Source organism: Streptomyces sp. NPDC020807, from assembly GCF_040641575.1.
In the GTDB taxonomy this organism is placed as follows: Bacteria; Actinomycetota; Actinomycetes; order Streptomycetales; family Streptomycetaceae; genus Streptomyces.
Genome location: NZ_JBFADU010000006.1, coordinates 115,344 through 225,229 on the forward strand (window position 1 = coordinate 115,344; position 109,886 = coordinate 225,229).

Below are 109,886 nucleotides of genomic sequence, written 5' to 3' on the forward strand. Positions count from 1 at the left end.
GTCGCCGCCGGATCGCCACCGTGACCGGCCCGCTCGACACCCCCGGCGGCGTCGAGCGCCTCGCCGGATACCGCGAGACCCTCGCGGAGTTCGGGCTCCCGCTCGACGAGGCCCTCGTCGCCACCGGCGACTACAGCCGGGGGAGCGGCGAGGACGCGGCCGAGGCCCTCCTCGCGCGCGCCCCCGACATCGACGCCGTCTTCGTCGCCTCCGACCTCATGGCCCAGGGCGTCCTTGACGCCCTCGCCCGCGCGGGCCGCCGGGTCCCCGAGGACATCGCGGTCGGCGGCTTCGACGACTCCCCGGCCGCCCTCGGCACCCGGCCCCCGCTCACGACGATCCGTCAGCCCTGGGACCGGATCAGCGCCGAGATGGTCCGGACGCTGCTCGCGCGGATAGCGGGCGAGGACCCGGCGACGGTGATCCTGCCGACGGAACTCGTGCGGCGGGAGTCGACCTGAGAGCTGAATCGATTCAGGAAGGTCGGACGTCGACCCTTGACCCCATGGCGCTGACCTCCTAGCGTCCTGACTCGCGTCAGTGAAACATTTCATCGCGGGTCGAGGAGGGTGTACGTGCAGCGGGTCTGCTTCCTGCTCAAGGTCAGGGCCGGGCGGGTGGAGGAGTACCGCGCCCGCCACGAGGACGTCTGGGCCGACATGCGGACGGCGCTGACCGCCGCCGGCTGGCACAACTACTCCCTCTTCCTCCGCGAGGACGGCCTCCTCGTCGGCTACCTGGAGACACCGGACTTCGACCGGGCACGCGCCGCCATGGAGGCGACCGAGGTCAACGCCCGCTGGCAGGCGGAGATGGCGGAGTTCTTCGAGGAGCTCGACGGGCAGGCGCCCGACGCGGCGATGCGCCCGCTGACGGAGGTCTTCCACCTTGCGTGAGCGGACCGGGCGGGCAGGCGCCGCTATCGACACGCGCCCTAGGATGAACCGCGCGTCGGGAGCCCCTCCACACCGGGTGGGGGCGGGCGCGGGACGGGCCGGGTGGGACGCATGACGGAATCCGCACAGGGCGGCGTCGGCACCGGTGCCGGCACGGGCACCGTCGGCATCAAGGACGTGGCCCGCGAGGCCGGCGTCTCCGTCGGCACCGTCTCCAACGTCATCAACCAGCCGGACCGGGTCTCGCCCGCGACCCTCCAGCACGTCCGCGAGGTGATCACCCGCCTCGGCTACGTCCGCAGCGAGTCGGCGCGCCAACTGCGCGCGGGCCGCAGCCGGATCATGGCCCTGCTCGTCCTCGACATGGGCAACCCCTTCTTCGTCGACATCGCGCGCGGCGCCGAGCGGACCGCCCGCGCCGCCGGACTCGGCGTCATGGTCTGCAACAGCGACCAGAACCCCGGCGACGAGGCCGACTACCTCTCCCTCTTCGCCGAACAGCGCGTCCGGGGCGTCCTCGTCACGCCCGCCGACCCCAGCGGCGCCAACCTCCGCGACTTCCGCCGCCACGGCATCCCGTACGTCCTCGTCGACCGGGTCGCGGGCGACGGGACCGGGGGCTCGGGCTGCTCGGTCTCCGTCGACGACGTCGTCGGCGGCTCGCTCGCCGTCCGCCACCTCCTGGCGACCGGCCACCGTTCCTTCGCGTACGTCAGCGGCCCGCCGCACCTCCAGCAGATCCGCGACCGCCGCGAGGGCGCCCTGCTCGCGCTCGCCGAGGCGGGCCTGCCCGCGTCGGCCCTCAGGGAACTCCCCGCCGACCGCCTCGACGTGGCCTCCGGCCGCGACGCGGGCGCCCGCCTCCTGGGCCTCGCCGACCGCCCCACCGCCGTCTTCTGCGCCAACGACCTGCTCGCCCTCGGCGTGCTCCAGTCGCTGTACGCGGCCGGGGTGCGGGTCCCGGAGGACATGGCCATCGTCGGCTACGACGACATCGAGTTCGCGGCGGCGGCGACCGTGCCCCTGACCTCCGTACGGCAGCCGGCCCTCACCCTCGGGGCGAAGGCCGCCGACCTGCTGCTGGCGGAGACGGGCGACAAGGCGGACGACCACCGGCACGAGCACGTCGTGCTCCAGCCGGAACTGGTCGTCCGCCGCTCCACACTCGCCGTCTCGGGACGCTGATCACTCAGCGCACGTTGAGCAGGTGCTCCAGCGCGAGCTGGTCGAGCCGCTCGAAGGCCATCGAGCGGCCGGCCGCCGCGTCCACGTCGAAGGTCTCGTACGCCGTCGGGTCGGCGAGCAGGCCCGCGAGGCCGTCGCCGGCGGTGGGCCGGGTGAGTTCGGGCAGCCGGGAGGCGTACAGCGCCTGGAGGACCTCGGGGTCGGCGCGGAAGGCGGCCGCGCGCTCCTTCAGGATCAGGTAGTTCCGCATGCAGTTCTTCGCGGACTCCCACACCCCGTCGAAGCCGTCGGTGCGGACCGGCTTGAAGTCGAAGTGGCGCGGCCCGTCGTACCCGGCCGTCTCCAGCAGGTCGACGAGCCAGAAGGCCTGGCGCAGGTCGCCCGCGCCGAAGCGGAAGTCCTGGTCGTACTTGATGCCGGACTGGCCGTTGAGGTCGATGTGGAAGAGCTTGCCCGCCCACAGAGCCTGCGCGATTCCGTGCGGGAAGTTCAGGCCGGCCATCTGCTCGTGGCCCGTCTCCGGGTTCACGCCCACGAGTTCGGGGCGCTCCAGGCGCTCGATGAAGGCGAGCGCGTGGCCGATGGTGGGGAGCAGGATGTCGCCGCGCGGCTCGTTCGGCTTCGGCTCGATCGCGAACCGGAGGTCGTACCCCTGCTCGGTGACGTACTCGCCGAGGAGGTCGAAGGCCTCCTTCATGCGGTCGAGCGCGACCCGGACGTCCTTGGCCGCGCCGGACTCGGCGCCCTCACGGCCGCCCCAGGCGACGTACACCCGCGCGCCGAGCTCGACGGCCAGGTCGATGTTGCGGATCGTCTTGCGCAGGGCGTAGCGGCGGACGTCCCGGTCGTTGGCGGTGAAGCCGCCGTCCTTGAAGACGGGGTGGGTGAAGAGGTTGGTCGTGGCCATCGGGACGGCGAGGCCGGTCCGGTCCAGGGCGGCGCGGAACCGCTTGACGGCCGTGTCGCGCTCGCTCTCCGAGGCGCCGAAGGGAATGAGGTCGTCGTCGTGGAACGTGACGCCGTACGCGCCCAGCTCCGCGAGCCGCTCCACGGACTCGACCGGGTCGAGGGCGGGGCGGGTCGCGTCGCCGAACGGGTCGCGGCCCTGCCAGCCCACGGTCCACAGGCCGAAGGTGAACCGGTCCTCGGGGGTGGGGGAGAGGCGTTCCGTCATGGTTCCTCCTTGCGTCGGGGCGTGCGAGGCCCTGGCGGCGGGATTTGTTTTCTGACATAACTAATACGGGACAGGGGCGGCCCGACGCCAGCCCCCCGAGGAAGATGTCGAGGTGAGGATGTGGCGGCGAACCGCCCTGTCGTGATCGGTGTGGACAGCTCCACGCAGTCCACCAAGGCCGTCGTCGTGGACGCGGAGACCGGCGAGGTCCTCGCCCTCGGGCGCGCGCCGCACACCGTGACCGGGACCGGCGGGGCGCGCGAGAGCGACCCCGAGCAGTGGTGGTCGGCCCTCGTGTCGGCCGTCCGGGCGGCGGTACGGGACGCGGGCGTCCCCGCCTCCGCCGTCACCGGCCTCGCGGTCGCCGGACAGCAGCACGGCCTCGTCGTCCTCGGCGCCGACGGCCGGCCGCTGCGCCCCGCGCTGCTGTGGAACGACACCCGCCCGGCCCCCCAGGCGGCAAAGCTCGCCGCCGAACTGGGCGGCCCTGAAGCCTGGTTGGGGCGCACCGGCTCGGTCCCGGTCGCCGCCCTGACCGCCGCCAAGTGGGAGTGGCTCCGCACCCACGAGCCGGCCCGCGCCGCCGCGACGGCGGCCGTCCGTCTTCCGCACGACTACCTGACGGAACGCCTCACGGGCCGGGCGGTGACCGACCCGGGCGACGCGTCGGGCACCGGCTGGTACGGCCACGGGAGGACGGCGCCGGCGTCCGCGGGGATGGAACCGAGTCCCTTGTCGCCGAGCGGTGGTGACGGAACGTCAGGGGGCTATGACGTCGAGATCCTCACCCACCTCGGGATCGACCCGTCGCTCCTGCCCGCCGTCGCCCCCACCGGTGCCACCCCCGTCGGCACCCTCACGCCCGCCGCCGCCGAGGCGCTCGGCCTGCCCCCCGCCGTCGTCGTCGCCGCGGGGACCGGCGACAACATGGCCGCCGCCGTCGGGCTCGGCCTCGGGGGCGCGGGGCTCGTCGACCATCCGGTCGTGAGCCTCGGCACGTCCGGCACCGTCTTCGCCGCGACCCGGTCGCGCCCCGCCGATCCCGGCCTCTCCGGCTTCGCCGCCGCCGACGGGACGTACCTTCCGCTCGGCTGCACCCTCAACTGCACCCTGGCCGTCGACCGGTTCGCGACGCTCCTCGGCCTCGACCGGCAGGACGTACGGCCGGGCGGGGAGGTCGTCGTGCTGCCGTACCTCGACGGCGAACGCACCCCCGACCTGCCGCACGCCGCCGGTCTCGTCACGGGCCTCCGGCACGCCACCGACCCGCGCGAGGTCCTCGGCGCCGCCTACGAAGGCGCCGCCTTCACCGTCCTGCGCGCGCTCGACGGACTCCTCGCGGCCTGCGGCCTCGACCCTGCGGACCCCGCCGCACGGGACCGGCCGATCCGGCTGATCGGCGGCGGCGCGCGCGGCCGGGCCTGGACCGACACCGTCCGCCGGCTGTCCGGGCGGCCCGTCGTCGTCCCCGGTGCCGAGGAGCTCGTCGCCCTGGGCGCGGCGGCGCTCGCCGCCGGAGCCGTCACGGGGGCCGACCCGGTGGCCGTGGCCACGGAGTGGGGGACGGGCGAGGGCGAACAACTGCCGCCGCTGCCGCGCGACACGGAGACCTGGGACCGTATCGCCCGAGTCCTGACGTCGGCGGCACCGACCCTCCTGGCGTGAGGAGCCGGGTTATGTAGGGTCGGGGGACTCGATGATCGCAGGGGGTCCCGTGTTCAGGTCCAAGGTGTCGGGCGCGGCGGTCGTCGCCGTCGCGCTCGCCGCGCTCGCCGTCGGCTGCGGCGGCACGACGGAGAAGAGCGACGCGCAGGGCGGCGGGGGCGGGGGCCAGGTGGCCACGACGGCCCCCGCGGCGACGGCGGAGGCCTCCGCCCCGACGGAGGGCACGGCCGAGGCGACGGCGACGGCGCCCGTCTCCGAGGGCGAGCCCCCGGTCCCGCCCAGCAAGGTCCGTGACGCCTTCGCCGGTCTCCAGGCGACCCTGAACGACTCCTGCGCGAGCGACTGCGCGTACTTCCTCGGCCGGGTCCACGACGAACTCCACCGGATGGACGAGGCGATGAAGGCGGACCCGAAGGGCCCCGGCCACTTCCCGGAGCCCATCGCCTGGATCGCGAAGCTGGACGGCGTGCTCGACGGGGACCGGTCCTTCGAGAACCTGAAGAAGAACGAGAAGCTGCTCGTCGGCACCCGCGACAGGATCAACGCGTGGATGCAGGACCACCCGGACGACTACCGCTGACGGACGGCGCCCGCGAGGACCCGTGCTGACGTTCTCCGGGCCGGCCCGGCCCGGGCGGCGTCCCGACCTGACGTACTGACCGCGTCTCCGCGCGGACGGTGGGAGAACGGCGGGCGGGACGCGTACGGTGGGCGGACCGACGACGGGGGAGTCGCCATGACCGCTGTACTCATCTTCTTCGGGCTGCTGGCCGGCATCGGTGTGCTGCTCACGGTGACGCTGGTGCGTCGCGGCGGCAGCCGTACGGAGACGGTCGAGGGCCTGCTCCAGGAGCAGGCGGCCGCGAGGCAGGCCCATGACGACCGGGTCTCCTTCGGCCTGGGAGCCCACAACTCCCTGCCGACCGCCTCCGACGCCCACATCCGGGGCGACCGCCGCCGCTAGGGGGTGTTCTGCCGATCAGGCCGGGCTTCCCAGTGCCTGCCCGGCGGATCAGGGTCGGGTGCCCCCTGGACCTTCGCCGCGATCCGTCGTTCGTGCACCCGCAGGTGCAGGGTCGTCAGGTCGAGCAGCGGTGTCGCCAGGCCGTACGCCCGGGCCCGGTCGGCGAGGTCGCCGAAGAGGTGCTCGACCTCGGTCGGCCGGCCCGCCGTCAGGTCGTGGTAGAGCGACGGCACCATCGGCGAGCCGGGCGCGGCGACGACGGCGAGCGTCGCCGCGCGCTCCGACTCCGGCAGCGGATGTCCCGCGGCGGCGGAGACCGCGGCGATCTCGTCGAGGACCGCGGGGCCGAGCGCCGGACCGCCCGGCGTGTCGTACACGTCGCCGACGGTGCCCCGCATCAGGCCCGTGACGGCGCCGAACGTCGTGATGAACACCCACTTGTGCCACATCGCGGTGAGGATCCGGTCCGACACGGGGGCGTCGATGCCCGCGCCCCTCAGGACGGCCCCGATCCTCTCGGCCCGTGCGGAGACGGTGCCGTCCTGCTCGCCGATGTCCAGGCGGGCCAGCGGGGCTAGGCGCCGGATGTCCCCGGTCCCGTCGAGGACCGTGACGACCCGGGCCACACCGCCGAGCGCGACCGAAGGGCCGAAGCGCTCGTTGAGGGCGTCGAGATGGGCGAGGCCGTTGAGCAGCGGCACGATCGCGGTCTCGGGGCCGACGGCCGGCGCGAGGTCCTCGACCGCCCGAGCGAACCCGCTCGCCTTCACGGCGAGGAGGACCAGGTCGTACGGGCCGGTCAGCTCGTCGGCCGTGACGAGTCGCGGCTCGACGGCCCACTCGTCCCCCGCCTCCCGGCCGACGACGCGCAGCCCGCGCTCGCGCAGCGCGGCGGCACGAGCCGGTCGTACGAGGAAGGTGACGTCCTCCCCGGCGCGGGTGAGCAGCGCGCCGAGGTAGCCACCGGTGGCACCGGCGCCGACGACCAGGATCTTCATGAGCGGGAACCTCCCGTGGGGCGCCCGGAGGGCGCGGGGACGATCAGGGGGGTGAGCAGCCGGTGCGGGCGGGCGAGGGCCGCCGTCACCGGGTCGGCGTCGTCGGCCGGGGGCGGGAGCCCGGGACCGGGGGCGACCAGGACGTCGCCGACGGGAACGGCCCCGCCGCAGCCGGCGCACCGGCCGTCGTCGTCGACGACGGCCCCGTCGGCCTCGTGCAGGAAGAGCCGCCGCGCGCCGCCGTCCGCCGGGTGGAACCGTTCGCCCCAGGCGGTGAGGGCGCGGACGGCGGGCCAGAGCGCGGTGCCCTTCTCCGTCAGGACGTACACCTCGCGGCGGCCGGACCCCGGTTCGGTGCGCCGGTCCATCACGCCGGTCTCGACGAGCGTGGCGAGGCGGTCGGTCAGGACGGCCCGGGGGAGGGCGAGGTGCGCGGCGAACTCGCCGAACCTGCGGACCCCGTAGAAGGCGTCGCGCAGGATGAGCAGCGTCCAGCGCTCCCCGACGACCTCCATCGAGCGGGAGAGGGCGCACGTCTGGCGGCGGTAGTCGCGCGGAAGCGTCATGGCGGCAGGCTAGCGCAGAAGAGTTCGGTCACTGAACTGTTTTCGCGAGAGCGAAAGGGACGACTAGGCTCACGCTCACCATGAATCAGCCCACGGAACCCAAGGCCGACAAGTCGGGAGTGCGGCGGCACAACCTGAGCCTCGTGCTGCGGACCGTCCACGAGGCCGGTGAGACCACGCGTGCCGCCGTGGCGGCCAGCTCGGGGCTGACCAGGCCCGCCATCTCCTCACTCGTCGAGCAGCTCCTCGACCTCGGCTTCCTCGTCGAGTCGGGCAAGACGTTCAGCGGCCAGGCGGGGCGCCCGGGCACCGTCCTCAAGCCGGCCCGCACGGGCCCCGCCGGACTCGGCGTGGAGATCAACATCGACTACGTGACGGTCTGCCTCGTCGACCTCACGGGCACCGACCGGATCCGGCGCACCGAACGCCACGACAACCGGTCCGCCGACTCCGTCGAGGTCATCGACCGGGCCGCCCGCATCGCCGCCGAGGCGCTCGACGAGGCCGCCGGACAGGGACTCTTCCCCGCGGCCGGGGGGCTCGCCCTGCCCGGACTCGTCAGCGCCGGCACCGTCCGGCAGGCCCCCAACCTCGGCTGGAACGAGGTCGACGCGGGCCGCCTCTTCACCGAGGCGCTCGCCGCCCGCCGCCCCGGCACCGGCGGGCCGGACGGCCTCGCCCTCACCTCCGACAACGAGGCCAACATGGCCGCCCTCGCCGAGCTGTGGTTCGGCGGCCTCGGAGACCTCCGCACCTTCCTCCACCTCACCGGCGAGATCGGCGTCGGCGGCGCCATCGTCGTCCACGGCGAACTCCTGCGCGGCGCGCACGGGTTCGCCGGCGAGATCGGCCACCTCGTCGTCGACGCCGAGGGGCGGCGCTGCCGGTGCGGCTCGCGCGGCTGCCTGGAGCAGTACGCCGGGCAGGCCGCGCTGCTCAGGGCCGCGGACGCGCCCGACCTCGCCGAAGTCGTCCGGCGCGCCGAGGCCGGCGACGCCCGCGCCCTCGGCGCGCTCGCCGAGGCCGGCCGCATGCTCGGCCGCGCGCTGTCCGGGGCCGTGAACCTCCTCGACCCCGAGGCGGTCGTCCTCGGCGGCATCTACCCGCGGCTGCTGCCCTGGCTGGGGCCCGCCGTGACCGACGAACTCGCGGAGCGGGTCGTCTCGGGCCTGTGGACGCGCACGACGCCGAGGCTCAGGGCGGCGTCGCCGTCGGCGGACGCGGCGCGGGGCGCGGCGGCGCTGGTCCTCCACGAGGTCCTGGCGGACCCCTTGGCGTACGCCCCCACCGCGACCGCCTGAGGCCGCCGCGCGGGGCGTCGGCCCCCGCCCCGCCCCTTCCCGGAACCGGGGGCGGGCCCCCGGAACTACACGGCGACGCCGTGACTCCGCAGGTACGCCAGCGGGTTGACGTCCGAGCCGAAGTGCGGCGTGGTCCGCACCTCGAAGTGGAGGTGCGGGCCCGTCACCCGGCCGGTCGCCCCGGACAGGGCGATCCGCTGCCCGGCCGACACGCTCTGCCCGGCCGACACGTCGATGCGGGACAGGTGGGCGTACTGGCTGTAGCGGCCGTCCGTGTGCCGGACGACGACCTCGTAGCCGTACGAGCGGTTGTACCCGGTCGACACCACCCGGCCGGGCCCGACCGAGCGGACCGTCGTCCCGGAGGGAACGGCGAAGTCCTGGCCCGTGTGGTAGCCCTTCGACCAGGAACCCGGCTGTCCGTAGTACCCCGTGAAGACGTACGAGGAGACGGGCGCGGTCCAGCCGCGCGGGGAAGGCGTGGACGGGGGAGCGGGGCGGGAGGGCTTCGAGGGGTTCGTGGGCTTCCCCGAGGCGCCGGTGCGCTGCTCGTACTTCCACTGGTGGCTCGTCCAGTACCAGTGGTTCTTGTACTTGTACCAGTAGACGCCGTACCGGGGTTCCCAGCCCTGGCGGCCGGGGAAGACGGGCTCGCCGGAGCGGTGGGCGGTGGTCGCGGGCCCGGTCGAGGACCGGGACGTGGCCGCGGCCTGCTTCCGGCCGCTGCCGGCCCCGTCGCCGGTCCTCTGCTCGTACTTCCACTCGTGGCTGGTCCAGCGCCACTCGCCGGCCGCGTTCTTGTACCAGTACTTCGTGCCGTCCCAGCCCGCGTGCGCCGGGGCGGGCTCGGCCAGCGCCGTGCCGGTCCCCGCGCCCGCGAGGGCGACGACGCCGACGGTCGCGACGACGGCGGCCCGGCACACGCCGCCCCGGCCCGCGCCGGGCCGCCCGGCGGCGGCCCCGTCGGCGGCGCCGGCCGCGCAGCCGGGGCAGGAGCAGGCGACGGGTATCTCGTCGGTGAAGCCGGGCACGGTGAATACGGGGGTGTTCACGATCCTCGTCACTCCTGGTTCTGGGCGGCCGGGCCGCTGCGGCGGGTGTAGAAGGCGACGGTCAGGTCCTTGACCAGGGCCTGGCGTTCGAAGTCGTCGAGCTCGACGAGACCGCGGGAGGTCAGTCGGGTCACGGTGTCGTCCACGGCGTCGACGACACCGGTCAGGACGCTGTCCCGGTGCTTGGCGTCGAGCGCGGCGATCTGCCGCCGGTGCATGGCGGCGGCGACCTCGGGGGCGTACTCGATACGGGTCGGGGTGGCCGAGAAGACGCCGATGCCGACCGGTCGGCACTCGGCGGCGAGGGTACGGGTCAGGGCGTCACCGACGGCCTCGGCGTCCCGCAGGGTCGGACCGTCGCCCCGGAAGGCGTCGGCGGGCAGCTGCGAGAGCACGCGCGCGGCGGCGGCCTCCACCTGCTCGCGCAGGTAGTCGAGATGGTCGTCGACGGCGTACAGGGCGCGGGCCGTGTCCCTGACCGACCACACCACCAGGACCACCACGCGCAGCGCCGAACCCTCGGCGTCGACGACGGAGATCGGCTCGCTGCGCCAGTGCCGGAGCCTGACGTCGATCCGGCGGCGCAGGACGAACGGGCTGATCCAGGCCAGGCCGGTGCGGCGGACCGTGCCGCGGTACCGGCCGAAGAGGGAGAGCACCCAGGCGGATCCGGTGCGCCCGCGGGTCAGCCCGCCGAAGGCGATGACCGCGACGGCCGCGCAGCCGCCGAGCGCCGCCCACTCCCACGGGAGGAGGTGGATGTCGAGCAGGGGTCGGAGCGGGCGGGCGCGCCAGAGCGTGGCCCCGGCCCCGGCGAGCGCCGCGAGACCGGTGAGCACCGCGAGCCAGCCGGGGACGGCGGGGCCGGGGCGCTCGACGAGGTCGGGGTCGGAGGGCGGGGGGCGCCGGGCGAGGGTGATCGGGCGGACCGGCGCGGTGGACGGGTCCGCCGTCAACGGCGCGAGGAGCTCGGTGGGTTCCGTCGTGGGCCGGGGAAGGGTCTGGACGGTCTGCGCGGGGGACGGCTGCGGGGTCGGCCGCTCGGCGTCCGACCGGAAGAGGTCGTCCATCGGTATGCCGTCGGAGGGACGGCGGAATCGGACGGGTAGGGGCCGCTTCTGTGGCTCGCTCATGAGGCCCTTCCGGCCGTCCGGGAGATGACGGCACGTCGGATGATCTTCAGAAACCATCGTCACAGGGGGGAATGTCCTGATTGCCGTGACGAAGGTCCCGAATGCCCGGGACTTTGGTCCCTGGTCCGGAAGCTCCCCGGGAGGCTGTTGTCAGTGGCGGCTCCTACGGTGGAACCATGACGACGACGAGCGGTGGGGGAGCGTTCGAGGCGGCCACGGGTGACGGACCGCCGTTGCCGGCTGCCGACGCCGAGCAGCGGTCGCGGGAGGTCCGCGCGGCCCTCGAAGGGCTGCTCCAGATCAGACGCCTGACGAACGGTCGGGGCGGCGACCCGAGGGCCGTACCGGCCGACTGGGAGCGCGCGCGGCCGGTCCGTGCGGTGGCGCTCGCCCTGGAGGCGGGCGGGATCGTCCCCTCGGCCGTGGACGCCACCGGGGCGCGCGTCGGCACGGGGTACCGGGTCGGGGCGGGGGACCGTCCCGCGGCGACGGTCGTCGAGTGGCTGGGGCCGCCGGGCTCGGGGGCGGCCCAGGAGGAGGCGGAGGCCCTCGGCGCGTGCGTACCGGTGCTCGCGCGCCTGGGCTGGGACGCCCTGCTCTACAAGGGGCCGCGCGGTCACCGCTTCCTGGAGGTGGAGCCGATCGGGCGCGGGTGAGGGGCGGGTGCCGGAGACGCCGTGAGCGCGTGGCCCCGGCGGGGCCACGCGCTCACGGAACGGAAGGGGTTCGGCCCGTCAGGCGATCGACGCGGAGACGATCGCCGAGACGGCGAGATTGCAGGAGGCCGTCACCCAGACGGCGGGATGCGGCTCGGGGTCGACGAGCGTCGCGCCGAGGCGGCCGGGGGTGACCAGGTCCACCACGAGGAAGGCGACGGCCATCATCACGAGGCCGAGCAGGCCGAACGCGGCGGTGGAGACGAGCCCCTTGCCGAAGTTGTCGTACGTCGTCCAGATGGAGGTGAAGACGATGCCGCCGATGCCGAGCAGCGCCGAGCTCAGGAGGATCGCCGCGTTGCGGTTGCGCTCCTCCCAGATCTGCCGGCCGAGCTTCCCGGGCGTCAGCACGTCCACGAGCACGATGCCGAGGATCAGCAGGACCACGCCGAGGGCGCCGTAGGCGCCGGCCCGGCCGAGGCCGTTGACGATGTCGCTCATGGGATGCCGACTCCGGAAGATCGCGATCACGGGGGATCGGTGGTCAAGGACCGGCAAAATGTAGCGCACAGGTCAAGCGCGCCCGCCGCCCGCCCGGGGGTCGGGCGGGCGGCGGGCGGTTGCCGGGCGCTCGGAAGGCGGGGCATTCCGTCGGATCACGCCGGATAACGGGCGCAGGACGGGCGGCGTCGCCTCATGCCCCCGGCGGCAGGTTCTTGGCGCGGGAGCGCACCATGAACGCGGTGACGGCCTCGACGATGCCGACGACGATCAGCCAGATGCCGACGAGGACGGTGAGGACCGCCGCCGACTCCAGCGGCGAGACGATCAGGACGATGCCGGCGAGGGCGCTGACGATGCCGAGGAAGATCTGCCAGCCCCGCGCGGGCATGGCGGAGTCGGATGCCGCGGCCACGGTCTGCGTGATGCCCCGGAAGAGCCAGCCGATGCCGATCCAGAGGGCGAGGAGCAGGGTCGACTGCATCGCGCCCCGGAAGCAGAACAGGCCGAGCAGGATGGACAGGGCGCCGCTGATGAACGCCATGACGCGCAGCGCGGTCGTCGCGTGCGTGCCGAAGGCGGCGACCAGCTGCATGATGCCGCTGAAGAGCAGGTAGAGGCCGAAGAGCACACCGGCCACGAGCAGCGAGGCGCCCGGCCAGACGAGCACCAGGATGCCCAGGACCACCGACACGAGTCCGGCGATCAGCAGCGCCTGCCAGGCGGCTCCGGCCAGCATGCCGAGCGGGCCCGGCGGGACGTCCGACCGCGCCGGTCCGCCGTCGGCCGGTCTGCCGTGAGTCTGCGTCATGGAACTCTCGCTTCTTTTCCGTTGGGGGGAGGGAGTGGCAGTGCGGGGGAGGGGGAGGGAGGGCAGCGGGGGTCAGCGGCCGGAGGCGGTCGCCGCGTACCCGCGGAGGAAGAGCGCCTCGGCCAGCGCCATGTGCTCGATCTCGGAGGGGTCGACGCTCTCGTTCGGCGCGTGGATGAGGCAGCCGGGCTCCTCGACGCCGATCAGGGCGATCTCCGCGTCGGGGAACTGGCCGGCGAGCACGTTGCACAGCGGGATCGACCCGCCCTGCCCGGACTGGACCATCTCCTTGCCGTACGCCTCGCGGAGCGCCGCCGCCAGGGCGCCGTAGGCCGGGCCGTCGGTGCGCGCCCGGAAGGGCTGGCCGCCGCTCTCGGGCTCCACCTCGACCCGCGCGCCCCACGGCGCGGCCGAGGTCAGGTGGTCGCTGAGGGCGCGGAGCGCCTCGTCCGCGTCGATGCCGGGCGGCACCCGCAGGCTGACCCGGGCCCGTACCTTCGCCTGGATCGCGGCGGAGGAACCCACGACCGGCGGGCAGTCGATGCCGAGCACGGTCACGGCGGGCCGCGCCCACAGCGCGTCGGCGACCGAACCCGTACCGACGAGGTCGACGCCGTCGAGGGTGCCGACGTCGGCACGGAACTGGTCGACGGGGTAGTCGACGCCGTCCCAGGCGCCGTCGCCCGGCAGCCCCTTGATCGCCGTGTTGCCGTTCTCGTCGCGCAGGCCGTCGAGGATCCGTACGAGCGCGGCGAGGGCGTCGGGCGCGGGGCCGCCGAACATGCCGGAGTGCATCTCGCCCTTGAGCGTGGAGACGGTGACCACCACGTTCGCCAGGCCGCGCAGGGAGGTGGTCGTCGTCGGCAGTCCGAGCGCGAAGTTGCCGGTGTCGCAGACGAGCAGGGTGTCGGCGGCGAAGAGCTCGGGCTGGAGGGGGACGAGCTTCTCCAGGCCGCCCGTGCCCTGTTCCTCCGAGCCCTCGGCGACGAACTTGATGTTCACCGGGAAGCCCTTGCCCTCGGGCCCCCCGAGCGCGCGCAGCGCCGTCAGGTGCATGGCGATGTTGCCCTTGCAGTCGGCCGAGCCCCGGCCGTACCAGCGGCCGTCGCGCTCGGTGAGCTCGAACGGCGGGGTCTGCCAGGCGGCGTCGTCGAGCGGGGGCTGCACGTCGTAGTGGCAGTAGAGCAGCACGGTCGGCGCGCCCTCGGGGCCCGGGGCGTGGCCGACGACCGCGTCCGTGCCGTCCGGGGTCGTCACCCGGCGCATGTCGCGCAGTCCCGCCTCGGTGAAGGCCCGGACGAGGAAGTCGGCGGTCCTCGCGCACTCCTCGGGCGGGAACTGGCGCGGGTCCGCGACGGACCGCATGGCCACCAGCTCCGTGAGGTCCTCCTTGGCGCGGGGCATCAGCGCCCGGACCTTCTCCCGCAGTGCGGCCGTCTCGGCGGACTCGGCGGTCATGCGCATCCCCTTACCTCGGCAAAAGCAGTGATCGCTCCCTCACTAAAGCAATACGGAACATAAGCCGCAAAAGATGACTCCGATGGAGCAGAGGGCGGTGTCTCCGGGCGGCGCGGCGGGGCGAGGCGCCCGAGAGTGGTCGAGGAACGAGCCCTCCCCCCACCCGTTACGGAGACTGCTCATGACCCACCTCAACCGACGCGACCTCGGGCTGCTGGTCCTGCGGGTCGGCACCGGCGCCGTCCTCGCGGCGCACGGCACCCAGAAGCTCTTCGGCTGGTTCGGCGGCGGCGGCATCGAGGGCACCACCCACGCGATGGAGGCGATGGGCTTCTCGCCGGGCCGCGAGAGCGCCGTCGCCGCCGGTCTCGGCGAGGCGGGCGGCGGCGCCCTGCTCGCCCTCGGGCTCGCCACCCCGGCGGCCGGCGCCGCCGCCGCGGGCGCGATGGCGGGGGCGGTCGCCGTGCACGCCCCGGCCGGCTTCTTCGCCCAGGGCGGCGGATTCGAGTACCCCGCCTTCCTCGGCTTCACCGCCGCCTCCATCGGCATCACGGGCGCCGGGCGCTACTCCCTCGACCACGCCACCGGCCACGTCCTCGACCGGCCCTGGGTGGTGGCCACCGCCTTCCTCGGTGCCGCGCTCGCGGCCGCTGCCGTGGTCGGCCGCCGGGCCAAGGAACAGGCCTCGCCGGACGGGGACGCACCGGCGGACGGCGCACCGGTGGAAGAGGGTTAGGCTCGCCGGAGACGAAGGGACGGGCGCGGCGCATGAAGATCGATCTGACGGACACCAACTCCAGCAAGATCAACAAGGCGATCCTCGAGGGGCGCAGGGCCGTCGGCACACCCGCCGTCGGCGTCGTCCTCACGCTCATCGTCGTGACCGACGAGGAGAACGCCTACGACGCGGTCAAGGCCGCCAACGAGGCGTCCAAGGAGCACCCCTCCCGCACGCTCGTCGTCATCAAGCGCCACGCCCGCTCCCCGCGCGAGCGCCACGAGACCCGCCTCGACGCCGAGGTCAGGCTCGGGACGGACGCCGGCTCCGGCGAAACGGTCCTGCTCCGCCTCCACGGCGAACTGGGCGCCCGCGCCGACTCCGTCGTCCTCCCGCTGCTCCTGCCCGACGCGCCGGTCGTCGTCTGGTGGCCCGTCGACGCGCCCCAGGTCCCCTCCCTCGACCCCCTGGGCATGCTCGCGCAGCGCCGCATCACCGACATGTACGCGGTCGAGGACCCGCTCGCGGCCCTCGCCGCCCGCGCCGCCTCGTACGCACCCGGGGACACCGACCTCGCCTGGACCCGGCTCACGCCCTGGCGGTCGATGCTCGCCGCCGCGCTCGACCAGGCGCACGCGACCGTGACCTCGGCCGCCGTCGAGAGCGAGGCGGAGAACCCGAGCGCCGAACTCCTGGCCCGCTGGTTCGAGGTGAGGCTCGGCGTCTCCGTCGACCGGATCGTCACCGACGGCCCGGTCGTCACGGCGGTCCGCATGGGCACGGCCGGCGGCGAGATCCGCATCGACCGCCCGGAGGGTCCCGTGGCCCGCCTCGCCATTCCCGGCCAGCCCAGCAGGGTCCTCGCCCTGAAGGTCAGGACCACGGCCGAGCTCATCGCCGAGGAACTGCGCCGCCTCGACCCGGACGACGCCTACGCCGCGGCACTGCGCGGCAAGGGCGCCCCCGCGAGGAAGCCGCGGTCGTAGGGGTTGTCCCGCCGCGGTGTCCCGCCGCGGCGTCCCGGCGCCCGAGCCCGTCCGTGAGGCGCCACCCCGCCGGGCCCGGGCCGGCCGCACGGCCCCGGCCCCGGCCCACGCGCGCACACCGTCACGCCCCCACGGTCACGCACGCCCCGACGATCACGCCCCCATCGCGCCCCCACGGTCACGCACACGCCGTCACGCGCGCAGCCGCCCCGGCAGCCAGCGCAGCTGAGCGGCCTGCTGGAACGGGCCGCCGCCCTCGTGGTCGTTGAAGTCGTAGATCTCGATCTCCTTGTCCTCGACCGCGTACGCGTTGAACGCGGCGAACACCGTCGACGGCGGGCAGGTCGTGTCCTCCAGGGCCGTCGAGAACAGCGCGGGCGCGGTGGCGCGGGCCGCGAAGTGGACCCCGTCGAAGTAGGCGAGGGTCTCCCGCACCCTCCCCACGTTCCCCCGGTGCGTCTTGAGGTAGTTCCCGATCTCGCGGTAGGGCATGCGGTCGGTGAGCGTCGTCGCCCTCGGGAAGTCGCAGAGGAACGGCACGTCCGGAGCCACGGCGGCCAGATCCGGCACGAGGCCGCCGACGGCGAGGCTGATGCCGCCGCCCTGGCTCCCGCCCGTCACGGCCGTGCGCGCCGCGTCGACCAGCGGGTGCGAGCGCGCCGCCTCCACGGCCCGGACCGCGTCCGTGAACACGCGCCGGTAGTAGTACGTGGCGGGGTCCTCGATGCCCCGGGTCATGTAGCCCGGGAAGGCCGGGGCGCTGCCGACCGGGTCCGGGGTGTCCCCGGGCGCCCAGCCGGAGCCCTGCCCCCGGGTGTCCATGACGAAGTGCGCGAACCCGGCCGCGGCCCAGAGCAGCTGCGTGTGCGGCAGGTTGCGCCCGCCCCCGTACCCCAGGAACTCGACGACCACCGGGAGCGGTTCGGCCGTCCCGGCGGGCAGCACGAGCCAGCCCTTGACCGGGTGCCCGTCGAATCCGGCGAACGTCACGTCGTACGTCTCCACGAGCGCGAGCCCCGTCTCGACGCGCGCGAACCGCGGATCGAGCGCGTGCGCCCGCGTCTCGTCGAGGGTCTTCGCCCAGAAGGCGTCGAAGTCCTCCGGCTCCACGGACGTGCTGCGGTGGGCGCGGAGTTGGTCGATGGGCAGGTCGAACTGGCTCATGGAAACCGCCTGGGGCCTGGTGGGAAAGAAGGAATCACGTTCGAAATCTCGACCGGTTCGCCCCGGTCCTGCCCACCCTAGTCCGCGACCGACGCCGATTCATATACGTGAATGGGGAGCGGGGTTCCGCGGAAGACGCAGGCAGACACGTGCGTCCGACCGCACGACGAGACGGCCCGCGAGCCGGTCACCGTGGCATCCTCGGACGATGCTCCCCGCCGTGTCCGACTGCGTGGGCGCTCGTCGTCCTGCGCGGAGGGACACCATGCTCATCAGTCACACCGTTCGCCACGAGGTCCTGTACGTCACGCTCCACCGCGACCTAGACGTCACCAACCGGGCGGCGGCCGCCCTCCAGATCCAGGCACTGGTCCAGGACCACCGCCCGGCCCGCGTCGTCATCGCGGTCCCGGCCGCCGACCCCGCCCCCGCCACCCTCAGCGCCCTGGCCCGCGCCCACCGCATGTGCGCGAGCCTCGGCATCCCCCTCGCCCTGACGGGCGCGAGCACCCGCACCCACCGCCTCCTGGACGTCAACACGGTATGACGCGGAGGGGCGCCCGGCGCCTCAGGACCCGGCGCCTCGGGACCCGGCGCCTCAGGACCCGGCGCCTCAGGGTCCGGTGGTGAGGACCTCCCGGGCCCCGGTCACGTCGACGAGGCGGGCGACGGGACGGCTCAGCGCGGTCAGGACCAGCGATTTCCCGGCCCCGAGGGCCCGGTGGTGCAGGTCGACGAGGAGGTGCAGGCCCTGGCTGTCGCAGAAGATGACACCGGAGAGGTCGACGTCGAGGCCCTCGCGGCTGGAGTCGAGCGCGGCGGCCAGGTCGCGGCGCAGGCCGTCGGCGTCGTCGAGGTCGATCTCGCCGTACACCCGCGCGAGGGACCGGAGCGGTCCGGGTTCGACGACGACGGCGACGATCGAGGACAGCAGGGCGTCCCCGGCCCGCTTCGCCGCGGCGGCGGGGAGCAAGCTGTCGAAGCGAGTGGTCATGGCCCTGCTCCCTTCGGTGAGGGGTCGTGTGCGCCGTCCGCCCCGAGCTCCACCAGCAGCCGCAGCAGGTCCGCGACCTCGTGCCCGCCCTCGGCCGGATGACGGAAGAGGGTGCCGGGCGTGACCTCGTAGTGGTTGCGCCGTCCGTGGCGTACCCGGGTGAGGTACCCGGCGGTCTCCAGGTCCGTCACGATGGCCTGGGCGGCCCGTTCCGTGAGCCGGCAGCCCTCCGCCAGGTCCCGCAGTCGGATCTCGGAGTCCCGCAGGACCATGGCGAGGATCCGGGCGTGGTTCGTGACGAACGTCCAGTTGCTCCGAGGCGCTTCCGGCTCCATGCCCGAATTATGCGACTTGTCATGCCGGTTTCGCCACGCCTGAATGTGGATTCCGGTGTCGACGACTTCCCTCGACTCGCACAAGGTGTCGAACCACCCCATACTGCGTGAAACGAACAACAGGGAGGGTCTGTTCGATGACCGACGGTCACGCTGCGCAGGCAGCCGGAGGACGCCCCCAGGCGCGCCGCGTCGACGCGGCGGCGGCCCGGCGGATGGCCGAATCCCTCTTCATCGAGCGCGACTGGCGCAGCCCCAGCTCGTCACGGTTCTGGGTGCTGCTCGTCCTCGCGTCGGTGATCGCCGGCGCGGGCGTCGTGGGCGACTCCACGGCCACGGTCATCGGCGCGATGATCGTGGCCCCGCTCATGACCCCGATCCTCGGCACCGCGCTCTCCCTCGTCCTCGCCGACCGGGCCCACGTCACCCGCAGCGCGCTGCTCGTGATCGGCGGCGCGCTGGCCGTGGTGTGCATCGGGATGCTGCTCGGCTGGATCGTCTCGCCGCCGGACGCCTTCGCCAACAACAGCCAGGTGTCCTCCCGCATCAGCCCGCGCCTGATCGACCTGTTCGCCGCGCTGGCCACGGGCACGGTCGGCGCCTTCGCCCTGGTCCGCACCGACATCTCCGACACCCTGCCCGGCGTCGCCATCGCGATCTCCCTCGTCCCGCCGCTGGCGGTCACCGGGCTGCTCCTCACGGTGGGCCGCTATCACGACGCCGGGGAGTCGGCGCTCCTCTTCGCCACGAACGTGGCGGCCATCGTCGCGACCGGCACCCTCGTCTTCCTCGCCTACCGCGTCCGGGACGCGGCCCGTGAGGCCGGGCTGACCGTGGGCGACTTCCACGGCCGGACCCTCGTCGCGGTCGGCGCCGTCGTCGCCCTCGTCGCGGTCCCCCTCACGACCGGCACGATCGCCGTCGCCAAGGACAGCTCCCTCGCCGCCGACGCCCGCCCCGTCGCCGACCGCTGGGCCGCGCAGGGCGCCTGGCAGATCGCCTCCGTCGACGCCCGCAACGGCGTCGTCCTCATCGGCGTACTCGGCCTCCCGCCCCAGCCCGCCCCCACGGCCCTCCGCGCCGCCCTCGACCGCGCGGGGATGGCCGATGCCGACCTCCAGCTCCGGCTGGTCGGCGGGCGCACCCACTGGTGCGCCGCGCACTCCGTCACCTGCACGGTCGAGAACGCCCGCACCGACTGACCGCCGGGGCGTCAGATCCGGCTGCCGGGGAGGCCCAGCTCCGCGGCGACCAGGTCCTCGTAGGTGTCGCGGCGCCGGATGAGACGGCCGGCGGAGCCTTCCACCAGGACCTCGGCGGGACGCAGCGACGAGTTGTACTGGCTGGCCATGGTCATGCCGTAAGCGCCCGCCCCGAACACGGCGATGAGGTCACCCTCCCGCAGGACGGGGAGCGCGCGGTCGCGGGCCAGGTAGTCGCTGGACTCGCAGATCGGCCCCGCCACGTCGTACGGGACGCTGCCGTCGAGGCTGAGGCTCTCGGTGCGCGCCGGGGGAACGACCCCGCCGGCGGGGCGGACGGGCCACATGAAGTGGAAGGCGTCGTAGAACGCGGCGCGGATGAGGTTGTTCATGCCCGCGTCCACGATCGCGACGGTGCGGTCACCGGCCTGCTTGAGGTAGCGCACCCGGGTGAGGAGGATCCCCGCGTTCGCCGCGATGGAGCGGCCCGGTTCCATGACCACGCGGCCGCCGGCCTCGACGAACGGCCGCAGCACGGGGACGATGGCCTCGGCGTAGTCCTTCCAGCCGGGCGCGCTGCCCGTCTCGTACGCCGCCGCGAAGCCGCCGCCCATGTTGATGAGTTCGACGGTGTGACCGGCGGCGCGCAGTTCGGCCGCCAGGGCCAGGACGCGGGTCAGCGCGCGGACGTACGGCTCGGGGGAGTGGATCGGCGAGCCGAGGTGGACGTGGAGACCGGTCAGCCGCAGGTGGGGCAGCCCGGCGGCGCGCGCGAAGATGTCCGCCACCCGCTCCAGGTCGACCCCGAACTTGCTGCCCCGGGTGCCCGTGGTGGTCTTCTCCGGGGTGTTGTGCCCCTCGACGTCGGGGTTGACGCGGACCGCGACGTTCTGCGGACGGCCCGACTCCGCCACGACGCGGGCGAGCAGTTCGAGCTCGGACTCGGACTCGACGTTGATGCAGCCGATGTTGTGCGCGACCGCCTCCTCGAGCTCCGCCTGCGACTTTCCCACACCGGCGAACACGATGCGTTCGGCCGGGATGCCGGCGGTGATCGCCCGGTGCAGTTCGCCACCGCTGACCACGTCGGCGCCGGCGCCGCCCGAGGCCAGTTCGCTCAGCAGGTGCAGGTTGCTGCACGTCTTGACGGCGTAGCAGACCAGGGGGTCGAGATCGGCGAAGGCGGCGGTCAGATCGGCGAGATGGGTCGCCAGCGTGGAGCGCGAGTAGACGTATGTCGGTGTGCCGTACTCGGCGGCCACGTCGTGGAGGTCCACCCCCTCGCAGCGCAGCGATCCGTTGTCGTACGTGAAGCTGTCCAACGTGCGTCCTTCCCCGGAGTGCAGATCGGAGAGGAGTCTAGTGGCGCGCGAGGGACGACGTGGCGTCAGAAACCTTTGTGCGCTGGGTATTTGACCTTCGGGTTCACCCCCCTGGGTGCTCCTTCCGCGGGGGAGTCGCACGTCGACCGGCCCGCCCTCGGCGTCCTCGGCTTCGGGCCCGCCGGCACGCCTGTCCGGCGGTACGGTCAGGCCGCCGCCGGGGCGAAGCGGTGGAGTTCGTCCGTGCCGGGCTGCACGACGCCGTAGCTGTTCTCCGGCACCTCGTTCCAGGCGCCCGGGAGGTCCCCCAGGGGCTCGGAGACGACGAGGCGGGTCTCCTCCGAGATGCCCCGCAGGAACGCGACGTCGGGGTGGAGGCGGCGCAGGGCCTCCACCCGGCTGCTGTAGAAGAGCGAGCGGGACGCCCGGGCGCTGGAGTAGCGGAAGACCCAGACGCGCTCGCCGTCGGTGAGGGCGAGCGTCATCTGGAGGGGGTTCTCCACCCCGTGTTCGTGCCCGACCCGCTCCACCACGCCCGCCATCCTCGCGACGGCCGCGGGCGGGTCGTCGTCGAGGCCGTAGGTGAGGGCCAGGTAGAACATGACCTCGGAATCCGTCGTGCCCTCGATGTCCGCGTACAGCGCGGGGTCGACGAGCAGGGTCAGGTCGCGGCGCAGCAGCGGGAAGCCCGTGATGGCGCCGTTGTGCATGAACATCCAGCGGCCGTGCCGGAAGGGGTGGCAGTTCGCCTACTGTACGGCCGTTCCGGTCGACGCCCTGATGTGGGCGAAGAAGAGCGGGGACTCGACGTGGTTCGCCAGCTCGCGCAGGTTGCGGTTGTTCCACGCGGGCCCGATGTCCCGCAGCACCGCCGGCGTCTCGTCGTGCTCCGAGTACCAGCCGATGCCGAAGCCGTCGCCGTTGGTCGTCTCCACGCCCATCCTGGAGTGCAGGCTCTGGTCGATGAGGGAGTGGGCCGGCCGGTAGAGGAGCGCTTCCAGCAGCACCGGCGTACCCCGGTAGGCGAGCCACCGACACATACGCGATCACCTGAATCCCTGCCCGGCACCGGTCCGGCACACCGTCCGGTGCTCCCATTCTCGGCGCCGCCCCCGTGGATCGCCACAGCGGCGGCGGTGTCCCCGGCCGTAGCCGTCGTGCCCCTCACGCGCCGTGGTGGCGCGTCGTGCCCGGCAGGCCCGCCTCGCGCCGCTCCTCGTCGCTCCACGCCCGGGTGTCGCGCGGCTTGACGTACGGCTCCCGGTCCGGCGGCATGCCGCCGGCCACCGCGCGGCGGCGCAGCAGCTCCGCATCGAACTCCAGCCCCAGGAGCACCGCCAGGTTGCTGATCCACAGCCAGACGAGGAAGACGACGACGCCGGCCATGGTGCCGTAGACCCGGTTGAACGAGGAGAACGCGGAGACGTACGCCGCGAAGCCCGCCGAGGCCGCCATCCAGATCAGCAGGGCGAGCACGCTGCCCGGGGTGATCCAGCGCCACCCGCGGCCCTCGGCGTTCGGACTGCCCCAGTAGAGCAGGGCGATCATGGCCACGGCGAGCAGGACGAGGACGGGCCACTTGGCCACCGACCAGACCGTCAGGGCGGTGTCACCGACGCCCAGCGCGTCTCCGGCCCGGCGGGCCACGTCGCCGCTGAGCACGAGCAGCAGGGCGCCCGCGGCGCCCATCACCAGGAGCGCCGCCGTCATGCCGATCCGTATCGGCAGCAGCTTCCACAGGGGGCGGCCCTCGGGGACGTCGTGCACCCGGTTCGCGGCGCGCATGAAGGCGCCGACGTAGCCGGACGAGGACCAGAGCGCCACCAGGACGCCGACCCCGGCCATGAAGGCGCCGGTGCCGGTGTTGCGGCTCAGGGCCTGCAGGGCCTGCTCCAGGACGTCGCGGGCCGGTCCCGGTGCCAGCTCCCGCAGGCTGCTCGTCACCCTGTCGGTGGTCCGCTGCCCGCTGATCCCGAGCAGGGAGACCAGGGCGAGCATGCCCGGGAAGAGCGCCAGGACGCCGTAGTACGTCAGCGCCGCCGCCCGGTCCGTCAGCTCGTCGTCCACGAACTCGCGCACCGAGCCCTTCAGCACCGCGACCCAGGAGGACCTCGGCAGGTCGGTGGGCGAATCGGGGGCGCGCTCCTCGACGACGGCGCCCGGTCCGGCGCGCTCGGCGCCGGGCGGGTCGGCGGACCGGTCGCCGGACCGGTCGGCCGGCGGGTCGGCGGCTGGGGCCGCGGGCGGGGGCAGGGGTTCGGAGGTCCGGCGTTCGGGGACGTTGCGATCGGCCATGCCTCGGCGGCTACCCGCCCCTGCCGGTCCTACGCCGGGGCCCGCCGTCCCGGCCGTCATGCCGGGGTACGGGCGGGGCGTCGGCGCCACCACCACCGGCGGGGGCGGGTGCGGGGGTATACGGCGCGGCCCAGCCGCCGGCCGACGGCCACGTACCCGAGCAGCGCGCCCGTCGTGTTGAGGAGGACGTCGTCGACGTCGAAGGCGCGGCCCGTCACGAGCGCCCCCTGCACCAGTTCCACGAGCAGCATGGTGGCGGCGGTGACGAGAGCGACCCGGAGGAAGCCACGGGCCTTGCGGGACAGCAGCGGCAGCAGGATGCCGAAGGGGACGCCGAGGAGGACGTTGCCCCCGAGCTGCTTGACGGTGTCCAGGAACGCGGGCCGGGCGAGGTAGGCCTCGATCGAGCGCCCGGGCGTCAGGTTGCTGTGGGTGAGGGGCACGGACGCCGGCGAGGCCTCCAGGGTCAGCCGTGCCAGGACCACGGCGAACGCCATCGTGCAGGCGAGGGCCGTGAGGGCGACGACCGCCCGCACGAGGCGGCCCGGCCCGCGCCGGACGGGAGGCCCGGCCGGGGTCGCGGCGCTGTCCGGCTCCGTCCGCTCCGGGCTCTCGCCCCCGTCCCCGTCGGCGGCAGCGTCGTGCTGTCCCTTCGGCGTCCTCCCCGACAGTCTTCGACCGAACATGACCTGTCTCCTCCCCTTGGGCGTCCTCGTGCCGACGGGACCCCGCTTACCCGCGCCCCGGCACGGCATGCGCCGGGGCTCCCCGGCCGCACCCCTCTGCCACACCCTCCTCTCGCGCCACAACTAGTCGTGTTTCGGCGGCAGTTGAGTGTGCGCGCGGCGGTCTCGGGCAATCGGCCCCCATGGGAGAAGAAGACACCGAGACCCGCCCCGCGAAGGCCCGCCACTCGTCACAGCGCTCCGGAGGGCGGTGGCGCCTCGCCGCCGGAGCGCTGCTGGTGCTCGCCGTCGCCCTCATGCTGATCGGCCAGTTCCTCAGGCTCCCCGGCCTGGACGTCTTCGGGACGGAGGTGCGGGACCGCTCCGGTCCCGCCCTCCTGAAGTCCGTCCAGGACCTGAGCCGGTACGAGGGCGCCGCGGGGACCTACCAGGTGGTGGTCGACCTGGAGCACGACGCGCGGTTCCTGCCCGACGCGCTCCGGGGCACCCGCACCCTGTACGTGGCGAGCGGCAGCGTCGCCGCGTACGTCGAGTTCGGCGGCCTCGGGGACGACGCCGTCACCGTCGACGCCGACCGGACCGAGGCCACCCTCCGGCTGCCGCACGCCCGGCCGGCCGACCCGGCGCTCGACCCGGAGCGGTCGTACGCCGTGTCGAAGCAGCGCGGTCTGCTCGACCGGATCGAGGACCTCTTCTCGGACAACCCCGCGAGCGAGCAGGCCGTCCAGGCCCTCGCCGCCCGGCGCATCGGCGACGCGGCCCGCGCGTCCGACCTGACGTCGCGGGCGGAGCGGAACACCGCCGCGATGCTGCGGGAGCTGCTGCGGGGACTGGGCTTCGAGCGGGTGACCGTGACCTTCGTCTGAAGGGGATCCACCGCACCTGTCCGAAGGGGGTCCGCCGCGCCGGAACCGGATCGGCGCGCCGGAACGGGATCCACCGCACCTGAACGGGCTCCACCGCGCCGGAACGGGATTCGCCACGCCTGAACCGCGCCGTCCGGGGGACGCGCGGACCGACACGCCCGTGTCGGTCCGCCGACGGGGCAAGAGGGTTCCATGAGCACTCACGACGACGACCGGGTCGCCCCCGGCCCCGCCGCCCCGGACGCCACCACGGTCGAGGCCCTGGGCTCCCTGTCCAAGGCACTGGAGACCGCGGAGCGCGCCCGGGGTCATCTCTACGGATTCCACCAGCTGACCGGCACCGCGGACTTCGAGCTCGACCGGGCGGTCCGGCTCCTCCGGGAGGCCGGGCACCACGCCTGGGCGGACCGGGTGGAGACGGAGATCCTGGGGCGCAACGTCGTACCGGGCCACTGGACGTACCAGATCGTCGACGCCTACAACGAGACCTACTACGAGCCGTTCCGGCTCCTGGAGCGCACCGCGGTCTCGGCCCTGTCCGGCGGCCAGGAGCACCGCTTCGAGGCCCGGCTCCAGAAGGAGCGCCGCACCCCCGGCCACCCCGACCACGCCCCGTCCGGGGGAGCCGACGCATGAGAGCGGCCCACGGCGCTCCGGGAGGGGAGCGCCGTGGGCCGGAAGGCCGTCACCCGGTCGCGGGTCAGTCGGCGGCGGTGCCCAGCAGACCCTCGCGCAGGCGCTTCACGGTGCGCGCGAGGAGCCGTGAGACGTGCATCTGCGAGCAGCCCAGCCGTTCACCGATCTGCGCCTGGGTCAGTTCCTCGACGAACCGCAGGTGGATGATCCGGCGGTCCCGCTCGTCGAGGTCGGCGATGAGGGGGGCCAGCGAGTGGAAGTCCTCCACCAGTTCCATGGCGGGGTCCTCGGTGCCGATGAAGTCGGCCAGCGAGGCGTCGCCGTCCTCGTCCTCACCGCTGAGGGCGGCGTCGAGCGACGAGGAGTTGTAGCCGTTGGAGGCCAGCCGCGCCTCGGTGACCTCCTCCTCGCTGAGGCTCATCAGTTCGGCCAGCTCCTTGACCGTCGGCATCCGCCCGAGCCTGGTGCTGAGTTCCTCGGTCGCCTTGGCAAGCTCAACCCGGGCCTCCTGGAGCCTGCGGGGAACGTGCACCGCCCAGGAGGTGTCCCGGAAGAACCGCTTGATCTCGCCGACGATGTAGGGGACGGCGAACGTGGTGAACTCGACCTCGCGCGACAGCTCGAACCGGTCGATCGCCTTGATCAGGCCGATCGTGCCGACCTGGACGATGTCCTCCATCTCGTCGCCGCGGTGCCGGAAGCGCCCGGCGGCGTAGCGGACCAGGCTGATGTTCATCTCGATGAGGGTGTTCCGCGCGTACTGGTACGCGTGCGTCCCCTCCTCCAGCGTCGCGAGCTCCTGGAAGAAGACCTTCGACAGGGCCCTGGCGTCCCTGGGCGCGACCGCCGACGTGTCCGGGATCTGCGGCAGCGTCCCCATTCCGGTCTCGACTCCCGCCATCGGCATCGTGGTGATCGTCACACCCGTCCCCTTTCACGTGTGTTCATCATCGGCATGCATGGTTCGAGACTGGCCGCCTACCCCGGCTTCTCGCCTTCAGTCCTCCTGAATCCCCACGAGTTTCGGGCCGGTTTTCGCCCCGGGGCGACGGGCAGACGGATCCTGACAGATCGTCGGAAGGAGAGACATGACACGGGATCCCTCGATCAGGGCCGTCGGCTGGGCGCGGTCGCTCCCCATGGGCAGCAGCGTGAAGACGGCGCGGGACTGGACGCGCGAGCACCTGGCGGCGCTCGGCTGGGACCGTACCGCCCCCGGCGTCGCGGACTCCGTCGTGCTGGCCGTCTCCGAACTCGTCACCAACGCCCATGTGCACGCCCACAGCGACGCGCAGCTGATCCTCACCTGGGACGAGGAGTGCCTGCACGTCACCGTGCACGACGCCTCGCCGCGGGTGCCCGAGCAGCGGGGCCCGGACGAAGACGCTCTGGGCGGGCGCGGACTGCTCCTGGTCGACGCGCTCGCCGACGACGTGCGGACCCGTCCCTGCCCGCGGGGCAAGGACGTCACGGCCTGCTTCCGTCCGGCCGCCCGCGGCCGCCCCGACTGAGGGAGCCGCTCCCCGCCGCACGTCAGCGCTCCAGGGCCGCGAACAGCGGCCCCCAGTCGATGTGGCGTTCCTCCGTGCCCCGCGGCACCAGGGCGAAGGTGTCGCGCACGAAGCGGCCGATGGCCTCCTGCTCGCAGCTGACGACCGCGCACCGGCCCGCCGGACCGAGCCGCAGCAGGAGTCCGCCGTCGGGGGTGGGACGGATCCTGACCTCGCCGTCGCCCGTGGCGCCGAGCGATCCGGCGAGGACCATCTCGCGGTCGACGCGCCACACCACCGGGTCCTCGCCGAGGAGGTGGAAGGCGATGCTCAGGGCGTGGGGGTCGCGGGAGTCGTAGCCGACGGTCGTGTCGATCCGGACCGCCACGTCCGGGGTGAACAGGTCCATGGCCATCGGCCGGACGAGGACGCGCGGTGCGGGGAGCGGTGCGACGGGGCGCTGGGGCATGAGGTCCTCCTGCTGAGGGGCTGTCACCGAGCGGGTGCGGTGTCCGCTTGACCCGTCATGCCTCTGTTACACCTCGCGCCGTCGTGGTGGATGCGCCGATGGTGTGGCGATTCGGTGGAGGCGGTGAGGGCCCGTCAGGGAACGAGGGGACGAGGACCCTCCGCGGCGCCGCCGGGCGCGCCGCCGTCGGGCCCCGCCGACTCGGCAGACCGGCCCGTCAGGTGCTCGTACGTGCCGGTGAGGAGGAGCAGCCGGTCGAGGAAGGGCGGTCTGCGGTCGAGGCGCAGCGGCACGTCCGCGGCCTCGGCTAGCCGGTGGAGGGCCAGCAGGGCGGAGAGGCCCGTCGAGTCGCAGAGGGTGAGTCCTCCGCAGTCGACACGGAGGGCGGCCGGGGTGGACCCCGGGCCGAACCGGGCCCGGGTCGCGTCCAGCAGCTCGTCGGCGCTGTCCCAGGCCAGGTCGCCGGCGACCGTCACGTACAGGATCCCGTCGGGCGCGGTGCCTGTCTGGACGGCGAAGGTGTGGTCGGGGGTGGTCACGAGGCGGGTCCCTGGGAGGGCGGGGCGGGTACGGGGAGCAGGGCGCGGCGTCCGGCGGCGAGATGCGCCCGCGCGCGGGGGAAGTCGCGCTGGGCTTCGGCCAGCAGGTCGAGGGCGGCTGCCAGCGCGCCGCCCGGGACACCGCGGGCCCGGAGGACTCCGGCGGTCCAGGTGACGAAACCGGTGAACAGCTCGGGGTCGTCGGCGTAGAGGGAGGCCCCGAGGAAGTCGACGACGTGCGCGATGTCCTCGGCGGTCCGCTCCCGCTGGCGGTCGGTGTACGAGGACATCGCCGGGACCGCGTCCTCGAGACCCCGGAGGGTCCGGTGGACCAGCCGGGACCTGTCACGCGTGATCAGCGTGTACTCCTGGTCGGCGAGGTGGGGCAGGTCGGCCGCGAGGCGGGGTGGGCGCGGTCGCGGCGGCCCGGCGGCGAGGAGCCGGGCGGCGGCCCTGGCGTCCGGTGCCCAGCCGTCGGCGCCCAGCAGGCGGGCGTAGCGGCCGTCGGGGCCGAAGGCGGCGCCGCCGACGAGGACGGGGAGGCCGATGGCCTGGACGGCGGTGACGGCGGCGTGTGCCGTCGGGAGCCGGACCGGCAGCGAGGACGAGAGGGCGACGACGTCGGTGCCGGTCTGGTGCAGGTGGGCGATGAGGTGGGGGGTGGGGACGTGCGCCCCGAGGTAGTCGACGCGGAGACCGCGGCCGCGCAGGACCTCGGCCAGGAGCCGGGCGGGCAGGGCGTGCCACTCGCCGTCGACGCAGGCGACCGTGACGTGAAGCGGCGGTCCACCGGTACCCGGCCGGGGGCCGGTGGCGTCCGCCGTGCGGTGGGCGAGGGCCGCGACGACCCGGTCCTGGACGGCTGTCGCGGCGTGCTCCTGGGCCACGCCGACACGGCCGGCGGCCCACTCCGCGCCGATGGCGGCCTGGACGGGGCCGATCACGTCGAGGAGGAGGTCCTCGGCGGGGACCCCGGCGTCGTGGGCGCCGAGGACGGCGGCGGTGGCCGCCGCCTCGTCCCGCGCCTCCAGGGCCGCCCACAGCTGTCGGCGGGCGACGACGAGGAGTGCCGTCGAGGTCGTCGTCGAGTCGGTGGCGGATGTGCTCACGCGGTGTACCTGCCCCGGGTGTGGCCGTCCACCGCGGACAGGTGGGTGGTGTGCGGCGCGGTGATGGCGACCACCGCCATGTCGTCGTGGGGACCGCGGCCCACCCAGTCCCCGGCGATCATCTGCACCCGCTCGACGACGGCCTGGGCCGGCAGGCCCACGCACTCCGAGAGCACGGAGCGCAGCCGGTCCTCGCCGAACATGGCGGGCCCGAGCGGCCCGCCGCGCGCCTCCGTGATCCCGTCCGTGTAGAGCAGACAGGTCTCGCCGGGGGAGAGGTCCACGGTCGTGGACCGGCTGCTGACGACCGGGAGGGCGCCCACCAGCGTCCCCCCGGTGTCCGCCTCCTCCACCTCTCCCGTGAGGCGCAGGACGAGCGGGCGGGGGTGGCCGGCGCTGGTGAGCCGCAGCCGCACCCGGCCGCCCGTGCGCCGCACCGAGGCCAGGACCAGGGTGGCGAAGCGGGTGTGCCGGGCGGTCAGCAGGGCGCCGTTGAGCAGCCGCAGGACGTCGTGGTGGTCCCCGGCGAGGGGCAGCAAGGCCTGTACGGTGCTGCGGATCCGGCCCGTGAGCACGGCGGCGTCCAGCCCCTTGCCGCACACGTCACCGATGACGACGAGCGTGTCACGGCCGTCGTCCGTGCCGGGGTGCACGTCGTAGAAGTCGCCGCCGATCCGCTCGGTGTCCTGGGAGGTGCGGTAGCCGCCGGCGAAGTCGACCCCGCCGACGTGGTGCAGCCGGGGCGGGAGGAGTTCCGCGATCAGCGCGCGGGTGACGCGGGCCTGCTCCGCGTAGAGGCGCGCGGCCGAGAGGGCGGCGCCCGCGCGGGCCGCGAACAGCCGGGCGAAGAGCTCCTCCGAGGCGTCGAAGGCCCGTCGGCCGCCGCGCCGCAGCAGGATCAGCGCGCCCGCGGGCACGCCGTGGCCGGGCAGGGGGGTGATGGCGACGGATCCGGGGGGCCCTCCGAAACCCTCGGGCACGGCCCAGGACGGCAGTTCGGCCGGGTCGATCCAGCGGGCGGGCACCGGCGGGAAACCCTGGAGTGCTTCGGAGAGACCGGGCACGAGGGCCGGGTCCAGGGCGAGTTGCGTCCGCTCGAACGCCCCCGCCGTGGCGGTGACCACGGTGGAGCGGTTGCGCGCCCCGGGCGGCGAGATCACGAGGGCCGCGTCGCCGAGGTGCTCGGCGGCGAGCAGGGCGGCCTTCTCCAGGCAGCGGTCGGGGTTGAGCGAGGCCAGCAGCTGGGTGGATGCCTCGGCCAGGATCGCGTGCCGCTCCCGTTCGGTGCGCAGGGCGTCCTGCGCGGCCGTCAGGTCGGAGTCGTCGACCAGCCACCAGGCCACGTCGCCGTGGCCGGATGCGGCGGAGTGGGCCCTCAGGAGCCTTCCGTCGTGGTTGCCGCGCAGCGGGGCGGGTCCCGCCCGGCCGGAGGTCGCCGGGGTCCGTGCCGGACGGGCCAGTTGCCGATGGGCGTCGGCGAGCCACCCCGGGACGGCCTCGTCCAGTCCCTTGCCGATGCCCAGCAGGGGGAAGAGGAGGGCCGCGGCGGCGTTGAACTCCACGACACCGCCCTCGCGGTCGGCCACCACCGACGGGTGCGGCGACCCGCGCCACAGGGGGCTCCCCGCTCCCGCGGTCTCCCGGGAGCGGCCGGACTCGTCCTCGAAAACATCCATAAGCGTGGCCCGCGCGTCCTGGACCGCCACCTTCCCGCTTGACGACAGCTCGTCCGTCCACCCTCGCTGACGTTGCGTCGCATATCAAGCGAACCCCTCTTTCCCGGTACTCGTTCCGCCCTTCCCCACACAAACCACACGATTACGGCACGGTTGTTTCACCGGGAGCGGGGCTCAGGTGGCGGTGAGGACGAGGACCGCCCGGTCGTCGTCGATGTCCTGTCCGCCCGTGAAGTCGCGCACCGCACGGGTGAGGGAGTCGACGACCTGCTGGGCCGAGGGACGGGCCGGGGCTCCGGCGACGGCGTCGGCGAGGCGCTTCTCCCCGAACTGCTCGCCCGAGCCGTCACGGGCCTCCGTGATGCCGTCGGTGTAGAGCACCAGGCTTTCGCGCGGAGCGAGACGGAGCGTGCGGGAGACGACGTCGGTGTCGGGGGAGATGCCGAGCAACGATCCGGGCGCGTCGACGAGCCGGGCGGTGTGGCGGGCGTCGAGGTGGAGGGGCAGGGTGTGGCCGGCCCGGACCAGTTCGACGTCCAGTCCCCGCGCGGTGGGAGTGAGCCGGCCGTAGACCAGGGTGACGAAGCCGGTGCCGTGACTGCCCGGCCGGTTGACGAGCGCCCGGTTGACGGCCGCGACGACGTCCTCGGGGCCGGGGAGCAGGGGAGCGACGGCGCGGGCGGTGTGCCGGACGAGGGCGGTCGTGGTGGCGGCGATGGCTCCGCGCCCGCAGACGTCGCCGAGGAGGAAGGCCCACCGCCCGTCGTCCAGCGGGAAGACGTCGTAGAAGTCGCCGCCGATGTCGAGGCCCTCGCCTGCGGGGTGGTAGGAGGTGGCGACGTCCGCGCCGGGCACGTCGGGGAGTTCGGGCATGAGCAACCCCGCCTGCAGGTCCCGGGCGAGGGACGCCCGGTGGGAGTACTGGCGGGCGTTGCGGGCGGCCGAGGCGGCACGGCGGGCGAGTTCCTCGGCGAGGGCCACCCGGTGGCCGTCGAACGGGTCCGCCTCGGTGGAGAGCAGCGTCACGGCGCCGAACGCGGTGCCCCGGTCCAGCAGCGGGATGCAGAGGTAGCCCGTCACACCGAGGTCCTGCCACGGCCCCGGGCCGGTGGGGGCGCGCCGGGCGACCTCGCTCGCGCGCGTGGCGAGGACGCGGCCGACGGCGTCGTCGTCGGCGTCGTAGACGGGGATGTGCGAGGCCAGGACCTGCCGCCGGTGTTCGTCCGGGGCGGCCGTGGCGACGCGCCGCAGGCGTCCGTTCTGCACGACGTCGACGGCGCACAGCGGCGCCAGGCGCGGGGCGCAGGAGGCGGCCAGCCGCTCCAGGGTCTGGACGGCGTCGAGGTCGACGGTGAGGGAGGTGCTGGCCTGGAGGAGGAAGGCGAGGTCCTCGCGGGCCGCCCGCTCACGGGCCTCGGCGGCGCTGCGGGCCGCCTCGGCCCGCTGCCGTTCCACGGCGAGCGCCGCGGTGTCGGCGAAGAGGTGGGCGAGGGCCAGGTCGGCCGACTGGGGGAGCCGGGGGGTGCGGTGGTACATCGCGAAGGTGCCCAGGAGGGAGCCGTCGCGTCCCAGGACGGGGGTGGACCAGCAGGCGGCCAGGCCGGCCCGGCGCGCCAGGTCGCGGTAGTCGTCCCACAGCGGGTCCGTGGCGATGTCGCCGACGACGACGGTCTCGCGGCGGTGCGCGGCGGTGCCGCAGGACCCGGAGCCCTCGCCGATGCCGATCCCGTCGACGGCCCGGTTGTAGAAGTCGGGCAGGCTGGGGGCCGCGCCGTGCAGGAGGTGCCGGCCGTCCCGGTCGGCGAGGAGGACGGAGACGACGAGGTCTTCCGGGGACAGTTCCTCTATCGCACGGGCCATTCCCTCCAGGACCTCGTGCAGCGGCGCCTGCCGGGCGATCTGCTCCAGAAGGGCGCGGTGCTCCGCCGCGAACCGGCGGGCCTGCCTGACCTGTGTCGTCTCGACCCCGATGACGCGGACGCCGGTGACGTTGCCGCCGGCGTCGACGCGCGGTTCGTAGCTGAGGTCGAAGAAGGCCTCCCGCGGCTCGTCGCCGTCGTCGAGGACCACCCGGGCGTCACGTCCCTGGCGGGGGACGCCCGACCGGTAGACCCGGTCGAGCAGTCCGATGAGCCCCTGCCCCGAGGGCTCGGGCAGCAGCTGTCCGAGGGGCACGCCGGTACGGACGCGCGCACCGGCGCCGATGGCGCTGAAGAAGGCCGGGTTGGCGCTCTCGACCATGTGCGCGGGGCCGGCGAGGGAGGCGAAGACGGCGGTGGTCTCGCCGAACAGGACTCTGAGGTCGTCCCCCTGGTCGACGGAGGCGGGACCGGAGTCGTCCGCCGGGTCGGGCCGGTGCGGATGCTGGCCCGGTACACGCCTCATGCGCTCTCTTTCCTGTTCTGCCGCGCCGGTCCCCCGGCTCCGGGTGCGGTGTCCGGCCCGGCCGGTTCCGCGGCGAGTGCAGCGCGCACGTCGGCGTGCACGGTGAAGACCTGGTCGAGACCCGTCAGGGCGAAGAGCCGGCCGACGGTGGTCGGTACGGCTGCGAGCCGGAGGGGCCTGCCCTGGGCGGACAGCTGCTGGTAGAGCCTCAGCAGGGCGCTGATGCCGCTGGAGTCGCAGAAGGTGAGTGCGGCGAGGTCCACCACGACGGGCCCCGGCACCCCGCCGGCCCCCGGATCGCGGAGCCGCTCCTCGTCCAGCTGTACGGCGCTGTCGAAGTCCAGCTCGCCGCGGAGCACCAGCACCGTGCCCCGTTCCTCCTGTCTGACGTCGACCGAGAACACCCTCGACTTCCTCCGTTTGGAACCTCTGGCGGACGTTTCCAGCCTAGGGAACCGGCATGGCCCTCATCCTCTCCTTCCGGCTTCCCCGGCCCTTCGGATTCATGACCGGGGAAGGAGTTTCGGCGTGGCGTTCGGGGCCGGCCGCACCGAGCGGGTTTCACGTACGGACGAACGGTCAGGCGGACGGGAACGCGCATCCCTACTCATGTGCCAGGAGGCTCACATGGACGGCTGGCGTGCGGCAGCGGCCTGCCAGGAGGTCGACCCCGATCTGTTCTTCCCGGTGGGGACGGGTGCCACCGCGCTCGCCCGAACGGAGGAGGCGAGGAGTGTCTGCCGGCGCTGCCCGGTCCGCGAACCGTGCCTGCGTTCGGCCTTGGCGCAGCCCCAGCCGCCGTCGGGCGTGTGGGGCGGCCTGACCGAGGCCGAGCGGCGATCGCGGGTACGCCGGGCGCGCCCGCGGGCGAACGACCGCGGGTGACGGGCCCGGTGACCGAGCCCCCCGGCGCGCCGGGAGCTCGTGCGTCCCGGGACCGGCGCGCCGGCGCCGCGTCAGAGCGCTCCCCGGTCCCACCGTTGCGCCGCGTCGGCCTGATCCGGAAGGAGGGAGAGGCGGGCACGGACCCGCTTCCCCTCCGGGGCGGGCTCCACGGTCAGGCTCTCGCACACGGCGACGACGATCTCGACGCCGTGCTGACCGATGCGGCGCGGGTCGTGCCCGCGGGGGACGGGCGCAGCGGGCTCCTGGTCGAAGACCGAGATCTCCAGCATGTCGCGCCCCACTTCGAGGAGGAGCCGACAGGGGCCGACCGTGTGCCGGATCGCGTTGGTGACCAGTTCGCTGACGACCAGCTGCGCGAGCTCGACGCGCTCGTCACCGATCGGTTCGCCCAGCACGGCGGGGGCGGTCGCGAGGAACTCGGCCGTGAACGCGCGGGCCGACGCGATCGCCCCGCCGCGCGAGGCGTCGCCGTAGACGACGCCCGCGGACAGCAGGGGTTCCGGGACCGCGCGCTCCGCGGTGATCGCGTCCGTCATGGCGCTGGTGCTCCCCTCGTCCTGGGCCGGCGGCTGGGCTCCTCGTACCCGCCTTTCCCCTGTTCATGGTTCCCACACCGCACGCAACGCGGATCACACCCGCGGAAAGCGTGTCAAGGGGACGCCGACGCGGTCGGCGTGAGCCTTCCCCGGCCGTTCTCCGCCCCGGGTGTCGGCCCCGTGGCCGCGCCAGTCGAGACAGAGTACGAGGACGGCGTCCGACGCGCCACGGGGTGTCCCGCGCAGCACCCGTACGACGTCCCGGGGGACGTCCGCGCCCTTCCGGCGGCGCGTGCGGCCGAGTGCGCGGGCGACGGGACCGTCCGGCGCCTCGTCCCCGCCGCCGGCCGTCGGCTCTCCGGCGCCGTGCGCGACGAAGACCAGCCGGTCGCCGTCCAGCAGGCGCAGGCGCTGGGGCACGTACACGGTGTCCTCGAACATGCCCAGCGGCAGTTGGCGGTCCAGGTCGATGCGCTCGGTCAGGGCGGGGCGGACGCGCCAGAGCGTCGGCGATCCCGCGTCCACCACCTCGGCCTCACCGGTGGTCAGGTCGATCCGGAGCAGCAGGGCGGCGAGGGAGCGTCGGCCGCGGAACTGCCCGTAGAGCGCCTGGTCGGTGAGGCCGGCCTGGGTGGCGAGGTCGAGTCCGGCCCGCCGGGCGTTGCGGATCGCCATCAGGGCGAGGGTGCTCGCCAGGGCGGCCGGGGTGCCGGGGCCGGCACCGTCGGCGACGACGACCACCAGGTCCCGCTCGGTGACGCTCCAGTCCAGCAGGTGCCCGCCGGAGGTGTAGGCGGGCTCCCAGTGGGCGTGGAGTTCGAAGGCGGGACCGGAGCAGGCCCGGCCGGGCAGGGTGTCCCACTGCATCTCCCCCTCGACGGTGAGGGCGCGCGTCCTGCGGGTGCGCCGGTAAAGGTCGGTGTGCCGGTCGGCGACGCGAAGGGCGTGCCCGAGGGTCTCGGCGACCCGGGCGAGGCTCGCGGCGGTCTCCGGCGCACACCGGTCCGCGGGCAGGACGACGACCAGGACGCCGAACCGGTCGCCGCGCACCGTGACGGGCAGGTAAACGGTCGCCGTGGGCCCGACATCACGGAAAAGATATGGTTGCTGGGTGCGGAAGGCGCGGCCGGCGGGGCCCGCGTCCAGGGGAGTGTCCGGCATCCCGGCGGGTGTCTGGACGGGCTCCACGGGGCGCAGGGTCGTGAATCCGTAGTCGACGAGGAGCAGGTCGGCCGAGGACGCGGCGTACAGCTGGGTGAGACTGGTGCGGAGGGAGTCCAGGAGGAGGTGTGGTGCCGCCCCGCGCAGTGCGCCTTCCACCGTCACGTGTCGGTCCAACGGATCCGTACCGCCTTCTGGAGAGATGTGGAGATGACCGGTCCGTCGCGAGGCCGCCGACCCCGGCCCCGGACGTCCGAGGAGGGTCGGCAGGCATGACGAGCAAACCCGCCCCGCAGCCGGGGGAGCCGCAGCGGACGGCCGAGTCCGCCCGGGAGCTCATCGAGCTGCTGGAGGTGCTGTGGGAGCGCGGCCGGGACATGGTGTCGTCGACACCCGTCTCGGCGAGTCAGCTGCGCGTGCTGTACAGCCTGGACCGCGAGGAGGGCATCAGCCTGCGCACCCTGGGCGAGCTGCTCGGTTCCGCACCGCCCTCGGTGAGCCGCATGTGCGACCGGCTGGAGGCGCTCGGCTTCGTGCAGCGGCTCCCCAGTCCCGTGAGCCGCCGGCAGCTGGAGCTGCACCTGACGGTGCACGGCAAGGCGTACCTGCGGGACCTCAGGGTCCAGCGCGAGGAGGCCCTGCTCGCGGTCATCGCGGACATGTCGCCGACGAGCCGCAAGGCGCTGCTGCGGGGGCTCGCCGGCTTCCACGACGCCGTGGGAGGGAGTGGAGCGGCCGCCTCGTCACGCGCCCGCACTCCGCTGAAGGACGTCAGCTCGGCCTGACCCCCGCGCGCCGTCGGCTCCGCCCGGGCGCACACCCCATGTCCTCATTGCCACCTCTGGTCGTCGTCCGTGACGGCGTCCTTCCGGCCCCGCCAGGTTATTGCCCCAAGGATACAGTTGTCATGTGGCAACTATTGCCGCGGTGCCGTGCCAGTCGAGGCAGACGACCAGGGCGTCGTCCTCCAGCGGGCCGCCGCCGTGGTGGACGGCGAGCTCCCGGAGCACCGCCTGCGGCACGTGCGTGGGCGGCAGCAGACGCGTCCCCCGCAGCGCGCGGGCCAGCGCGCGGTCCCCGTAGCTCTCCCCGGCCGGCGACACGGCCGCGTACACGCCGTCGCTTCCGAACAACAGCCGGTCGCCCGGCCTTACGGAGAACCGCTCCGGTACGTACACGGTGTCCTCGAACATGCCGAGGGGCAGCTGCGCCTCGAAGCCGACGGACTCCACCGACTGCCCCCGCTGCCGCCACAGACGGGGCGATCCCGCGTCCACGGCCTCCACCTCGCCGGTGGCCAGGTCGAAGCAGAGCAGCAGCACCGACACGAAGGCCTCGCCCCGGTACTGGGCGTACACGGCCTGGTCGGCCAACGCGGCCTGGTCCGCGAGCGGGAGGCCGGCCCTGCGGGCGTTGCGGAGCGCGTTGATCGCCAGGTTCGTCAGGAGGGCGGCCTCGATGCCCTCACCCATCCCGTTGGTGACCGTCAGCGTCAGCCGGCCGTCCGAGACCGACCAGTCGTAGTTGTCGCCGAAGATGGCGTAGGCCGGCTCCAGATGGGCGGCCAGGGCGAACTCGGGACGCGCGCAGGAACGGCCGGGCAACAGCTGCCACTGCATCTCCGCCGCCAGCGTGAGCCGTGTCGCCCGCCGCGCCAGGACGTACAGGTCCGTGTCGCGCTCCGCCACCAGGATCTCGTGACCGAGCGCCTCGGAGAGCTGGGCGAGCCCCGGCAGCAGCGCCCCGACGTCGGCCCCCGGGGGCAGCTCGGCCGTCAGCACCCCCAGCCGGTCGCCCCGGACCGTCACGGGCAGATGGAGCCGGAGCGCCCCGGACTCCCGGTCCACGTGCGGCTCCTGGGCGCCGAAGGCGCGCCCCTGGGGACTGTCGTTGATCGGCAGCGACGGATCCGCCCCGGAGGCGGGCCCGACGAGCTGGAGCGTCCGCAGGCTGTAGTCGGCCATGCGGAGCTCCACCCGTAGCACCCCGCTGTCCCTCAGGGCGTCCTCGACGACCTCCACGAGCCGGTGCGGAGCCGCCCGGCGGAGAGCCTGCTCGATCTCGGCGATCTCGCGCACGGTCTTCCTCTTCCTCCTCCTCGCACCCGGTGCCTGAGCGCGGCACCGGCCTTCTGTCCGCTATCTCGCGCCGCCCGCCGCGGCGAGCGCGTCCGCCAAGGCGTCGTGCGGCGGAATCGTCGTCGTCACGCCGGTGATCTCCAGGATGCGGCGCACGGCCGGGGTCGGCGCGGCGAGGTACAGGTCGCCACCGCTCTCCCGCGCCGTGTTGACCGACCGGATCAGGACGTTCAGTCCCGAGGAGTCCATGAAGTCGAGGGCCGACAGGTCCAGCACGAGACGGCGCCGCCCCCGGCCGAACTGCTCCGTCAGAATCTCCTGCAGCCGGGCGGCCGTCTCCATGTCCAGTTCGCCCGCCACCGTCAGTACCGCCGTGTGCCCGTCGCGGATCTCGACGGCGACATCAAGGTTCTCTTCACGCTCGGACATGTCTCCTGCTTTCCGTGGGGGCATCCCGTGGGGGGCTTCTCGTGGGGCCGGTCTCGGGGCGGACGGGCGGGTTCAGGACACCTGGACGCCGACCACGCACGTGTCGTCGTCGGTGTCCGACTTGCTGCGCGCGAGCAGCCGGTCCAGTCGCCGTTCGAGGCTGTCGGACGGCTGCCGGGCGACGGTGAGCAGCTGGGCGACGGAGTCGTGCACGGCGGTGTCGCGCCGCTCGACGAGCCCGTCGGTGTACATCAGCACCGTGTCGCCCGGTTCGAGCCGCAGCTCCGTCTCCTCGTACTCGGCCTCCGCCAGGGCTCCCAGCAGCACCCCGCGCAGGAGCGGCAGGTCGAGCGCCTCCTCCCCGCGCACCAGTACCGGCGGGAGGTGCCCCGCGCGGGCCCAGCGCAGCGTGCGGCTCTCCGGGTCGTAGACGCCGCAGACGGCGGTGGCCGTCACCTGGGCGGTGAGGTGGTGGGCGACGCTGTTCAGCCAGGACAGCAGCTGCCCCGGGCCCGCGCCCGTGACGGCCAGGCCGCGGAGGGCGTTGCGCAGCACCACCATGCCGGTGGCGGCCTCCACGCCGTGCCCGGCGACGTCCCCGACGCACAGCAGCACCTTCTTGGACGGCAGCACGACCGCGTCGTACCAGTCGCCGCCGACCAGGGACTCGGACTCGGCGGGCCGGTAGCGCACCGCCACGTCGAGCCCCGGCGCGTCGAGCGGCGGCATGGCCGGCGGCATGATCGCGTGCTGGAGCTGGAGGGTCAGCCGGTTGCGTTCCTCGGCCGCCTCCTCCGTCGCCGCCAGCCGGTCGCGGGTGGCCGTGAGGGCGACCTCGGTCCAGTGCTGCGCCGAGATGTCCTGGTAGGCGCCCCGGACCGCCTGGAGTCCGCCGTCGCCGCCCGGGGCCGGTTCGGCGGTCACCCGGATGTGCCGGGTGACACCGTCGTGGCGGAGCATGCGGAAGGCCGCGGAGCCCACCCGCCGCTGGTCCAGCACCTTCTGGAGGAAGCCGCGGATGGTCGCGGCGTCGTCGGGGTGGGCGTGGTCCGCGAGGTCGCGCAGGGCGACCGGGGGCTCCGTCGTCCTGCGGCCGAACAGCTCGTACAGCTGCCCGTGCCAGGTGATGTCGCCGGTGACGAGGTCCTCCTCGAAGGCGCCGACCCGGCCCAGGCGCTGGGCGTGCTGCAGGAGGCTGGCGAGGCGAGCCGACTCGTCCTCCACGCGCCAGATGAACAGGACGTTCGCGCCGTACCGGCTGATGCTGATGTCGGCGAGCGAGGCGAGCGGCACCTGGTCCACCAGGGCCGTGAGCCGGACCCGGTGGGCGCGGAACGGCTCCCCCGTGGCGTAGACCCGCTCGATCCGCTCGAAGAGCTCGCTGCCGCCCGCCGTCGCGGGGTACGCCTCCAGGAGCAGCGACCCGTCGACGGAGCCCCGGGGCCGTCCGGCCGGATCCTGGAACTGCGCGTTGGCGTGCCGGATGCGGAAGTCCACGAGCTTCCCCGCCGCGTCGAGGTGGGGAGTGAGGACGAGGGCGGGATCGTAGAGCCCTTCCGAGAGTTCGGCCAGCGCCGTCGCCCCGTCCTCGCTCGGGAGGCCGCCGGGGAACGCGGGGCCGCCGGGGGCGGGGAAGCCTCCCGGGGACGTCTCGGGCAGCGCCTCCAGGGTGTGGGCGCACAGCTCGGCGAGCGCCTCGATCTGGCGCTCCACGGCCTGCGGCAGGGGGTCGAGCGGACGGGCCCAGCAGATCTCCAGGACGCCGTGGATGCGGCCGCCCGTGCCGGCGGGGACGACCACCCGACCGCCGTCGGGATGACGGCCGCGGCCGATCGAGGGAATGCCCGCCGTCGCCAGCGAGGCGTAGCGGACGGTGCGCCGCCCGGTGAGCGCCTGGCGGGCCGCCGTGGTCACGCCCGGCGGCACGTAGTGCCAGCGAGCCGCCTCGTCGAGGCCGAAACCGGCGTGACCGCGCAGGCTCAGCGAGGTGTCGGGGCCGGTGGTCCAGATCGCGACGGCGACGGCACCCAGCGGTTCGAGCGCGTGCCGGAGCAGCGACTCGGCGACGGCCTGGGTGTCGCCGGCGCTGAGCGCCGCGCTCTCCGCGGTGCGCAGTCGCACGGCGACCGAGGCGGTGGCGGTGGCCGTGGCGGTGGCCGCGGGCTCGTCGACGGCCGTCCGCACGAACTCGTCCGCCGCCTCCGCCATCCGGTCACGGGCCGCCTGGTTGATGATGTCGGCGGCCAGCTCCAGCCGGGACAGTCCGGCCCGGTCGGCGAGTTCCGCGAGCTGCCGGGCCGCCTGGGCCGGGCCGCAGCCGAGGCGCTCGACGATGACGCCCTTGGCGAGTTCGATCAGGGCGCGGCCCTCGGCCGCCGCGTGCGCGGCGCGCACCTCGCCGCGCAGCCGCTCCACCGTGGCGGCCAGTCGGCCGTCGGACGCCCCGCCGTCGGGGACGGCGACGGAGCTGTTCGGGCCGGTCTCGGCGTCGATGGGGACGGCCGCCCCGCTGTTCGGGCCGGTCGCGGCGTCGTCGGGGACGGCCGCCCCGCCGTTCGGGAGGGACGCGGTGCCGTGGGAGGCCTCGGTGCCGTCGGTGGTGTCCGGGGCGTCGGTGCCGTCGGCGGTGCGCGGAGCGCCGTTGCCGGGGGGCGGGGGAGTGGTCACGAGGCCGTCCCTCCGCTCAGCCAGCGGCTGACGCAGGCGATGAGCTCGTCGGCGTCGACCGGCTTGGTGACGTAGTCGCTGGCCCCGGACGCGAGGCTCTTCTCGCGGTCGCCCGGCATGGCCTTCGCGGTGACGGCGATCACCGGCAGGTCCGCGTACTGCGGCAGCTCCCTGATCCGCGCGGTCGCGGTGTAGCCGTCCATCTCCGGCATCATCACGTCCATCAGGACGAGGGAGACGGCCGGGTTCGCCAGGAGCGTCTCGATGCCCTTCCGCCCGTTCTCGGCGTGCAGCACGGTGATGCCGTGCAGCTCCAGGATGCCGCTGAGGGCGTACAGGTTGCGGACGTCGTCGTCGACGGCGAGCACGGTCCTGCCGCGCAGCGTGTCGTCGACGGCCCGGGGCGCGGGCGCCCAGTGGTCGCCGCGCACCAGGGGAACGACGTCGCCGGGCTGCTCCGCGGACAGGTGCAGAGCGATCCGCTCGCGCAACTCGTCGAGGCTGGAGAGGAGTTCCAGCGGGCGGTGGCGGGACAGGTCCTGGAGGGCGCCCTCCTCGTCGGCGGGGAGCCGGCGGTTGTTGTGGGCGAGGACGGGGACGGTCCGCAGCGCCTCGTCGCCGTCCATGGCGTCCAGGAAGCGCAGGGCGTCGCCGTCCGCCATGTCGACGTCGAGCACGACGCAGTGGAACGGCTGCGTGGCGAGCGCGGCGGCGGCCTCCTGAGGGCCGACGACCGCGATCAGCTCGATGTCCGCCCTGCCCGTGCGCTCGCCGTCGGCCGCGAGTTGGCCCACGGCGTTCTCGGCGACGACGGCGAGGAGCCCGCGCGGGCGCTCCTCGATCACGAGGAGGCGCCGGGTCGGCCGGGTGGCCGCGGCGCCGGGCAGCGCGAGCGCGCCGGCCCCGGCCGGCGCGGGGACGGCGAGCCCCGCCGAGGAGTCCGCGGGCAGGGCCGGGTCGGGCGCCTCGGCGAAGTCGGTCCGGGCGACGGGGAGGTAGAGCGTGAAGGTGCTGCCCTCGCCCGGAACGCTGGTGACGGTGAGGGCGCCGCCGAGGAGATGGGCGATCTCGCGGCTGATGGAGAGGCCCAGGCCGGTGCCGCCGTACTTGCGGTTGGTCGTCCCGTCGGCCTGCTGGAAGGCGCCGAAGATGGCCTCCAGGTTCTCGGGGGCGATGCCGATGCCGGTGTCGGCCACGCGGAAGGCGACGACGGGGCCGCCGCGGTGCACGGACAGCGGCGGCTCGTCGTCCGACGCCGGCTCGATGCGCAGCTCGACGCCGCCGTTCTCGGTGAACTTGACGGCGTTCGACAGCAGGTTGCGCAGCACCTGCCGGAGCCGCGTGTCGTCGGTGACGAGGGCCACGGGGACGCCGGCGGCGGTGGAGACCGTGAAGGCGAGGCTCTTCTGCGAGGTGAGGGGCCGGAACGTGGCCTCGACGTAGTCGAGGAGCCTGCGCAGCGGCACGCGCTCCGGGTTGAGGTCCATCTTCCCGGCCTCCACCTTGGAGAGGTCGAGGATGTCGTTGATCAGCTGGAGCAGGTCGGATCCGGCCGAGTGGATGATGCCGGCGTACTCGACCTGCTTGGCCGTGAGGTTGCGCGTCGGGTTCTGGGCCAGCAACTGGGCCAGGATCAGCAGGCTGTTGAGCGGGGTGCGCAGTTCGTGGCTCATGTTGGCCAGGAACTCCGACTTGTACGTGGAGGCCAGGTCGAGCTGCTGGGCGCGCTCCTCCAGCTCCTGCCGCGCCTGCTCGATCTGCAGGTTCTTGGCCTCGATGTCCCGGTTCTGCGTGGCGAGCAGGGCCGCCTTCTCCTCCAGCTCGGCGTTGGAGCGCTGGAGTTCCTCCTGCCGCACCTGGAGTTCCTCGGTGCGCGAGCGGAGTTCGCCGGCGAGCCGCTGGGACTCGTCCAGGAGCTCGTCCGTGCGCGCGTTGGCGACGATGGTGCTCAGGTTGACGCCGACGGTCTCCATCAGCTGTTCCAGGAAGTCCCGGTGCACGGAGGTGAAGGGGCTGAAGGACATCAGCTCGATGACGCCGAGGACCTGCTCCTCGACCACGACCGGCAGCACCACGAGGCTGCCGCGGGACGTGCTGCCGAGACCCGAGGAGATCGTGACGTAGTCCGCCGGGACGTTCTCGGCGGTGACGGTACGGCGGCTGCGGGCGGCCTGCCCGACGAGCGACTCGCCCAGCCGGAAGCGCACCGGTTCCCGGCGGCCGGCGGGGCGTCCGTAGGAACCGACGAGGCCGAGCTCGACGCCGTCGGCGCCCTCCTCCGCGAGGTAGAAGGCGCCGTACTGGGCGCCCACGAGCGGGGTCAGCTCGTCCATGACGAGTTCGGCGACGGCGGCCAGGTCGCGGTGGCCCTGCATCAACGCCGACATCCGGGCCAGACTGGACTTGAGCCAGTCCTGCTCCTGGTTGGCCCGCGTCGTCTCGCGCAGCGAGCCGACCATGGCGTTGATGTTGTCCTTGAGTTCGGCCACCTCGCCCGACGCCTCGACGGTGATCGAGCGGGTGAGGTCGCCCTCGGCGACGGCGCTCGCGACCTCGGCGATGGCGCGGACCTGGCGGGTGAGGTTGCCCGCCAGTTCGTTGACGTTCTCGGTCAGCCGCTTCCAGGTGCCGGAGACCCCCTCGACCTCGGCCTGTCCGCCGAGCCGGCCCTCGCTGCCGACCTCGCGGGCCACGCGGGTCACCTCGGCGGCGAACGAGGACAGCTGGTCGACCATCGTGTTGATGGTCGTCTTCAGTTCCAGGATCTCGCCCCGGGCGTCCACGTCGATCTTCTTCGACAGGTCGCCGTTGGCGACGGCGGTGGTCACCTGGGCGATGTTCCGGACCTGACCGGTCAGGTTGTTCGCCATCGAGTTGACGTTGTCGGTGAGGTCCTTCCAGGTGCCCGCCACGTTCGGCACCCTGGCCTGGCCGCCGAGCCGGCCCTCGGTGCCGACCTCGCGGGCGACCCGGGTCACCTCGTCGGCGAAGGCGGACAAGGTGTCCACCATGGTGTTGATGGTGTCGGCGAGGGCCGCGACCTCGCCCTTGGCCTCCACGGTGATGCGGCGGGAGAGGTCGCCGCGGGCCACGGCGGTGGCGACCTGGGCGATCGAACGCACCTGCCCGGTGAGGTTGGACGCCATCACGTTGACGTTGTCGGTGAGGTCCTTCCAGGTGCCCGAGGCGCCCCGGACGGTGGCCTGGCCGCCGAGGTTGCCCTCGGTGCCGACCTCGCGGGCGACCCGGGTCACCTCGTCGGCGAAGGCCGAGAGCTGGTCGACCATCGTGTTGATGGTCGTCTTCAGTTCCAGGATCTCGCCCCGGGCGTCCACGTCGACCTTCTTCGACAGGTCGCCTCCCGCGACGGCGGTGGCGACGTGGGCGATCGCCCGTACCTGAGCGGTGAGGTTGCCGGCCATCGAGTTGACGGAGTCGGTCAGGTCGCGCCAGGTGCCGGAGACGCCCTTCACGTCCGCCTGGCCGCCGAGGATGCCCTCGGTGCCCACGTCCCGGGCCATGCGCGTGACCTCGTCGGCGAAGGCCGAGAGCTGGTCGACCATCGTGTTGATGGTGTTCTTCAGCTCCAGGATCTCGCCGCGCGCGTCCACGTCGATCTTCTGGGAGAGGTCGCCCTTCGCGACGGCCGTCGCCACGTGGGCGATGTCCCGGACCTGGGTGGTGAGGTTCCCCGCCATCGCGTTGACCGAGTCCGTCAGGTCGGCCCAGGTGCCGGAGACGCCGGGCACGGCCGCCTGTCCGCCGAGCGTGCCCTCGGTGCCGACCTCGCGTGCCACCCGCGTCACCTCGGAGGTGAACAGGGAGAGCTGGTCGACCATCCCGTTGAACACCCGGGAGATCTCGCCCATCAAACCGTCCGCCTCGTCCGGCAGACGGGTGCCGAAGTCGCCGTCCCGCACCGCCGTGAGCCCGGCCAACAGCTGACGGAGGCCAGGCTCGACCACCGCTGCCGGACCGGACTGCTCCCGGTCGGAGGAGCCCCTGGTCGTCGTCTCAGACATGCCCATCCTCGTTCCCCACCATGCGCACACGGACCGTCCGGCCCACGCCGCGCGCCGGACGACCGCTCCCCCGGGTCGGCTCCGACTGCCGCGATGGTTGCCGTACGGCAATCATGACGACACTACCCCTCCGTGATCGTCAACAGGAGGCCGGTGCGGGTCTTCCGGCCGGCACCCGCCCCCGCCGGACCCGGACGGGAGGTGTGCGAGGCCGCGACCGGGGTACACGCGCCCCGGAACCGGGCGCCCCCCGCCCGCACGACGACGGGAGCAGTACGTGCTGATGGCCCACCCCGCGGTCCTGCGCGAGCTCATCGAGCAGTACGAGACGTTCAGGACGCTCCACGCCGAGAACGGCGGCGAAGAGGCACGGCGGCGCATGGACGACCTCGCCTACACACTGTGCGTGTCCACCGGTACGCGGGACGTGGACGCGGCGCTGATCGCGGCCCGCCACCGCCTGCCGGGGGCGCGCCCCGAGGACGACTCGGTACTCAGCGCCTGAGCGCCCGACCACGCGGCCGAGCCCGGCACCCTCCTCAGGAGGTGCCGGGCTCGGCCGCGCCGCGGGCGGGGGCGACCCCGCCCGCGGGGCCGCCTACCAGCGGTACCAGCGGCCCGAGCCGCCCCTCGGCCGGGCCACGAAGCCCAGCAGCCACAGGACGAGCACGATGACGGCTATCCACCAGAGCGCCTTGACGGCGAAGCCGGCGCCGAAGAGGAGCAGGACGAGCAGCAGGACGAGAAGCAGGGGGACCATGCGGGTCGACCTCCATGAAGACGATGACGGGAAGAGTGAAAGGACGGCCGCACGGCGGACACGCGCGCGCCGGCCCAGTACGGGGCGGGAAGCGCCGCCCGCTCAGCCGCGGCGCTCGAAGAACAGGGCCGCGCGGCCCAGGTCGCGCCGCGCGGCCAGGCGCCCGGTCCGGCGCCCCCACCCGTACGCGAGGGCGAGCGCGGCCGCCGCGCCGACCGCGGCACCGGCGGCCACGGTCCGGTGGGCCCGCGCGGCGGCCCACAGGCCGCTCCCGCCGTCGCGGGCCGCGTACGCGGCCGCCTCGTCCACGCCGGGGCCGTCCACCCACGTCAGGTCGGGGTGGTCCGGGACGGCGTAGGGGCCGGTCCAGTGGAAGTGGTTGCGTCCGCTGTTCTCCGAAGCACTCATGGGCACCGTCTCGCCGGAGTCCCGCACGCTAAACCTGGTCGCTTCCGGCCCCCCGCCCCGCGCCTTCCCCGCGTGCTTGACGGCGCCCGTCCGGGACAGACGGCCCAGCATGGTGACGTCACTGCTCGTGGTCTGCCCCGTCCTCGCCGCGCTCGCCACCGGCCTCGCGGCCGTCCTGGTGTCCCCGTGGTGGTGGTGCGCCGCCGGCCCCGCCCTGCTGCTCGCCGCGGTCGCGACGTACGACGTCGTCCAGCGGCGCCACTCGATCCTGCGCAACTATCCGCTCATCGGGCACCTGCGGTTCGCGATGGAGGCGATCCGCCCCGAGGTCCAGCAGTACTTCGTCGAGAGGAACGTCGACGGCGTCCCCTTCGACCGGGACACCCGGTCCATCGTCTACGAGCGGGCGAAGGGGACGGACGCCGAGGACCCCTTCGGCACCGAGCTGGAACTCGACCGGACCGGCACCGAGTACCTGGTCCCCTCCATGGCGCCGCGCCCGGTGCCCGACGAGGCGCCCCGGGTCCGGATCGGCGGCCCCGGCTGCGCGCGCCCGTACGACATGGCCCTCCTCAACGTGTCGGCGATGAGCTTCGGCTCGCTGTCCGCCCGGGCCGTCCGCGCCCTGAACGAGGGCGCCCGGCGCGGCGGCTTCGCCCACGACACCGGCGAGGGCGGACTGTCGGAGCACCACCTCGCCCCCGGCGGCGACCTCGTCTGGGAGATCGGCACCGGATACTTCGGCTGCCGTGCCGAGGACGGCGGCTTCGACCCGCGGCTGTTCGCCGAGAAGGCCGCGCTCGACCAGGTCGCCTGCGTCCTGCTGAAGATCAGCCAGGGCGCGAAGCCCGGCATCGGGGGAGTCCTGCCCGGCTCCAAGGTGGGCCGGGAGATCGCCGCCGTCCGCGGCGTCCCCGAGGGCCGTACGGTGATCTCCCCGCCGTACCACCGCGTCTACCGCACCCCCCGTGAGCTGGTGCGCTTCCTCGGCCGGATGCGGGAGCTCTCCGGCGGCAAGCCGGTCGGCCTCAAGCTGTGCGTGGGAGCGCGCCGCGACGTCCTCGCCGTCTGCAAGGCGATGCTGGAGGAGGACCTCACGCCCGACTTCATCGTCGTCGACGGGGCGGAGGGCGGCACGGGCGCCGCCCCGCTGGAGTTCGCGGACGCCGTCGGCCTGCCCCTCACCGACGGCCTGACCACGGTGCACCGGGCCCTGGTCGGTACGGGGCTCCGCGACCGGATCCGGATCGGCGCCTCCGGCAAGGTCGCCACCGGGAGCGACATCGTCAGGCGGCTGATCCAGGGCGCCGACTACACCAACTCGGCACGGGCCATGATGTTCGCCCTCGGGTGCGTCCAGGCCCAGCGCTGCCACACCAACACCTGCCCCGTCGGAGTCGCCACCCAGGACCGCAGGCGCGCCCGCGCCCTCGACGTCGAGGACAAGGCGGAGCGGGTCCGGCGCTTCCAGGAGGCGACCGTCCGCAGCGCCCTCGCGCTCATGGCCGCCATGGGCGCCGACGGCCCCGGGGACCTGGAGCCCGGCATGCTGCTGCGCCGGGTCGGCCCCGACGCCGTGCGCTCCCACGCCGAGCTGTACGAGCCGCTCGAACCCGGTCTGCTCCTGTCGCCCGCATCGGTTCCGGACACCTGGGCAGGCGACTGGAAGGCGGCCCATCCGGACCGGTTCACCCTCCGGTGAACCGCTCGACGGCCACCGGGAAGTCCAGAGCCGCAGGAACGTCCACGGCCACGGCCACAGGAACGTCCGCTGCCGCAGCCACAGCCACAGGAACGTCCGCAGTCACAGCCACAGGAACCGCCCACAGCCACAGCAAAGGAGCCCCCCATGCCCCGTACCGTCGCACAGGTGATCGTCGACGGGCTCGCAGAGCTCGGTGTCGACCGCGTCTTCGGCGTGGTCGGAGACGCCCTCAACCCGCTCACCGACGCCATCCGGACCACCGAGGGCATCGACTGGACCGGCTTCCGCCACGAGGAGGCGGCGGCCTTCGCCGCCGGAGCGCGCGCCCAGCTCTCCGGAGAGCCGGCCGTCTGCATGGGCACGGTCGGACCGGGCTCGGTGCACCTGCTCAACGGACTCTACGACGCGGCCAAGAGCGGCGCGCCGGTCCTGGCGATCTGCGGCCAGGTGCCGCTGTCCGAGGTGGGCGGGGACTACTTCCAGGAGGTCGACAACGACCTCCTCTTCCGGGACGTGGCCGTCTACCGGGCCACCGTGACCTCCCCCTCCCAGATGCCCCGGCTGCTGGAGACCGCGGTCCGGGCGGCCGTGACCCGGCGGGGAGTGGCGGTGCTCACCGTCCCCGGCGACCTCGGTGACCAGGAGGTCGAGGACGACCGGCCGACGCGGTTCGCGCTGCCGCGCCCGGCCGTCACGCGTCCCGACGACCCCGCGCTCGCCGAGGCGGCCGAGGCGATCGGCCGCGGCTCGCGGGTCACCCTCCTGGTCGGGCGCGGCGCCCGGGAGGCCCGCGAGGAGGTGCTGCGCGCCGCCGAACTGCTCTCGGCGCCGATGGTGCTGACCCTGAAGGGCAAGGAGGGCTTCGAGGACGACAACCCGTACGAGGTCGGCCAGACCGGCCTGATCGGCAACCCGGGCGCGGCCCGCGCCATGGACTCCTGCGACACCCTGATCATGCTCGGGACGGACTTCCCCTACCGGGACTGGTACCCGGAGGACTGCCGGGTCGTGCAGATCGACACCCGCGAGGAGCACCTCGGGCGCCGCGTCCCGGTGGACGTCGGGCTCGCCGGGGACGTGGGCGCGACGCTGAGGGCCCTGCTGCCGCTCCTCGCACCCGTCCCGTCGCGCTCCCACCTCGACGAGGCCGTCGACCGGTACGCGGACTGGCGGAAGGGGCAGTCCGACCTCGCCGACCCCGCCCACGACCGGCGGCTCCTCGGGCGCGTACGGGCCATGTTCGACAACCGGGAGGCGGACATCCGTCCCGAGGCCCTCGCGGCCGCCGTCGACCGCCACGCCGCCGACGACGCGATCTTCACCTCGGACACCGGCATGGCCACCGTGTGGCTCTCGCGGCTCGTGCGCATGCGCGGCACGCGCCGGCTGATCGGCTCCTACAACCTCGGCTCCATGGCCAACGCCATGCCCCAGGCCATCGGGGCGCAGCTGTGGGCGCCGGACCGGCAGGTCGTGGCCTTCTGCGGCGACGGCGGCCTCGGCATGCTGCTCGGCGACCTCATGACCATCCGCTCCGAACGGCTGCCGGTGAAGCTCGTCGTCTTCGACAACCGCCGCCTCGGCATGGTCAAGCTGGAGCAGGAGCAGGCGGGGCTCCCCGAGTTCGGGACGGTCCTCGACAACCCCGACTTCGCGGCGGTGGCCGAGGCGCTCGGGCTGACCGGCATCCGCGTCACCGCGCCGGCCGAGCTGGACGAGGCCGTGCGCAAGGCGCTCGCGCTGCCCGGCCCGGTCCTCCTCGACGTGCTCACCAACCCGGCGGAGGTGGCCGTCCCGGGCAAGCCGACGGTCTCGCAGGGGTGGGGCTTCGCCATCGCCAAGATCAAGGAGAACCTGCCCTCCGGCGCGCGCTGAACGTCGCGGAGGGGGCGGCCCGCCGACTGCGGGCCGCCCCCTCCGCCATGCCGACGCCGACGCCCACGCCCACGCCGACGCCGGCCCGGCCGGCCGGCGTCGGCCGGCCTTGTCCGCCTTCGGTCGGCTTCGGCTTCAGCTGCGGTCGGCGTAGCGGACGCGGACCCACACGGGCAGGGCGAACCAGCAGATCAGGTACCAGGTGAGGACACCGGAGACCAGCCAGGGCACGTACGGGTCGTGCGTCGCCACGCGCAGGATGAGGAACAGGGCGGCGATCAGCGTCGCGAGCAGCAGCAGGATGCCGGTGAAGGTGAGCCGGGAGGCCCAGGCGACGGCCTGGGGTTTGACCCGACGGCCCGACACGATCCGGTGGAAGGAGACGGGGCCTATCAGCGCGCCCGTCGCCAGCGATCCCAGGACGACCGTGACCAGGTAGATCGTCTTGTCGGTCCGCTCCAGGTCGTGGAAGAGGGGCGTGAAGACCACGGTGAGGAGGAAGCCGAGGAGGATCTGGACGCCGGTCTGCGCCACCCGGATCTCCTGGAGGAGCTCCTGCCAGCGCCGGTCCGCGCGCTCCTCCTCCGTCTCGCCGCGCCCGTCGCGCCCGACGGTGCCGGTGCCGGCACCGGTGTCGTCGACGCCGTCCTTCGCACGGCTGTCCTGCTCGTTCATGGGGATCCTCCTCTGGAATACGGGTCAGGAGCGGAAGCGCGCCGCCTCATGGCGGAAGCCCCCGTCGAGCGCGGGGGCTTCCGTCCGGCGCGGCACGGGGCGGAGTCAGGACCGCGGCGTACCGGCCGTTCGCGGGGGCGCGTGGCCACCGTCACCGGTGGCGGGGCCGCCGGCCCGTCCTCCCGGCCCCTCCCACCCCTCGTCTTCGTCCCGTCGGCGCGGCGCGTCGGGGGGCGCGGCGGGAGCGTGCGTACGGCTCTCCCCGCTCCTGCCCGGGGCACTGGGGTCCTCGGACGGGACTCGCGGCCACCGGAGTGCGCGGGCGTGGAGTACGGCGGGCCGACTGTCCGTCACCCTGCCTCCGTGGCCTACTGGTTCGCCTTGCCGCTCTTTCCGGGGTCAAACCCGGAGGGGGCGGGCCGGTCCGCCCGGGACGGCGGGCGAGTGGCCCGCACCCTCCACGGGTGCGGGCCACTCGGGGTGCCGCCGGCCCACGGCAAGGGGGGGACCGTGGGCCGTCCGGCGCGAGCGTGTCGCTCGCTCTCCACCCGTCTGCCCCGCCGAACGGGTTCCATGCCCCGACGGGGACGGGCTGCGGCGCTCGCGCGTACCGGGGCGGGCGGGCTCGTCAGAAGCCGCCCATGCCTCCCGGGAAGCGCCAGGACGTGCGGTAGTACTGGTCGATCTCCTCGCGGTGCTGGCGGTCCGCGAGATGCTTCTCGGAGACGAACTCCGGTGAGTCCTTGACCTGTTCCTTCGTCAGGGCGAGGTAGAGGGTCTCCTCCTCCGGCTCGACGCGGGTCACCGTACGCGCCGGGATGAGCACCTCCTTGCCGAAGATCCAGACGCCCGTGTCGACGACCAGGTAGGAGTCGTCCACCTCGTCGGAGTGCTTGTCCACCTTGCCGATGTGCCCGTCGGAGGCCTCGACGCGCCATCCGGTGAGGTCGGTGCCCGCCAGGTAGCCGGACTCGGTGCTGAAGGACCACAGATGCTCGCTCATGTTGTCACTCCTCTGTCGCTGTGTTCGTGCAGGGCGCGGCGCCGTACGCGCGGGCCGCCTCAGAGCCGCCCGCGGTCGTCGTCGGTGACCGTGGGCGCCACCGGCGGGACCACCATGCGGCGGCGGCGCAGCACGCTGGTGTAGACGGCGGTCCCGAGCAGGCCGACGGCCATCAGGATCAGGCCGACCAGATCGAGGTCGACTCCCTGGATCTCCCAGTCGGTCGCGAACGTGAGGATGGCGCCGACGGCGATCATGATGATGAACAGTCCAAGGCCCATGGTGGGTTGCTCCTCCCCTGCGGTTGGACAGCGTCCGCGTACCCGGGACTCCCGGGAACATTCCGCCGTACTCGGGAGTCGTTCGGCCCCGGCCCCTCCGACCCTTCGCCGCAGCACGCCTGACGGAGGATCACATCCCGGGGGAGTGTGAAACCGCGGTCCGGGGCAACACGCAGTGCCAGGACACGGACATCGGAGGGGAATCCCATGACCGCATTGCTGGACCGCATCAAGCGCTTCGCCCGCAGCCCGCAGAGCCGTGGCGCGGCGGCGTCCCTTCGCCGCGCCGCGGCCGACCCGCGCAGGCGCGCCCAGGCACGCCGTCTGTTCGGCAGGCTGCGCCACCGCTGACGCGCACCCGCCCGGCCCCACGGCCGAACGCACAGGCGCCCCGCGCGGAAGACCGCGCGGGGCGCCGCTGTGTACGGACGGCCGTGTACGGACGTCAGCCGTCGTGCCGACGCGTCTGCTCCTCGCGTCCCACCCCGGGGCGCTGACGCTTGGCGGCGTGACCGCCGGCACCCTCCCGGTCGGTGGCCTCGCGGCCGGTGGCCCCTCCGTCGGGGAGCCCGTGCGAGGACACGGCCTCGGCGGCCTCCCTGCGGGCCTCCTCGTCGCCGCTCTCACCCTCCGCGTCGGCGGGCGTGGTGCGCGGCCGGTCGGCACGGCCCCCGTCCGTCCCGTGCTGCTTCCGCTCGCCCATCGTTCCTCCTCCGTCTCGGGGTCCGTCGCGTCGCGGGACGCGCGCGTCCCTCCTCACCGTTCGCGCCCCTCCTCGGGCGCCGACCATGAATCCCGTCGCGCCTCCGCCGGCGGCGGCTGGGCGACGCGGGCGTTCCGCCGACCGCGGGCGACCCGCCGTGAACCCCACCAGAAGGCGGCGATCAGCACGACGACCAGCACCACCCCCACCAGGATCAGGAGCAGCGAGGAGGATCCGGACGCGGCGAGTCCGGAGGCGGTGATCAGGGAGAGAGTCATCATCATGCCTTTCTGACGGCGGGATCAGTGGGTCGGTGACCAGCAGGCGATCACCCTTCCGCTGCCGGGGGACAGCGACTCCCAGCCCCCGGGCAGCTCGATCAGCACCACGCCCGAGGTCGGGAAACCGGCCCGCACGCGCTTCAGGAGCTCGGGGGGACCGCTCCCGCACAGGCCGGCGGCCAGCTCGCGGATCCCCGGGTTGTGGCCGACGAGGACCACGGCACGAAGGGCCGGGTTCCGCTCGGCCAGTACGGAGACCAGCTCGCTGGGCGGGGTCTTGTAGAGGCGCTCGTCGTAGACGACGGGCGGCGGGTCGGACAGCGCGGGGGCGGCGAGCCGCCAGGTCTGGCGGGTCCTGCGCGCCGGGGAGCAGACGACGAAGTCGGGCGTGAAGCCGGAGCCCGCGAGCCAGCGGCCGGTGCGGGGCGCGTCCCCCCTGCCCCGCCTGCTCAGCTCGCGGTCGAAGTCGTCGACGCGCCGGCCCTTGCGCACCGCCTTCGCGTGGCGCACCAGCAGCAGCCGGACGCCGCCCGCGCGGCCGTCGGCCGGTGCCGCCCGCCGCGATCCGAGCTCCTTCGACATGGCCTCTCCTTCCGCGCGCGTACGTCTCCGGGTCGTTCCGAAAGGTGCGCGTACCCCGTCTCCGCGCCCGCACGCACGGACGAGCACGCGCCGACGACCGCACCCAGGGACGCCCGCGTGCGCGCCCGCCGCCCGGTCGAGGGGTGACGGTGATCACTAGGGCTCTCGGGCGTGTGCTGCGTAGGCTTGTGGCGTCGTCGCGGGGCCTGGGGCCACTCCCCGGAACCGCGACCCGTCGTAGACTTTGGAAACAGCCCTTGACCTGCAAAAACGCGGGCAGGGAGCCTATCTCCAGGAGTGCCTCAGTGATACGCACCATCTTCAAGTCCAAGATCCACCGCGCCACCGTGACGCAGGCCGACCTCCACTACGTGGGGTCCGTGACCGTCGATGCCGACCTCATGGAGGCGGCCGACCTGCTGCCGGGCGAGCTCGTGCACATCGTCGACATCGACAACGGCGCCCGCCTGGAGACGTACGTCATCGAGGGGGAGCGGGGGTCCGGGGTCATCGGGATCAACGGGGCCGCCGCCCATCTCGTGCACCCCGGGGACCTGGTCATCCTCATCAGCTACGCGCAGATGGAGGACGCCGAGGCCCGGACGTACGTGCCGCGCGTCGTGCACGTGGACGGCGGGAACCGCATCGTGGAGCTCGGGACGGACGCCTCCGCGCCCGTTCCCGGCAGTGACACGGTGCGCCCTCCGCACGCCGTGGCCGCGTCGATCTGATCAGGGAGAGCCGCCGTATGACCGAGCTGAAGATCCGCGACGACCGGGCGAACGGACGCCTGGAGGCCTTCGAGGGGGACACCTTCGTCGGCGTCGTCGTCTACTTCGTCCTCGACCTCGCCCCGCACGCCCTCGTCGCCGTCCACACCATCGTCGAGGACGGACACGAGGGGAAGGGGATCGCCGGGGCGCTCGTGCGCGAGTTCTACACGATCGCCGCCGATGAGGGCGTCCCCGTCGTCCCGCTCTGCCCGTACGCCGCCAAGTGGGCCGAGCGCCACCCCGACGAGGCACCCGTGCCCCCGCAGGACGTCGTCCGCGCCGCGAAGCTCCAGCTCAAGGCCACGCCCGGCCTCTGGTAGGCGTAACCGGGGCCATCGGGGTAACCCTGGAGACAGGGACCCTTCCGATGGCCCCGTCCGCCGTCCAGCCTGAGAGGTTCGCATGACGCACCCTCCCTACCCCGCGCCCGTTCCCCCGGTGCCCGCGCCCCCGCCCGTACCGCCGCCGAACCCCGTGCCCGTACCGCCCGACCCGGCCCCCGCCCCGGTCCCGCAGCCCGGCGGGCCCGTGCCCCCGCCGGAACCACAGCCCCAGCCCGGGCCCGCCGGCGCACCGCCCACCTGAGGTTTCGCGCGCGGCCTTGTCACGGAGCGTGTTCCGCCCCTAACTTGGACGGCTGTCGCTGTGTTCCAAGGGGGGCCCATGGCCGTACGCGGACGTCACCGCCGCCACCAGCCGAGCCGCATCAACCGCGCCTCGCTCACCGTCACCGCGGGAGGCGCCGGCATGGCGCTGCCCCTGATCGGCTCCGGAGCCGTACAGGCCGCCTCGCTGGACGTCTGGGAGAAGGTCGCCTCCTGCGAGTCCTCCTCCAACTGGCACATCAACACCGGCAACGGCTACTTCGGTGGCCTGCAGTTCTCCCAGTCCACCTGGGAGAACTACGGCGGCACGCACTACGCCCCCCGCGCCGACCTGGCCTCCAAGGACCAGCAGATCGCCATCGCCGAGCGGGTCCTCAAGGGCCAGGGGCCCGGCGCCTGGCCCGCCTGCGGGCCCCGCGCCGGCCTCGCCCGGGGCGGTGCGGCGCCCGAGACCGGCACAGCGACCCACGCCAACGCGCCGAACGCCCCCAAGGCCGCTCTGCCGGCCCAGCGCGCCTTACCCCAGCAGCCCGCCCGCCGCGCCGACCCCACCACCGTGCCCACCATCCGCGAGATGTACACGGTCACACCCGGCGACTCCCTCTCCAAGATCGCCCGTGACGAGCGCGTCCAGGGCGGCTGGCAACGGCTGTACGACAGGAACCGGACCGTCGTCGGCGACGACCCCGACCTCATCCACCCCGGTCAGCGGCTCACCCTGCGTATCTCCGCGCCCACGAAGCCCGCCCCCGCGGCGAAGCCGGAGAAGCCGGCGACGGCGGCGCCGCCGAAGACGATCGAGAAGGCCGCCAAGCCCGCCGCGCCCCCGAAGCCGAAGCCGAAGTCGCAGTCGCAGCCGAAGACCGCTCCTCGCGCCGCCACGCCGCCGAAGGCCGTCGCCCCCGCCGTCCGGCCCACCGCCGCGCCGTCGGCCAAGCCGAGCGCCAAGCCCTCCGCCAAGCCTTCCGTCGCCAAGCCGGTAGCCAAGAAGACGTCCCCGAAGAAGGCGTCCCCCAAGAAGACGTCCGTCAGGGCGTCCACCGCCGACGCGCCGTCCAAAGCGTCCAGGCCCGAAACCGACCGCTTCTCCGCGCCCGTCTCCGCCGGCATCGGCACCAGCTACGGCACCCGCGGTTCCTCCTGGTCCAGCGGCTACCACACCGGCGTCGACTTCCCCGTCCCCACCGGGACCTCCGTCAAGGCCGTCGCCGACGCGCGGGTGGTCTCCGCCGGGTGGGGAGGGGCGTACGGGTACCAGGTCGTCCTGCGGCACGAGGACGGCCGCTACAGCCAGTACGCGCACCTCTCCGCGGTCTCCGTCCGCGAGGGACAGCGGGTCCAGGGCGGCCAGCGCATCGGGCGGTCAGGGTCGACCGGCAACAGCTCGGGACCGCACCTTCACTTCGAGGTGCGGACGGGTCCCGGGTACGGCTCCGACATCGACCCCCTGGCCTACCTCAGGGCGCGCGGAGTCACCATCTGACGCACTCGACGCACTCGACGCACCTGGCGTACCTGACCCGTCGGACGCGTCCGCCCCTGACGACCGAGGCCCCGCCCCTGACACCGACAGCGCCTCCGGCGGGGCCGTCATCCGGTCGAGGGTGAGCTGCACCAGGCCCGCCGCCGCCACCGCGCCGCACAGCAGCGCGGCCACGCCGCCGGCGGCGCCGTACCGGAAGGACTCGTCGAACAGCGTCAGGCCCACGGCCGCCGCGACGACCGGGTTCACCACCGTGACCGTGGCCAGCGGGGCCGCGAGCCCCGCGCCCCGGTACGAGGCCTGGGAGAGCAGCAGCCCGGTCACGGCGAGCGCCGAGAGGACGAGGAGCCCCGTCCACTCGGCGAGGGGCGCCCGCGCCGTCCACTCCTCGGCCACGGACTTCGTGAAGACCGACGCCATGCCGAAGGCGACGCCCGCCGCCGCGGCGAGGACCACGCTCCGCAGCACCGTCCGGCCGGTCAGGTGCGCGAGCGCGAACAGCACCGCGACCACCGCCGCGGTGCCCGCCGCGAGCATCCACCGCTCGCCGTCGTCGAGCGAGCCCGTGTCCGCGCCGCTCGTGAGGCTGAGCAGGCCCGCGAGCCCGACCGTCGCCATGAGGGCGCCCCGCCACGCCCGCCGCCCGGCTCTCCGGCCGACGAAGAGCGCGGCCATGGGCAGCGCGAAGACGATGGTGAGCGCGCCGAGCGGCTGGACCAGGCTGAGCGGGCCGAAGGCCAGCGCGGCCACGTGCAGGGTCGCGCCGAGGCCGTTGAGCAGGACGGACACCCACCAGACCGGGCTGCGCAGCGGCGCGTAGCGCGGACCGTCGGCGGAGGCCGCGACCCGCTCCTGCACGATCGCCGCGGCCGCGTAGGCGACCGCCGAGACCAGGGCGAGGAGGACGGACGGCAGGAGGGGACTCATACCCTCCACGATCTCTCTTCCGGGCGGATTCGGCGTCGTACCGGAGGAGGGACCGGTCGGTACCGCCGTCGCAGTACGCGGCGTGCCCGTACGACCACGGGCGTACGCCGTACCGCCCGTACGGGAGAATCGCCGCGCCACCGCACACATCGCACGAGACAGGGGCACGGCGTGGAGATCGTCGACAGCGGATCCTTGGGCGGTTTCTTCGTCCTGCGCACCGCCCCGCCCCCGACCGGCGGCGCCCACCGGCCCCTCGCCCGCCTCTACGCGGGCGACGACGGGCCCCTCACCGCCCGGCTCGACCACGTCGCCGCCCGGCTCCGCGCCCCCGAGCGCCGCGTCGCCGCCTCCGTCGCCCACCTCGGGCTGGCGGCCCGCCTCTGGTCGACCGCGCTCGGCCCCGCCGCCCTGTACGGGCACTTCCCCGCGCTCGCGCCGGAGGAGCTGTCCTGGGACGGTGCCCTGACCGCCCCCGACGACCTGTGGTGGACCGGCTCCGCCACGCTCCCCGCCACGGCCGGGAACCTCCGGGCGGCCGTCCAGGAGGCCCATCTCGTCCCGCTGCACGCGGCCCTGGCCCGCGACGGCCGGGTCTCGCCCCGGCTCCTGTGGGGCAACGCCGGCTCCGCCCTCGCCGGGGCACTGCGCGAGATCGTCCGCTGGTCGCGCGCCCAGGACCGGCCCGAGGTCGCCGAACGGGCCGCCGCCCTCGTCTCCGGCCTCCTCGACGGTCCCGGCCTCGCCGGTACGGTCGGAGGCCCCCGGCTGCGCCGCTCCACCTGCTGTCTCATCTACCGCTGCTCCGGCGGCGGGCTCTGCGGCGACTGTGTCTTCGACCACGCCCCCCGAACGGGTTTGGAGGCGCGGCCCCCCGCTCCGTAAAGTTGGGTCTTTGAGTGCCCGCGCGCGCGTGTCGCGAGCGGCGGCGCACGAGCGAACCACGAGCGAACGAGGAACCCGAAGGCCATGACGGTGACCGAAGAAACCCAGGAACACGGGCCGGGTATCGACCCCGAGCGCCTGGCCGTCTGCCTGAGCGTCCTCGACGAGCTCGACGAGCTCGACGTCGACCACCCGGACGCCATCCGCGTGCGCCGCGCCACCGCCGGCATCTACCGGACCGTGAAGCAGCGCCGCCGTCAGGAGCGCCGGGCCGCGAAGACCGCCAACGACAAGGCGGTCACCGAGGCCACGGCCACCGGTTCCGCGCAGCGCATCGACGACGAGACCGAGGGCCTGCTGCCGAGCTCCGTCACCGAGGAGGGCCGGATCGCGGGGATACTCCAGCGTCCGCGCTCCTGCTACGTCTGCAAGACGCGGTACGTCGAGGTCGACTACTTCTACCACCAGCTCTGCCAGCCCTGCGCGGCGCTCAACCGCGCCAAGCGGGACGCGAGCGCCGACCTCAGCGGCAAGCGCGCGCTCCTCACCGGCGGCCGCGCCAAGATCGGCATGTACATCGCCCTGCGGCTGCTCCGCGACGGCGCCCACACGACGATCACCACGCGCTTCCCGAAGGACGCCATCCGCCGCTTCAAGGCGATGGAGGACTCCGCGGACTGGATGCACCGCCTGGAGGTCGTCGGCATCGACCTGCGCGACCCGGCGCAGGCCGTTGCCCTCGCGGACCAGGTGGCCGAGGCCGGTCCGCTGGACATCCTCATCAACAACGCGACGCAGACCGTCCGCCGCCTGCCCTCGGCCTACTCCGCCCTCGTCGAGGGCGAGAGCGCCCCGCTGCCGGCCGGTGAGCTCCCCGCCCACCACGTCATCGGCGCGTTCAACTCCGGCGCGGTCGGCGAGCTCGTCGGCTCCTCCGAGCTCCCGGCCGGGGTGCGCGACCTGGAGGCCCAGCAGGTCGCCGACCTCGCGCTGGTCGCGGGCAACGCCACCATCGCCAAGCACCTCGACGGCACCGCCATCGACGCCGGCGGCCTCGTGCCCGACGTCGTCGAGTCCAACACGTGGGTGCAGAGCATCGAGCAGATCTCCCCGGTCGAGCTCCTGGAGACCCAGCTCTGCAACTACACGGCCCCGTTCATCCTCATCAGCAAGCTGCGCGCGTCGATGGCCGACGCCGCGAAGAAGGCCGGGAGCGGGCGGGCGTACGTCGTCAACGTCTCGGCGATGGAGGGCGTCTTCAGCCGCGGCTACAAGGGCGCGGGACACCCGAACACCAACGCCGCCAAGGCCGCGATGAACATGGTGACGCGGACCAGCGGCCAGGAGATGTTCCAGACCGACGGCATCCTCATGACCTCCGTCGACACCGGCTGGATCACCGACGAGCGCCCGCACTTCGACAAGCTGCGCCTCGCCGAGGAGGGCTTCCACGCCCCCCTCGACCTCGTCGACGGTGCCGCCCGCGTCTACGACCCGGTCGTCCGAGGCGAGGCCGGCGAGGACCTGTACGGCTGCTTCCTGAAGGACTACGCCCCCGCGAACTGGTAGACGCCGGTCTTCCGGAAAGGGCGCCCCACCTGCTGGTGGGGCGCCCTTTCCGTCTCTTTCACTCGAACGCGTCACACTTTCGAGCCCGGTAGAGCGCTCCCGCGCTCATTTGGTTAGTCTGATGTCCACGATCGGCCACCGAGGACACACACCGTCTTCACGACCGGTCAGGGGACTGGCCTGTCACCAAGGCCGCGGTCCCGCCCGAACAACGGCGCCACCGCGACCGACGGCATCAAGTCCTCACTGGTTTCGCGACACAAAGGAGTGCGCGGTGACACCCGAACTGACGAAGCAGGAACCGAGACAGGCCGAGTCCCCCGAGCGGTCGAGCCGCCGGAACGGCGAGCTCGGAAGCCTCGAAGTGTGGGCCCGCTCGGCCCCCATCCGGCTGGCGGGATACGAGGACGACCTCGCGGAGCCCCACATCCTGCCCGGCATCGACTGAGCCTCGGCGTCCCTGACCCGACGTGACCGTCGCTTCGCCCTGTGCCCCCGGCCACCACACGAGGCCGGGGGCACGGGTGTGTCCAGGGGGCCCCGCCGCGCTCTACCGCAGCCGCGTCGGCGGCAGGTACTCGCGCAGCAGCCGCCGGTCCCACCAGGCCCCCGTCTCGCGCAGTTCGCGCCAGGTCGTGAACCGGTACCGGTAGAGCCGGGCCCGCACGTACCTCGGCGGAGCGTCCGGGAAGGGGTTGTGGGCGAGCAGCCTCAGCGTGTCCCGGTCGCCGTCGAGCAGCCGCTCCACGAACGGCCCGAACCAGTCCCGCGCGTAGCCGGGGGAGAGCGCCGCGAACCACATCAGCCAGTCGAGCCGCAGGTGGTACGGGGCGAACTGGCGCGGCAGCCGGCGGGGGTCGCCCGGCTTGCCCTTGAAGCCGTACTCCCGCCACACCGTCCCCTCGTGCGGCGGCTCGGCCCCGTCGGTGCCCTCGACCACGATCTCGTCCCGGATCCGCCCGACCGTCCCGAACGCCCCGTACGTGTTGACCAGGTGGTACGGGTCGTACGAGCGGTTCATGGCCTGGTGCCGCGACAGCAGGTTCCGCACCGGGCGGTGGCTCCGTACGAGGACGAAGGCGGTGAGCGCGGCGACCACGGCCACGTACCAGAGCGGCGGGTCCGGCCGCGGGTGCTCCCCGGTGAGCGGGGAGAGGTCCACGACGGAGACGGCGAGGACGACGGTGATCCAGTTGAGCCAGGCGAAGTTGCCGGAGAGCACCAGCCACAGCTGGGTCGCGATCATCAGGCAGGCGGCGACCGTGGCCACGGGCTGCGGGGTGAAGAGCAGGAACGGGACGAAGAGCTGGACGACGTGGTTCGCGCCCGCCTCGACCCGGTGCAGCGGGCGCGGGAGGTGGTGGAAGAACCAGCTCAGCGGTCCGGGCATCGGCTGCGTCTCGTGGTGGTGGTAGAGGCAGGTGAGCCTGCGCCAGCACTCGTCGCCGCGGATCTTGATCAGCCCGGCGCCGAACTCGACGCGGAACAGCAGCCACCGCAGGAGGAGGAGCACGAGGACGGGCGGCCCGGTGTCGTCGTTGCCCAGGAAGACGGCCAGGAAGCCCGTTTCCAGGAGCAGGGACTCCCAGCCGAAGGAGTACCAGGTCTGGCCGACGTTCACGATCGACAGGTAGAGCCCCCAGAGCACCAGCCACAGCAGCATCGACACCGGCAGCGGTACGGCGTCCCCGGCGCCCGCCACCATGGCCAGGGCGACCGCGAAGCCGGTCCAGGAGACGGTGGCGAAGAGGGCGTCGGAGTAGCGCCAGTGGAAGAGCGAGGGCGCGTGGCGGGGCCGCGTCCGGCGGACGTACTCCGGTACGGGGAGCATGCCGCGCTCGCCGATCAGCGCCCTGAACTGGAGGGCGGCCGACAGGAACGCCACGCAGTACAGCCCGGCGAGGCCCCGCTGGAACAGGGTCCGGCTCAGCCAGAGGTCGGGCGCGGTGAACCACTCCATCGCCTCCAGTATCGGCCCGGGGGCGGCCCGGGGTCACGCCCTGACGAGGCGCCGGAGCGTCCGGCCGAGGACGTGGGCGTACGCCCGCTGGAGCACCGGGACCACGGGGCCGGCCAGGCGCGTGTACCAGGTGGCGGGGCGGCTGAAGGCGGTGACCGTGAAGAGGACCGTGCCGTCGGGGGCGAGCGTCACGAGGAAGGACTCCTCGCCGAGTTCCGGGTGGCCGGTGAGGGTGCCGTACGCGAAGCCGACGCGGTCCTCCTCGTACGCCGTCCAGATCACCTCGCAGGGCGCGCCGATCCGGAGGCGGCCGAGGCCCGCCGACACCTCCAGGTGGACGCCGGGTTCCGCGCGGGTGGCGGTGCTGCGGACGGTGGCGCCCGTGGCGCGGTGGGCCCGCCAGGTGGTGACGGCGGTGCCCGCGGCCTCGAAGGCGGCGCGGCCGTGGCCGACGACGGTGGTCACGCGCAGGTGGTTGTACCCCTGGGGGAGGCGCTCGGGGGTGCGGGTGGCGCCGACGTCCGGGTAGGTGAGGCGGGGGCGGCGGCGGTCGCCGGGGGTGACGTCGTGCGTGATGCGGGTCATGCGGGGAGCTCCGTTCGGAGGGGGCGGAGAGGGACGGGGGTGCGGTCGGAGCGGAGGCGGCGCCGCGCGAGGAGGGCGCAGACGGCGAAGCCGAGGGCGTTGCCGAGGCCGTGGGTCCCGGCCGTCCACGCCAGGCCGAGGTGGGGGAGCCCGGTGGCCTCGCCGAGGGCCCAGCTCAGGGCGAGCAGCATCGTGACGGCGAGGACGAGGGCCGAGACGGCGAGCAGGCCGCGGGTGAGCGGGTCGGCCGCGAGGTCGCGGCGCTCGCGCAGGGTCAGGACGGCGACGGCCGTCATGCCGGCGGTGAGGACGACCGCGCCGACGAGCTCGGCCCAGTCGTCGACGAAGTAGCCGAGGAGCACGAGCAGCGTGCCGGCGGGGACGCTGAGCGCGGCGAAGCGGGCGGTGGGGCCGTCGTCGGCGCGGCAGACGAGCCCGGCGACGAGGGCGGCGGCGAAGCCCGCGAAGTGGAAGTGCGGGACGGTCAGCGCGAGCAGGTCGAGGTCGAAGCCGAAGAGCGGGTACGAGGCCCGCTCGGCGACCAGCGCGACTCCGGCGACGGAGGGCGCGACGAGCGCGGTGAGGACGGCGGTCTCGCGGGGGTGGAGGGAGCGGGTGAGCACCAGGCGGCCCGGGGCCTGGAGCGCGAGGGCGACGGTGGCCAGGGCGTAGACGGCGGCGAGAGCGGTCGCGAGGCCGGAGCGCGGGAGCCAGAGGGCGAGCGCTCCGGGAACGGCGAGGAAGGGCCAGGCCCGCCGGAGCGGGTCCCACCCCGGTGGCCGGGGGCCGTCGAGGAGTGCGAGGCCCGTGGGCACGACCCAGAACATCCCGATCATCACGACCGGGTTCACGATCAACGACAGTGCGGACACGCGACACCCCCGACCCAGGAAACCTTCGACTTGAACGTGTTCAACTGGCACGCCGAGCGTAGAGGCTTTCTTGAACGCGTTCAAGTGGGGCGTCCGGTCGGCCGTTCCACCGGCCGGGTGGCCGTCGCCCCGGTCGGACTTCCCCCGCTTGCGGGCGCCCCGGCGCTGCGACAGACATGGAGGACTGCCCGGCAGAGAACTCAGGAGAACCAGGTGCGCTCCTCACCCCTGCTCACCGCGATCGGTGCGCTCACCTCGGCCCTCGTCGTCGCCGGCTGCTCCTCCGGCGAGGAGGGCGGCAACCACGGCGAGCAGCCCGACGCCCCCGCCCAGGAGGTCCTGCTCCAGTCCGTCACCTCCCGGGGCCCCGACCCCTTCACCGAGTCCTCCGCCCGGATCAGCGCCCTGACCCCCGCCGTCGCCCGGAACCCGGCGGCCGCATCCGTCCAGCGGGTCCGCGAGGTCACCGGCTCCACCCCCGGCCTGTACGGCGGCACGCGCGCGGAGGCCAGCTGCGACGTCGAACAGCAGGCCGGCTTCCTCGCCGCAGACCCGGCCAGGACGCGCGCCTTCGCCGAGGCCGCCGGCATCCCCGAGTCGGGCGTCTCCGCCTGGCTGCGCGGCCTGACCCCCGTCGTCCTGCGCGCCGACGCGCGCGTCACCAACCACGGCTACCGCGGCGGCCGGGCCACCGCCTTCCAGTCCGTCCTCCAGACCGGTACGGCGGTCCTCGTCGACCAGTACGGGTCCCCGCGCGTCCGCTGCGCCTGCGGCAACCCGCTCCGCGCCCCCGTCGACGTCCAGAGCGGCGTCCACCAGGGCGACGCCTGGGACGGCTTCGACCCCGAGCACGTCGTCGTGGTCCGGCCGACCACCTCCGTCGTCACCAGCCTCGTCATCGTGAACGCCGCCGACCGCAGCTGGATCGAGCGGCGCACCGGCAGCGACGGGGCCGAGGACCGGAAGCCGGCCGTGGAGCCGGAGTGCGACCCGGACGCCTGCCGGCTGGCGGAGGCGGCGACGCCGCGGGCCGAGAGCCCGTCGCCCGCCACGCCCGACGCCCCGACCCCGGACGCCCCGGCCCCTGACCGGGGGAAGCACGAGCCCGCCCGGCCCGAGACGGTGGCGCCCGCCCCGGTCACCCCCGAGGCGCCGGCCCCCGAGCCCGTCACGCCGGACACGGTCGCGCCCGAGACCGCGGCGCCGGAGCCCGTCGTGCCCGAACCCGTGGAGCCGTACACCGAGCAGCCGTACCGGGAGGAGCCGTACCCGGAGCAGCCGTATCCGGAGCAGCCCTTCCCCGACGGGCCGGTCCCCGACGAGCCCTACCGGGAGGAGCCCGCGTACCCCGACGCGCCCCTCCCGGACCAGCCCTTCCCCGACCAGCCGTACCCCGACCAGCCCCGGCAGGAGGATCCGTACGCCGTCCCTTACCCCGACCAGCCCGAAACCTTCGAAGGATGAAACGGATCTTCATGGTGCGCACGGGCAGGGCTGCGCCTAGCGTGGCCCCATGAACGCGGGCAGAGGGGGCGGGGAGGCGGCCGAGCGGCTCCACCGTGCACCGGGACATCCAGAACAGCAGCCGGGTGAGCACCCGGAGCAGCACCCGGAAGGGCGCCCGGAAGAGCGCGACGCGCCGGCGGCTGTCGGGACGACGCCCGGCGGTGCCCGGATCCTCCACGAGTACGGGTCCGCCTTCCGCATGGGCGGCTTCGACTGGGATCTGCTCACCGGCGAGATGCTCATGGACGACGCCGCCCTGGAGGTCTTCGACCTGGACCGCGCGGACTACCACGGCCGCCCCGAGGACCTCTCGCCCCGCGTCCTGCCCGACGAGGGCACCCGCCTCGACACGATGGTGGCCCAGGCCCTCAAGGAGGGCAGCGACCAGTACGGGGCGTACTTCCGCATCCGCCGCCGCGACGGCACCCACCAGTGGACCCACACCCAGGGCCTCGTCCACCGCGACGGGACCGGCCGCCCGGTCCGCATCGTCGGCGTGCTGCGCGACGCCACCCACGAGCTGACCGAGTCGGCCGCGCGGCTCGGCCTCGACGAGGGACGCCGCCAGCGCGCCGGCGTCGTCGAGGGCACGACGGCGGCCCTCGCGTACGCCCGGACCGTCCAGGACGTCATCGACCTCCTCAACGACTCGCACGCGCTCGAACACTTCGGCGCGGCGAGCCTCGTCATGGGCCTCCTCGAAGCCGGCCGCATCCATCTGGTCGCCGAGGGGCCCGACGGCGCCTTCGTGCCGGGCACCCGGTTCACCCGGGTGGACGAGCCGTACCCGATGAGCGAGGTGATCCGCACCCTGCGGCCCCGGTTCATCGACACCGCACGGGACTTCTCGGACTCGTACCCGATCCTCTGGCCGCACATCAGCGGCCTCGGCATCACCGCCGCCGCCTACCTCCCGCTCATCGCCCAGGCCAGGCCGATCGGCGCGCTCGGCCTGCTCTACAGCGACAAGACCGGCTTCAGCGAGGACGAGCGGACCCTCCTCGTCGCGCTCGGCAGCAGCATCGCGCAGAGCCTCCAGCGGGCCATGCTGTACGAGCAGGAGCACGACCTCGCCGAAGGGCTCCAGCAGGCGATGCTGCCGCGCCGCATCCCCGAGGTGCCCGGCGCGCAGACCGCCGTCCGCTACCGCTCCGCACGCCTCGGCCGGGACATCGGCGGGGACTGGTACGACATCATCCCGCTGCCCGGCGGGCGGGTCGGCGCCGTCATCGGCGACGTCCAGGGCCACGACACCCACGCGGCGGCCGTCATGGGCCAGCTGCGGATCGTGCTGCGCGCGTACGCCGCCGAGGGGCACACCCCGGCCACGGTCATGGCCCGCGCCTCCGTCTTCCTCCACGAGCTCGACACGGAACGTTTCGCCACCTGCACGTACGCCGAGGTCGACCTCGGCACGGGCGTCGTCCAGGTCGTCCGCGCCGGCCACGTCGACCCGCTGATCAGGGACGTCGACGGCGGCTGCCGCCGGGTCCCGGTGGAGGGCGGCCTCCCGCTCGGCCTCTCCGCCGAGTTCGGCCGCCTCGACTACCCGGTGACCACCCTGGAGCTGGACCCCGGGCAGACCCTGATGCTGTACACCGACGGCCTCGTGGAGAAGCCGGGCGCCGACCTCGACGAGGGCTTCCAGTGGCTCACCTCGCTCGTCCGGCGCGGCCCCGGCGACCTCCAGGTGCTCGCCGACCACCTCTGCGACGTCGTCGCCGACCGGGGCGGCGAGGACGACGTCGCCATCCTCCTGCTCCGGCGGGACGAGGCCCTCGCCGCCCAGGCGGCGGGCCGGTTCCGTCAGCACGTGGCCCAGAGCGACCCCGAGGCGCTCAGCTCGGCCCGGCACATGATCAGGGCGGCGGTACGGGCCTGGGGCGCGGGGGAGCGGGCGGACGAGATCGAGCTGGTCGCCGACGAGATGATGACCAACGCCCTCATGCACACCGACGGCGGGGCGATCGTCACCCTGCGGGTCCTGGGCGGCCTCGAACGACGGCTCCGCGTCGAGGTCGAGGACCGGTCGAGCGCCCTGCCCCGGCGCCGCGAGGCGGGCGAGGCGGGGGTCTCGGGCCGTGGACTGCTCCTCGTCGAGCAGATCTCGGACGCGTGGGGCGTGGAGTCGCGGGGCGGCGGCAAGTGCGTGTGGTGCGAGTTCAACGTGGCGAACTGAGCGGCGGGGAGCAGCGCCGCCGTCGTCAGGGCTCGCAGGTCGTCCCGGGGGCCACCGGCGTGAGGTCCGTCAGGTAGGCCTCGACCTTCCGGTCGACGCAGGCGTTCCTGCCGTACCCGGTGTGGCCGTCGGCCTCGAAGGAGAGCAGCATCCCTCCGGGGAACTGCCCTGCCAGGCCCACCGCTTCGGCGTACGGCGTCGCCGGGTCGCCGGCCGTGCCCACGACGAGCACCGGCGGGACACCGGGCGCGTGGACCCGGTGCGGGCGCTCGGGTCCTGACGGCCAGTCCTCGCAGACGAGCTCGCTCGCCACGCTGGACGTGCCGTAGACGCCCGCGGCCTTCTCGGCGGGTGCGAGCGCGTCCCAGTAGGCCTGCGGGTCGCGCGGGTGGGGGACGTCCAGGCAGTTGACGGCGATGAGGGCGGCCTCGCTGTTGTCCTCGGGAACGGCGGGGACAGCGGGGGCGTCGGAGCCGGCCGGAGCTTCGTCGTCGGTGTCGTCGGTGTCGTCGGTGTCGTCGGTGTCGTCGGTGTCCTGGGTGTCCTGGGTGTCCTGGGCGTCCTGGGTGTCCTCCGTGTCCTCCTCCGTGCTCTCCTCCCCGAGCGCCGCCAGCTTCGTCCCGTCCCCCTCGTCCGCCGCGCGCAGCGCCTCCGAGAGGCCCTCCCACTGCGCCTCCGGCGTGTACATCGCCATGCTCAGCGCGCCCACCACGCCGGCCGCGTCCAGCCCCTCGTCGGATTCGTCGACGGGCAGCGGCTCGCGCCGCGTCCGCTCGACGAGCCGGTCGATCAGCGCCCGTATCTCCTCGGGCGTCCCGCCGGGGCAGCTCTCGCCGATCGTGTCCGCGCACGACTCGGCGTACGCGTCGACGGCGTCCCGGAAACCGGCCGACTGCCCGAGCATGCGCTGCCGCCAGTCGAGCGACGGGTCGACGGCCCCGTCCAGGACCATCGCCCGCACGCGGCCGGGGAACTGCTCGGCGTACGAGGTGCCCAGGCTCGTGCCGTACGACCAGCCGACGTACGTCAGCTTCCTGTCGCCCAGCACGGCCCGCAGCACGTCCAGGTCCCTGGCCGCGTCCACGGTCCCGACGTGCGGGAGCAGCGGCCCGCTGGCCCTGCGGCAGGCGTCGGCGGTCGCCCGTGCGTCGGCGAGGACGGCGGCACGGTCCGCGGCGGTACGGGGATGGAGCGCCGCCTCGGCCGACGCGCGGGCCTCGCCCTCGTCGTCCGGGTCCGCGCACGTCAGGGCGGGCTTGCTCCCGCCCACTCCGCGGGGGTCGAAGGAGACGACGTCGAACCGCTCGCGCACGCCCCGGCCCAGGGTGTCGGCGACGCCGTCCTTCACGAGCTGGGCGCCGGGCTCGCCCGGGCCGCCGGGATTGAGGACGACCGAGCCCTTCCGCTCGGCCGGGAGCGCGGTCGCCGCCCTCGCCACGGGGAGGACGAAGGTCCTGCCGTCGCCGGGGTGCGCGTAGTCCCGGGGGACGGTGAGCGAGGCGCACTGGACGGTGTCCTGGTCGCCGCAGGGGCGCCACACGAGCTTCTGGCCGTAGAAGCGGCGCAGGTCGGGGCGGGCGGCGGGGTCGGCGGCCGAGGCCTTCCCGCTGTGCGCGGGCCGGGCCGGGGCGGTGCCGGAGCAGGCGGACAGCGAGCTCGTGCCGATGACGGCGAGGGCGAGCACGGCGAGCGCGGGTCGGCGGCGCTCGGCGGGACGGCGGCGGTGAACGGGGCGGCGGTTGGCGAGGCGGTACACGAGAAACTCCCCTGGACGGTCGTTCCAGGAAGGATCACGCGGCGATGCTGAGGTTTTCCTGAGGACGGACGGGCCACGAATCCGCCTCCGCCTCCGCCGACGGCCCAGCCCTCCACCGACGGCCCCGCCCTCCGTCGACGCCCAGCCCTCCGCCTACGCCTCCGTCGGCAGGCGCAGGACGAACCTGGCCCCGCCCCGCTCGCTCCGCCCCGCCGTCAGCGTCCCCCCGTGCGCGTGCGCGACCCACGCGGCGATCGACAGGCCGAGCCCCGTCGACCCTGACCGGGACCCCGACCCGCTGCGGAACCGCTCGAACAGCGAACCCGCCACCTCCGGCGGCAGGCCGGGGCCCGCGTCCGCGACGGTCACGGTCCCGTCCCGCTCCACCGTGACCAGGACGTCCGCCGGGACGTCCGGCGCGTGGCCGTGCAGCAGTGCGTTGCCGAGCAGGTTGCCGACGGCACGCCGTACGAGGTCGGGATCGGCGACGACCACCGTGTCCTCGGCCTCCACCCGCACCCGGTGGCCGCCCGCGGCGTCCTCGACCGCCTCCTCGGCCACCGCCTCCACCAGCTGGTCCAGGCGCAGGGGCTGCCGGGCCACCGCGGCCGTACCGGACACGAGCCGGGCCCGGGTCAGGAGCCCGTCGACGAGTCGGCCCATGCCCTCGGCCAGGCGCAGGGTGCGCCGGTGGACCTCGGCGCTGTCCGTCTCGCCGCGCAGCGCCGTCTCGGCGAGCGTGCGGAGGGAGGCGGCGGGCGTCCGCAGGTCGTGGGCGGCGTCGGCGAGGAAGGCCTCCTGCCGGTCGAGCGCCGCGAGCGCGGGCCGGACCGCGCGCCCCGACAGGAGGTGGCCGACGGCCGCCGACAGCAGGACGAGCACCGCGCAGCCGGCGGTCGTCAGCCCGACGAGCCGCCGGTGGTCGTCGCGCTGCGCGGTCGCGTCGGACGCCGTGACGAGCACGCCCTGCGGCCCGGCGTCGTCGGGGGCCTCGGGCGCGTAGAAGGGCTGCGCGAACATCCGTACCGGCTCGCCCTCCGTCGTCCGCCCGTCGAAGGCCCGCACCGCGTCGGCCCGCACCGCCGCACGCCCCGCCTCCTCGACGAGCGCCGGGTCCACGGTCAGGCAGGGCTTTCCCGGCGCGTGTTCGACGGTCAGCCGGCCCGGGGCCTCCGCGTCCACCAGGAGCACGGTCAGCGGCGGGCAGGCCGTGTCGACCGACTCGGCGAGGACGTCCGTGACGAGCCGCCCGTCCTCGTCGGTCTCCAGGAGCCCGAGGGCCCAGCTGGTGTCCGCGTCCATGGTGTGGTCGAGCTGCTCCCGCCACCGGCCGCCGTCGGCGCGCACCGCGAACACCGCCATCGCGACCAGGCCGACGGCGCTGGTCAGCGCGAACAGCAGGCTGATCCGGCGGCGCAGCCGGAGGATCCGGGCCGTCGGCGTCAGCGTCCGGGGAGCCCCGAGCCCGGCACGGACGCGGGCACGGACGCGTGCGCGGCTCACCGCGGGCCGTCGGGCGGCGCGAGCCGGTAGCCGAGGCCGCGCACGGTGTGGATCAGCGGCGGATCGCCGAGCTTGCGGCGGAGCTGGGAGACGAGGACCTCCAGAACGTTGGACTGCGGCTCGGCCATCTCGTCCCAGCAGCTCTCGATCAGCTCGGCGCGGGAGACCGCCTGGTCGGCGCGGGCGGCGAGGACCTCCAGGACCGCGAACTCCCGGCCGGTGAGCGTGAGGAGGACCCCGCCCCTGCGGACGAGCCGCCGGGCCGTGTCGACCTCCAGGTCGCCGACGCGGTGCACCGGCGGGCGCACGACGGCGGAGCGGCGGCACAGGCTGCGCACGCGGGCGACGAGCTCGGGCACGGCGAACGGTTTCACCAGGTAGTCGTCACCACCGCTCGCGAACCCCTCCACCCGGTCCGCCACGGTGTCCCGCGCCGTCAGGAACAGCACCGGCACCCCGCGCCCGGCCCGGCGCAGCCCCTCGACGTAGGCGGCGGCGTCGCCGGACGGCAGCATGCGGTCGAAGACCGCGCAGTCGTACGCGGTGACGAACAGCGCCTCGTCCGCCCGCGGCAGATCCTCGGCCTCGTCCACGGCGAGCCCGGCGGCCCGCAGCGCGGCAGCCACCCCGAACCGGAGGTTGTCGTCGTCCTCGACCAGCAGTACTCGCACCTCGGCCACCTTAGGGGGTCTCCTCCGGCGAGCGTCCGGGACCCGCGTGCGGCAGGGTGGTGCCATGCCCGAACTGCCCGAGGTGGAAGCGCTCCGCGAGTTCCTCGTCGCCCACCTCGTGGGCAAGGAGATCGCCCGCGTCCTGCCCGTGGCGATCAGCGTCCTCAAGACGTACGAGCCGCCCGTCACCGCGATCGAGGGCGCCGAGGTCACCGCCGTCGGCCGGCACGGCAAGTTCCTCGACGTCACCACGAGCGGTCCGGCGGGGGAGCTGCACCTCCTGGTCCACCTCGCGCGCGCGGGCTGGCTCCGCTGGCAGGACCCGCTGCCCTCGGGACCGCCCAAGCCCGGGGGGCGGAACCCGCTCGCCCTGCGCGTCGCCCTCACCGGGGGCGACGGCTTCGACCTCACCGAGGCCGGGACCACGAAACGCCTCGCCGTCCACCTCGTCCACGACCCGACGGAGGTCCCCGGCGTCGCCCGCCTCGGCCCCGACCCGCTCGCCGAGGACTTCGACCGCGACGCCCTCGCCGCGCTCCTCGCGGGCGAACGGCGGCAGATCAAGGGCGCCCTGCGCGACCAGAGCCTCGTCGCGGGGATCGGCAACGCCTACAGCGACGAGATCCTCCACGTCGCCCGCATGTCCCCGTTCAAGCCCACCCAGAACCTCACCCCGGACGAGGTCACCACGCTGCACACCGCGATCAGGACCACCCTCGGCGAGGCCGTCGAACGCTCCCACGGACTCGCCGCGGGCAGTCTGAAGGCCGAGAAGAAGAGCGGCCTGCGCGTCCACGGCCGGGCCGGGCAGCCCTGTCCGGTCTGCGGGGACACCGTCCGGGAGGTCAGCTTCAGCGACTCCTCCCTCCAGTACTGCCCCACCTGCCAGACCGGCGGGAGGATCCTCGCCGACCGCCGGCTGTCCAGACTGCTCAAGTAGCCCCGGCATAGACTCCCGCGCATGCTGCGCGTACTGGCCGTCGACGACGAGGAACCCGCCCTCGGAGAGCTGCTCTACCTGCTCCGGGCCGACCCCCGGGTCCGTACCGCCGATGGCGCGGGCGACGCGACCGCCGCGCTGCGCAGGATCGGGCGCGCCCTGGAGACGGGACCCGACGGCGGGGACGGCATCGACGTCGTCTTCCTCGACATCCACATGCCGGGCCTCACCGGACTCGACGTCGCCCGGCTCCTCGCCGGCTTCGCCCGGCCGCCGCTCGTCGTCTTCGTCACCGCCCACGAGGGCTTCGCCCTCCAGGCCTTCGACCTCAAGGCCGTCGACTACGTGCTCAAGCCGGTCCGCCGCGAGCGCCTCGCCGAGGCCGTGCGCCGCGTCCACGAACTCGTCCACGCCACCGCCGTCCCCGCCCCGGCACCGGCGCCCGCCCCCGAGCAGATCCCCGTGGAACTCGGCGGCGTCACCCGTTTCCTGGACGTCGACGACATCGCGTACGTGGAGGCCCACGGCGACTACGCGCGCCTCCACACCGACACGGGCAGCCACCTCGTCCGCATCCCGCTCTCCACCCTGGAGGAGCGCTGGGCGGCCCGGGGCTTCGTCCGGATCCACCGCAGCCATCTCGTCGCCCTCGCCCGCATCGACGAACTCCGGCTCGACGGCGGCGCGACCTCGGTCCGGGTCGGCGCCACCGACCTCGCCGTGAGCCGCCGCCACGCCCGCCACCTGCGCGACCTCCTGATGCGCAGGGCCGGCGGCTGAGCCCGGCGGCTCCTCTTCCGGCGGCGGTCCCCGTGTGCCTACACTCCACGGGCCCCACAGCCAGCCTGCCAGCAGAAACGGGACGCCGATGCCGGAGATCCACCCGCCGCGCAGGCCCCGGCGCGAGACCGTCACCCATGCCTCGGCCTTCCACGGCCACCCCGGCTCCCGTCCCGGAGCCCACCCGGGCCTCCGGACGCGCCCCAGGGGCCCGCACCCGACCGTCCGTTCCGAGATCGACGAGCAGACCACCCTCGGCCACACCTACGTCCGGTCCCTGATGCGCAGCCAGCTGCGGGCCGCGCTCACCGCCCTCGGCGCGCTCGCCCTCCTCGTCGGCACGCTTCCGCTGCTCCTCGCGCTGCCCGCCCCCGAGGCCCTCGTCTGGGCCGCCCTCGGCTTCGGCGTGTACCCGGTGGTGTGGGCCATCGCCCACTGGTACGTCCGCCGGGCCGAACGCAACGAGCGCGCCTTCACCGGCCTCGTCGAGCACTGAGGCCGCCGGCTCCGTGAACCAGGCCCACGCGGTCGTCGCCGTCGCCGCCGTCGTCCTCGCGACCGTCCTCATCGGCGCCCTCGGCCTGCGGGTCTCCCGCACCACCTCGGACTTCTACGTCGCCTCCCGGACCGTCGGCCCCGGCCTGAACGCGGCCGCCATCAGCGGCGAGTACCTCTCTGCCGCCTCCTTCCTCGGCATCGCCGGGCTCGTCCTCGTCCAGGGCCCCGCCATGCTCTGGTACCCGGTCGGCTACACCGCCGGCTACCTCGTCCTGCTCGTCCTCGTCGCCGCCCCGCTCCGCCGCTCCGGCGCGTACACGCTCTCCGACTTCGCCGAGGCCCGGCTCGCGTCCCGCCGCGCCCGCCGCCTCGCCAGCCTCTTCGTCGTCGGCATCGGCTGGCTCTACCTGCTGCCCCAACTCCAGGGCGCCGGGCTCACCCTGGAGATCCTCACCGGCGCCCCCGACTGGGTCGGCGGGCTGCTCGTCGCGCTCGTCGTCACCGGCACCGTCGCCGCCGGAGGGATGCGCAGCATCACCTTCGTGCAGGCCTTCCAGTACTGGCTGAAACTCACCGCCCTCCTCGTCCCCGCCCTCTTCCTCCTCGCCGCCTGGTACGGCGACGGGGCGCCCCGGGCCCGCTTCGACGCCCCCGCCGTCCTGCGCGAGCACACCGTCGTCCGCGTCGCCGACACCGTACGCATCGGCCTCGACGCCCCCCTCACGCTCACCGTCACCGGGACCGTCGACGCCGTCCCGTACGACCACGGGACCGTCACCCTCGCCGCCGGCACCCACCACGTCCGGGCCGGCACCGAGCTCGGCTTCGCGCCGGGCACGGTCCTGCCCGAACGGGCCGCGAGCGGTGCCGACCCGCTCGGCTGGTCCCAGCCGCTCGCCGGGGGCCGCGACGGACACCAGCTGTACGCCACGTACGGACTGATCCTCGCGACCTTCCTCGGCACCATGGGCCTGCCCCACGTCGCCGTCCGCTTCTACACCAGCCCCCACGGCCGCGCAGCCCGCCGCACCACCCTCGTCGTCCTCGGCCTCGTCGGCGCCTTCTACCTCCTGCCGCCGCTGTACGGAGCCCTCGGCCGGATCTACGCCCCCGAACTCGCGCTCACCGGATCCGCCGACGCGGCCGTCCTCGTCCTGCCCGAGCGGATCCTCGGCGGCTTCGCGGGGGAGCTGCTCGGCGCGCTCCTCGCGGGCGGGGCGTTCGCGGCGTTCCTCTCCACCGCCTCCGGCCTGACCATGTCCGTCGCCGGGGTCCTCACCCAGGACGTCCTGCCGAGCCGCAGCGCCCCGACGACCCGGGGCGTCCGCCACTTCCGGCTCGCGACGCTCCTCGCCACCGCCGTCCCGCTCGGCGTCGGCGTCGTCGCCTCCGAGGTGCCGGTGGCCGACGCCGTCGGGCTCGCCTTCGCGGTCTCCGCCTCCTCCTTCTGCCCGCTGCTCGTCCTCGGCATCTGGTGGCGGCGGCTCACCCCGCCCGGCGCGATGGCCGGGCTGCTGCTCGGCGGCGGGTCCGCGCTCGTCGCCGTCATGGCGACACGGGCCGGACTCGCCCCCGAGGGCTGGCCGCACACGCTCATGGCCTGGCCGGCCGTCTGGTCGGTGCCGCTCGGCTTCCTCACCATGGTCCTCGTCTCGCTCGCCACCCCCGACCGCGTCCCGCCGGGCACGCCCGCGCTGCTCGCCCGGCTGCACCTGCCCGAGGAGATAGCCGAATCCCTGACGGAGGTACGCCGATGAGCGGGGCCCTTTCCCTCGTGGAGGTACGCCGATGACCGGCATCGCCCTCGCCGCCGCCGGTGCCGTCGGGGCCGTGCTGCTCGCCGTCGGATTCGCCCTCGGCCGGCTCACCGCCCGGCGTGCGGGCCGCGCCGCCGACCCCGACCTCGGCACGCCCGTCGAACGCGCCACCTTCCACACCCTCCACACCGCCTCCCTCGCGGCCCCGCCGCTGCGTGCCGGGCTCACCGAGGACACCGCCCGCAAGGCGGCGCACACCCTCCGCTCGCTGCTCGGCACCGAGGCGCTCTGCCTCACCGACCGGGACGCCGTCCTCGCCTGGGACGGCCCCGGCGGGGACCACCACCGCGCGCACGTCCCCCAACTCGCGGCCGACACCCTGGAGTCGGGCCGCAGCCGCTCCGCGCACACCGGCTGCACCGACCCCGCCTGCCCGCTGCGCTGGGCGGTGATCGCCCCGCTCACCGGCGAGGACGGCGTCCTCGGCGCGCTCGTCGCCTACGGCTCGCGCGAGTCGGCGGTCCTCGTGCGGGCCGCGACGGAGGTGGCCCGCTGGGCCTCCGTCCAGCTGGAGCTGGCCGAGCTCGACCGCTCGCGGACGCGGATGGTGGAGGCCGAGATCAAGGCGCTGCGCGCGCAGATCTCCCCGCACTTCATCTTCAACTCCCTCGCCGCCATCGCCTCGTTCGTCCGCACCGACCCCGAGCGGGCCAGGGAGCTCCTCCTGGAGTTCGCCGACTTCACCCGCTACTCCTTCCGCAGGCACGGCGAGTTCGCGCAGCTGGCCGACGAACTCCGCGCGGTCGAGCAGTACTTGGCCCTCGCCGGTGCGCGCTTCGGCAGCCGGCTCAAGGTGACGCTGCAGATCGCCCCCGAGGTCCTCCCCGTCACCCTGCCCTTCCTCTGCCTCCAGCCGCTCGTGGAGAACGCGGTCAAGCACGGCCTCCAGGAGCGGGAGCGCGGCTGCCGGGTGACGATCGCCGCCCGCGACGAGGGCGCCGAGGCCGTGGTGACCGTCGAGGACGACGGCGTCGGCATGGACCCGGAGCTGCTGCGCGCCGTCCTGCGCGGCGAGCATCCCGACGGCTCGGGCATCGGCCTGTGCAACGTGGACGAGCGGCTCCGCCAGGTGTACGGGGCGGAGCGCGGTCTCGTCATCGAGACGGGTGTCGGCGCGGGGATGAAGGTGACGGTACGCGTCCCCAAGTACCGCCCGGGGGTGCATCCTTCGGCACCGTAACCCGTGGCCCGTGGCCCGTGGCCCGTGGCCGTCCGCGCCGGTCAGCGCAGGTGCAGCGACAGGTGCGCGAGCGGCAGGCCGAGCTTCCAGGCGGGCAGCCAGATCTGCTCGGCCTCGTCGACCGGCGTCTCGGCGTCGACCGGTCCGTCCAGGTCGGCGGCGCGGACCCAGGTGTCCCGCAGCCGGTGCCAGGCGGTCCGCGCGAGCGCGAGGTCCGGTCCGTCTCCGTGGGCGGCGAGCCGCCGGGCGAGCCGCTCCTCCACCCAGGGCGGCCAGGGCCGGTCGTAGGCCGTGTGACGGAGCCACTCGTCCGCCTGGAAGAGCGGCCAGGTGTCCCGGCCCCCGTCGGGCGCGTGCGGGCCGTCCGGCTCGTCCGTGAGGTGGACGGTGAGGGCCAGGGCCTGGAGCCCCGACCGGTACTCCAGTGAGCCGGGTGCCACGAGCGCGGCGGCTCGCAGCACCTCGTCGGCGACGTACTCGGCACACAGCCAGGCCATCGGGACGGCGAGTTCCCCGCCGCTCGTCCCACCGGTGCCGTTCGTGCTCTCGGGCAGCAACGCTCCCACCTTCTCCCGGACATGCGGGCCCCCGACGTCGGGGGCCCGGGGGAGAGCCTCCTCCGTCGGGGGCGCCCGCGGGTCCCGCTTTGCTCAACTCGCCCGTGTCCTTTCGGATACGTTTCCCGGCCGGATCGGTACCGGTGGGATTGCGGGATGCGAGTGGGGCAACGGGTCTCGCGTGAGGCTGGTGGGACGGCCGGGACGGAGGGGTCAGCCGAGGAGCGCGTACACCGCCGTGGCGTGTGCGGCGGTCTCCTCCGTCCCGTCGGCGGTCATGACGATGTCGGCGAAGGCCATCCGCTTCCCGGTCTTGGTGAGCCGCGCCCGGACGAGGACGTCGGCGCCGACGACCGGCCGCTGGAAGGTGATGTTCTGCTGGACGGTGGTCATCGGCACGAAGCCGCCCCGGGCGGAGGCGACGGCGATCACCGTGGCGGTGTCGGCGGCGGCCATCAGGGCCTGTCCCGACAGGCCGCCGCCCTCCCGGGCGAGCCGGTCGGACCAGGGGAGCCGGAGCACGGCCTCGGCGCCGTCGACGGAGTCGACGGTGAGCCCGAGATCGAGCACCCAGGGGGCGAAGTTGTCGGCGAGGACCTTTTCGGCGGCGGCGAGAGTGAGCGTCACCGCGTCATTGTGCGGCCGCCGCCCGGGGCCGGGCAATGGGTGACCTGCGCGGCCGGTAGCCGGGGAGGGAGCGGCCGAGCTGCCGCAGGGCGTAGTGCGAGCGGGACTTGACGGTGCCGGCGGGGATCCCGAGGTCCGTGGCGGCCTCGTTGACCGTGAGGCCGTGGAAGTAGAGCCTGACCAGGACCGCCTGGTGCTCGGGGCTGAGCTCGCGGACGGCCGCCCGGACGTCGAGCGCGGCCTCGGCGGACGCGGTGGCGTCCTGCGGGTCGGGGGTGACGGCGAGGACGCCGTCGCCGATCTCGGCGGGCCGGGCGAGGCGCGAGCGGCGGGCGTCGATGGCGAGCCGGCGGGCCACCGTGAAGAGCCAGGGGCGCATGGAGTCGTAGGGACCGTCGAAGGCCTCGGGGTGGAGCCAGGCCCGGACGAGCGTCTCCTGCGCCAGGTCCTCGGCGCGCTGCCGGTCGCCGTAGGTCAGCCCGAGGAGGAACGAGAGGAGCGCGGGGCCGTGGTCCCGCTGCAACCGCTCCAGGTTGCGCTCGTCCGTCGTCGCCGCCGTCGTCGCCGTCATGATCCCGCCTTTCGTCGTCTCGGCGGTATACGAACGCATTCGGAAGGCAAGAGACAGGGAACGGACAGAGGTCTGCGATGAACGGTCGCACCGAGCGGTGAACGGCGCGGCGAACGGTCAGAAGGAATCAGTACGCCCGATTGGTCCAATTTGCGCGTTCGTGTGGCCCCGACCCTTGACTGCGACCATCCCGCGAGATCAATTCATATGACGAACTGAATGAGGAGCGAGTGGAGTGCTGTCCCTGATGCCGAAGTCCATGACCTCACGCACCACCCACTCGACGGTGGCCGCAGTCGCCCTCCTGCTCGCGGCGGGCACGGGCTGCTCCGCCGGGGGCGCCCCCGCTCCGGCGGCCCCCGCGCCGGGGGCCTCGTCCGCCACCTCCGCGCCGAAGCCCCCCGCCGCCCCCGCCGGATTCACCCTCGTCGCCTCCGGCGACGTCCTGCCGCACGACTCGATCATCCGCCGCGCCGCCCAGGACGCGGGCGGCGACGGCTACGACTTCGCCCCCATGCTCTCCGGCGTCAAGAACGTCGTCTCCCGGGCCGACCTCGCCATCTGCCACATGGAGACCGTGTACGGGAAGGCCGGCGGCCCGTACACCGGCTACCCCGCCTTCAAGTCCCCGCCCGAGGTCGCCGCCGCCCTGAAGGCCACCGGCTACGACTCCTGCTCCACCGCCTCCAACCACACCCTCGACGACGGCGCCGCGGGCCTCGCCCGCACCCTCGACGCCCTGGACAAGGCCGGCGTCCGGCACGCCGGCTCCGCCCGTACGGCCCAGGAGGCGGCGAGCCCCACGCTGCTCCGGGCCGGCGGCGCCAAGGTCGCCCAACTCGCCTACACCTACGACACCAACGGCTACCCGCTCCCCGACGGGCAGCCCTGGGCCGTCAACCTGCTCGACGAGCGGAAGGTGATCGCCGACGCACGCGCCGCCCGCGCGGCGGGCGCCGACGTCGTCGTGGTCAGCGTCCACTGGGGCACCGAATGGCAGACGGCCCCCGACGAGCGGCAGCTCTCCCTCGGTCGCGCGCTCACCGCGTCGACGACCGGCGGCCGTCCGGACGTCGACCTCGTCATCGGCACGCACGCCCACGTCCCGCAGGCGTACGAGAAGGTCAACGGGACCTGGGTCGTCTACGGCATGGGCGACCAGATCGCCGGGGACATGATCAACCACGAGGGCTCCTTCGACCCCCGGGGCAACCAGGGGAGCATCGGCCGCTTCACCTTCGCCCCGCCGAAGACGCCCGGGGCCCGCTGGCGGGTCACCAAGGCCGAGTTCATCCCCCAGTGGTTCGACACCGGCCGGGGCCGGGTCGTGAACCTCGGCGCGGCGGATGCCGACGACGCCCGCCTCGCCGCCACCCGCGAGACGATCCGGCAGGTCGTCCTCAGCAGGGGCGCCGACAAGGACGGCCTCACGATGGGCAGGTAGGCCCGCCCGTAGGCCCATCGGGTGCAATCGGGCGGGCGCCCGGTGTGGGTGTTCCGGACCGGCCCCCACGCGGTCGAACCATTGGTCATGAAATCGGATCAGATGCCCCACGGGCGCCGGACCGTGCTGCGCCTCGCCGCCGCCCTCGGCGCCACGGCGACCGTCGGATACCTCGCGGCGGACCTGCTCACCCCGGCGGCCCCGCCCGCGCCCTCGGCGGCGCCCGCGGGACCGGCCCCCGGGGGACCCGCGCCCGCCGGGGGACCGCAGCCCGTGCGGGCCGCCCGGATGCGCCCGTCCTCGTACCGTCTCCAGCCGATGACCGCGTACGCGCCCCCCGCCTTCCGACGAGCGGTGCCGCCGGTCCGGCAGCGGCCCTTCCTGAGCATGTCCGGGGTGGGCCGCTCGATGGTGCTCTCCTTCGACGACGGCCCCGACCCGCGCTACACGCCGGGCATCCTGGAGACCCTCCGCCGCCACGACTGCCGGGCGATGTTCTTCGTCTGCGGCGAGATGGCCGCCGAGAACCCGGACCTGCTGCGGGAGATGGCGGAGGACGGGCACGTCGTCGGCAACCACTCGTGGTCCCACCCGCTCATCCCGAAGCTGCGGCCCTCCCGCATCCGCGACGAGCTCGGCTCCACGAGCGAGATCGTCGAGAAGACCCTCGGGGCGGCCCCGCTCTGGTACCGCGCCCCCTACGGCGCCTGGAACCGGCACTCCTTCGAGATCGGGGCGGAGCTCGGCATGGAGCCGCTCGCCTGGACCGTCGACACCCTCGACTGGAAGGAACCGGGGACCGGGACCATCGTCCGGCGCGTCCTCGACGGCGCCGCCCCGGGCGCCGTCGTCCTCTCCCACGACGCCGGGGGCGACCGCTCGCAGAGCGTCGCCGCGCTCCGCCGCTACCTGCCCGAACTCCTCGACGCGGGCTACCACATCACGGTTCCCAGGCGGTGACGGCCGGCATATCGGTCCGCACGGCGGAGGCGTACGAGAAGGGCCCCGGCACCTGCCAGTGCCGGGGCCCTTCGGTCTTCGTGCGGCTCAGCGCGTGCCGACCAGGCGGGCGTACACGACGACGTTCCCGTCGTAGCCGCGCGCGCGCGTGTAGCCGCCGCCGCAGGTGATCACGCGGAGCTCGGGCTGCCCCGTGTCCGCGTACACCTGGACGCCGGGGAAGTCGTTCTTCGCGTACACCTCGACCCCGTAGATCTCGAAGACGGCCACCCGGCCGTCGTACCGCTCGACCTCGATGTGCTGGCCCTTCTCCAGCGACCCGAGTCCGTAGAAGACCGCGGGGCCCTTCTCGTTGTCGACGTGGCCGACGACGACCGAGGTGCCGCGCTGGCCGGGGGAGATGCCGTTCTGGTACCAGCCGGCGAGGTTGGCGTCCTGCGGCGGCGGGGCCGCGACCCAGCCGTCGGCGTCCAGGCCGACGTCCATGATCGGGGCCGCGACCCGGATCGCCGGGATCCTGATCCGCGAGGCGGGGGCGAAGGCCAGCGGTTCCAGACCCGTGCTCTCCGCGACGGGCGGCGGGGTGACCGGGCGGGCCACGGGCCGTGCGGCCGCGGCGGGTTGGGGAGGTCCGGCGTCGACGTCGACCCCGTTGCGCATCATCGCGAGTCCGGACAGCATGGCGAGGGCCAGGACGCCCCAGGGTTGGCGTCTCCGGCGCTCGGCGACGCGGAAGTCCTTCGGGGGCATGGTTCTCCCTTCGTGGCGTCGACAGAACGGTAAGGGCGCTCCCCGGGGTCGTCGCCCCGGACGGGGCGAACGGGTGGGGGCCGCGGCCGGACGGGTGCCGGCGCGCGGGAAGAGGGCCCGGAGGTCGCCGGAGAAGGGGCCGGAACGAGCCGGGCGCGGGGGCCGGGGGCCCGGGGCGCGGGTGCGGAGGGGTCCTCCGTGGCACCCGGGTGACAGGGGGCTGGACCATCCGAGTATTCGTCAGATAAGCAGCCCACACTGCTCTGACCTGCGGAGACCTCCGCCTCGCGGGCCGGATCCCGGGAGTGTCGGCTCACCGGGGTGGACCAAGGCCGAGGTGCAGCGCCCTGCCTGAGTTGTGATGGTTCGTCATGGAAGGCGTACTCGTCGAACTTCCCGGAGCACCGCTTTGGGGCGTCTTCCTCTGGAGGTTCAACCATGCGTGCTGCACGCACTCTGGCGGTGGCCGCCACCGCGTTCGCGGCGGTCGGGCTCGCGGCCCCTCTCGCCGCCGCCACCAACGGGCCGAGCAACGTTCAGGTCAACCCGTACGACGTCCACGCGGGGTCGACGATCACCATCACCGCCAAGGGTTGCGGCCACGGCGGCAAGGTCACGTCCAACGCGTTCCCCGAGACCAACCTCTCGGTCAACTCCAACGGGCTCTCCAGCGCCATCGCCCGTGTCTACGACAACGCCACCCCGGGCAGCTACAACCTCGCCGTCAAGTGCAGCGACAACTCCGCCGTCGTCACGCACCCGTTCCGCGTGCTCGCGGGCCGCGGCGCCCAGGGCGGTCTCGGCGGCTCGCTGGCTCCCAGCTCCACCGAGATGGCCGTCGGCGGCAGCCTGGTCGCCGCGGCCGCGCTCGGTGGCGGTCTCTTCCTCGCCCACCGTCGCCGCACCGGCGGCGCGGGGGTCTGACCCGACCGGCCGAACCTCCCGGTCGGCCCGCTGTGCCCGGCGCCCCCGAGTCCCTGCCAGGACTCGGGGGCGCCGGGCGTCCGGGGCCGCGAGCCGGGGTTCCTTCCCGGTGCCGACGGGTGTCGTCTCAGTGCCGGCGGGTGTCGCCCGAGCGGCGCCTGGCCACGTACACGGCGCCGGTCGCGGCCGCCAGGACGAGGGCCGTGCCGGCCGCGAGCGCCGTCCCGTCCACCTCGTCCACGGAGCCGCCGAGGCCGCCCTGGACCCCGCGCGGGGTCGTGAGGATCGTGGAACTGATCGTCGCCGGGGCCGTGGTCGCGCCGCTGATCGTCAGGTCGACGGTGTCCTGCACGCCACCGGTGCAGTTGAACGAGACCGTGTACACGGCGCCGCGCTTGGCGTCCCAGTCCACCGTGGCGGTCGCCGCCGAGTTCGGCGCGATGGTGACGGTGTCGAAGATGCCGGCCGAGGCCGTCGCCGTACTGGCACAGCCGGGGGCGCTGAGCGTCACCCGGCCGCCCGGGTCGACGACCCCGGGGGACACGACGAAGTCGCCCGGTGCCTTCGCTCCTGGCGCCTTCGGGCCCGGCGCTCTCGGATGGGCGGCGGGGCCGCCCTCCGCCGCGAGGGCGAGGGTCGTGGGGGCGGCCAGGGCGAGGGCGGCCGCCCCCAGCAGGGCAGTGGACGCGGCACGTATCGCGCGCATGGTGAATCCTCCGGGTCCCGAGGGGCAGCCGCGAAACGGGATTTCCGCGAAGGGCCTGCGTGCACCTCGATGTCCGAAACGCTAGGAGCGCACTACCACGGCCGCGATCCCAGACGTGCGAATGGGGCATCCATGTCCCCCGTGCGGCCCACTGGAGCGGCCCCGCCTACTCGTTGACCTGCGGGAACAGATCGGTGAACGGCGTGGCGGTGGCCGAGATGCCCCGGCCGAAGGGCGCGTCGAAGTCCCAGATGAGGAAGAGGAGGAAGGCGATCAGCACGCTGAAGAGTCCGGCGAGCAGCAACTCCCTTCCCGTCCTGCGGATCTGGAGCGTGAAGATCATGCCGACGGTCACGAGCGCGCCGATGATGAGGCCGAACCACACCACCCCCGGCATGGTGGCCCCCGCGCTCTGCCCGCGCGCGCCGCGGGCGTCGTCGGCCGCGGCGACCTGGTCGACGAGCGGCTGGTAGGCCTGCCCCTCGAAGTCGTTGGCGGGCTGGTAGTCGGTGACGCTCCGGCGCACCTTTTCCAGGAGCGCGGTGCCCTCGTCGCTGAGCTCGCCCTCCTCGGACATGTGGTTCCACTCGTCGTGCACCACGTACGAGACGTACGCGTCGACGTCGGCGCGGATGCGCTCGCGGACGGCCACGGGGTAGACCTCGGCGCGGGCCGAGATCTCGTGCATCGCCTGGGCCTCCTGGCGCACGGTCTCCTGGGCGGCCCCGCGGGCCTCCCAGACGCCGGCGATGGCGAGGCCGAGGACGATCGCGTAGATCACGCCGATCATCATCGTCATGTACTCGATGACGTCGGGGGTCTCACTCGGGTCGTCGTCCACCGGGATGCGGCGGTGGTTGATGACGACGATGGTCAGCACGACGGCGCAGGCTGCGGCCATCGCGAGGGACAGGACAAGCCATTCGGACATGGGAGTTCTCGGATTCTCCGGCGGGATTCGGTGGCGGACTACTTCGAGCGGGGGCGCAGGATCGCGGTCGCGAGCACGGCGGGGGCGGTGATCATCAGCGTCGCGGTGACGACGGAGCTCCCGCTCTTCGGCTCGGTCCGGGCGGTCGGGCGGTAGTGCGGCAGCGTCACGGACCGGGGGGCCGGAGGCCGCGGCTTCACGGTCGGCTCCGGAGTCGGGGCCGGGGGCGGGCTCGGGGTGGGAGCCGGCGGGGGCGGCGGCGGAGGCGGTGGGGGCGCCGGGGCGACGACGGCGGGTTTCGGCGGCGGCGTCGTGGGGGGCGCGGGCTTCGGCGGGGCCGGTCGAGGAGGCGGGGTGGTGGCCGGAGGGGTCGGCTCGGGGGCCGGCGGAGGCGGCGGTGGGGGCGGCGTCGTCGGGACGGGCGTGGGCGCGGGGGTGGGGGTCGGTTTCGGGGTGGGTTTCGGGGTGGGGGTCGGCGTCGGGCACGGGGGAGTGGGCTTCGGCTCGGGCGTGGGCTCGGGCTTGGGCGGGCAGGGGTTCGGGTGGCCGTGGTGCTTGCCGTGCCCCTTGCCCTTGCCCTTCTCGTGCCCCTTGCCCCGGCCCTTGTCGTGGCCCTCGCCCCTGCCGTGCTCACCGCCCTTGTCGTGGCCCTTGCCGTCGTCGCGGCTTCTGCCGTGGCCGTCGTCGCGGCCCTTGTCGCGGCCGCTTCCGGCGTACGCCACGGCGATGGGTGAACCTCCAGGGTCGTCGGTGACATAGGCGCAGGCGTCAGCGGCGGCGGGCACGGGTGCGGCGAGCAGCCACACCAGTCCCAGGGCCGCCAGTGGCCGCGCGAGGAGTGATCCGTACAGAGACACGCCGACGAGCTTGAACAGCGATTCGGCGCGCCGGGGCGGAATCGCGTCGGATTCGCCGGATGGAGGGGATCTTCGGGTACGCGGGTTTGACGTTTCGCCTCGGACAGGAGACGGATTCGGCGCAATGCCCGTATTGCCGCGTACGGTGTTTCCGGACGTGTGGCCGACAGGCCCCTCTCAGGGCCTCGCGCGAAGATCTGTCCGGTTGTCGACCTGCCGTGCCGGGTTCAACGGGACGCCCGCACCCGGTGGCTGCCGTTCCGGAAGCCGCAACGGCCGAGGTACGGACCGGACCTGACGGACTCGTCGCCGTCGGATCCGCGCGCCGCGGAAACCGACGCACGCTCATATGCACGTGAATGTGCACGGCCTGAAGGCGTGAACTCTTCGTTCCTCGCGCACGTGCCATTGACGTGTGACCAAGAACGGACCGCCAATTTCCGTTTCCCCTCGCTCTCTCGGCGGGCGATCAGTAGCCTCACCTCGAACACCGGCCGCGAACACCTGGCCGTGTCCCCCCATGCGACGTGTTGGAGACATTGATGGAGCGTCCCGCCTGGGCTCCGCCGGGTATCGACATTTCGGTGCCGAGCGTGTCCCGTATGTACGACTTCTATTTGGGCGGATCGCACAATTTCGAGGTCGACCGGGAGGCCGCCCGCAAGGCCATGGAGTTCATGCCGGGCCTGCCGAAGATCATGCAGGCGAACCGCGCCTTCATGCGGCGCGCCGTGCGGTACGCCGTTGACAACGAAGTCACCCAGTTCCTGGACATAGGCTCCGGCATCCCCACCTTCGGCAACGTGCACGAGGTCGCCCGCGCCGCCGACCCCGCCTCGCGGGTCGTCTACGTCGACCACGACCCGGTCGCCGTCGCCCACAGCCGCGCCGTCCTGGAGGGTGACGGCACCGCCGCCGTCGTCGCCGCCGACCTGCGCAAGCCCGCCGACATCCTCGGCAGCCCCGAGGTGGCCGGCCTCCTCGACCTGGACCGGCCGGTGGCCCTGCTGCTCGTCGCCGTCCTGCACTTCCTGGAGGACGAGGACCGGCCGGCCGAGGCCGTCGCCGAACTGCTCGACGCGCTCGCCCCCGGCAGCCTCGTCGTCCTCACCCACGCCTCCTACGAGGGCATCCCGCTCAGCCAGGAGCAGTCCGGCGGCGCCGTCGGCGTCTACCGGAACATCCGCAACCCGCTGGTGATGCGCTCGGGCGCGGAGATCACCCGGTTCTTCGAGGGCACCGAGCTGGTCGACCCCGGGCTCGTGCCCATGGCGGCCTGGCGTCCGGAGACCCCGGTCGAGGAGGAGGACCCGTACGCCTTCTCCGGGTTCGCCGGCGTGGGGCGCAAGGCGTGAAGGTCCCTTCGCAGCCGACCGGCGTCGCCGCCGAGGCCGACGGACCGGAGGACAGGCTCCGGAGGTTCGTCACCATCTGGAGCCGCGCGATCTTCCCCGTGACGGCGACCTCGCTCACCCGTGCCGAGTTCGAGGGGCACCTGCTGCCGCTGGCCCGGACCCTGTGCGACGCGCTGCACGCCCGGCCCTTCGACACGGCCCCGGCCCAGCGGGCGGGCGCCGCCCTCGTCGACGCCCACTGCACCGACCCCGACGCGCTCGGCCGCAGCCTCGGCGTGGTCGACTCGTACCTCGTCCTGTACTGCGGTACGGAGTCGGACCTGCCGGCCGAGGAGCTCCGCGCCCGCTGCGCCCGGCTCCAGCACGCCATGGCAGCGGGCTTCGCGCAGGCCCTGCGCGAGCGGACCCGCTCCGAGCAGGAGGCCATCGCCCGCTCGGCGCTCGCCGCCCGCAGCCTCGCCGAGGCCGCGCTCCACGCCACGGAGAGCCGCTTCCGCGCGGTCTTCGACGGCGCGGCGATCGGCATAGGCATCGCCGACCTCGACGGCAACGTCCTGGAGGTCAACGAGACCCTCACCCGCATGTTCGGCGGCGTCGGGGGCCAGGTGCGCAGCCGGAACGTGAGCGAGTGGGTCCACCCGGAGGACGGCCCGCACGTCTGGAAGCTGTACGAGGAGCTCGTCCGCGGGGAGCGCGAGCACTACCGCGTCGAGAAGCCGTACTACCGGGGCGACGGCACCGTCCTGTGGACCAACCTCACCGTCTCGCTGCTGCGCGACGCCGAGGGCCGCCCCCAGTACCAGCTGGCGCTCATGGAGGACACCACCGAGCGGCGGCTGCTCCACCTGCGCCTGCGGTACGAGGCCACCCACGACGCGCTCACCGGCCTGCCCAACCGCACCCTGTTCTTCGAGCGCCTGGAGAAGGCCCTCGCGCCCGACGACAACGCCCGCTTCGGCCTCTGCTACCTCGACCTCGACGGCTTCAAGGTGATCAACGACAGCCTCGGCCACGCCACCGGCGACCGGCTGCTCGTCGAGGTCGCCGACCGGCTCCAGTCCTGCGTCACCGGCCCCGGCGAGATGGTGGCCCGGCTCGGCGGCGACGAGTTCGTCGCCCTCACCACGGCCACGGGCGGCGAGCGGGAGGTCACCGAGCTCGCCGAGCGCATCCTCACCTCGCTCGCCACCCCGATCCGCGTCGACGGCCGCGAACTGCCCGTGCGCGGCAGCCTCGGCGTCGTCGAGGGGCCCGCGGGGGAGCGGACCCCGGCCGAGGTGCTCCGCAGCGCCGACATCACCATGTACCGGGCCAAGTCGGCGGGCGGCAACCGCTTCGAGGTCGCCGACGCCGAGGCGGACGCCCGCGCGATCACCCGCCACGGCCTGACCACCTCCCTGCCGGCGGCCCTCGAACGCGGCGAGTTCTTCATCGAGTACCAGCCGCTCGTCCACCTCGACGACGGCAGCGTGCACGGCGCCGAGGCGCTCGTACGGTGGTGCCACCCGCAGCACGGGGTGCTCGGGCCCGACCGGTTCATCCCGCTCGCCGAGGACACCGGCCTCATCGTGCCGCTCGGCCGCTGGGTGCTCCAGGAGGCCGTGCGCCAGGCCCGCTTCTGGCAGGCGCGGCACTCCGACGGCGGCCCGCTGCGGATCAACGTCAACCTCTCGCCGACCCAGCTGCACCACCCGCGGCTCGTCGCCGAGACCGTCGACGTCCTGGAGCGGTCCGGTCTCGAACCGGGGGCGCTCTGCCTGGAGGTGACCGAGTCGGCCCTGATCGGCGCCGACGAGGACCTGCTCAAGCCGCTGCGCCAGCTCGCCGAGATGGGCGTCGACATCGCGCTCGACGACTTCGGCACCGGCTACTCGAACCTGTCGAACCTGCGGCGGCTTCCGGTCAGCGTCCTCAAGCTCGACCGGTCCTTCACCCGGGGCATGCAGCAGCACCCCGTCGACCCGGTCGACATCAAGATCGTCGAAGGGATCGTCTCGCTCGCGCACAGCCTGGAACTCGCGGTCACCGTCGAGGGCGTGGAGACGGCGGCGCAGGCGCAGCGGCTGCGCGAGCTGGGCTGCGACACGGCCCAGGGCTGGTACTACGCCCGCCCGGGTGCCCCGGACCGCATCCACTCGCTGGTGCTCGCGGACGCGGTCTGAGGCCCGTGGCTCAGAGCGTGGCGAGGGTGAGGACGAGGGTGTTCCCGCTGGAGGCGATCGACACGGAGGTCTTCGCCGAGGTGGCGGTGAAGATCCCCGCGACGTCCACCACCGTGTACCCGGCGCCCTCGAGCGCCTTGCGGTACTCGGCGACGACGGCCTTCGGGTCCTGAGCGGTGTACGTCATGACGTACCCGCCCGTGCTCCCCGTCACGCCGGTCAGCTCGGCGGACGGCAGGGGCAGCCCGGCGGGCAGGTCGTCCGGGGCCTTCACCCCGCCGGTGGCGGGCGCCTCGGAGGTCTCGGCGGGGGCCGTCGTGGCGGGCGCGGGGGCGGAGGTGGTCGCGCTCGGCTTGGCGCCGCCGTCGTCACCCGACCCGGAGTCCGATCCGCAGGCGGTCAGCCCGAGGACGGCGAGGGCGGCGACGGCGGCGAGTGAAGTGGTGCGCTTCCAGGTCATGGTGACGTCCCGTCAGAGAGAGCGCGTGTGATCGCTCGTGTGATCGTTCTCTTGCGACGGGGAGATTGTCACAGGAAAGCCGTTGCTGACGAGAGCCAAGATCACCGACGGGAGGCCATGAGGAGCCGCTGGAGCTCCCGGGCCGCGCGCGGCGGAGCCACGTCGCTGCGGTGGGCCAGGGCGATCGTCCGCCGCAGCCCCGGCCGGGCGAGGGCCGTCACCCGCAGGTCACGGCCCGCCCGGGCCGCCACCATCGCCGGGACGACCGCGAGCCCGAGCCCCGCCCGGACGAAGCCGAGCACCGCGTCGAGCTCCCCGCCCTCCACCGTGAACGTCGGCTCGAAGCCCTCCGCCCGGCAGGCCCCCACCGTCAGTTCCCGCAGGTCGTAGCCGTGCCGGAACATCACGAGCGGTTGGTCCTTCAGGTCCTTGATCCGGACCGGGCGGTTCGGCGCGGGTGCGGCGGCGGCGGAGACCACCACCAGATCCTCCCGGAGCAGTTCCACCGTCGTCAGCGCGGGTGACGGGGTCGGCAGCGGCAGGACCACGAGCGCCAGGTCGAGCGCGCCGCGCGCCAGCTCCCGTACGAGGTCGTGCGAGCCGCCCTCCTCGATGAGGAGCTGGATCCCCGGGTGCAGGTCGTGGAAGGCGCGCAGCACGTCGGGCAGCAGCCCCGTGCAGAGGCTCGGCGTCGCCCCGAGCCGCACCCGGCCCCGCTTCAGCTGCGCGAGCTCCTGGACCTCCAGGCGTGCCGTCTCCGTGTCGGCGAGGATGCGCCGCGCCAGCGGCAGCAGCGCCTCGCCCGCGTCGGTGAGCGTGATGTTCCCCCGCGCCCGGCTGAACAGCTCCGCGCCCAACTCCGCTTCCAGCGCCTTGATCTGCTGCGAGAGCGAGGGCTGCGAGACGTGGACGCGTTCGGCGGCCCGGGTGAAGTGACGGGTCTCGGCGACGGCGACGAAGTAGAGGAGCTGCTGGAACTGCATGGGCCCACCCTAGAACACGTGCATAGGGTCTGCCTATCGAGATCAGCCGGACCATGTCTTGGACCACTCGGGGCCTTCGGCTCTAGCGTCGAGGGCATGGCTCTGGCACCCCCCGGGGAGCGGGCGACGCGCCGCCCGCCGACCCCCGCACCGTCACGCGGATTCCTCTCATCGACCCTCGGCAAGAAGACGGTCATGGCGGTCAGCGGGCTCGTCATGCTCGGCTACCTCGTGGCCCACGTCGCCGGCAACCTCAAGGTCTTCTTCGGCCCCGAGGAGTTCAACGCGTACGCCCACTGGCTGCGGGTCATGGGCGCACCCCTCCTCCACCACGAGTGGGCGCTCTGGCTCGTCCGGATCGTGCTCCTCGCCGCCGTCGCCGCCCACGCCGTCTCCGCGTACCAGCTGACCCGGCGGGACGTGAAGGCCCGGCCCGTCGCCTACGTCCACCGCCGCAAGCGCGCCTCGTACGCCACCCGCACGATGCGCTGGGGCGGGATCATCCTCGCCCTGTTCATCGTCTGGCACATCCTCGACCTCACCACCGGCACCGTCCACCCCGGCGGCTTCGAGGAGGGCAAGCCCTACCAGAACGTCGTGGACACCTTCTCCACCTGGTACGGCAACGTCATCTACATCGTCGCCATGCTCGCCGTCGGCCTCCACGTCCGCCACGGCTTCTGGAGCGCCGCCCAGACCCTCGGCGTCGGCAGCGCCCGCCGCGAGCGCCTCCTCAAGACCCTCGCCAACGCCCTCGCCGTCGCCCTGACGGCGGGCTTCGTCTCCGTCCCCGTCGCCGTCATGACCGGAGTGGTGAGCTGACATGAGCTACCCCGAGTACCAGGTGGGCGAACCCCTCGCCGACACCAAGGCCCCCACCGGGCCCGTCGCCGAACGCTGGGACACCCGCCGCTTCCAGGCCAAGCTGGTCAACCCCGCCAACCGGCGCAAGCACCGGATCATCGTCGTCGGAACCGGCCTCGCCGGCGGATCCGCCGGCGCCACCCTCGCCGAACAGGGCTACCACGTCGTCCAGTTCTGCTTCCAGGACTCCCCGCGGCGCGCCCACTCCATCGCCGCGCAGGGCGGCATCAACGCCGCCAAGAACTACCGCAACGACGGCGACTCCATCCACCGCCTCTTCTACGACACCGTCAAGGGCGGCGACTTCAGGGCCCGCGAGTCCAACGTCCACCGCCTCGCGCAGATCTCCGTCGAGATCATCGACCAGTGCGTCGCCCAGGGAGTCCCCTTCGCCCGCGAGTACGGCGGCCTCCTCGACACCCGCTCCTTCGGCGGCGTCCAGGTCTCCCGCACCTTCTACGCCCGCGGCCAGACCGGACAGCAGCTCCTCCTCGGCGCCTATCAGGCCCTCTCGCGCCAGATCGCCGCCGGAAACGTCGAGATGCACGCCCGTACGGAGATGCTCGACCTGATCGTCGTCGACGGCCGAGCCCGGGGCATCGTCGCCCGCGACCTGATCACCGGCGAGATCACCGCGCACCACGCCGACGCGGTCGTCCTCGCCAGCGGCGGCTACGGCAACGTCTTCTACCTCTCCACCAACGCGATGAACTCCAACGCCACCGCCGTCTGGCGCGCCCACCGGCGCGGTGCCTACTTCGCCAACCCCTGCTTCACCCAGATCCACCCCACCTGCATCCCGCGCACCGGGGACCACCAGTCCAAGCTGACCCTCATGAGCGAGTCGCTCCGCAACGACGGACGCATCTGGGTCCCCAAGGCCCAGGGCGACACCCGCCCCGCCGCCGCGATCCCCGAGGACGAGCGCGACTACTACCTGGAGCGGATCTACCCCTCCTTCGGCAACCTCGTCCCCCGCGACATCGCCTCCCGCGCCGCCAAGAACGTCTGCGACGAAGGACGCGGGGTCGGCCCCGGCGGCCAGGGCGTCTACCTGGACTTCGCCGACGCCATCCGCCGCATGGGCCGGGCCGCCGTCGAGGAGAAGTACGGCAACCTCTTCGACATGTACGAGCGGATCACCGCCGAGAACCCGTACGAGGTCCCCATGCGGATCTACCCCGCCGTGCACTACACGATGGGCGGCCTCTGGGTCGACTACGACCTCCAGACCACCGTCCCCGGCCTCTTCGCCATCGGCGAGGCAAACTTCTCCGACCACGGGGCCAACCGGCTCGGCGCCTCCGCCCTCATGCAGGGGCTGGCCGACGGCTACTTCGTCCTCCCCGCCACCATCAACGACTACCTCGCCCGCCACCCCGCCGCCGAACCCGTCACCGACGACCACCCCGCCGTCCGCGAGGTCATCGCCGAGACCGAGGACCGGCTCAACCTCCTCCTCGCCGTCGACGGCGACCGCACCCCCGACTCCTTCCATCGCGAACTCGGCGAACTCATGTGGGAGTTCTGCGGCATGGCCCGCACGGAGGATGGCCTCCGCAAGGCCCTCGCCCGCATCCCGCAGATCCGCGAGGAGTTCTGGCGGCGCGTCAGGATCCCCGGCACGGGCCAGGAGTTCAACCAGTCCCTGGAGAAGGCCAACCGCATCGTCGACTACCTCGAACTCGCCGAACTCATGTGCCTCGACGCGCTCCACCGCGCCGAGTCCTGCGGCGGCCACTTCCGCGAGGAGTCCCAGACGCCGGACGGCGAGGCCGCCCGACGCGACGAGGAGTTCTCCTACGTGGCGGCCTGGCAGTTCACCGAGCCCGGCGCCGCCCCCGTCCTCCACAAGGAGGACCTCGCCTTCGAGTACGTCCACCCCACCCAGCGGAGCTACGCATGAAGCTCACCCTGCGCGTCTGGCGCCAGCCGAACGCCGACGCCCCCGGCGCCATGTCCACGTACGACGTGGACGGCATCTCCGCCGACATGTCCTTCCTGGAGATGCTCGACACCCTCAACGAAGAGCTCATCCTGCGCGGCGAGGACCCCGTCGCCTTCGACCACGACTGCCGCGAGGGCATCTGCGGCGCGTGCAGCCTCGTCATCAACGGCGACGCGCACGGGCCGGAGCGGACGACCACGTGCCAGCTCCACATGCGGTCCTTCCGCGACGGCGACACCATCGACGTCGAGCCCTGGCGGGCGGCGGCCTTCCCCGTCGTGAAGGACCTCGTCGTCGACCGCTCCGCCTTCGACCGCGTCATCCAGTCCGGCGGCTACATCAGCGCCCCCACGGGCGCGGCCCCCGAGGCCCACGCGACCCCCGTCCCGAAGCCCGACGCCGACACGGCCTTCGAACACGCGGAGTGCATCGGCTGCGGGGCGTGCGTGGCGGCCTGTCCCAACGGCTCCGCGATGCTCTTCACCTCGGCGAAGGTCAACCACCTGAACGTCCTGCCCCAGGGCTCCCCGGAACGCGAGACCCGCGTCCTCGACATGGTCGCCCAGATGGACGCGGAGGGCTTCGGCGGCTGCACGCTGACGGGGGAGTGCGCGACGGCGTGCCCGAAGGGGATCCCGCTGACGTCGATCACGTCGATGAACAGGGAGTGGCTGCGGGCGCGGAGGAAGGTGAAGGGGTAGGCCGGAGGTCACGCCGAGGTGCCGTAGGGATCGACGGAGGTCCATCCCGTCTCGGTCCGTGCGTAGAGGATCCCGGCCCCCGGCCGCGGGACCTGGCGGAACGCCGCCTTGTCCTTCAGGGACCGGAGTTCGAGGCCGTCGGCCGGCGCGTAGGCCCGCAGTCCGCCCGGCGCGGAGACGGCGATCGTCCTTCCCCGGACGGCGGGGGAGTACCCGCGGTCGTCGGGCATGGGAACCGACCACATCGTGCGGCCGGCGGCCGCGTCGATCCGGGCGAGGCGCGAGGTGGAGTCACCTTCGCGGGACGACTGCTCGACGCAGACCAAGGACGCCTCCACGAACACGCACGGCCCGCCGCCCCGGTGCACGCTCCACGCACGCCACCGAGAGCGTACCCGGTCACTGGTTCAGGGCCCTGGCCAGGTACGGAGCCGTCCGGCTTGTGGAGGAAGCGGCCACTTCGGCGGGGGGACCGGAGGCGACCACCCGGCCGCCCTCGTCACCGCCGCCGGGGCCGAGGTCGAGGACCCAGTCGGCGGTGGCGACGACGTCCATGTCGTGTTCGACGACGATGACGGAGTGGCCCGCGTCGACGAGGCCGTGGAGCTGGCGCATGAGGACCTCGACGTCCGCCGGGTGGAGGCCGGTGGTCGGCTCGTCGAGGAGGTAGAGGGTGTGGGCGCGGCGCGGACGCTGGAGTTCGGAGGCGAGCTTGATGCGCTGGGCCTCGCCGCCGGACAGCTCCGTGGCCGGCTGGCCCAGGCGCAGGTAGCCGAGGCCGACGTCGAGGAGGGTGCGCAGGGAGCGGGAGGCAGCGGGCACGGAGGCGAAGAAGTCGGCCGCAGACTCGACCGTCAGGTCCAGGACTTCGGCGATCGTGCGGCCCCGGAGGCGCACCTCAAGGGTCTCCGGGTTGTACCGCGCCCCGTGGCAGTCCGGGCAGGGTGCGTACGTGCTGGGCAGGAACAGCAGCTCCACCGAGACGAAGCCCTCGCCCTGGCAGGTCTCGCACCGCCCGCCGGGGACGTTGAAGGAGAACCGCCCCGCCTTGTAGCCGCGGGCCCTCGCCTCGTCGGTCTCCGTGAAGAGCTTGCGGACGACGTCGAAGAGCCCGGTGTACGTGGCGAGGTTGGAGCGCGGTGTGCGGCCGATCGGCCGCTGATCGACCGTCACTGTCCGCCCCTCGCCCGCCACTTGCTCGGCGAGCGCGCTGACGAGCGTCGACTTGCCCGAACCGGACACGCCCGTCACGGCGGTGAGCACGCCCACCGGGAAGGCAGCGTCGACCTCGCGCAGGTTGTGCCGGGTCACCGGCCCCGTGCGCAGCCAGCCCGCCGGGGCACGGACCTCCCGCGCGGGGGCGGGTGCCCGGTCGAAGAGGAAGCGCCGGGTCGCCGACGCCTCGACCGCCGCCAACTCCTCCGGCGGACCGCTGTGCAGGACCCGGCCTCCGTGCACGCCGGCGCGCGGGCCGACGTCCACGATCCAGTCGGCGTGCCGGACGACGTCGAGGTGGTGCTCGACGACGAAGACCGAGTTCCCGGCCGCCTTGAGCCGGTCGAGGACCACGAGCAGCGCCTCGGTGTCGGCCGGGTGCAGGCCCGCGGACGGCTCGTCGAGGACGTAGACGACGCCGAAGAGACCCGAGCGGAGCTGGGTGGCGAGCCGGAGGCGCTGGAGCTCGCCGTTGGAGAGGGTCGGGGTGGCGCGGTCGAGGCCGAGGTAGCCGAGGCCGAGTTCGGTGACGGTCGCGATCCGCGCGACGAGGTCCTCGGTGAGGACGCGCGCGGTCTCCGCGCCGTCCGTCGGCGCGGCCCGGAGGACGCCCGCGAGGACCGTGAGGGGCAGGGCGGCGAGTTCGGCGATGGTGCGGCCGGCGAAGGTCACGGCGAGCGCCTCCGGGCGGAGCCGGCTGCCGCCGCACACCGGGCAGGGCGCGCTGGTCAGGAAGCGTTCGGCCTTCGCGCGCAGGGTGGTGCTCTTCGAGTCCGCGTACGTGCGGAGCACATGGCGGCGCGCGCTCGTGTACGTGCCCTGGTAGGGGCGTTGGATCCGTCCCGCCTCCCGTACCGGATGGACCGTGACGACCGGCTGCTCCTCGGTGAAGAGGATCCACTCACGGTCCTCGGCGGCGAGCTCGCGCCACGGCCGGTCGACGTCGTACCCGAGCGTGTCGAGCACGTCCCGGAGGTTCTTGCCCTGCCAGGCGCCCGGCCAGGCGGCGATGGCGCCCTCGCGGATCGAGAGGCCGGGGTCGGGGACGAGGAGCTCCTCGCTCGTGTCGTGGACCCGGCCGATCCCGTGGCACGAGGGACAGGCTCCCGCGGCCGTGTTGGGGGAGAAGGCGTCGGAGTCGAGGCGCGGTGCGCCCTCCGGGTACGTCCCGGCGCGCGAGAAGAGCATCCGCAGCGAGTTCGAGAGCGTCGTCACCGTCCCCACGGAGGAGCGGGACTGGGGTGAGGCACGGCGCTGTTCCAAGGAGACCGCCGGCGGCAGCCCGCTGATCTCGCCGACGGCCGGGGCCCCCACCTGGTGGATGAGCCGGCGGGCGTACGGCGCGACCGACTCGAAGTAGCGGCGCTGCGCCTCCGCGTAGATCGTCCCGAAGGCGAGCGAGGACTTCCCGGAGCCGGAGACGCCGGTGAAGGCGACGAGCGCGTCCCGTGGGATGTCGACGTCGACCCCGTCGAGGTTGTGCTCACGGGCACCGCGGACACGGACGTACGGATCGTGGGGGCTGGCGTGCATGGGCCGATTTTAGCCAACCGGACGATGTTTTCCCTGGTGGGAGGCGGGTTGCCGGGCCGTCGGGGTGAGGGTCCTGTGCCGGGGCGGGGGAGCGGTCGGAAAGTTTTTCGTCCCGATGATCGACGAATCTGGCCACAGGCCTTCCAGAACAATGCGACATGTGAAATTTTACACGTCACGTGACCCCTGCGCGTGTGTCCCAGCACGTGGCAACCCACAACGGCCCCGGAGGCCCCCACAGATGCATCCCCACCGGATATCGAGAAGCGCGCGGAGACTGCCCGTGCTCGGCGCCGCGGTCGTCATGACCCTCGGCCTGTTCGCACCGCAGAGCCAGGCCTTCGCCGGCGCCGCCGCGGGCGACCCGGCCCAGGCCGCCGCCCCCGGCACCACGGCCTCGCGGGCGATCCCCGTGCCGAAGTCGCCGCACGCCATCAGCGCCAACCCGCGCTTCCGGCTCTCCTCGCAGGACACCGACGAGGAGACCGGCCCGCGCCCCGCGCCGGCCACCGCGGCGGCCAAGACGAGCAAGTCGGGCAAACTGCTCGCCGGTGCCGCCGGGGACGCGTGCAGCGACCTCTCCGGCGTCATCAACAACACGGGCACCGCCCTCGTCACGGCGCTCAAGACGCTCCCGCAGATCACCTGTACGTACCCCCTGTTCGGCCTCACCGGACAGGACGCGCGGAACACCTTCCGCGAGGACAAGATGGTGACCGTCGCCAACGCCCTGCGCGACGCGTCCGCCGCGTACAACGGCACCAACGGCAACCAGATCGGGCAGCTCGTCCTCTTCCTGCGCGCCGGCTACTACGTGCAGGACAACAACGCCGCCACCGTCGGCGACTACGGCACCGCCCTCGACGGCGCCGCCAAGGGCGCCCTCGACGCCTTCTTCGCCGCCCCGCGCAGCAAGGACGTCACCGACGCGAACGGCGCGATCCTCAACGAGGTCGTCACGCTGATCGACAGCACCCAGACGGCCGGCCGGTACGCGAGCGTCCTGAAGTGGCTCCTCGGCAGCTACGTCTCCTCGTGGCCCGGCCAGATGAACCTCTCCATGCAGCACGTCGAGTGGGTCGTCGACAACGCCTTCGCCGCCAAGGACGACGGCCGCGGGTTCCGCGCCGCCCTCAAGGCCGACCCCACCATCCTCGACACCTGGGCCGGCTTCATCACCCGCAACGGCGCCTCGCTCAACCGCGACGACGTCGTCAGCAACGTGGGCCGCTTCCTCGGTCACGCCCTCGACGTCCCCGAGCTGAAGGAGCGCCTGCGCCCCCTGCTCAAGGACATCATCAACCGGTACCCGAACGTCGGCCCCACCGCGCCGATCACCATGAACCTCGGCTGGGCCACCCGCCAGTTCGACCGGGGCAACTGCGCCGCCTACGCGATCTGCGACCTCGGCGACCGCGTCCTCCCGCTGGTGCTGCCGACCCAGCACGTCTGCAACGACGGCATCAAGATCCGCGCCCAGGACATGTCCCCCGACCAGCTGGCGACCACCTGCACCAGCCTGATCAACCAGGACGCCTACTTCCACCGGATCATCGGTGACAAGGGCGCCATCGCGGGCGACGTGAACACCAACCTGGAGGTCGTCGCCTTCGACGACTACACCCAGTACGCGCTCTACGCCTGGGCCATCTACAACATCGACGTCGACAACGGCGGCATGTACGAGGAGGGCAACCCCGCCGTCCCCGGCAACCAGGCCCGCTTCATCGCGCACGAGGCCAGCTGGATCCGCCCGACGTTCGAGATCTGGAACCTCAACCACGAGTACACCCACTACCTCGACGGCCGCTACAACATGTACGGCGACTTCGAGGCCGGCATGGTCACCCCCACCATCTGGTGGGTCGAGGGCATCGCCGAGAACATCTCGTACGGCTACAAGGGCGAGCGTAACGCCGACGCCATCGCCGAGGCCGCGAAGAACACCTACAAGCTCAGCGACCTGTTCGACACGGTCTACGGCCAGGAGGCGGACCCCGAGGTCAACTCGAACCGCGTCTACCGCTGGGGCTGGCTCGCGGTCCGCTACATGCTCCAGAAGCACCCCTCGGACGTCCAGGCCGTCCTCGGCAAGTACCGCGCCGGTGACTGGACCGGGGCCCGCACGCTCCTGAAGCAGACCATCGGCACCCGCTACGACGCGGACTTCGCGACCTGGCTGGCGACCGACTGCGCGACGAACGACTGCGGCACCCTGCCGGACGCCCCCGCGGGCCCGTCCGAGACCGCGCCGCTCTGCACGGCCGCCGACACGCGCCAGTTCGACCAGAACTGCCGCCGGGACGGCCTCGCCGCCACCACCGGCAACTACAGCTACCACTTCGTGTACCTGCCGGCCGGCGTCAAGCAGCTGACGCTGACCGCGACCGGCGGCACCGGCAACGCCGACCTGTACTACGGCGGCGCCACCTGGGCCACCACCTCCGCCTACCAGGCGAAGTCCACCAACGCCGGCAACGGCGAGACGCTGACGATCGACAACCCGCCCGCCGGCTGGGTCTTCTTCAGCCTCGCCGCCGCGCAGGACTTCAGCGGAGTGAGCCTCTCGACCCAGGTCAAGTAGGCGACGACCCCACCCCGGGGGTCAGCCCTGGCGGCGAGCGGCCGCCAGGGCTTCCTTCACCCGCAGGGCCACGCGGGCCGCGTCCTCGGGGTTGTTCACGACGTCCGTGTTGTTCATGTCCACGACGAGGACCTCGCTGGCCGAGTAGTGCTTGTGCACCCAGTCGTCGTAGCCGGACCACAGCGTCCGGTAGTACGCGACCAGGTTCTCGTCCTGCTCGAAGTCACGGCCCCGGAGCCCGATCCGGTACATCACCGTCTCGAAGTCCGCCTTGAGGTAGACCATGAGGTCGGGCGCCTTGCGGTACGGCAGGCCCTCGATCTCGCGCATCATCTCGTCGAGCAGACCCTCGTACACCTGCATCTCGAGGGAGCTGATCCGGCCGAGGTCGTGGTTGACCTTCGCGAAGTACCAGTCCTCGTAGATGGACCGGTCGAGGACGTTGTCACCCTGCTTGTACGCCTCCTTGATCGCGGCGAAGCGCGTCTGGAGGAAGTACAGCTGGAGGAGGAACGGGTAGCGCTTGGCCTCGATCTCCTCGGGGCTCGCCGAGTAGAAGAGCGGGAGGATCGGGTTGTCGTCGACGCTCTCGTAGAAGACGTCGCTGCCGAGCTCCTTCGCGAGGAGCTCCGCCACGCTCGTCTTGCCGATCCCGATCATGCCTCCGACGCAGATCACCGGCATACCTCACTTCTCCCTGGGGGTCTTCTGTTCGCGAGCGGTGGTCACGCGATCCCCGGGGATGGGGGTGGCCGGCCGTTCCGCACCCGCCGGTCGTGGCGGGTCGCAGCCCGAGGCCGCAGTGCATTTTAGATGAGGATTCGCCCGGTCTTGTCGGTGCCTTCTCCTAGGCTGACGCGGTGACGCGAGACCACCGGCCACTGGCCGTCTTCGACCTGGACAACACCCTCGCCGGGACCGCCCACCGGCAGCACTTCCTGGAGGGGAAGCCCCGCGACTGGGACTCCTTCTTCGCCGCGGCGCCCGCCGACCCGCCCCTCGCCGAGGGCGTCGAGCTGTGCCGCGAGGCGGCGGAGGAGTGCCGGATCGTCTACCTCACCGGGCGGCCGGAGCGCTGCCGCCGGGACACGGTGGCCTGGCTCGCCGCCCAGGGGCTGCCGGACGGCACGGTCCACATGCGGGGGCACCGGGACTTCCGCCCCGCGCGGGTGACCAAGGTGGAGGTCCTGAGACGGCTCGGGGCCGACCACGAGATCCGGATGCTCGTGGACGACGACGTGCTCGTCTGCGACGCGGCCGAGGCGGCCGGGTTCCGCGTCGTACGGGCCCACTGGGCGACGCCGTCGGAGACGCTGCGGGACGCCCAGGAGAAGGAGGGTCGGACCTGACCGGACGGGGGCCGGATCCGACCCGCCCCCGGTGCTCCTCCGCGGTCAGCCCTCGTCCTCCAGGCGGAAGCCGACCTTCAGTCCGACCTGGTAGTGCTCGACGGCGCCGTCGACGATGTGGCCGCGCACCTGCGTGACCTCGAACCAGTCGAGTCCGCGCAGGGTCTGCGCGGCGCGGGCGATGCCGTTGCGAATGGCCTGGTCGACGCCTTCGTGGGACGTGCCGACGATCTCGGTGACGCGATAGGTGTGGTTCGACATGGGGGCCGGACTCCTCTCGGTACGTCCTTCCACCGTGCCCCAGGGCGTGCCGGCGCGCGACAGGACGGACGGCCGCGGGTGACCCAACGGTGACAGAGCGCTGATCCTGCCCGATCTCGGGTCGAAACGGAGTGGTCAAGGACTTGACCACTTCGTTGGTCCAGACCAAAATTCAGGCCACATACCCGCGCGAACACCCCGTTCGGTCCCCCCACGTCGGGTCAGCCCACCCAAGGCGCACGATAGCTCTGTGCTGAACCGCAGAAGGTGACCCACGTGAAGAACCGCCATCTGGCCTGCCCGCTGGCAGCCGCCCTCGCCCTCGCCCTGGCCGGGTGCGGCATGCTGCCGGGCGTGAGTCAGACGAAGACCGTCAGCATCTGGCTCATGCGGGACAGCGTCAGCGAGGACTTCCTCACGCGGTTCACGGAGGAGTACGAGCAGGAGCACGACGTCGAGCTGGACGTGACCATCCAGGACTGGACGGGCATCGGGAAGAAGGTCACCGAGGCCATCACCGGCTCCGGCGGGCCCGACCTCATCGAGGTCGGCAACACCCAGGTCGCCCAGTACGCCGACACCGGCACGCTCTTCGACCTCACCCTGGAGTCCGTCCGCGACCTCGGCAGCGAGGACTGGCTGCCCGGCCTCGCCGAGCCCGGCAGCATCAACGGCTCCCAGTACGGCATCCCCTGGTACGCGGCCAACCGCATCGTCATCTACAACAAGGACCTCTTCCGCGACGCCGGCATCGACAAGCCCCCGGCCACCCGCGCCGAGTGGCTCGCCGACACCGAGAAGCTGAACCGGGGCAGCTCCCAGGGCATCTACCTCGCGGGCCAGGACTGGTACACCCTCGCCGGCTTCATCTGGGACGAGGGCGGCGAGCTCGCCGACGACAAGGCCGGCCAGTGGACGGGTGCGCTCGACAGCCCGGCCGCCCTGCGCGGCATGGCCTTCTACAAGGAGCTCCAGTCCCTCGGGGCCGGACCGAAGGACGCCGACGAGCAGAACCCGCCGCAGTCCGACGTCTTCGCCAAGGGCGACGTCGCCCAGCTGATCGCCACGCCCAGCGCCGTCGCCGCGATCCTCAAGGCCAACCCCGAACTCGAGGGCAAGCTCGGCTACTTCGCGATACCGGGCAAGAAGGCCGGACAGCCCTGCACCGTCTTCACCGGCGGCTCCGACCTCATCATCCCGGAGAACGCGCCCGAACGCGCCGCCGCGCTCGACGTCGTCAAGGCGCTCGCGGGCGAGAAGTGGCAGACCGAACTGGCCCGCACCATGGGGTACGTGCCGAACAAGAAGTCCCTCGCCTCCGTCGTCGGCGGCCAGGAGGCCACCGCCGTCATGGCGACGGCGGCGGCGCGCGGCAAGGCGACCCCCAACTCCCCGCAGTGGGCGGACGTCGAGGGGAACAACCCGATCAAGCCGTACATGACGGCGGTCCTCCAGGGCGGGGACCCGGCGAAGGCGGCGAAGGCGGCGTCGGAGGAGATCACGGACACGCTCGCGGAATAGCATTCAGCGGGTCCACACCCGCGGGTCCCCGGCCGGTCATGTCGAATCCAGCCGGTGACGGGAGAAGTAGGGAGAGCCGGGCCGCCACCGCTCACGCGGCCCGGCGTCCCGTTCCCCTTCCGTCCCGCCGGAGGTACCGCATGACCGTCGCACCGTCGTCGCCCGCGCTCGCCGCCGTTCCCGCCCAGCCCACGGCACAGGACCGGGCCGGGCGGTCCGCGACCGCCGAGCAGCCCCGGTACGTCGTCGGCCTCGCCCGCGACCAGGAGGACGTGCGGGCCGCCCAGCGGCTGCGTCACCAGGTCTTCGCCGGAGAGATGGGGGCGATCCTCGACGGAGCCGAACCCGGCCTCGACAGCGACGCCTTCGACGCGTACTGCGACCACCTGCTCGTCCGGGACGAGGCCACCGGCGAGGTCGTCGGCACCTACCGGATCCTGCCCCCCGAGCGGGCCGCCGTCGCCGGACGCCTCTATGCCGAGAGCGAGTTCGACCTCAACCGGCTCGCCCCCATCCGCCACGACCTCGTCGAGGTCGGCCGCTCCTGCGTCCACCCCGCCCACCGCAACGGCGCCGTCATCTCCCTCATCTGGGCCGGACTCGCCCGCTACATGACCGAGACCGGGCACAACTGGCTCGCCGGCTGCTGTTCGATCCCCCTCGCCGACGGCGGCGCCCTCGCCGCCGCCACCTGGGACAATGTGAAGACCAAGCACCTCGCCCCCGAGGAGTACTGGGTGACCCCGCACCGCCTCTGGAGCCCCGACGGCATCGCCCGCCCCGCGGGCCGTACGGAGCTGCCGCCGCTCCTGCGCGGCTACCTCCGCCTCGGCGCCCAGGTCTGCGGCGCCCCCGCCCACGACCCGGAGTTCGGCGTCGCCGACCTCTACGTCCTCCTCTCCCTCCGCCGCACGAACCCGCGCTACCTCAACCACTTCCTGTCCCTGGTCCCGGCACGGTGAGCACCACCACGGCAGCCTCGCCGTGGCTCCCCACGGCGCCGTGCACCCCGGGCCACGACTGCGCCGCGCACCCGGAGACGTACGGGCCGGTCGACACCGTCGGGCACGCCCGCGCGGTGGTCCGGCTCGCCGCCGGCGTGAGCACCGTCCTCGTCGGCCTGCTCGCGGCACCCGCCGCCGCGCTCCTCCCGGGCACCGTCCGCCTGAGCCTGGTCCGCTCCTGGGCGCGGGCGGTCGTCCGCGCCTTCGGCGTCCGCGCGCGGTACGCGTCCCCCGCGAGCCCCGCCGCCGGCGTCCCCCTCCTCGTCGTCGCCAACCACGTCTCCTGGCTCGACATCCCGCTCGTCGCCGCCGTCCTCCCCGGCCGGATGGTCGCGAAGAAGGAGGTGCGCGGCTGGCCCGTCCTCGGCACGGCCGCCGCCCTCGGCGGCACCCTCTTCATCGACCGCGACGGCCTCAGGGCCCTGCCCGGCACGGTCCGGGAGATGGCGGGAGTCCTCGCCGCCGGCGGCCGGGTGGTCGTCTTTCCCGAGGGCTCGACCTGGTGCGGCCGCGCCGTCGGCCGTTTCCGCCGCGCCGCCTTCCAGGCCGCCCTGGACGCCGGCGCCGACGTACAGCCCGTGCGCCTCGACTTCCGTCCGACGGGCGCCGCCGCCTACGTCGGTCCGGACCCGCTCGGCACGTCCCTGTGGCGGGTGGTCACCGCCCGCAGCCTCACCGCGGAGGTCGGCCTCCTGCCCCGGATCCCGGCGGCCAGGCACCCCGAGCGGCGTGCCCTGGCGGCCGCCGCCGAACGTGCGGTGACGGGCCTTGCCTCCGAGGACGTCGGCTCCTATCGTCCGGAACCGTGAGGACTTCGACGGCGTGCGTGGGGGCCCTGGCCGTGGTCGGGACGACGCTGTTCGCCACCGCGTGCCAGCTCGAAGGCAAGGCGTGCACGACGGCCGGTGCGGACTCCGGGGCGAGCGTCATGTGGCGGCCCGCCGACTTCCCGAGCTCGGCGCGCTCTCGTCTGTGCGTGGGCGAGGAGTGTCGGGACCGTGCGTCGGTGCCCCGGGGCGAGCCTCGCGCCTTCCTCACGGTGCCCCTCCCGGAGGCGAAGGGCCCGGAGAAGGTGACGGTGAGTTTCCGGGTCACGGACCCGGAAACCGGCCGCACCGTCTTCGACCGCACCGTCGAGACCACCCTGGTGAAGGTGACCCCGAACGGCGAGGGCTGCGACCCCACCGCCTGGCAGGCCGGGTTCCGCGCCGACCTCGAGCGGGGGCTCGTCAAGGACTGACAGCGGCCGTGGGGACCGTCACCGCGCCGTCGACAGCGACAGCGCGAACCGGCCCTTCTCGTCCGTCCACCAGTGGGCCAGGTCGAACCCGGCCGCCGCCAGCTCCTCCCGTACGCCCTCCTCGCGGAACTTCGCCGACACCTCCGTCCGCAGCTCCTCGCCCGCGGCGAAGGGCACCACGAGGTTCAGCTCCGGGATCTTGACGCTGAGGGCGTGGCGGGCCCGGAGGCGCATCTCGATCCACTCCCGCTCGGCGTCCCACAGGGCCACGTGGTCGAAGGCGTCGAGGTCGGCGTCGGCGCCGAGCTCGCGGTCGATCACGGAGAGGACGTTCTTGTTGAAGGCCGCCGTCACCCCGTCCGCGTCGTCATAGGCGGCGACGAGGGTCGCCTCGTCCTTGACCAGGTCCGTACCGAGGAGCAGCGCGTCGCCGGGGGCGAGCATCGCCCGTACCGAACGGAGGAAGGCGCGCCGTTCGTCGGGGAGCAGGTTGCCGATCGTGCCGCCGAGGAAGGCGACGAGGTGCGGTCCCGGCGCGCCGGGAAGGGCGAGGCCCCGGGTGAAGTCCGCCAGGAGCGCGTGGACCTTGAGCGCGGGCCGCTCGGCGAGCAGCGCCGTCGCGGCACCCGTGAGGGCGGACTCGCTGACGTCGACGGGGACGTACGTGTCGAGGTCCGGCAGCAGCGCGTCGATCAGGTAGCGGGTCTTCTCCGAGGAGCCCGAGCCCAGTTCGATCAGGGTGCGGGCGCCGGTCGCCGCGGCGATCTCGGCGGCCCGGGCGATGATGATCTCCCGCTCGGCCCGCGTCGGGTAGTACTCGGGCAGCCGGGTGATCTCCTCGAACAGTCCGCTGCCCTTGGCGTCGTAGAACCACTTCGGCGGCAGCGTCTTGGGGGAGCGGGTCAGCCCGTCGAGGACGTCGGCGCGCAGGTCGGCGTCGGCCGCGTCGGGGGCGAGGGTGCGGGTCAGCTGGAACGGGCTCACGCGGACGGCTCCTTGAGCGGGGTGAGGGTGACGTCGGCGCGGTCGGCGGTCACGAGCGTGTGCCCGGGAACCTCCCGCCACCGCGGGTCGTCGTCGTACGGTTCGGAGGCCACGACCACGCGGTCGGGGCCGGTCAGGTACCAGAGGCTGTTCCCCCAGGCGGTGGCGGCGACGGTGGTGCCGTCGGTGAGCAGCAGGTTCAGGGAGGCGCCGGGGGCCGCCTCGGCGACCTCCCGCACGGTGTCGGCGAGCGCCGTGCCCGGCGCGTCCCCGGCCCGGAGCCGGTGCAGGACCAGGGCCCACACGAGCGCCGAGTCGGTGCGCGCCTCCAGACGGAGCAGTTCCCCGGCGGACAGCGTGGCGGCGGGCGGGGTGAGGGAGCCGGGCCAGCCGGGGACCGCGCCGTTGTGGCTGAACAGCCAGGGTCCGGCCGCGAAGGGGGAAGCGGCCGCCTCCCCGTCGGCGCCGGGGACCGTCGCGCCCCGGACCGCGCCGAGGAAGGCGCCGGTACGGACCACCCGCGCGAGGTCGTGGAAGGACAGGTCGGCCCAGATCGGCCCCGTGCGGCGGTAGCGGGCGGGCACGGGGTCTCCCTCGGCGTACCAGCCGACGCCGAAACCGTCGGCGTTGACGACCCCGCTCGTCTGCGTACGGGGTTCCCAGGACTGCCGCAGGAGGGCGTGCGGCGGCCGGACCAGGAGCTCCCCGAGCGCCACGGGCTCTCCCACGTAGGCGACATGACGGCACATCAGTCGAGCTCCGCGGAGCGGGCCGTGCGGAAGCCGGAGAAGATCTGGCGCCGCACCGGGAGGTCCCAGTTGCGGAACGTGCCCCGGCAGGCGACCGGGTCCACCGCGAACGAGCCGCCGCGCAGCACCTTGTGGGCGGGGCCGAAGAAGACCTCCGAGTACTCCTTGTACGGGAAGGCGGTGAAGCCCGGGTACGGCAGGAAGTCGCTCGCCGTCCACTCCCACACGTCCCCGATCAGCTGCCGTACGCCGAGCGGCGAGGCACCCGCCGGGTAGCTGCCCGCGGGGGCCGGCCGCAGGTGGCGCTGGCCGAGGTTGGCGTGCTCGGGGCCCGGGTCGGCGTCGCCCCACGGGTAGCGGCGCGAACGCCCGGACGCCGGGTCGTGCCGGGCAGCCTTCTCCCACTCCGCCTCGGTGGGCAGCCGCCGTCCGGCCCAGCGGGCGTAGGCGTCGGCCTCGTACCAGCTCACGTGCAGCACCGGCTCCTCCTCCGGTACGGGTTCGGTCACCCCGAAACGGCGGCGCAGCCACTGCCCGCCGTCCCGGTGCCAGAACAGCGGCGCGACGATGCCGTGCTCGCGGATCTGCGCCCAGCCCTCGGGTCGCCACCAGCGTCGTTCGGTGTATCCGCCGTCCGCGAGGAAGGCCATGTAGGAGCCGTTGGTGACGGGAACGGTGTCGATGCAGAACGCCGGGACGAGGGTGGTGTGGGCCGGCCGCTCGTTGTCGAGGGCCCACGGCTCGTCCGACGTCCCCATCGTGAACGGGCCGCCCGGCACGAGCACTTCGGTCGGCAGCGGACCGCCGGTGTGGGTGGCGGGGGGCGGGGGAGCGGTGAGCGCGGCCGGTCCCCGCCGAAGCTGATGCGTGATCAGCATCGTCTCGTCGTGCTGCTGTTCGTGCTGCGCGATCATCCCGAAGGCGAACCCCTCGTCCAGCAGCGGCCGTCCGGTCAGCGGGGTGCTCGCGAGCACGTCGAGGACCCGGGTCCGTACGTCCGCCGCGTACGCGCGGGCCTCGTCCGGCGGCAGCAGCGGCAGCGTGGGACGGGTGGCGCGCGGGTGCTCGAAGGCGTCGTAGAGCGAGTCGATCTCCGGGCGGAGCGCCTCCTGCCCGGCGACGGCCCGCCACAGCCACTGCTCCTCCTGGTTGCCGATGTGGGCCAGGTCCCAGACGAGCGGGGACATCAAGGGGGAGTGCTGGGCGGTGAGTTCGCCGTCGTCGACGCAGGAGGTGAGCAGCGCGGTGCGCTCGCGCGCCACGGTCAGGGCGTCGAGGGCCCGGTCGCGCAGGGACTCGCGACCGTCGGCCGTCGTCGGTTCGCCGGCGTTCATGACGTCACCACCTGGAGCTCGTCGGCCGGGCATCCCCCGGGAATCACGTGCCGTTCCTGGAAGTCGGCGACCGCCCGCCGCACCTCCTCGCCCGCCCCGATCCGGGGCAGCGCGTCGAGGGCCGTCGCGAAGACCGTGCGGGCCGCCTCGTGCAGGCCGGGATCGCCGAGACCGGCGCGCGCGGCGTCCCGCCACAGCGGGTTGCGCGGCGCGGGACCGTCGCCCGCCCGCTCCGCCAGCGGCTCCACCGCCCGGTACACGGTCTCGGCCGCCTCCGCGTCCTCGAAGACCGCCGTCGTCACCGCCACCGGCACCATCCAGCCGTCGTGTCCCGGCTGCGCGTCGATCATCCTCAGCTCCAGATGGCCCCGGGGCCGTACCGGCGGGAAGAGCGTCGTCACGTGGTAGCGGAGGTCGTCGGCGTCGGCGGGCCGCGGCAGGCCCGAGCGCAGCCAGTCGCGGAAGGTCAGCCCCTCCGGGACGTCCCAGGGCCCCTCCGGGCGCCGCACGCACATCACCGGCGTGTCCAGGACGTGCGCCGTCCACTCCTCGCGCGGTCTGCCGTCCGGCCGGGGCGCGAGCGCCCGGTACGGGTCGAGGTCCGTCCACAGCGCCTGCCGCGTCGAGAGCCAGCCGGTCCGGCGGCCGCCGTAGACCGATGAGTTGGCGAACGCGGCGACGAGCACGGGGCCGAGCAGGTGCGCGAGACGCCACCGCCGGTCGTAACCGAGCGGTCCCGGCTCGTCGAGCCCGGCGTCGAGACAGACCTGCACCGAGGCCGAGTCGCACATCATCGCCCGCCCGGCGGGACCCGTCCGGTCGAGGACGGTCTCCATGGCGTCGTACCGCGGATCGTGCAGGACCCGGCCGCGCGGCGCGTGCCAGGGGTCCACCCCGTAACCGCTGAGGGTGAGCCCGGCGGCCCCGAGGGCCCGCCGGACCACGCGCAGGTCGGCGGCGAGCTGGTCCAGGCACTCCATGAGCGACCCGGCGGGCCGCGAACTGAGCTCCAGCTGCCCGCCGGGCTCGAAGGTGAGCGCCGAGACCAGCGGCAGGGACCGTACGGCGTCGAGCGCGGCGGCCAGCCTCGGCGGCCGTACGGGCAGGCGCGGGTCGCGCAGGTCGTGCACGAGCCATTCCAGCTCCGCCCCCACCGTGCGGGGCGGGCCGGTCTTGAAACAGATGCCGTGCAGCAGCTCCTCCGCCGCCGCCTCGGTGAGCGGGGGATCGCCACGCGGTGCACCGCTCGGCGCCATCCGTACACCTCCTGAGTCTCGGTGAACACTCCGGAAAGTCGCTGATTCCACCTAAAGCCACCACCGACCGGCGTGCAAGAGCGCCCCTCCGCCACCCGCCACTCCGCCACGGGCCGCCGAAAATCCGTTGTCCCGCGTGGGCGCGGCGGCGAGGATCGGTGCCATGAGCGCACGACTGCGGGAGATCGCCCGGCGCACCGAGGAGATCGTCGCGGCCGGGGCTTACCGGGCGCGGGACGGCCGGACCGTCTCGATCGCCGCCGAGGTGGCCGCCGCTTCGGCCGGAACCGGGCTCCACGGCCCCGAGCCCGTCCCCGTCACCCCCGACACCGACCGGACCGCCACCCTCGACGTCACCGGCGAGAGCAGCCTCGACGCCGCTCGCCGCATGGTCGCCGCCGACGGCGCGCGCCCCGTCGCGGTCCTGAACTTCGCCTCGGCCCGCAACCCCGGCGGCGGCTACCTCAACGGCGCCCAGGCGCAGGAGGAGGCGCTCTGCCGGGCCTCCGCCCTCCACGCCACCCTCCTCCGCGCCCCCGCGTACTACGCCCATCACCGCGCGGAACGGGACCCCCTCTACACCGATCGGGTCATCCACTCGCCCGGCGTCCCGGTCTTCCGCGACGAGCGCGGCGGCCTGCTCGACGAGCCCTTCACCGTCGGCTTCCTCACCTCACCCGCGCCCAACGCGGGCGTCGTCCGCCGCCTCGCCCCCGACCGCGCCCACCTGCTGCCCGGCGCCCTCGCCGCCCGCGCCGAACGCGTCCTGGAGACGGCCGCCGCGCACGGCTACCGGCGCCTCGTCCTCGGCGCCTGGGGCTGCGGGGTCTTCCAGAACGACCCGGCCGAGGTCGCCGGCGCCTTCAAGGCCCTCCTCACCGGGGACGGCCGGTTCGCCGGCCACTTCGACGAGCTCGTCTTCGCCGTCCTGGACCGTGCCGGCGGCACGCCCACCCTCGCCGCCTTCGCCCGGGTCCTGGGGGCTCCCGACCGCCCGCTCTGACATGCGGCTCCCGCACCCCCGTGCCACGCTGAAGGCATACGGACCAGCGTCCGAATCCCCTCTTGGGAGGCACGATCGTGGGCAAGAAACAGACCCGGACCAACCGAGGCGCCCGTACCGGAGGCCATGAACACCGCACGGACGCGGCGGCCAGGGAGAAGAGCGCGCCGACCCCCACGAGAGAGCCGCAGATGCCCGTCGTGGAGCACTCGTCCCACCGCAAGGAACGCAAGTTCGGGCACAACTGAGCCACAAGCGAGCACGGTCGCTTGAGCGGTCGCGGGGCCGTCGCGAGGAGAACACCTCCTGGCGTCACCACCTGACGGCGGGGCGCATCCGGGCACGGTCCCGGATGCGCCCCGCCGAGCCGTTGCCGTGGAGCTGGGACGGAGCGGGAGGCGCGTGCCCTGGCACGGCCGGCGTCGTTGACTCCGGCATGACGACCTTCCACCGCCGCGCCCTCGCCTCCGCCGCCCTCGCGACGACCGCCGTCCTCGCCGCCGCCGGGGCGGCCTCCGCCGACAGCGTCGGCAACAGCGTCCCGGGCCTCGGGCTCCTCTCGCCGAGCTTCGGCAAGGGCGAGCACCAGGCCGCCCAGCCCCACCAGGCCACCCAGACCCACCAGGGCTCGCAGGCCCGCGATGCCCTGCCCACGCACGACGCCCTCAACAACGTCACGCTTCCCTGACCACCACGTCACCCCGGTACGGGAAAGGGGCCCGGCGCTGTGACGGCGCCGGGCCCCTTCGCGTGCCCGTCCTCGTACGGCTACTCGCCGTCGCCGACCGTGATCCGTACGCTCTCGACCGCCGGCGGGTCCTCCGGCGACCTCGGGGCGGGCGTCACCGCCACACCCAGCTTCTCCTGCGCCGCCGGGCTCATCGTCGCGAGCAGCTGCCGGGCGAGTCCGAGCCCCGTCCCGCCCATGGTCAGCGCCTTGGCGAAGACGTCCGCCATGCCGTCGGCGCCGTTGAGCAGCACCATCTGGTCGACGTTGCCGAAGGCGGACGCGCCGGCCGAGACGATCTCCGGCCACTTCTCCGCCAGCTGCTGGGCGACCACGGCCTCCTGGTTCTCGGCGAGCGCCGCCGCACGGGCCTTGATCGCCTCCGCCTCCGCGAGGCCCTTCGCCCGGGTGGCCTCGGCGACCGCGAGACCCTTCGCGTGCGCCGCCGCCGCCTCGGCCTCACCGGTGAGCCGGGTCGCCGTCGCCTTGGCCGCGCTCGCGAGCTCGGTCTCCTTCGCCTCGGCCTCGGCCGC

Annotated in this window: 111 protein-coding genes and 1 pseudogene (2 of these 112 cut by a window edge); 51 read left to right on the forward strand and 61 right to left on the reverse strand. The window is 73.7% G+C overall.

The genetic code is table 11. The features are described 5' to 3' along the window. The 3 genes from AB0G79_RS12590 to AB0G79_RS12600 form a co-directional block, all read left to right on the forward strand. Positions 1 to 461: the 3' portion of a LacI family DNA-binding transcriptional regulator gene (locus AB0G79_RS12590; protein WP_360804564.1), read on the forward strand. The gene continues 568 nt to the left of window position 1, outside the view; 461 of the gene's 1,029 nt are visible here — the last part of the coding sequence; its start codon lies beyond the left edge, outside the window; the stop codon is at positions 459 to 461. Positions 462 to 575: 114 nt separating this feature from the next. After that, positions 576 to 896 (forward strand): L-rhamnose mutarotase, encoded by a 321-nt coding sequence (locus tag AB0G79_RS12595; RefSeq protein WP_360804567.1) that lies wholly within the window; start codon positions 576 to 578, stop codon positions 894 to 896. A 111-nt stretch (positions 897 to 1,007) separates the two neighbouring features. Further along, entirely contained in the window at positions 1,008 to 2,081 is a 1,074-nt protein-coding gene (locus AB0G79_RS12600; protein WP_360804570.1) for a LacI family DNA-binding transcriptional regulator, read from the forward strand. A gap of 4 nt (positions 2,082 to 2,085) precedes the next feature. Here the strand turns inward: AB0G79_RS12600 and xylA are convergent, their stop codons facing one another. Next, positions 2,086 to 3,255 (reverse strand): xylose isomerase, encoded by a 1,170-nt coding sequence (gene xylA, locus AB0G79_RS12605; RefSeq protein ID WP_360804573.1) that lies wholly within the window; start codon positions 3,253 to 3,255, stop codon positions 2,086 to 2,088. A gap of 120 nt (positions 3,256 to 3,375) precedes the next feature. Here xylA and AB0G79_RS12610 point away from each other — a divergent pair, with 120 nt between their 5' ends. From AB0G79_RS12610 to AB0G79_RS12620, 3 genes are all read left to right on the forward strand, one after another. Further along, complete coding sequence (locus AB0G79_RS12610; protein WP_360804576.1) at positions 3,376 to 4,920, forward strand: FGGY family carbohydrate kinase; 1,545 nt, start codon at positions 3,376 to 3,378, stop codon at positions 4,918 to 4,920. A gap of 49 nt (positions 4,921 to 4,969) precedes the next feature. Further along, positions 4,970 to 5,500 (forward strand): hypothetical protein, encoded by a 531-nt coding sequence (locus AB0G79_RS12615; protein WP_360804579.1) that lies wholly within the window; start codon positions 4,970 to 4,972, stop codon positions 5,498 to 5,500. 156 nt (positions 5,501 to 5,656) lie between these two features. Continuing rightward, positions 5,657 to 5,884 (forward strand): hypothetical protein, encoded by a 228-nt coding sequence (locus AB0G79_RS12620; RefSeq protein ID WP_360804582.1) that lies wholly within the window; start codon positions 5,657 to 5,659, stop codon positions 5,882 to 5,884. On the opposite strand, the gene AB0G79_RS12625 is transcribed toward AB0G79_RS12620, so the two are convergent. Continuing rightward, positions 5,881 to 6,882, reverse strand: a complete 1,002-nt coding sequence (locus AB0G79_RS12625; protein ID WP_360804585.1) for a ketopantoate reductase family protein — start codon at positions 6,880 to 6,882, stop codon at positions 5,881 to 5,883. The two genes, AB0G79_RS12620 and AB0G79_RS12625, sit on opposite strands and share 4 nt — an antisense overlap. Next, positions 6,879 to 7,448, reverse strand: coding sequence for a helix-turn-helix domain-containing protein (locus AB0G79_RS12630; protein WP_360804588.1), 570 nt, complete (start codon positions 7,446 to 7,448; stop codon positions 6,879 to 6,881). Before AB0G79_RS12630 ends, AB0G79_RS12625 begins: the two co-directional genes overlap by 4 nt. Positions 7,449 to 7,528: 80 nt before the next feature. Here AB0G79_RS12630 and AB0G79_RS12635 point away from each other — a divergent pair, with 80 nt between their 5' ends. Next, the gene (locus AB0G79_RS12635) at positions 7,529 to 8,749 is read left to right on the forward strand and encodes an ROK family protein (protein WP_360804591.1); all 1,221 of its coding nucleotides are present in this window, start codon (positions 7,529 to 7,531) and stop codon (positions 8,747 to 8,749) included. A 65-nt stretch (positions 8,750 to 8,814) separates the two neighbouring features. Here AB0G79_RS12635 and AB0G79_RS12640 read toward each other — a convergent pair whose 3' ends face one another. Next, the gene (locus AB0G79_RS12640; RefSeq protein ID WP_360804594.1) at positions 8,815 to 9,801 is read right to left on the reverse strand and encodes a M23 family metallopeptidase; all 987 of its coding nucleotides are present in this window, start codon (positions 9,799 to 9,801) and stop codon (positions 8,815 to 8,817) included. 8 nt (positions 9,802 to 9,809) lie between these two features. Then, positions 9,810 to 10,871, reverse strand: coding sequence for an SPFH domain-containing protein (locus AB0G79_RS12645; RefSeq protein WP_360804597.1), 1,062 nt, complete (start codon positions 10,869 to 10,871; stop codon positions 9,810 to 9,812). 239 nt (positions 10,872 to 11,110) lie between these two features. Here AB0G79_RS12645 and AB0G79_RS12650 point away from each other — a divergent pair, with 239 nt between their 5' ends. Continuing rightward, positions 11,111 to 11,590, forward strand: a complete 480-nt coding sequence (locus AB0G79_RS12650; protein ID WP_360804600.1) for a hypothetical protein — start codon at positions 11,111 to 11,113, stop codon at positions 11,588 to 11,590. Between the two features lie 78 nt (positions 11,591 to 11,668). Here AB0G79_RS12650 and AB0G79_RS12655 read toward each other — a convergent pair whose 3' ends face one another. The 3 genes from AB0G79_RS12655 to AB0G79_RS12665 all read right to left on the reverse strand — a co-directional run bounded on the left by AB0G79_RS12655 (position 11,669) and on the right by AB0G79_RS12665 (position 14,360). Beyond that, complete coding sequence (locus tag AB0G79_RS12655; protein WP_360804603.1) at positions 11,669 to 12,091, reverse strand: DUF350 domain-containing protein; 423 nt, start codon at positions 12,089 to 12,091, stop codon at positions 11,669 to 11,671. Between the two features lie 193 nt (positions 12,092 to 12,284). Then, a complete protein-coding gene (locus AB0G79_RS12660) occupies positions 12,285 to 12,902 on the reverse strand; it encodes an HdeD family acid-resistance protein (protein WP_360804606.1) in 618 nt (205 codons plus the stop codon). Positions 12,903 to 12,974: 72 nt separating this feature from the next. Further along, the gene (locus tag AB0G79_RS12665) at positions 12,975 to 14,360 is read right to left on the reverse strand and encodes a dipeptidase (protein WP_360804609.1); all 1,386 of its coding nucleotides are present in this window, start codon (positions 14,358 to 14,360) and stop codon (positions 12,975 to 12,977) included. Between the two features lie 181 nt (positions 14,361 to 14,541). Here AB0G79_RS12665 and AB0G79_RS12670 point away from each other — a divergent pair, with 181 nt between their 5' ends. Beyond that, a complete protein-coding gene (locus tag AB0G79_RS12670) occupies positions 14,542 to 15,096 on the forward strand; it encodes a DoxX family membrane protein (protein WP_360804612.1) in 555 nt (184 codons plus the stop codon). A gap of 32 nt (positions 15,097 to 15,128) precedes the next feature. Next, on the forward strand, positions 15,129 to 16,064 hold the full coding sequence (opcA, locus tag AB0G79_RS12675; protein WP_360804615.1) for a glucose-6-phosphate dehydrogenase assembly protein OpcA: 936 nt from the start codon (positions 15,129 to 15,131) through the stop codon (positions 16,062 to 16,064). A 192-nt stretch (positions 16,065 to 16,256) separates the two neighbouring features. Here the strand turns inward: opcA and AB0G79_RS12680 are convergent, their stop codons facing one another. Next, entirely contained in the window at positions 16,257 to 17,228 is a 972-nt protein-coding gene (locus AB0G79_RS12680) for an acetylxylan esterase (protein ID WP_360804618.1), read from the reverse strand. Positions 17,229 to 17,493: 265 nt separating this feature from the next. Between AB0G79_RS12680 and AB0G79_RS12685 the strand changes: the two genes are divergently transcribed. Beyond that, entirely contained in the window at positions 17,494 to 17,775 is a 282-nt protein-coding gene (locus AB0G79_RS12685; protein WP_360804621.1) for a hypothetical protein, read from the forward strand. A gap of 66 nt (positions 17,776 to 17,841) precedes the next feature. Here AB0G79_RS12685 and AB0G79_RS12690 read toward each other — a convergent pair whose 3' ends face one another. Both AB0G79_RS12690 and AB0G79_RS12695 read right to left on the reverse strand, forming a co-directional pair. Then, positions 17,842 to 18,222, reverse strand: coding sequence for an STAS domain-containing protein (locus AB0G79_RS12690; RefSeq protein ID WP_360804624.1), 381 nt, complete (start codon positions 18,220 to 18,222; stop codon positions 17,842 to 17,844). After that, positions 18,219 to 18,557 carry an AsnC family transcriptional regulator gene (locus tag AB0G79_RS12695; RefSeq protein WP_360804627.1) on the reverse strand — a complete coding sequence of 113 codons (339 nt, stop codon included), beginning with the start codon at positions 18,555 to 18,557 and terminating at the stop codon, positions 18,219 to 18,221. The genes AB0G79_RS12690 and AB0G79_RS12695 overlap by 4 nt, the downstream gene beginning before the upstream one ends. A gap of 137 nt (positions 18,558 to 18,694) precedes the next feature. Here AB0G79_RS12695 and AB0G79_RS12700 point away from each other — a divergent pair, with 137 nt between their 5' ends. Further along, the gene (locus AB0G79_RS12700) at positions 18,695 to 19,759 is read left to right on the forward strand and encodes a TIGR00341 family protein (protein ID WP_360804630.1); all 1,065 of its coding nucleotides are present in this window, start codon (positions 18,695 to 18,697) and stop codon (positions 19,757 to 19,759) included. 11 nt (positions 19,760 to 19,770) lie between these two features. On the opposite strand, the gene lysA is transcribed toward AB0G79_RS12700, so the two are convergent. The 4 genes and pseudogenes from lysA to AB0G79_RS12720 form a co-directional block, all read right to left on the reverse strand. Then, positions 19,771 to 21,081, reverse strand: a complete 1,311-nt coding sequence (gene lysA, locus AB0G79_RS12705) for a diaminopimelate decarboxylase (RefSeq protein WP_360804633.1) — start codon at positions 21,079 to 21,081, stop codon at positions 19,771 to 19,773. A gap of 206 nt (positions 21,082 to 21,287) precedes the next feature. Beyond that, a pseudogene (locus tag AB0G79_RS12710) lies at positions 21,288 to 22,121 on the reverse strand (class II glutamine amidotransferase). A gap of 124 nt (positions 22,122 to 22,245) precedes the next feature. Then, entirely contained in the window at positions 22,246 to 23,376 is a 1,131-nt protein-coding gene (locus tag AB0G79_RS12715) for a YihY/virulence factor BrkB family protein (RefSeq protein ID WP_360804636.1), read from the reverse strand. Positions 23,377 to 23,432: 56 nt separating this feature from the next. Next, complete coding sequence (locus AB0G79_RS12720; RefSeq protein WP_360804639.1) at positions 23,433 to 24,062, reverse strand: VanZ family protein; 630 nt, start codon at positions 24,060 to 24,062, stop codon at positions 23,433 to 23,435. A gap of 296 nt (positions 24,063 to 24,358) precedes the next feature. On the opposite strand from AB0G79_RS12720, the gene AB0G79_RS12725 reads away from it, so the two are divergent. Together AB0G79_RS12725 and AB0G79_RS12730 are read left to right on the forward strand one after the other, a co-directional pair. Continuing rightward, positions 24,359 to 24,928, forward strand: coding sequence for a DUF4230 domain-containing protein (locus AB0G79_RS12725; protein WP_360805153.1), 570 nt, complete (start codon positions 24,359 to 24,361; stop codon positions 24,926 to 24,928). A 192-nt stretch (positions 24,929 to 25,120) separates the two neighbouring features. Next, positions 25,121 to 25,564 carry a hypothetical protein gene (locus AB0G79_RS12730; RefSeq protein ID WP_360804642.1) on the forward strand — a complete coding sequence of 148 codons (444 nt, stop codon included), beginning with the start codon at positions 25,121 to 25,123 and terminating at the stop codon, positions 25,562 to 25,564. 64 nt (positions 25,565 to 25,628) lie between these two features. On the opposite strand, the gene AB0G79_RS12735 is transcribed toward AB0G79_RS12730, so the two are convergent. Continuing rightward, positions 25,629 to 26,465 carry an RNA polymerase sigma factor SigF gene (locus AB0G79_RS12735; RefSeq protein ID WP_360805156.1) on the reverse strand — a complete coding sequence of 279 codons (837 nt, stop codon included), beginning with the start codon at positions 26,463 to 26,465 and terminating at the stop codon, positions 25,629 to 25,631. A 187-nt stretch (positions 26,466 to 26,652) separates the two neighbouring features. On the opposite strand from AB0G79_RS12735, the gene AB0G79_RS12740 reads away from it, so the two are divergent. Continuing rightward, the gene (locus AB0G79_RS12740) at positions 26,653 to 27,075 is read left to right on the forward strand and encodes an ATP-binding protein (protein ID WP_360804645.1); all 423 of its coding nucleotides are present in this window, start codon (positions 26,653 to 26,655) and stop codon (positions 27,073 to 27,075) included. Between the two features lie 22 nt (positions 27,076 to 27,097). Here the strand turns inward: AB0G79_RS12740 and AB0G79_RS12745 are convergent, their stop codons facing one another. The 6 genes from AB0G79_RS12745 to AB0G79_RS12770 all read right to left on the reverse strand — a co-directional run bounded on the left by AB0G79_RS12745 (position 27,098) and on the right by AB0G79_RS12770 (position 33,636). Then, entirely contained in the window at positions 27,098 to 27,523 is a 426-nt protein-coding gene (locus AB0G79_RS12745) for an SsgA family sporulation/cell division regulator (RefSeq protein WP_360804648.1), read from the reverse strand. A gap of 134 nt (positions 27,524 to 27,657) precedes the next feature. Continuing rightward, positions 27,658 to 28,062 (reverse strand): STAS domain-containing protein, encoded by a 405-nt coding sequence (locus AB0G79_RS12750; protein WP_360804651.1) that lies wholly within the window; start codon positions 28,060 to 28,062, stop codon positions 27,658 to 27,660. Beyond that, entirely contained in the window at positions 28,059 to 29,105 is a 1,047-nt protein-coding gene (locus AB0G79_RS12755) for a cobalamin B12-binding domain-containing protein (RefSeq protein WP_360805159.1), read from the reverse strand. The genes AB0G79_RS12750 and AB0G79_RS12755 overlap by 4 nt, the downstream gene beginning before the upstream one ends. Before the next feature lie 62 nt (positions 29,106 to 29,167). Then, a complete protein-coding gene (locus tag AB0G79_RS12760) occupies positions 29,168 to 30,847 on the reverse strand; it encodes a PP2C family protein-serine/threonine phosphatase (protein ID WP_360804654.1) in 1,680 nt (559 codons plus the stop codon). A 174-nt stretch (positions 30,848 to 31,021) separates the two neighbouring features. Then, positions 31,022 to 33,232, reverse strand: coding sequence for a SpoIIE family protein phosphatase (locus tag AB0G79_RS12765; RefSeq protein ID WP_360804657.1), 2,211 nt, complete (start codon positions 33,230 to 33,232; stop codon positions 31,022 to 31,024). Beyond that, positions 33,229 to 33,636 (reverse strand): STAS domain-containing protein, encoded by a 408-nt coding sequence (locus AB0G79_RS12770; RefSeq protein WP_360804660.1) that lies wholly within the window; start codon positions 33,634 to 33,636, stop codon positions 33,229 to 33,231. The genes AB0G79_RS12765 and AB0G79_RS12770 overlap by 4 nt, the downstream gene beginning before the upstream one ends. 223 nt (positions 33,637 to 33,859) lie before the next feature. Here AB0G79_RS12770 and AB0G79_RS12775 point away from each other — a divergent pair, with 223 nt between their 5' ends. After that, on the forward strand, positions 33,860 to 34,117 hold the full coding sequence (locus AB0G79_RS12775; RefSeq protein WP_360804663.1) for a WhiB family transcriptional regulator: 258 nt from the start codon (positions 33,860 to 33,862) through the stop codon (positions 34,115 to 34,117). A gap of 71 nt (positions 34,118 to 34,188) precedes the next feature. On the opposite strand, the gene AB0G79_RS12780 is transcribed toward AB0G79_RS12775, so the two are convergent. Beyond that, positions 34,189 to 34,674: an ATP-binding protein gene (locus tag AB0G79_RS12780; protein WP_360804666.1), complete on the reverse strand. Its 486-nt coding sequence runs from the start codon at positions 34,672 to 34,674 to the stop codon at positions 34,189 to 34,191. Positions 34,675 to 34,767: 93 nt separating this feature from the next. Then, positions 34,768 to 36,000 (reverse strand): GAF domain-containing SpoIIE family protein phosphatase, encoded by a 1,233-nt coding sequence (locus AB0G79_RS12785; RefSeq protein WP_360804669.1) that lies wholly within the window; start codon positions 35,998 to 36,000, stop codon positions 34,768 to 34,770. 107 nt (positions 36,001 to 36,107) lie between these two features. Between AB0G79_RS12785 and AB0G79_RS12790 the strand changes: the two genes are divergently transcribed. Further along, entirely contained in the window at positions 36,108 to 36,620 is a 513-nt protein-coding gene (locus AB0G79_RS12790) for a MarR family transcriptional regulator (RefSeq protein WP_360804672.1), read from the forward strand. 120 nt (positions 36,621 to 36,740) lie between these two features. On the opposite strand, the gene AB0G79_RS12795 is transcribed toward AB0G79_RS12790, so the two are convergent. The 4 genes from AB0G79_RS12795 to AB0G79_RS12810 all read right to left on the reverse strand — a co-directional run bounded on the left by AB0G79_RS12795 (position 36,741) and on the right by AB0G79_RS12810 (position 45,031). Then, on the reverse strand, positions 36,741 to 37,913 hold the full coding sequence (locus AB0G79_RS12795; protein WP_360804675.1) for a PP2C family protein-serine/threonine phosphatase: 1,173 nt from the start codon (positions 37,911 to 37,913) through the stop codon (positions 36,741 to 36,743). 60 nt (positions 37,914 to 37,973) lie between these two features. Next, positions 37,974 to 38,342 carry an STAS domain-containing protein gene (locus AB0G79_RS12800; RefSeq protein WP_360804678.1) on the reverse strand — a complete coding sequence of 123 codons (369 nt, stop codon included), beginning with the start codon at positions 38,340 to 38,342 and terminating at the stop codon, positions 37,974 to 37,976. 72 nt (positions 38,343 to 38,414) lie between these two features. Next, positions 38,415 to 40,835, reverse strand: a complete 2,421-nt coding sequence (locus tag AB0G79_RS12805; RefSeq protein WP_360805162.1) for a SpoIIE family protein phosphatase — start codon at positions 40,833 to 40,835, stop codon at positions 38,415 to 38,417. Between the two features lie 170 nt (positions 40,836 to 41,005). Further along, positions 41,006 to 45,031: a HAMP domain-containing protein gene (locus AB0G79_RS12810; RefSeq protein WP_360804681.1), complete on the reverse strand. Its 4,026-nt coding sequence runs from the start codon at positions 45,029 to 45,031 to the stop codon at positions 41,006 to 41,008. A gap of 277 nt (positions 45,032 to 45,308) precedes the next feature. On the opposite strand from AB0G79_RS12810, the gene AB0G79_RS12815 reads away from it, so the two are divergent. Further along, positions 45,309 to 45,536, forward strand: coding sequence for a DUF5133 domain-containing protein (locus AB0G79_RS12815; protein ID WP_360804684.1), 228 nt, complete (start codon positions 45,309 to 45,311; stop codon positions 45,534 to 45,536). Between the two features lie 93 nt (positions 45,537 to 45,629). Here AB0G79_RS12815 and AB0G79_RS12820 read toward each other — a convergent pair whose 3' ends face one another. Then, positions 45,630 to 45,791, reverse strand: a complete 162-nt coding sequence (locus AB0G79_RS12820) for a DUF5670 family protein (RefSeq protein ID WP_360804687.1) — start codon at positions 45,789 to 45,791, stop codon at positions 45,630 to 45,632. A 102-nt stretch (positions 45,792 to 45,893) separates the two neighbouring features. Then, positions 45,894 to 46,199 carry a hypothetical protein gene (locus AB0G79_RS12825; RefSeq protein ID WP_360804690.1) on the reverse strand — a complete coding sequence of 102 codons (306 nt, stop codon included), beginning with the start codon at positions 46,197 to 46,199 and terminating at the stop codon, positions 45,894 to 45,896. Positions 46,200 to 46,308: 109 nt separating this feature from the next. Here AB0G79_RS12825 and AB0G79_RS12830 point away from each other — a divergent pair, with 109 nt between their 5' ends. Continuing rightward, entirely contained in the window at positions 46,309 to 47,901 is a 1,593-nt protein-coding gene (locus AB0G79_RS12830) for an FMN-binding glutamate synthase family protein (RefSeq protein WP_360804693.1), read from the forward strand. 147 nt (positions 47,902 to 48,048) lie between these two features. Next, entirely contained in the window at positions 48,049 to 49,779 is a 1,731-nt protein-coding gene (locus AB0G79_RS12835) for a thiamine pyrophosphate-dependent enzyme (RefSeq protein ID WP_360804696.1), read from the forward strand. 135 nt (positions 49,780 to 49,914) lie between these two features. On the opposite strand, the gene AB0G79_RS12840 is transcribed toward AB0G79_RS12835, so the two are convergent. The 3 genes from AB0G79_RS12840 to AB0G79_RS12850 form a co-directional block, all read right to left on the reverse strand. Beyond that, the gene (locus AB0G79_RS12840) at positions 49,915 to 50,454 is read right to left on the reverse strand and encodes a DUF6328 family protein (protein WP_360804699.1); all 540 of its coding nucleotides are present in this window, start codon (positions 50,452 to 50,454) and stop codon (positions 49,915 to 49,917) included. A 628-nt stretch (positions 50,455 to 51,082) separates the two neighbouring features. Further along, positions 51,083 to 51,457, reverse strand: a complete 375-nt coding sequence (locus AB0G79_RS12845) for a PRC-barrel domain containing protein (protein WP_360804702.1) — start codon at positions 51,455 to 51,457, stop codon at positions 51,083 to 51,085. 59 nt (positions 51,458 to 51,516) lie between these two features. Continuing rightward, on the reverse strand, positions 51,517 to 51,738 hold the full coding sequence (locus AB0G79_RS12850) for a DUF6458 family protein (protein WP_360804704.1): 222 nt from the start codon (positions 51,736 to 51,738) through the stop codon (positions 51,517 to 51,519). 207 nt (positions 51,739 to 51,945) lie between these two features. On the opposite strand from AB0G79_RS12850, the gene AB0G79_RS12855 reads away from it, so the two are divergent. Further along, the gene (locus tag AB0G79_RS12855; RefSeq protein ID WP_360804707.1) at positions 51,946 to 52,089 is read left to right on the forward strand and encodes a hypothetical protein; all 144 of its coding nucleotides are present in this window, start codon (positions 51,946 to 51,948) and stop codon (positions 52,087 to 52,089) included. 94 nt (positions 52,090 to 52,183) lie between these two features. Here AB0G79_RS12855 and AB0G79_RS12860 read toward each other — a convergent pair whose 3' ends face one another. From AB0G79_RS12860 to AB0G79_RS12870, 3 genes are read right to left on the reverse strand one after another with little or no spacing between them, the layout of a single operon-like run. After that, positions 52,184 to 52,441: a hypothetical protein gene (locus AB0G79_RS12860; RefSeq protein ID WP_360804710.1), complete on the reverse strand. Its 258-nt coding sequence runs from the start codon at positions 52,439 to 52,441 to the stop codon at positions 52,184 to 52,186. A gap of 53 nt (positions 52,442 to 52,494) precedes the next feature. After that, positions 52,495 to 52,725: a DUF6479 family protein gene (locus AB0G79_RS12865; RefSeq protein WP_360804713.1), complete on the reverse strand. Its 231-nt coding sequence runs from the start codon at positions 52,723 to 52,725 to the stop codon at positions 52,495 to 52,497. Positions 52,726 to 52,743: 18 nt separating this feature from the next. After that, complete coding sequence (locus AB0G79_RS12870) at positions 52,744 to 53,304, reverse strand: histidine phosphatase family protein (protein WP_360804716.1); 561 nt, start codon at positions 53,302 to 53,304, stop codon at positions 52,744 to 52,746. Positions 53,305 to 53,609: 305 nt separating this feature from the next. Between AB0G79_RS12870 and panD the strand changes: the two genes are divergently transcribed. The 3 genes from panD (at position 53,610) to AB0G79_RS12885 (ending at position 56,165) form a co-directional block, all read left to right on the forward strand. Continuing rightward, entirely contained in the window at positions 53,610 to 54,035 is a 426-nt protein-coding gene (panD, locus tag AB0G79_RS12875) for an aspartate 1-decarboxylase (RefSeq protein WP_360804719.1), read from the forward strand. A gap of 17 nt (positions 54,036 to 54,052) precedes the next feature. Further along, a complete protein-coding gene (locus tag AB0G79_RS12880; RefSeq protein ID WP_360804722.1) occupies positions 54,053 to 54,397 on the forward strand; it encodes a GNAT family N-acetyltransferase in 345 nt (114 codons plus the stop codon). Positions 54,398 to 54,740: 343 nt separating this feature from the next. After that, positions 54,741 to 56,165 (forward strand): transglycosylase family protein, encoded by a 1,425-nt coding sequence (locus AB0G79_RS12885; protein ID WP_360804725.1) that lies wholly within the window; start codon positions 54,741 to 54,743, stop codon positions 56,163 to 56,165. On the opposite strand, the gene AB0G79_RS12890 is transcribed toward AB0G79_RS12885, so the two are convergent. After that, the gene (locus AB0G79_RS12890) at positions 56,046 to 57,092 is read right to left on the reverse strand and encodes a DMT family transporter (RefSeq protein WP_360804728.1); all 1,047 of its coding nucleotides are present in this window, start codon (positions 57,090 to 57,092) and stop codon (positions 56,046 to 56,048) included. The two genes, AB0G79_RS12885 and AB0G79_RS12890, sit on opposite strands and share 120 nt — an antisense overlap. 171 nt (positions 57,093 to 57,263) lie before the next feature. Here AB0G79_RS12890 and AB0G79_RS12895 point away from each other — a divergent pair, with 171 nt between their 5' ends. The 3 genes from AB0G79_RS12895 (at position 57,264) to AB0G79_RS12905 (ending at position 59,994) form a co-directional block, all read left to right on the forward strand. Continuing rightward, positions 57,264 to 57,977, forward strand: coding sequence for an IucA/IucC family C-terminal-domain containing protein (locus AB0G79_RS12895; protein WP_360804731.1), 714 nt, complete (start codon positions 57,264 to 57,266; stop codon positions 57,975 to 57,977). 84 nt (positions 57,978 to 58,061) lie between these two features. Further along, the gene (locus AB0G79_RS12900) at positions 58,062 to 59,546 is read left to right on the forward strand and encodes an SDR family NAD(P)-dependent oxidoreductase (protein WP_360804734.1); all 1,485 of its coding nucleotides are present in this window, start codon (positions 58,062 to 58,064) and stop codon (positions 59,544 to 59,546) included. A 274-nt stretch (positions 59,547 to 59,820) separates the two neighbouring features. Next, complete coding sequence (locus AB0G79_RS12905; RefSeq protein WP_360804737.1) at positions 59,821 to 59,994, forward strand: hypothetical protein; 174 nt, start codon at positions 59,821 to 59,823, stop codon at positions 59,992 to 59,994. 102 nt (positions 59,995 to 60,096) lie between these two features. Here AB0G79_RS12905 and AB0G79_RS12910 read toward each other — a convergent pair whose 3' ends face one another. From AB0G79_RS12910 to AB0G79_RS12920, 3 genes are read right to left on the reverse strand one after another with little or no spacing between them, the layout of a single operon-like run. Then, positions 60,097 to 61,506: a lipase maturation factor family protein gene (locus AB0G79_RS12910; protein WP_360804740.1), complete on the reverse strand. Its 1,410-nt coding sequence runs from the start codon at positions 61,504 to 61,506 to the stop codon at positions 60,097 to 60,099. Positions 61,507 to 61,539: 33 nt separating this feature from the next. Next, positions 61,540 to 62,091 carry a DUF1990 domain-containing protein gene (locus tag AB0G79_RS12915; protein ID WP_360804743.1) on the reverse strand — a complete coding sequence of 184 codons (552 nt, stop codon included), beginning with the start codon at positions 62,089 to 62,091 and terminating at the stop codon, positions 61,540 to 61,542. Continuing rightward, a complete protein-coding gene (locus AB0G79_RS12920; protein WP_360805165.1) occupies positions 62,088 to 62,954 on the reverse strand; it encodes a YndJ family protein in 867 nt (288 codons plus the stop codon). Before AB0G79_RS12920 ends, AB0G79_RS12915 begins: the two co-directional genes overlap by 4 nt. Before the next feature lie 222 nt (positions 62,955 to 63,176). On the opposite strand from AB0G79_RS12920, the gene AB0G79_RS12925 reads away from it, so the two are divergent. Together AB0G79_RS12925 and AB0G79_RS12930 are read left to right on the forward strand one after the other, a co-directional pair. Then, positions 63,177 to 64,427, forward strand: a complete 1,251-nt coding sequence (locus AB0G79_RS12925; RefSeq protein WP_360804746.1) for a DUF6777 domain-containing protein — start codon at positions 63,177 to 63,179, stop codon at positions 64,425 to 64,427. Between the two features lie 241 nt (positions 64,428 to 64,668). Continuing rightward, positions 64,669 to 66,648, forward strand: a complete 1,980-nt coding sequence (locus tag AB0G79_RS12930) for a SpoIIE family protein phosphatase (RefSeq protein ID WP_360805168.1) — start codon at positions 64,669 to 64,671, stop codon at positions 66,646 to 66,648. A gap of 25 nt (positions 66,649 to 66,673) precedes the next feature. Here AB0G79_RS12930 and AB0G79_RS12935 read toward each other — a convergent pair whose 3' ends face one another. The 3 genes from AB0G79_RS12935 to AB0G79_RS12945 form a co-directional block, all read right to left on the reverse strand. Beyond that, a complete protein-coding gene (locus AB0G79_RS12935) occupies positions 66,674 to 68,404 on the reverse strand; it encodes an alpha/beta hydrolase (RefSeq protein WP_360804749.1) in 1,731 nt (576 codons plus the stop codon). 153 nt (positions 68,405 to 68,557) lie between these two features. Then, positions 68,558 to 69,907, reverse strand: coding sequence for a HAMP domain-containing sensor histidine kinase (locus AB0G79_RS12940; protein WP_360804752.1), 1,350 nt, complete (start codon positions 69,905 to 69,907; stop codon positions 68,558 to 68,560). After that, positions 69,904 to 70,578 (reverse strand): response regulator transcription factor, encoded by a 675-nt coding sequence (locus AB0G79_RS12945; RefSeq protein ID WP_360805175.1) that lies wholly within the window; start codon positions 70,576 to 70,578, stop codon positions 69,904 to 69,906. The genes AB0G79_RS12940 and AB0G79_RS12945 overlap by 4 nt, the downstream gene beginning before the upstream one ends. Before the next feature lie 64 nt (positions 70,579 to 70,642). Between AB0G79_RS12945 and AB0G79_RS12950 the strand changes: the two genes are divergently transcribed. From AB0G79_RS12950 to AB0G79_RS12970, 5 genes are all read left to right on the forward strand, one after another. Continuing rightward, positions 70,643 to 71,518, forward strand: a complete 876-nt coding sequence (locus AB0G79_RS12950) for a DNA-formamidopyrimidine glycosylase family protein (RefSeq protein WP_360804755.1) — start codon at positions 70,643 to 70,645, stop codon at positions 71,516 to 71,518. 21 nt (positions 71,519 to 71,539) lie between these two features. After that, positions 71,540 to 72,298, forward strand: a complete 759-nt coding sequence (locus tag AB0G79_RS12955) for a LytTR family DNA-binding domain-containing protein (protein WP_360804758.1) — start codon at positions 71,540 to 71,542, stop codon at positions 72,296 to 72,298. Positions 72,299 to 72,386: 88 nt separating this feature from the next. Next, positions 72,387 to 72,794, forward strand: coding sequence for a hypothetical protein (locus AB0G79_RS12960; protein ID WP_360804761.1), 408 nt, complete (start codon positions 72,387 to 72,389; stop codon positions 72,792 to 72,794). A gap of 13 nt (positions 72,795 to 72,807) precedes the next feature. Further along, positions 72,808 to 74,553, forward strand: coding sequence for a cation acetate symporter (locus AB0G79_RS12965; RefSeq protein WP_360804764.1), 1,746 nt, complete (start codon positions 72,808 to 72,810; stop codon positions 74,551 to 74,553). Between the two features lie 31 nt (positions 74,554 to 74,584). Next, the gene (locus AB0G79_RS12970) at positions 74,585 to 75,793 is read left to right on the forward strand and encodes a histidine kinase (RefSeq protein WP_360804767.1); all 1,209 of its coding nucleotides are present in this window, start codon (positions 74,585 to 74,587) and stop codon (positions 75,791 to 75,793) included. 41 nt (positions 75,794 to 75,834) lie between these two features. Here the strand turns inward: AB0G79_RS12970 and AB0G79_RS12975 are convergent, their stop codons facing one another. From AB0G79_RS12975 to AB0G79_RS12985, 3 genes are all read right to left on the reverse strand, one after another. Continuing rightward, complete coding sequence (locus AB0G79_RS12975; protein ID WP_360804770.1) at positions 75,835 to 76,350, reverse strand: hypothetical protein; 516 nt, start codon at positions 76,348 to 76,350, stop codon at positions 75,835 to 75,837. A 213-nt stretch (positions 76,351 to 76,563) separates the two neighbouring features. After that, positions 76,564 to 76,977, reverse strand: coding sequence for a PaaI family thioesterase (locus AB0G79_RS12980; protein WP_360804773.1), 414 nt, complete (start codon positions 76,975 to 76,977; stop codon positions 76,564 to 76,566). 4 nt (positions 76,978 to 76,981) lie between these two features. Then, positions 76,982 to 77,548: a sigma-70 family RNA polymerase sigma factor gene (locus AB0G79_RS12985; RefSeq protein ID WP_360804776.1), complete on the reverse strand. Its 567-nt coding sequence runs from the start codon at positions 77,546 to 77,548 to the stop codon at positions 76,982 to 76,984. Between the two features lie 259 nt (positions 77,549 to 77,807). Between AB0G79_RS12985 and AB0G79_RS12990 the strand changes: the two genes are divergently transcribed. Both AB0G79_RS12990 and AB0G79_RS12995 read left to right on the forward strand, forming a co-directional pair. Then, positions 77,808 to 78,992 carry a CapA family protein gene (locus AB0G79_RS12990; protein WP_360804779.1) on the forward strand — a complete coding sequence of 395 codons (1,185 nt, stop codon included), beginning with the start codon at positions 77,808 to 77,810 and terminating at the stop codon, positions 78,990 to 78,992. Between the two features lie 87 nt (positions 78,993 to 79,079). Next, entirely contained in the window at positions 79,080 to 79,952 is an 873-nt protein-coding gene (locus AB0G79_RS12995; RefSeq protein WP_360804781.1) for a polysaccharide deacetylase family protein, read from the forward strand. An 87-nt stretch (positions 79,953 to 80,039) separates the two neighbouring features. Here AB0G79_RS12995 and AB0G79_RS13000 read toward each other — a convergent pair whose 3' ends face one another. Further along, positions 80,040 to 80,702 (reverse strand): class F sortase, encoded by a 663-nt coding sequence (locus AB0G79_RS13000; protein WP_360804784.1) that lies wholly within the window; start codon positions 80,700 to 80,702, stop codon positions 80,040 to 80,042. A 438-nt stretch (positions 80,703 to 81,140) separates the two neighbouring features. Between AB0G79_RS13000 and AB0G79_RS13005 the strand changes: the two genes are divergently transcribed. Further along, positions 81,141 to 81,626 carry a hypothetical protein gene (locus AB0G79_RS13005; protein ID WP_360804787.1) on the forward strand — a complete coding sequence of 162 codons (486 nt, stop codon included), beginning with the start codon at positions 81,141 to 81,143 and terminating at the stop codon, positions 81,624 to 81,626. A 127-nt stretch (positions 81,627 to 81,753) separates the two neighbouring features. Here the strand turns inward: AB0G79_RS13005 and AB0G79_RS13010 are convergent, their stop codons facing one another. From AB0G79_RS13010 to AB0G79_RS13020, 3 genes are all read right to left on the reverse strand, one after another. Continuing rightward, a complete protein-coding gene (locus AB0G79_RS13010; RefSeq protein ID WP_360804790.1) occupies positions 81,754 to 82,332 on the reverse strand; it encodes a hypothetical protein in 579 nt (192 codons plus the stop codon). A gap of 166 nt (positions 82,333 to 82,498) precedes the next feature. After that, on the reverse strand, positions 82,499 to 83,263 hold the full coding sequence (locus AB0G79_RS13015; protein ID WP_360804793.1) for a hypothetical protein: 765 nt from the start codon (positions 83,261 to 83,263) through the stop codon (positions 82,499 to 82,501). Between the two features lie 38 nt (positions 83,264 to 83,301). Then, positions 83,302 to 84,120: a hypothetical protein gene (locus AB0G79_RS13020; RefSeq protein ID WP_360804796.1), complete on the reverse strand. Its 819-nt coding sequence runs from the start codon at positions 84,118 to 84,120 to the stop codon at positions 83,302 to 83,304. 542 nt (positions 84,121 to 84,662) lie between these two features. Between AB0G79_RS13020 and AB0G79_RS13025 the strand changes: the two genes are divergently transcribed. Then, complete coding sequence (locus tag AB0G79_RS13025) at positions 84,663 to 85,475, forward strand: SAM-dependent methyltransferase (protein ID WP_360804799.1); 813 nt, start codon at positions 84,663 to 84,665, stop codon at positions 85,473 to 85,475. Further along, positions 85,472 to 87,637, forward strand: coding sequence for an EAL domain-containing protein (locus AB0G79_RS13030; RefSeq protein WP_360804802.1), 2,166 nt, complete (start codon positions 85,472 to 85,474; stop codon positions 87,635 to 87,637). Before AB0G79_RS13025 ends, AB0G79_RS13030 begins: the two co-directional genes overlap by 4 nt. Positions 87,638 to 87,647: 10 nt before the next feature. On the opposite strand, the gene AB0G79_RS13035 is transcribed toward AB0G79_RS13030, so the two are convergent. Then, positions 87,648 to 88,097 (reverse strand): hypothetical protein, encoded by a 450-nt coding sequence (locus AB0G79_RS13035; RefSeq protein WP_360804805.1) that lies wholly within the window; start codon positions 88,095 to 88,097, stop codon positions 87,648 to 87,650. Positions 88,098 to 88,198: 101 nt separating this feature from the next. Continuing rightward, positions 88,199 to 89,080, reverse strand: a complete 882-nt coding sequence (locus AB0G79_RS13040; protein WP_360804808.1) for a LysR substrate-binding domain-containing protein — start codon at positions 89,078 to 89,080, stop codon at positions 88,199 to 88,201. Between the two features lie 195 nt (positions 89,081 to 89,275). On the opposite strand from AB0G79_RS13040, the gene AB0G79_RS13045 reads away from it, so the two are divergent. Genes AB0G79_RS13045 through AB0G79_RS13055 form a run of 3 tightly spaced genes read left to right on the forward strand, consistent with a single transcriptional unit; the run spans position 89,276 to position 92,593 of the window. Further along, positions 89,276 to 89,902, forward strand: coding sequence for a succinate dehydrogenase (locus tag AB0G79_RS13045; protein WP_360805178.1), 627 nt, complete (start codon positions 89,276 to 89,278; stop codon positions 89,900 to 89,902). A 1-nt stretch (position 89,903) separates the two neighbouring features. Further along, positions 89,904 to 91,850: a fumarate reductase/succinate dehydrogenase flavoprotein subunit gene (locus AB0G79_RS13050; RefSeq protein ID WP_360804811.1), complete on the forward strand. Its 1,947-nt coding sequence runs from the start codon at positions 89,904 to 89,906 to the stop codon at positions 91,848 to 91,850. Beyond that, on the forward strand, positions 91,847 to 92,593 hold the full coding sequence (locus AB0G79_RS13055; RefSeq protein WP_360804813.1) for a succinate dehydrogenase/fumarate reductase iron-sulfur subunit: 747 nt from the start codon (positions 91,847 to 91,849) through the stop codon (positions 92,591 to 92,593). Before AB0G79_RS13050 ends, AB0G79_RS13055 begins: the two co-directional genes overlap by 4 nt. 8 nt (positions 92,594 to 92,601) lie before the next feature. Here the strand turns inward: AB0G79_RS13055 and AB0G79_RS13060 are convergent, their stop codons facing one another. Beyond that, a complete protein-coding gene (locus AB0G79_RS13060; RefSeq protein WP_360804816.1) occupies positions 92,602 to 92,931 on the reverse strand; it encodes a hypothetical protein in 330 nt (109 codons plus the stop codon). Positions 92,932 to 92,992: 61 nt separating this feature from the next. Beyond that, entirely contained in the window at positions 92,993 to 95,341 is a 2,349-nt protein-coding gene (locus tag AB0G79_RS13065; protein ID WP_360804819.1) for an excinuclease ABC subunit UvrA, read from the reverse strand. Positions 95,342 to 95,624: 283 nt separating this feature from the next. On the opposite strand from AB0G79_RS13065, the gene AB0G79_RS13070 reads away from it, so the two are divergent. Further along, positions 95,625 to 97,925 (forward strand): collagenase, encoded by a 2,301-nt coding sequence (locus AB0G79_RS13070; protein WP_360804822.1) that lies wholly within the window; start codon positions 95,625 to 95,627, stop codon positions 97,923 to 97,925. A gap of 21 nt (positions 97,926 to 97,946) precedes the next feature. Here AB0G79_RS13070 and AB0G79_RS13075 read toward each other — a convergent pair whose 3' ends face one another. Beyond that, positions 97,947 to 98,609: a deoxynucleoside kinase gene (locus tag AB0G79_RS13075; RefSeq protein WP_360804825.1), complete on the reverse strand. Its 663-nt coding sequence runs from the start codon at positions 98,607 to 98,609 to the stop codon at positions 97,947 to 97,949. Between the two features lie 176 nt (positions 98,610 to 98,785). Here AB0G79_RS13075 and AB0G79_RS13080 point away from each other — a divergent pair, with 176 nt between their 5' ends. Further along, the gene (locus AB0G79_RS13080) at positions 98,786 to 99,274 is read left to right on the forward strand and encodes an HAD family acid phosphatase (RefSeq protein ID WP_360804828.1); all 489 of its coding nucleotides are present in this window, start codon (positions 98,786 to 98,788) and stop codon (positions 99,272 to 99,274) included. Between the two features lie 45 nt (positions 99,275 to 99,319). Here AB0G79_RS13080 and AB0G79_RS13085 read toward each other — a convergent pair whose 3' ends face one another. Then, positions 99,320 to 99,535, reverse strand: a complete 216-nt coding sequence (locus AB0G79_RS13085; RefSeq protein WP_360804831.1) for a dodecin — start codon at positions 99,533 to 99,535, stop codon at positions 99,320 to 99,322. Between the two features lie 276 nt (positions 99,536 to 99,811). Between AB0G79_RS13085 and AB0G79_RS13090 the strand changes: the two genes are divergently transcribed. From AB0G79_RS13090 to AB0G79_RS13105, 4 genes are all read left to right on the forward strand, one after another. Continuing rightward, complete coding sequence (locus AB0G79_RS13090) at positions 99,812 to 101,056, forward strand: extracellular solute-binding protein (protein WP_360804833.1); 1,245 nt, start codon at positions 99,812 to 99,814, stop codon at positions 101,054 to 101,056. A gap of 140 nt (positions 101,057 to 101,196) precedes the next feature. Continuing rightward, positions 101,197 to 102,018, forward strand: coding sequence for a GNAT family N-acyltransferase (locus tag AB0G79_RS13095; RefSeq protein ID WP_360804836.1), 822 nt, complete (start codon positions 101,197 to 101,199; stop codon positions 102,016 to 102,018). Then, positions 102,015 to 102,869 (forward strand): lysophospholipid acyltransferase family protein, encoded by an 855-nt coding sequence (locus AB0G79_RS13100; protein ID WP_360804839.1) that lies wholly within the window; start codon positions 102,015 to 102,017, stop codon positions 102,867 to 102,869. Before AB0G79_RS13095 ends, AB0G79_RS13100 begins: the two co-directional genes overlap by 4 nt. Further along, positions 102,866 to 103,300 (forward strand): hypothetical protein, encoded by a 435-nt coding sequence (locus AB0G79_RS13105; RefSeq protein ID WP_360804842.1) that lies wholly within the window; start codon positions 102,866 to 102,868, stop codon positions 103,298 to 103,300. Before AB0G79_RS13100 ends, AB0G79_RS13105 begins: the two co-directional genes overlap by 4 nt. A gap of 18 nt (positions 103,301 to 103,318) precedes the next feature. Here the strand turns inward: AB0G79_RS13105 and egtD are convergent, their stop codons facing one another. From egtD to egtA, 4 genes are read right to left on the reverse strand one after another with little or no spacing between them, the layout of a single operon-like run. Beyond that, positions 103,319 to 104,284 (reverse strand): L-histidine N(alpha)-methyltransferase, encoded by a 966-nt coding sequence (egtD, locus tag AB0G79_RS13110; RefSeq protein ID WP_360804845.1) that lies wholly within the window; start codon positions 104,282 to 104,284, stop codon positions 103,319 to 103,321. Then, positions 104,281 to 105,033, reverse strand: coding sequence for an ergothioneine biosynthesis protein EgtC (gene egtC / locus AB0G79_RS13115; protein ID WP_360804848.1), 753 nt, complete (start codon positions 105,031 to 105,033; stop codon positions 104,281 to 104,283). Before egtC ends, egtD begins: the two co-directional genes overlap by 4 nt. Further along, positions 105,033 to 106,367 carry an ergothioneine biosynthesis protein EgtB gene (gene egtB / locus AB0G79_RS13120; RefSeq protein ID WP_360804851.1) on the reverse strand — a complete coding sequence of 445 codons (1,335 nt, stop codon included), beginning with the start codon at positions 106,365 to 106,367 and terminating at the stop codon, positions 105,033 to 105,035. Before egtB ends, egtC begins: the two co-directional genes overlap by 1 nt. Then, the gene (gene egtA / locus AB0G79_RS13125) at positions 106,364 to 107,623 is read right to left on the reverse strand and encodes an ergothioneine biosynthesis glutamate--cysteine ligase EgtA (protein WP_360804853.1); all 1,260 of its coding nucleotides are present in this window, start codon (positions 107,621 to 107,623) and stop codon (positions 106,364 to 106,366) included. The genes egtB and egtA overlap by 4 nt, the downstream gene beginning before the upstream one ends. Positions 107,624 to 107,786: 163 nt before the next feature. On the opposite strand from egtA, the gene AB0G79_RS13130 reads away from it, so the two are divergent. The 3 genes from AB0G79_RS13130 to AB0G79_RS13140 all read left to right on the forward strand — a co-directional run bounded on the left by AB0G79_RS13130 (position 107,787) and on the right by AB0G79_RS13140 (position 109,314). After that, a complete protein-coding gene (locus tag AB0G79_RS13130) occupies positions 107,787 to 108,626 on the forward strand; it encodes a TIGR02452 family protein (protein WP_360804856.1) in 840 nt (279 codons plus the stop codon). Between the two features lie 77 nt (positions 108,627 to 108,703). Then, a complete protein-coding gene (locus AB0G79_RS13135) occupies positions 108,704 to 108,874 on the forward strand; it encodes a hypothetical protein (protein WP_360804859.1) in 171 nt (56 codons plus the stop codon). Between the two features lie 188 nt (positions 108,875 to 109,062). Then, entirely contained in the window at positions 109,063 to 109,314 is a 252-nt protein-coding gene (locus tag AB0G79_RS13140) for a hypothetical protein (protein WP_360804862.1), read from the forward strand. Positions 109,315 to 109,394: 80 nt separating this feature from the next. On the opposite strand, the gene AB0G79_RS13145 is transcribed toward AB0G79_RS13140, so the two are convergent. Beyond that, on the reverse strand, positions 109,395 to 109,886 hold the 3' portion of the coding sequence (locus AB0G79_RS13145) for an SPFH domain-containing protein (protein WP_360804865.1). The gene runs 939 nt beyond the window's last position; 492 of the gene's 1,431 nt are visible here — the last part of the coding sequence; its start codon lies off the right edge, out of view — the gene reads right to left on this strand; it ends in the stop codon at positions 109,395 to 109,397.

Excerpts from the sequence above, each read along its gene's own strand:
- AB0G79_RS12915 (WP_360804743.1), bottom strand. The coding sequence starts at position 62,091 with ATGACCCGCATCACGCACGACGTCACCCCCGGCGACCGCCGCCGCCCC.
- AB0G79_RS12855 (WP_360804707.1), top strand. The coding sequence starts at position 51,946 with ATGACCGCATTGCTGGACCGCATCAAGCGCTTCGCCCGCAGCCCGCAG.
- AB0G79_RS12655 (WP_360804603.1), bottom strand. The coding sequence starts at position 12,091 with ATGAGCGACATCGTCAACGGCCTCGGCCGGGCCGGCGCCTACGGCGCC.
- AB0G79_RS12860 (WP_360804710.1), bottom strand. The coding sequence starts at position 52,441 with ATGGGCGAGCGGAAGCAGCACGGGACGGACGGGGGCCGTGCCGACCGG.
- AB0G79_RS12660 (WP_360804606.1), bottom strand. The coding sequence starts at position 12,902 with ATGACGCAGACTCACGGCAGACCGGCCGACGGCGGACCGGCGCGGTCG.
- AB0G79_RS13005 (WP_360804787.1), top strand. The coding sequence starts at position 81,141 with ATGCGTGCTGCACGCACTCTGGCGGTGGCCGCCACCGCGTTCGCGGCG.
- xylA (WP_360804573.1), bottom strand. The coding sequence starts at position 3,255 with ATGACGGAACGCCTCTCCCCCACCCCCGAGGACCGGTTCACCTTCGGC.
- AB0G79_RS12700 (WP_360804630.1), top strand. The coding sequence starts at position 18,695 with ATGACCGACGGTCACGCTGCGCAGGCAGCCGGAGGACGCCCCCAGGCG.
- AB0G79_RS12720 (WP_360804639.1), bottom strand. The coding sequence starts at position 24,062 with ATGTTCGGTCGAAGACTGTCGGGGAGGACGCCGAAGGGACAGCACGAC.
- AB0G79_RS12760 (WP_360804654.1), bottom strand. The coding sequence starts at position 30,847 with ATGGATGTTTTCGAGGACGAGTCCGGCCGCTCCCGGGAGACCGCGGGA.
- AB0G79_RS12960 (WP_360804761.1), top strand. The coding sequence starts at position 72,387 with ATGCCGGAGATCCACCCGCCGCGCAGGCCCCGGCGCGAGACCGTCACC.
- AB0G79_RS12670 (WP_360804612.1), top strand. The coding sequence starts at position 14,542 with ATGACCCACCTCAACCGACGCGACCTCGGGCTGCTGGTCCTGCGGGTC.
- opcA (WP_360804615.1), top strand. The coding sequence starts at position 15,129 with ATGAAGATCGATCTGACGGACACCAACTCCAGCAAGATCAACAAGGCG.
- AB0G79_RS13140 (WP_360804862.1), top strand. The coding sequence starts at position 109,063 with ATGACGACCTTCCACCGCCGCGCCCTCGCCTCCGCCGCCCTCGCGACG.
- AB0G79_RS12775 (WP_360804663.1), top strand. The coding sequence starts at position 33,860 with ATGGACGGCTGGCGTGCGGCAGCGGCCTGCCAGGAGGTCGACCCCGAT.
- AB0G79_RS12835 (WP_360804696.1), top strand. The coding sequence starts at position 48,049 with ATGCCCCGTACCGTCGCACAGGTGATCGTCGACGGGCTCGCAGAGCTC.
- AB0G79_RS12680 (WP_360804618.1), bottom strand. The coding sequence starts at position 17,228 with ATGAGCCAGTTCGACCTGCCCATCGACCAACTCCGCGCCCACCGCAGC.
- AB0G79_RS12740 (WP_360804645.1), top strand. The coding sequence starts at position 26,653 with ATGACACGGGATCCCTCGATCAGGGCCGTCGGCTGGGCGCGGTCGCTC.
- AB0G79_RS13130 (WP_360804856.1), top strand. The coding sequence starts at position 107,787 with ATGAGCGCACGACTGCGGGAGATCGCCCGGCGCACCGAGGAGATCGTC.
- AB0G79_RS12800 (WP_360804678.1), bottom strand. The coding sequence starts at position 38,342 with ATGTCCGAGCGTGAAGAGAACCTTGATGTCGCCGTCGAGATCCGCGAC.
- AB0G79_RS12685 (WP_360804621.1), top strand. The coding sequence starts at position 17,494 with ATGCTCATCAGTCACACCGTTCGCCACGAGGTCCTGTACGTCACGCTC.
- AB0G79_RS12625 (WP_360804585.1), bottom strand. The coding sequence starts at position 6,882 with ATGAAGATCCTGGTCGTCGGCGCCGGTGCCACCGGTGGCTACCTCGGC.
- AB0G79_RS12830 (WP_360804693.1), top strand. The coding sequence starts at position 46,309 with ATGGTGACGTCACTGCTCGTGGTCTGCCCCGTCCTCGCCGCGCTCGCC.
- AB0G79_RS13000 (WP_360804784.1), bottom strand. The coding sequence starts at position 80,702 with ATGCCCCCGAAGGACTTCCGCGTCGCCGAGCGCCGGAGACGCCAACCC.
- AB0G79_RS12885 (WP_360804725.1), top strand. The coding sequence starts at position 54,741 with ATGGCCGTACGCGGACGTCACCGCCGCCACCAGCCGAGCCGCATCAAC.
- AB0G79_RS12995 (WP_360804781.1), top strand. The coding sequence starts at position 79,080 with ATGAAATCGGATCAGATGCCCCACGGGCGCCGGACCGTGCTGCGCCTC.
- AB0G79_RS12745 (WP_360804648.1), bottom strand. The coding sequence starts at position 27,523 with ATGCCCCAGCGCCCCGTCGCACCGCTCCCCGCACCGCGCGTCCTCGTC.
- AB0G79_RS12635 (WP_360804591.1), top strand. The coding sequence starts at position 7,529 with ATGAATCAGCCCACGGAACCCAAGGCCGACAAGTCGGGAGTGCGGCGG.
- AB0G79_RS12845 (WP_360804702.1), bottom strand. The coding sequence starts at position 51,457 with ATGAGCGAGCATCTGTGGTCCTTCAGCACCGAGTCCGGCTACCTGGCG.
- AB0G79_RS13010 (WP_360804790.1), bottom strand. The coding sequence starts at position 82,332 with ATGCGCGCGATACGTGCCGCGTCCACTGCCCTGCTGGGGGCGGCCGCC.
- AB0G79_RS12900 (WP_360804734.1), top strand. The coding sequence starts at position 58,062 with ATGACGGTGACCGAAGAAACCCAGGAACACGGGCCGGGTATCGACCCC.
- AB0G79_RS12780 (WP_360804666.1), bottom strand. The coding sequence starts at position 34,674 with ATGACGGACGCGATCACCGCGGAGCGCGCGGTCCCGGAACCCCTGCTG.
- AB0G79_RS12850 (WP_360804704.1), bottom strand. The coding sequence starts at position 51,738 with ATGGGCCTTGGACTGTTCATCATCATGATCGCCGTCGGCGCCATCCTC.
- egtB (WP_360804851.1), bottom strand. The coding sequence starts at position 106,367 with ATGAACGCCGGCGAACCGACGACGGCCGACGGTCGCGAGTCCCTGCGC.
- AB0G79_RS13085 (WP_360804831.1), bottom strand. The coding sequence starts at position 99,535 with ATGTCGAACCACACCTATCGCGTCACCGAGATCGTCGGCACGTCCCAC.
- AB0G79_RS13045 (WP_360805178.1), top strand. The coding sequence starts at position 89,276 with ATGGCGGTCAGCGGGCTCGTCATGCTCGGCTACCTCGTGGCCCACGTC.
- egtC (WP_360804848.1), bottom strand. The coding sequence starts at position 105,033 with ATGTGCCGTCATGTCGCCTACGTGGGAGAGCCCGTGGCGCTCGGGGAG.
- AB0G79_RS12695 (WP_360804627.1), bottom strand. The coding sequence starts at position 18,557 with ATGGAGCCGGAAGCGCCTCGGAGCAACTGGACGTTCGTCACGAACCAC.
- AB0G79_RS12865 (WP_360804713.1), bottom strand. The coding sequence starts at position 52,725 with ATGATGATGACTCTCTCCCTGATCACCGCCTCCGGACTCGCCGCGTCC.
- AB0G79_RS13055 (WP_360804813.1), top strand. The coding sequence starts at position 91,847 with ATGAAGCTCACCCTGCGCGTCTGGCGCCAGCCGAACGCCGACGCCCCC.
- AB0G79_RS12820 (WP_360804687.1), bottom strand. The coding sequence starts at position 45,791 with ATGGTCCCCCTGCTTCTCGTCCTGCTGCTCGTCCTGCTCCTCTTCGGC.
- AB0G79_RS13065 (WP_360804819.1), bottom strand. The coding sequence starts at position 95,341 with ATGCACGCCAGCCCCCACGATCCGTACGTCCGTGTCCGCGGTGCCCGT.
- AB0G79_RS12790 (WP_360804672.1), top strand. The coding sequence starts at position 36,108 with ATGACGAGCAAACCCGCCCCGCAGCCGGGGGAGCCGCAGCGGACGGCC.
- AB0G79_RS12910 (WP_360804740.1), bottom strand. The coding sequence starts at position 61,506 with ATGGAGTGGTTCACCGCGCCCGACCTCTGGCTGAGCCGGACCCTGTTC.
- AB0G79_RS12690 (WP_360804624.1), bottom strand. The coding sequence starts at position 18,222 with ATGACCACTCGCTTCGACAGCTTGCTCCCCGCCGCCGCGGCGAAGCGG.
- AB0G79_RS12600 (WP_360804570.1), top strand. The coding sequence starts at position 1,008 with ATGACGGAATCCGCACAGGGCGGCGTCGGCACCGGTGCCGGCACGGGC.
- AB0G79_RS13075 (WP_360804825.1), bottom strand. The coding sequence starts at position 98,609 with ATGCCGGTGATCTGCGTCGGAGGCATGATCGGGATCGGCAAGACGAGC.
- AB0G79_RS12650 (WP_360804600.1), top strand. The coding sequence starts at position 11,111 with ATGACGACGACGAGCGGTGGGGGAGCGTTCGAGGCGGCCACGGGTGAC.
- AB0G79_RS13025 (WP_360804799.1), top strand. The coding sequence starts at position 84,663 with ATGGAGCGTCCCGCCTGGGCTCCGCCGGGTATCGACATTTCGGTGCCG.
- AB0G79_RS13015 (WP_360804793.1), bottom strand. The coding sequence starts at position 83,263 with ATGTCCGAATGGCTTGTCCTGTCCCTCGCGATGGCCGCAGCCTGCGCC.
- AB0G79_RS12665 (WP_360804609.1), bottom strand. The coding sequence starts at position 14,360 with ATGACCGCCGAGTCCGCCGAGACGGCCGCACTGCGGGAGAAGGTCCGG.
- AB0G79_RS12735 (WP_360805156.1), bottom strand. The coding sequence starts at position 26,465 with ATGGCGGGAGTCGAGACCGGAATGGGGACGCTGCCGCAGATCCCGGAC.
- AB0G79_RS12990 (WP_360804779.1), top strand. The coding sequence starts at position 77,808 with ATGACCTCACGCACCACCCACTCGACGGTGGCCGCAGTCGCCCTCCTG.
- AB0G79_RS13050 (WP_360804811.1), top strand. The coding sequence starts at position 89,904 with ATGAGCTACCCCGAGTACCAGGTGGGCGAACCCCTCGCCGACACCAAG.
- AB0G79_RS12880 (WP_360804722.1), top strand. The coding sequence starts at position 54,053 with ATGACCGAGCTGAAGATCCGCGACGACCGGGCGAACGGACGCCTGGAG.
- AB0G79_RS12950 (WP_360804755.1), top strand. The coding sequence starts at position 70,643 with ATGCCCGAACTGCCCGAGGTGGAAGCGCTCCGCGAGTTCCTCGTCGCC.
- AB0G79_RS13040 (WP_360804808.1), bottom strand. The coding sequence starts at position 89,080 with ATGCAGTTCCAGCAGCTCCTCTACTTCGTCGCCGTCGCCGAGACCCGT.
- AB0G79_RS13035 (WP_360804805.1), bottom strand. The coding sequence starts at position 88,097 with ATGACCTGGAAGCGCACCACTTCACTCGCCGCCGTCGCCGCCCTCGCC.
- AB0G79_RS12645 (WP_360804597.1), bottom strand. The coding sequence starts at position 10,871 with ATGGACGACCTCTTCCGGTCGGACGCCGAGCGGCCGACCCCGCAGCCG.
- AB0G79_RS12725 (WP_360805153.1), top strand. The coding sequence starts at position 24,359 with ATGCTGATCGGCCAGTTCCTCAGGCTCCCCGGCCTGGACGTCTTCGGG.
- AB0G79_RS13095 (WP_360804836.1), top strand. The coding sequence starts at position 101,197 with ATGACCGTCGCACCGTCGTCGCCCGCGCTCGCCGCCGTTCCCGCCCAG.
- AB0G79_RS12970 (WP_360804767.1), top strand. The coding sequence starts at position 74,585 with ATGACCGGCATCGCCCTCGCCGCCGCCGGTGCCGTCGGGGCCGTGCTG.
- AB0G79_RS12955 (WP_360804758.1), top strand. The coding sequence starts at position 71,540 with ATGCTGCGCGTACTGGCCGTCGACGACGAGGAACCCGCCCTCGGAGAG.
- AB0G79_RS12715 (WP_360804636.1), bottom strand. The coding sequence starts at position 23,376 with ATGGCCGATCGCAACGTCCCCGAACGCCGGACCTCCGAACCCCTGCCC.
- AB0G79_RS12765 (WP_360804657.1), bottom strand. The coding sequence starts at position 33,232 with ATGAGGCGTGTACCGGGCCAGCATCCGCACCGGCCCGACCCGGCGGAC.
- AB0G79_RS12870 (WP_360804716.1), bottom strand. The coding sequence starts at position 53,304 with ATGTCGAAGGAGCTCGGATCGCGGCGGGCGGCACCGGCCGACGGCCGC.
- AB0G79_RS12985 (WP_360804776.1), bottom strand. The coding sequence starts at position 77,548 with ATGACGGCGACGACGGCGGCGACGACGGACGAGCGCAACCTGGAGCGG.
- AB0G79_RS12825 (WP_360804690.1), bottom strand. The coding sequence starts at position 46,199 with ATGAGTGCTTCGGAGAACAGCGGACGCAACCACTTCCACTGGACCGGC.
- AB0G79_RS12630 (WP_360804588.1), bottom strand. The coding sequence starts at position 7,448 with ATGACGCTTCCGCGCGACTACCGCCGCCAGACGTGCGCCCTCTCCCGC.
- AB0G79_RS12840 (WP_360804699.1), bottom strand. The coding sequence starts at position 50,454 with ATGAACGAGCAGGACAGCCGTGCGAAGGACGGCGTCGACGACACCGGT.
- AB0G79_RS12730 (WP_360804642.1), top strand. The coding sequence starts at position 25,121 with ATGAGCACTCACGACGACGACCGGGTCGCCCCCGGCCCCGCCGCCCCG.
- AB0G79_RS12930 (WP_360805168.1), top strand. The coding sequence starts at position 64,669 with ATGGGCGGCTTCGACTGGGATCTGCTCACCGGCGAGATGCTCATGGAC.
- AB0G79_RS12810 (WP_360804681.1), bottom strand. The coding sequence starts at position 45,031 with ATGTCTGAGACGACGACCAGGGGCTCCTCCGACCGGGAGCAGTCCGGT.
- AB0G79_RS12890 (WP_360804728.1), bottom strand. The coding sequence starts at position 57,092 with ATGAGTCCCCTCCTGCCGTCCGTCCTCCTCGCCCTGGTCTCGGCGGTC.
- AB0G79_RS12620 (WP_360804582.1), top strand. The coding sequence starts at position 5,657 with ATGACCGCTGTACTCATCTTCTTCGGGCTGCTGGCCGGCATCGGTGTG.
- egtA (WP_360804853.1), bottom strand. The coding sequence starts at position 107,623 with ATGGCGCCGAGCGGTGCACCGCGTGGCGATCCCCCGCTCACCGAGGCG.